Origin of the sequence: Vibrio kyushuensis (assembly GCF_050337325.1) — a bacterium.
GTDB classification, from domain to species: Bacteria; Pseudomonadota; Gammaproteobacteria; order Enterobacterales; family Vibrionaceae; genus Vibrio; species Vibrio kyushuensis.
This window is the reverse complement of sequence record NZ_JAKJSV010000006.1, coordinates 230,686-346,028: the sequence shown is the minus strand read 5'-3', so window position 1 is coordinate 346,028 and position 115,343 is coordinate 230,686. Positions and strand designations below refer to the sequence as shown.

The 115,343-nt window shown below is 42.7% G+C and carries 93 protein-coding genes and 1 pseudogene (2 of these 94 only partly in view); 52 read left to right on the top strand and 42 right to left on the bottom strand.

What is annotated here, in order from left to right; genetic code table 11:
• The 4 genes in view from L4D20_RS15115 to L4D20_RS15100 are tightly spaced (at most 11 nt apart) and all read right to left on the bottom strand, a layout consistent with a single transcriptional unit that may run on beyond the window.
• Window positions 1-909 carry the 5' portion of an ABC transporter permease gene (locus L4D20_RS15115; protein ID WP_428802435.1) on the bottom strand. 225 nt of this gene lie to the left of the window's left edge, so only the first 909 of its 1,134 coding nucleotides appear in the window; it begins with the start codon at window positions 907-909; the stop codon falls past the left edge of the window.
• Entirely contained in the window at window positions 906-2,048 is a 1,143-nt protein-coding gene (locus tag L4D20_RS15110; protein ID WP_428802434.1) for an ABC transporter permease, read from the bottom strand. The genes L4D20_RS15115 and L4D20_RS15110 overlap by 4 nt, the downstream gene beginning before the upstream one ends.
• A gap of 11 nt (window positions 2,049-2,059) precedes the next feature.
• A complete protein-coding gene (locus tag L4D20_RS15105; RefSeq protein ID WP_428802433.1) occupies window positions 2,060-3,055 on the bottom strand; it encodes an HlyD family secretion protein in 996 nt (331 codons plus the stop codon).
• Complete coding sequence (locus L4D20_RS15100; protein WP_428802432.1) at window positions 3,052-4,482, bottom strand: TolC family protein; 1,431 nt, start codon at window positions 4,480-4,482, stop codon at window positions 3,052-3,054. The genes L4D20_RS15105 and L4D20_RS15100 overlap by 4 nt, the downstream gene beginning before the upstream one ends.
• Before the next feature lie 227 nt (window positions 4,483-4,709).
• Between L4D20_RS15100 and L4D20_RS15095 the strand changes: the two genes are divergently transcribed.
• Complete coding sequence (locus L4D20_RS15095) at window positions 4,710-5,036, top strand: hypothetical protein (protein ID WP_428802431.1); 327 nt, start codon at window positions 4,710-4,712, stop codon at window positions 5,034-5,036.
• 236 nt (window positions 5,037-5,272) lie between these two features.
• Here L4D20_RS15095 and L4D20_RS15090 read toward each other — a convergent pair whose 3' ends face one another.
• On the bottom strand, window positions 5,273-5,698 hold the full coding sequence (locus L4D20_RS15090) for a septal ring lytic transglycosylase RlpA family protein (protein ID WP_428802430.1): 426 nt from the start codon (window positions 5,696-5,698) through the stop codon (window positions 5,273-5,275).
• Between the two features lie 360 nt (window positions 5,699-6,058).
• On the opposite strand from L4D20_RS15090, the gene L4D20_RS15085 reads away from it, so the two are divergent.
• A complete protein-coding gene (locus tag L4D20_RS15085) occupies window positions 6,059-6,403 on the top strand; it encodes a hypothetical protein (protein ID WP_428802429.1) in 345 nt (114 codons plus the stop codon).
• Window positions 6,404-6,774: 371 nt separating this feature from the next.
• On the opposite strand, the gene L4D20_RS15080 is transcribed toward L4D20_RS15085, so the two are convergent.
• Together L4D20_RS15080 and L4D20_RS15075 are read right to left on the bottom strand one after the other, a co-directional pair.
• On the bottom strand, window positions 6,775-8,586 hold the full coding sequence (locus tag L4D20_RS15080) for a GGDEF domain-containing protein (protein WP_428802428.1): 1,812 nt from the start codon (window positions 8,584-8,586) through the stop codon (window positions 6,775-6,777).
• Window positions 8,587-8,957: 371 nt separating this feature from the next.
• Entirely contained in the window at window positions 8,958-10,523 is a 1,566-nt protein-coding gene (locus L4D20_RS15075) for an arylsulfatase (protein ID WP_428802427.1), read from the bottom strand.
• Window positions 10,524-10,845: 322 nt separating this feature from the next.
• Between L4D20_RS15075 and L4D20_RS15070 the strand changes: the two genes are divergently transcribed.
• The 7 genes from L4D20_RS15070 to L4D20_RS15040 all read left to right on the top strand — a co-directional run bounded on the left by L4D20_RS15070 (window position 10,846) and on the right by L4D20_RS15040 (window position 18,589).
• On the top strand, window positions 10,846-11,850 hold the full coding sequence (locus tag L4D20_RS15070) for an AAA family ATPase (protein ID WP_428802426.1): 1,005 nt from the start codon (window positions 10,846-10,848) through the stop codon (window positions 11,848-11,850).
• 30 nt (window positions 11,851-11,880) lie between these two features.
• On the top strand, window positions 11,881-12,846 hold the full coding sequence (locus tag L4D20_RS15065) for a DUF58 domain-containing protein (RefSeq protein WP_428802425.1): 966 nt from the start codon (window positions 11,881-11,883) through the stop codon (window positions 12,844-12,846).
• Complete coding sequence (locus tag L4D20_RS15060; RefSeq protein ID WP_428802424.1) at window positions 12,846-13,364, top strand: DUF4381 domain-containing protein; 519 nt, start codon at window positions 12,846-12,848, stop codon at window positions 13,362-13,364. The genes L4D20_RS15065 and L4D20_RS15060 overlap by 1 nt, the downstream gene beginning before the upstream one ends.
• Window positions 13,361-14,404 carry a vWA domain-containing protein gene (locus L4D20_RS15055; protein WP_428802423.1) on the top strand — a complete coding sequence of 348 codons (1,044 nt, stop codon included), beginning with the start codon at window positions 13,361-13,363 and terminating at the stop codon, window positions 14,402-14,404. The genes L4D20_RS15060 and L4D20_RS15055 overlap by 4 nt, the downstream gene beginning before the upstream one ends.
• Entirely contained in the window at window positions 14,397-16,112 is a 1,716-nt protein-coding gene (locus L4D20_RS15050) for a vWA domain-containing protein (RefSeq protein ID WP_428802422.1), read from the top strand. Before L4D20_RS15055 ends, L4D20_RS15050 begins: the two co-directional genes overlap by 8 nt.
• Window positions 16,102-17,529 (top strand): BatD family protein, encoded by a 1,428-nt coding sequence (locus tag L4D20_RS15045; RefSeq protein WP_428802421.1) that lies wholly within the window; start codon window positions 16,102-16,104, stop codon window positions 17,527-17,529. The genes L4D20_RS15050 and L4D20_RS15045 overlap by 11 nt, the downstream gene beginning before the upstream one ends.
• 151 nt (window positions 17,530-17,680) lie before the next feature.
• Window positions 17,681-18,589: a LysR family transcriptional regulator gene (locus L4D20_RS15040; protein WP_428802420.1), complete on the top strand. Its 909-nt coding sequence runs from the start codon at window positions 17,681-17,683 to the stop codon at window positions 18,587-18,589.
• An 85-nt stretch (window positions 18,590-18,674) separates the two neighbouring features.
• Here L4D20_RS15040 and L4D20_RS15035 read toward each other — a convergent pair whose 3' ends face one another.
• Window positions 18,675-19,457 carry a formylglycine-generating enzyme family protein gene (locus tag L4D20_RS15035; protein ID WP_428802419.1) on the bottom strand — a complete coding sequence of 261 codons (783 nt, stop codon included), beginning with the start codon at window positions 19,455-19,457 and terminating at the stop codon, window positions 18,675-18,677.
• 142 nt (window positions 19,458-19,599) lie between these two features.
• Between L4D20_RS15035 and L4D20_RS15030 the strand changes: the two genes are divergently transcribed.
• The 7 genes from L4D20_RS15030 (at window position 19,600) to oppF (ending at window position 28,208) form a co-directional block, all read left to right on the top strand.
• Window positions 19,600-20,937 (top strand): anaerobic sulfatase maturase, encoded by a 1,338-nt coding sequence (locus L4D20_RS15030; RefSeq protein WP_428802418.1) that lies wholly within the window; start codon window positions 19,600-19,602, stop codon window positions 20,935-20,937.
• Window positions 20,938-20,960: 23 nt separating this feature from the next.
• Window positions 20,961-22,001, top strand: coding sequence for a tetratricopeptide repeat protein (locus L4D20_RS15025; protein ID WP_428802417.1), 1,041 nt, complete (start codon window positions 20,961-20,963; stop codon window positions 21,999-22,001).
• 592 nt (window positions 22,002-22,593) lie between these two features.
• A complete protein-coding gene (locus L4D20_RS15020) occupies window positions 22,594-24,255 on the top strand; it encodes an ABC transporter substrate-binding protein (protein ID WP_428802416.1) in 1,662 nt (553 codons plus the stop codon).
• Window positions 24,256-24,386: 131 nt separating this feature from the next.
• A complete protein-coding gene (gene oppB / locus L4D20_RS15015) occupies window positions 24,387-25,307 on the top strand; it encodes an oligopeptide ABC transporter permease OppB (RefSeq protein ID WP_428802415.1) in 921 nt (306 codons plus the stop codon).
• A 15-nt stretch (window positions 25,308-25,322) separates the two neighbouring features.
• On the top strand, window positions 25,323-26,225 hold the full coding sequence (gene oppC / locus L4D20_RS15010) for an oligopeptide ABC transporter permease OppC (RefSeq protein WP_428802414.1): 903 nt from the start codon (window positions 25,323-25,325) through the stop codon (window positions 26,223-26,225).
• A 22-nt stretch (window positions 26,226-26,247) separates the two neighbouring features.
• Window positions 26,248-27,219, top strand: a complete 972-nt coding sequence (locus L4D20_RS15005; RefSeq protein ID WP_428802413.1) for an ABC transporter ATP-binding protein — start codon at window positions 26,248-26,250, stop codon at window positions 27,217-27,219.
• Window positions 27,216-28,208 (top strand): murein tripeptide/oligopeptide ABC transporter ATP binding protein OppF, encoded by a 993-nt coding sequence (gene oppF / locus L4D20_RS15000; RefSeq protein ID WP_428802412.1) that lies wholly within the window; start codon window positions 27,216-27,218, stop codon window positions 28,206-28,208. The genes L4D20_RS15005 and oppF overlap by 4 nt, the downstream gene beginning before the upstream one ends.
• A 94-nt stretch (window positions 28,209-28,302) precedes the next feature.
• On the opposite strand, the gene fkpA is transcribed toward oppF, so the two are convergent.
• The 3 genes from fkpA to L4D20_RS14985 form a co-directional block, all read right to left on the bottom strand.
• Window positions 28,303-29,079, bottom strand: a complete 777-nt coding sequence (gene fkpA / locus L4D20_RS14995) for an FKBP-type peptidyl-prolyl cis-trans isomerase (protein WP_428802411.1) — start codon at window positions 29,077-29,079, stop codon at window positions 28,303-28,305.
• A 15-nt stretch (window positions 29,080-29,094) separates the two neighbouring features.
• Entirely contained in the window at window positions 29,095-30,300 is a 1,206-nt protein-coding gene (locus L4D20_RS14990; protein ID WP_428802410.1) for an anaerobic sulfatase maturase, read from the bottom strand.
• 130 nt (window positions 30,301-30,430) lie between these two features.
• Window positions 30,431-31,360, bottom strand: coding sequence for a LysR family transcriptional regulator (locus L4D20_RS14985; RefSeq protein WP_428802409.1), 930 nt, complete (start codon window positions 31,358-31,360; stop codon window positions 30,431-30,433).
• A 189-nt stretch (window positions 31,361-31,549) separates the two neighbouring features.
• Between L4D20_RS14985 and L4D20_RS14980 the strand changes: the two genes are divergently transcribed.
• The 8 genes from L4D20_RS14980 to L4D20_RS14945 all read left to right on the top strand — a co-directional run bounded on the left by L4D20_RS14980 (window position 31,550) and on the right by L4D20_RS14945 (window position 39,990).
• Window positions 31,550-33,070: an arylsulfatase gene (locus L4D20_RS14980; RefSeq protein WP_428802408.1), complete on the top strand. Its 1,521-nt coding sequence runs from the start codon at window positions 31,550-31,552 to the stop codon at window positions 33,068-33,070.
• A gap of 129 nt (window positions 33,071-33,199) precedes the next feature.
• Window positions 33,200-34,165 (top strand): AAA family ATPase, encoded by a 966-nt coding sequence (locus L4D20_RS14975; protein ID WP_428802407.1) that lies wholly within the window; start codon window positions 33,200-33,202, stop codon window positions 34,163-34,165.
• A gap of 9 nt (window positions 34,166-34,174) precedes the next feature.
• Window positions 34,175-35,155: a DUF58 domain-containing protein gene (locus L4D20_RS14970; RefSeq protein ID WP_428802406.1), complete on the top strand. Its 981-nt coding sequence runs from the start codon at window positions 34,175-34,177 to the stop codon at window positions 35,153-35,155.
• Window positions 35,152-35,652 carry a DUF4381 domain-containing protein gene (locus tag L4D20_RS14965; RefSeq protein ID WP_428802405.1) on the top strand — a complete coding sequence of 167 codons (501 nt, stop codon included), beginning with the start codon at window positions 35,152-35,154 and terminating at the stop codon, window positions 35,650-35,652. Before L4D20_RS14970 ends, L4D20_RS14965 begins: the two co-directional genes overlap by 4 nt.
• Window positions 35,645-36,634: a VWA domain-containing protein gene (locus L4D20_RS14960; protein ID WP_428802404.1), complete on the top strand. Its 990-nt coding sequence runs from the start codon at window positions 35,645-35,647 to the stop codon at window positions 36,632-36,634. Before L4D20_RS14965 ends, L4D20_RS14960 begins: the two co-directional genes overlap by 8 nt.
• 2 nt (window positions 36,635-36,636) lie before the next feature.
• Window positions 36,637-38,247 carry a VWA domain-containing protein gene (locus L4D20_RS14955; protein ID WP_428802403.1) on the top strand — a complete coding sequence of 537 codons (1,611 nt, stop codon included), beginning with the start codon at window positions 36,637-36,639 and terminating at the stop codon, window positions 38,245-38,247.
• Entirely contained in the window at window positions 38,240-39,520 is a 1,281-nt protein-coding gene (locus L4D20_RS14950; protein ID WP_428802402.1) for a hypothetical protein, read from the top strand. The genes L4D20_RS14955 and L4D20_RS14950 overlap by 8 nt, the downstream gene beginning before the upstream one ends.
• Before the next feature lie 17 nt (window positions 39,521-39,537).
• Window positions 39,538-39,990, top strand: coding sequence for a hypothetical protein (locus tag L4D20_RS14945; protein WP_428802401.1), 453 nt, complete (start codon window positions 39,538-39,540; stop codon window positions 39,988-39,990).
• A 145-nt stretch (window positions 39,991-40,135) separates the two neighbouring features.
• Here L4D20_RS14945 and pta read toward each other — a convergent pair whose 3' ends face one another.
• Both pta and L4D20_RS14935 read right to left on the bottom strand, forming a co-directional pair.
• Entirely contained in the window at window positions 40,136-42,274 is a 2,139-nt protein-coding gene (pta, locus tag L4D20_RS14940) for a phosphate acetyltransferase (protein WP_428802400.1), read from the bottom strand.
• A gap of 209 nt (window positions 42,275-42,483) precedes the next feature.
• A complete protein-coding gene (locus tag L4D20_RS14935) occupies window positions 42,484-43,680 on the bottom strand; it encodes an acetate kinase (RefSeq protein WP_428802399.1) in 1,197 nt (398 codons plus the stop codon).
• 357 nt (window positions 43,681-44,037) lie between these two features.
• Here L4D20_RS14935 and yfbV point away from each other — a divergent pair, with 357 nt between their 5' ends.
• On the top strand, window positions 44,038-44,490 hold the full coding sequence (yfbV, locus tag L4D20_RS14930; RefSeq protein WP_428802398.1) for a terminus macrodomain insulation protein YfbV: 453 nt from the start codon (window positions 44,038-44,040) through the stop codon (window positions 44,488-44,490).
• A gap of 544 nt (window positions 44,491-45,034) precedes the next feature.
• The gene (locus tag L4D20_RS14925; protein WP_428802397.1) at window positions 45,035-46,630 is read left to right on the top strand and encodes a BCCT family transporter; all 1,596 of its coding nucleotides are present in this window, start codon (window positions 45,035-45,037) and stop codon (window positions 46,628-46,630) included.
• A 75-nt stretch (window positions 46,631-46,705) separates the two neighbouring features.
• Here the strand turns inward: L4D20_RS14925 and ald are convergent, their stop codons facing one another.
• On the bottom strand, window positions 46,706-47,830 hold the full coding sequence (gene ald, locus L4D20_RS14920; RefSeq protein ID WP_428802396.1) for an alanine dehydrogenase: 1,125 nt from the start codon (window positions 47,828-47,830) through the stop codon (window positions 46,706-46,708).
• Window positions 47,831-47,986: 156 nt separating this feature from the next.
• On the opposite strand from ald, the gene lrp reads away from it, so the two are divergent.
• Window positions 47,987-48,481: a leucine-responsive transcriptional regulator Lrp gene (gene lrp / locus L4D20_RS14915; protein WP_017033863.1), complete on the top strand. Its 495-nt coding sequence runs from the start codon at window positions 47,987-47,989 to the stop codon at window positions 48,479-48,481.
• A 263-nt stretch (window positions 48,482-48,744) separates the two neighbouring features.
• Window positions 48,745-51,699 (top strand): DNA translocase FtsK, encoded by a 2,955-nt coding sequence (locus L4D20_RS14910; protein ID WP_428802395.1) that lies wholly within the window; start codon window positions 48,745-48,747, stop codon window positions 51,697-51,699.
• Between the two features lie 138 nt (window positions 51,700-51,837).
• On the opposite strand, the gene dsbB is transcribed toward L4D20_RS14910, so the two are convergent.
• Both dsbB and nhaB read right to left on the bottom strand, forming a co-directional pair.
• Window positions 51,838-52,377: a disulfide bond formation protein DsbB gene (gene dsbB / locus L4D20_RS14905; protein ID WP_428802394.1), complete on the bottom strand. Its 540-nt coding sequence runs from the start codon at window positions 52,375-52,377 to the stop codon at window positions 51,838-51,840.
• Between the two features lie 83 nt (window positions 52,378-52,460).
• Entirely contained in the window at window positions 52,461-54,053 is a 1,593-nt protein-coding gene (nhaB, locus tag L4D20_RS14900; RefSeq protein ID WP_428802393.1) for a Na(+)/H(+) antiporter NhaB, read from the bottom strand.
• A gap of 624 nt (window positions 54,054-54,677) precedes the next feature.
• Between nhaB and fadR the strand changes: the two genes are divergently transcribed.
• The gene (gene fadR / locus L4D20_RS14895) at window positions 54,678-55,517 is read left to right on the top strand and encodes a fatty acid metabolism transcriptional regulator FadR (protein WP_428802392.1); all 840 of its coding nucleotides are present in this window, start codon (window positions 54,678-54,680) and stop codon (window positions 55,515-55,517) included.
• Window positions 55,518-55,636: 119 nt separating this feature from the next.
• On the opposite strand, the gene L4D20_RS14890 is transcribed toward fadR, so the two are convergent.
• Both L4D20_RS14890 and L4D20_RS14885 read right to left on the bottom strand, forming a co-directional pair.
• The gene (locus tag L4D20_RS14890) at window positions 55,637-56,797 is read right to left on the bottom strand and encodes a DUF1887 family protein (protein ID WP_428802391.1); all 1,161 of its coding nucleotides are present in this window, start codon (window positions 56,795-56,797) and stop codon (window positions 55,637-55,639) included.
• Window positions 56,798-56,978: 181 nt separating this feature from the next.
• Window positions 56,979-58,970, bottom strand: a complete 1,992-nt coding sequence (locus L4D20_RS14885) for a methyl-accepting chemotaxis protein (RefSeq protein WP_428802390.1) — start codon at window positions 58,968-58,970, stop codon at window positions 56,979-56,981.
• Window positions 58,971-59,250: 280 nt separating this feature from the next.
• Between L4D20_RS14885 and L4D20_RS14880 the strand changes: the two genes are divergently transcribed.
• From L4D20_RS14880 to L4D20_RS14850, 7 genes are all read left to right on the top strand, one after another.
• Window positions 59,251-59,601 (top strand): HIT domain-containing protein, encoded by a 351-nt coding sequence (locus L4D20_RS14880; protein WP_428802389.1) that lies wholly within the window; start codon window positions 59,251-59,253, stop codon window positions 59,599-59,601.
• Between the two features lie 43 nt (window positions 59,602-59,644).
• Window positions 59,645-61,036, top strand: a complete 1,392-nt coding sequence (locus tag L4D20_RS14875) for a COG3014 family protein (protein ID WP_428802388.1) — start codon at window positions 59,645-59,647, stop codon at window positions 61,034-61,036.
• Complete coding sequence (locus L4D20_RS14870) at window positions 61,036-61,425, top strand: YcfL family putative periplasmic lipoprotein (protein ID WP_428802387.1); 390 nt, start codon at window positions 61,036-61,038, stop codon at window positions 61,423-61,425. The genes L4D20_RS14875 and L4D20_RS14870 overlap by 1 nt, the downstream gene beginning before the upstream one ends.
• Window positions 61,426-61,537: 112 nt before the next feature.
• On the top strand, window positions 61,538-62,128 hold the full coding sequence (gene lpoB / locus L4D20_RS14865; RefSeq protein ID WP_248007912.1) for a penicillin-binding protein activator LpoB: 591 nt from the start codon (window positions 61,538-61,540) through the stop codon (window positions 62,126-62,128).
• Between the two features lie 69 nt (window positions 62,129-62,197).
• Window positions 62,198-63,064 carry a phosphotransferase gene (locus L4D20_RS14860; RefSeq protein ID WP_428802386.1) on the top strand — a complete coding sequence of 289 codons (867 nt, stop codon included), beginning with the start codon at window positions 62,198-62,200 and terminating at the stop codon, window positions 63,062-63,064.
• Between the two features lie 153 nt (window positions 63,065-63,217).
• Window positions 63,218-63,757 carry an alpha/beta hydrolase YcfP gene (gene ycfP, locus L4D20_RS14855; RefSeq protein ID WP_428802385.1) on the top strand — a complete coding sequence of 180 codons (540 nt, stop codon included), beginning with the start codon at window positions 63,218-63,220 and terminating at the stop codon, window positions 63,755-63,757.
• Between the two features lie 293 nt (window positions 63,758-64,050).
• Window positions 64,051-65,340, top strand: coding sequence for an NAD(P)/FAD-dependent oxidoreductase (locus L4D20_RS14850; RefSeq protein WP_428802384.1), 1,290 nt, complete (start codon window positions 64,051-64,053; stop codon window positions 65,338-65,340).
• A 105-nt stretch (window positions 65,341-65,445) separates the two neighbouring features.
• Here the strand turns inward: L4D20_RS14850 and L4D20_RS14845 are convergent, their stop codons facing one another.
• The 4 genes from L4D20_RS14845 to L4D20_RS14830 all read right to left on the bottom strand — a co-directional run bounded on the left by L4D20_RS14845 (window position 65,446) and on the right by L4D20_RS14830 (window position 70,978).
• Complete coding sequence (locus L4D20_RS14845; RefSeq protein WP_428802383.1) at window positions 65,446-65,994, bottom strand: GNAT family N-acetyltransferase; 549 nt, start codon at window positions 65,992-65,994, stop codon at window positions 65,446-65,448.
• Window positions 65,995-66,042: 48 nt separating this feature from the next.
• Entirely contained in the window at window positions 66,043-66,852 is an 810-nt protein-coding gene (locus L4D20_RS14840) for a peptidoglycan binding protein CsiV (protein WP_428802382.1), read from the bottom strand.
• 87 nt (window positions 66,853-66,939) lie between these two features.
• A complete protein-coding gene (gene mfd, locus L4D20_RS14835) occupies window positions 66,940-70,401 on the bottom strand; it encodes a transcription-repair coupling factor (RefSeq protein ID WP_428802381.1) in 3,462 nt (1,153 codons plus the stop codon).
• 10 nt (window positions 70,402-70,411) lie between these two features.
• On the bottom strand, window positions 70,412-70,978 hold the full coding sequence (locus L4D20_RS14830) for a PilZ domain-containing protein (protein ID WP_428802380.1): 567 nt from the start codon (window positions 70,976-70,978) through the stop codon (window positions 70,412-70,414).
• Window positions 70,979-71,206: 228 nt separating this feature from the next.
• On the opposite strand from L4D20_RS14830, the gene lolC reads away from it, so the two are divergent.
• From lolC to lolE, 3 genes are read left to right on the top strand one after another with little or no spacing between them, the layout of a single operon-like run.
• Window positions 71,207-72,415 (top strand): lipoprotein-releasing ABC transporter permease subunit LolC, encoded by a 1,209-nt coding sequence (lolC, locus tag L4D20_RS14825; protein ID WP_428802379.1) that lies wholly within the window; start codon window positions 71,207-71,209, stop codon window positions 72,413-72,415.
• Window positions 72,408-73,109, top strand: coding sequence for a lipoprotein-releasing ABC transporter ATP-binding protein LolD (gene lolD / locus L4D20_RS14820; RefSeq protein WP_428802378.1), 702 nt, complete (start codon window positions 72,408-72,410; stop codon window positions 73,107-73,109). Before lolC ends, lolD begins: the two co-directional genes overlap by 8 nt.
• The gene (lolE, locus tag L4D20_RS14815; protein WP_428802377.1) at window positions 73,109-74,353 is read left to right on the top strand and encodes a lipoprotein-releasing ABC transporter permease subunit LolE; all 1,245 of its coding nucleotides are present in this window, start codon (window positions 73,109-73,111) and stop codon (window positions 74,351-74,353) included. The genes lolD and lolE overlap by 1 nt, the downstream gene beginning before the upstream one ends.
• Before the next feature lie 105 nt (window positions 74,354-74,458).
• On the opposite strand, the gene L4D20_RS14810 is transcribed toward lolE, so the two are convergent.
• From L4D20_RS14810 to L4D20_RS14790, 5 genes are all read right to left on the bottom strand, one after another.
• Window positions 74,459-75,370: a siderophore ABC transporter substrate-binding protein gene (locus L4D20_RS14810; protein ID WP_428802376.1), complete on the bottom strand. Its 912-nt coding sequence runs from the start codon at window positions 75,368-75,370 to the stop codon at window positions 74,459-74,461.
• 11 nt (window positions 75,371-75,381) lie between these two features.
• Window positions 75,382-77,352 (bottom strand): TonB-dependent receptor plug domain-containing protein, encoded by a 1,971-nt coding sequence (locus tag L4D20_RS14805; RefSeq protein ID WP_428802375.1) that lies wholly within the window; start codon window positions 77,350-77,352, stop codon window positions 75,382-75,384.
• Between the two features lie 197 nt (window positions 77,353-77,549).
• Window positions 77,550-78,884, bottom strand: coding sequence for a sensor histidine kinase (locus L4D20_RS14800; protein WP_428802374.1), 1,335 nt, complete (start codon window positions 78,882-78,884; stop codon window positions 77,550-77,552).
• A complete protein-coding gene (locus tag L4D20_RS14795) occupies window positions 78,881-79,639 on the bottom strand; it encodes a response regulator transcription factor (protein WP_428802373.1) in 759 nt (252 codons plus the stop codon). The genes L4D20_RS14800 and L4D20_RS14795 overlap by 4 nt, the downstream gene beginning before the upstream one ends.
• Before the next feature lie 242 nt (window positions 79,640-79,881).
• Window positions 79,882-80,391 (bottom strand): DUF2062 domain-containing protein, encoded by a 510-nt coding sequence (locus tag L4D20_RS14790; protein ID WP_428802372.1) that lies wholly within the window; start codon window positions 80,389-80,391, stop codon window positions 79,882-79,884.
• A 227-nt stretch (window positions 80,392-80,618) separates the two neighbouring features.
• Between L4D20_RS14790 and L4D20_RS14785 the strand changes: the two genes are divergently transcribed.
• The 5 genes from L4D20_RS14785 to kdsB are packed head-to-tail and all read left to right on the top strand — an operon-like array spanning window position 80,619 to window position 86,356.
• Window positions 80,619-82,655 carry a DNA internalization-related competence protein ComEC/Rec2 gene (locus L4D20_RS14785; RefSeq protein ID WP_428802371.1) on the top strand — a complete coding sequence of 679 codons (2,037 nt, stop codon included), beginning with the start codon at window positions 80,619-80,621 and terminating at the stop codon, window positions 82,653-82,655.
• Window positions 82,656-82,687: 32 nt separating this feature from the next.
• Entirely contained in the window at window positions 82,688-84,436 is a 1,749-nt protein-coding gene (gene msbA / locus L4D20_RS14780) for a lipid A ABC transporter ATP-binding protein/permease MsbA (protein ID WP_428802370.1), read from the top strand.
• Between the two features lie 3 nt (window positions 84,437-84,439).
• The gene (gene lpxK / locus L4D20_RS14775; protein ID WP_428802369.1) at window positions 84,440-85,447 is read left to right on the top strand and encodes a tetraacyldisaccharide 4'-kinase; all 1,008 of its coding nucleotides are present in this window, start codon (window positions 84,440-84,442) and stop codon (window positions 85,445-85,447) included.
• The gene (locus L4D20_RS14770; RefSeq protein WP_428802368.1) at window positions 85,428-85,607 is read left to right on the top strand and encodes a Trm112 family protein; all 180 of its coding nucleotides are present in this window, start codon (window positions 85,428-85,430) and stop codon (window positions 85,605-85,607) included. The genes lpxK and L4D20_RS14770 overlap by 20 nt, the downstream gene beginning before the upstream one ends.
• A complete protein-coding gene (gene kdsB / locus L4D20_RS14765) occupies window positions 85,607-86,356 on the top strand; it encodes a 3-deoxy-manno-octulosonate cytidylyltransferase (protein ID WP_428802367.1) in 750 nt (249 codons plus the stop codon). Before L4D20_RS14770 ends, kdsB begins: the two co-directional genes overlap by 1 nt.
• A 180-nt stretch (window positions 86,357-86,536) precedes the next feature.
• On the opposite strand, the gene L4D20_RS14760 is transcribed toward kdsB, so the two are convergent.
• From L4D20_RS14760 to pflA, 5 genes are all read right to left on the bottom strand, one after another.
• Window positions 86,537-88,093: a SpoVR family protein gene (locus L4D20_RS14760; protein WP_428802366.1), complete on the bottom strand. Its 1,557-nt coding sequence runs from the start codon at window positions 88,091-88,093 to the stop codon at window positions 86,537-86,539.
• A 12-nt stretch (window positions 88,094-88,105) separates the two neighbouring features.
• Window positions 88,106-89,377, bottom strand: coding sequence for a YeaH/YhbH family protein (locus L4D20_RS14755; RefSeq protein WP_428802365.1), 1,272 nt, complete (start codon window positions 89,375-89,377; stop codon window positions 88,106-88,108).
• Between the two features lie 96 nt (window positions 89,378-89,473).
• Entirely contained in the window at window positions 89,474-91,408 is a 1,935-nt protein-coding gene (locus L4D20_RS14750; RefSeq protein ID WP_428802364.1) for a PrkA family serine protein kinase, read from the bottom strand.
• Window positions 91,409-91,646: 238 nt separating this feature from the next.
• Window positions 91,647-92,147: a YfbU family protein gene (locus L4D20_RS14745; RefSeq protein ID WP_428802363.1), complete on the bottom strand. Its 501-nt coding sequence runs from the start codon at window positions 92,145-92,147 to the stop codon at window positions 91,647-91,649.
• Between the two features lie 65 nt (window positions 92,148-92,212).
• Window positions 92,213-92,953, bottom strand: a complete 741-nt coding sequence (pflA, locus tag L4D20_RS14740; protein WP_428802362.1) for a pyruvate formate lyase 1-activating protein — start codon at window positions 92,951-92,953, stop codon at window positions 92,213-92,215.
• Window positions 92,954-93,180: 227 nt separating this feature from the next.
• On the opposite strand from pflA, the gene L4D20_RS14735 reads away from it, so the two are divergent.
• The gene (locus tag L4D20_RS14735; protein WP_428802361.1) at window positions 93,181-95,061 is read left to right on the top strand and encodes a methyl-accepting chemotaxis protein; all 1,881 of its coding nucleotides are present in this window, start codon (window positions 93,181-93,183) and stop codon (window positions 95,059-95,061) included.
• A gap of 46 nt (window positions 95,062-95,107) precedes the next feature.
• On the opposite strand, the pseudogene L4D20_RS14730 reads toward L4D20_RS14735, so the two are convergent.
• The 3 genes and pseudogenes from L4D20_RS14730 to L4D20_RS14720 all read right to left on the bottom strand — a co-directional run bounded on the left by L4D20_RS14730 (window position 95,108) and on the right by L4D20_RS14720 (window position 100,411).
• Window positions 95,108-96,084: pseudogene (locus L4D20_RS14730) on the bottom strand (lipid A deacylase LpxR family protein).
• A 190-nt stretch (window positions 96,085-96,274) separates the two neighbouring features.
• Entirely contained in the window at window positions 96,275-98,551 is a 2,277-nt protein-coding gene (gene pflB / locus L4D20_RS14725) for a formate C-acetyltransferase (protein WP_428802360.1), read from the bottom strand.
• A 312-nt stretch (window positions 98,552-98,863) separates the two neighbouring features.
• Window positions 98,864-100,411 carry a DUF3360 family protein gene (locus tag L4D20_RS14720; protein ID WP_428802359.1) on the bottom strand — a complete coding sequence of 516 codons (1,548 nt, stop codon included), beginning with the start codon at window positions 100,409-100,411 and terminating at the stop codon, window positions 98,864-98,866.
• Between the two features lie 596 nt (window positions 100,412-101,007).
• Here L4D20_RS14720 and L4D20_RS14715 point away from each other — a divergent pair.
• From L4D20_RS14715 to L4D20_RS14700, 4 genes are all read left to right on the top strand, one after another.
• Window positions 101,008-101,778 carry an ABC transporter ATP-binding protein gene (locus L4D20_RS14715; protein ID WP_428802358.1) on the top strand — a complete coding sequence of 257 codons (771 nt, stop codon included), beginning with the start codon at window positions 101,008-101,010 and terminating at the stop codon, window positions 101,776-101,778.
• 153 nt (window positions 101,779-101,931) lie between these two features.
• A complete protein-coding gene (locus L4D20_RS14710) occupies window positions 101,932-102,702 on the top strand; it encodes an ABC transporter substrate-binding protein (protein ID WP_428802357.1) in 771 nt (256 codons plus the stop codon).
• Between the two features lie 108 nt (window positions 102,703-102,810).
• Window positions 102,811-103,551: an ABC transporter permease gene (locus L4D20_RS14705; RefSeq protein ID WP_428802356.1), complete on the top strand. Its 741-nt coding sequence runs from the start codon at window positions 102,811-102,813 to the stop codon at window positions 103,549-103,551.
• Window positions 103,552-103,554: 3 nt separating this feature from the next.
• Window positions 103,555-104,232, top strand: coding sequence for an ABC transporter permease (locus tag L4D20_RS14700; protein ID WP_428802536.1), 678 nt, complete (start codon window positions 103,555-103,557; stop codon window positions 104,230-104,232).
• A gap of 114 nt (window positions 104,233-104,346) precedes the next feature.
• Here L4D20_RS14700 and xthA read toward each other — a convergent pair whose 3' ends face one another.
• Entirely contained in the window at window positions 104,347-105,153 is an 807-nt protein-coding gene (gene xthA / locus L4D20_RS14695; protein WP_428802355.1) for an exodeoxyribonuclease III, read from the bottom strand.
• Window positions 105,154-105,376: 223 nt separating this feature from the next.
• Between xthA and L4D20_RS14690 the strand changes: the two genes are divergently transcribed.
• Window positions 105,377-107,494: a methyl-accepting chemotaxis protein gene (locus L4D20_RS14690; RefSeq protein ID WP_428802354.1), complete on the top strand. Its 2,118-nt coding sequence runs from the start codon at window positions 105,377-105,379 to the stop codon at window positions 107,492-107,494.
• Window positions 107,495-107,570: 76 nt separating this feature from the next.
• Here L4D20_RS14690 and L4D20_RS14685 read toward each other — a convergent pair whose 3' ends face one another.
• The 5 genes from L4D20_RS14685 to dinG form a co-directional block, all read right to left on the bottom strand.
• Complete coding sequence (locus tag L4D20_RS14685; RefSeq protein WP_428802353.1) at window positions 107,571-108,719, bottom strand: ribosomal protein uL16 3-hydroxylase; 1,149 nt, start codon at window positions 108,717-108,719, stop codon at window positions 107,571-107,573.
• 36 nt (window positions 108,720-108,755) lie between these two features.
• Window positions 108,756-108,920, bottom strand: coding sequence for a pleiotropic regulatory protein RsmS (rsmS, locus tag L4D20_RS14680; RefSeq protein ID WP_428802352.1), 165 nt, complete (start codon window positions 108,918-108,920; stop codon window positions 108,756-108,758).
• Window positions 108,921-108,937: 17 nt separating this feature from the next.
• Complete coding sequence (locus L4D20_RS14675; RefSeq protein ID WP_428802351.1) at window positions 108,938-109,486, bottom strand: primosomal replication protein; 549 nt, start codon at window positions 109,484-109,486, stop codon at window positions 108,938-108,940.
• A 73-nt stretch (window positions 109,487-109,559) separates the two neighbouring features.
• Window positions 109,560-110,339, bottom strand: a complete 780-nt coding sequence (locus L4D20_RS14670; protein WP_428802350.1) for a sulfite exporter TauE/SafE family protein — start codon at window positions 110,337-110,339, stop codon at window positions 109,560-109,562.
• Window positions 110,340-110,409: 70 nt separating this feature from the next.
• Complete coding sequence (dinG, locus tag L4D20_RS14665) at window positions 110,410-112,482, bottom strand: ATP-dependent DNA helicase DinG (protein WP_428802349.1); 2,073 nt, start codon at window positions 112,480-112,482, stop codon at window positions 110,410-110,412.
• A 508-nt stretch (window positions 112,483-112,990) separates the two neighbouring features.
• Between dinG and L4D20_RS14660 the strand changes: the two genes are divergently transcribed.
• Window positions 112,991-113,947, top strand: coding sequence for a porin (locus L4D20_RS14660; RefSeq protein WP_428802348.1), 957 nt, complete (start codon window positions 112,991-112,993; stop codon window positions 113,945-113,947).
• An 83-nt stretch (window positions 113,948-114,030) separates the two neighbouring features.
• A complete protein-coding gene (locus L4D20_RS14655; protein WP_428802347.1) occupies window positions 114,031-114,630 on the top strand; it encodes a DUF2057 family protein in 600 nt (199 codons plus the stop codon).
• A 41-nt stretch (window positions 114,631-114,671) separates the two neighbouring features.
• Here the strand turns inward: L4D20_RS14655 and bioA are convergent, their stop codons facing one another.
• Window positions 114,672-115,343 carry the 3' portion of an adenosylmethionine--8-amino-7-oxononanoate transaminase gene (bioA, locus tag L4D20_RS14650; RefSeq protein ID WP_428802346.1) on the bottom strand. It continues 609 nt past the right edge of the window, so the window shows 672 of its 1,281 coding nt (coding positions 610-1,281); its start codon lies beyond the right edge, outside the window — the gene reads right to left on this strand; the stop codon is at window positions 114,672-114,674.

Sequence of the window (115,343 nt, the reverse complement as noted above, 5' to 3'; positions counted from 1 at the left end):
AATCAGAGGCATGGAGCTGATAAGAACAATCACCGGTACGAGTTCTCGACGCGGTACCCATAACCCCAATACATAGCCAATTAGGCAGGATGAAAGCAAGAACGGAATGAGAAGCGCAAATAACTCTTGTGGCTGGGCTAGGGTATTAATTCCATGCCAACTAAAACTTGCCCCAAAGTAATAAGCGCTCATCACAATGTAGATACCAACCAGTAATAGAGTTCTTACAGCAAGAACAGATATCTGCGCGTAAAGTCTCCAACCTCTAGACTCTGACTTATGCGTGGCGACGAGTAATCCCGCAGCCATGATCAATGTTTGCTGAAGAATAAGTACAAAAACCGCCGGAACAACATAATCGACATAACCCATGCGAGGATTAAACGTAGGTTTTAGGTTTGCCTTGATACTTGCGTATTGGTTCGTTGCCGATACTAGTGGCTCACCTTGTGCCATTAATTGAGCGACTTTAACTTCTGCGCCAAGAGTCGCACCTGCCTGTGCTAATCCTTCAACAACGGTTCCATAAACTAAGAAATAGGAAGCATCGCCTGCATAAGCCAGTGTGGGGCTTTTTCCTACCATTAGGTCTTTATAAAAATCTTTCGGAATCACCAATATGCCACTTACTTTGCCATCAATAAGAGCGTTCTTAGCCGCTTCTATACTATGATCCCGCTGGATGATTTTTACTTGGGATGTTGCATCAACCATTCGTTCTAGTTTCAGGCTGACCGCACTGTTGTCAAGGTTAACGATGGAGATATGTTGCTCTAAAGGGGACTGCTGAGCATACGGCAATGGGTATAGAAATGAGTAGAATATAATCCCGCCAAATACCGTCAGTACGACGGCCTTATTCGAGAAGAAGTCTCGAATTTCCTGCTTCATCAGAGAAATAAAACTCATACTTTTCCCTCTATTTGATAGCGTTTTTTGATCAGAGCGAAACAAGCCAATAGCGCAATGAGGTAACCAAACATTGGCAGTAAATGCCCAAGTGAATCCAGCGTAGATGCTGCGTAACTAACTTGCGAAACTTGAACTTCAATATAGTGGCTAACGGGCAGTAAAGCGCGCCACCATTGGGCTAATAGGTTCATATCCGTTACAGGGAATGTTATGCCCATAAACGCGAAACTCGGTGCAGTAAATGCGCCTGCAAAACTCATCGCTCGAGTGGCATCAAGGGTTATAAAAAAGAATAAGCAGCCCATGATGATACAAGCCACAATCATTGCCCATTGAGCAAAAATGACAGGTAGTAATGACCCTTGTAATGGCCAGTTTAACCAATGATAGAACCAAGTTAGAAACATGACGCCTTGCACTGCGAAAATGAGCATATAACCTTTCAGCGTGTGAATAAGCGTAAGTAAGGGCTTCGAGCCTAGCCACTCCTGTAGTGTATTGTAACGGCGGAAATTGGCAGCCAAAATCAAAATAGTACAGACGACGATCACCACTTGCCAAAGTGCAGGAATAACAGCTGAAACTAAAAACTGAGCGTAGTTGGTATTTTGATTAAATAATGCGGTAATTTGAGTCGAGATAGGGACGGCTTTCCCAAGCGCTGAACCTGTGGTTGTATTCCCCGATGCAAGGTGCTGGGCTGTTTCAATGGTTGCATTAAAATAGCCGATAGATTGCATCACAGCGGAGTTGATTAGTCGCCCAACCAGAATGTACTGACTGTTGTAGAACGTAGAAACCTGAGGAAGCGTTTGTCGGTAAATACTCTTGTCAAAATCGTTAGGGATAATCACATACGCATAGATATTGCTCTCAACCAAAGCCTGTTTAGCTTGATAGACATCTGAGAACTGTTCGTCAACACGGATTGTTGGTGAGGCATTGAGCTGATGAATTAATTTCTGTGATATTTGACTGTGAGAGAGGTCGACAACCCCGATAGGCAGATCTCGAGCAATACCTGCAGAAAAAATCCCCCAGATACACAACGCTAAAGCGATTGGCACCCAAGTTAGACAAGAGAGTAACCACTTGTCTTGCTTGAGGGTTTGAAGTTGCTGTTGTACGTGACTCATAGCTGGCTCACCTAATTGCCGACAGGTAGCTCAACCACAAGGCTCATACCCATACGAAGTTGATCTTTTGAATAGGTAGGACGAGCTTCCACTTCAAATGTACGAAGATCAAAGCCTTGTGATGCATCTGTCGAGCGCCATGTCGCAAAGTCACCCATCACAGCGACATGAGTTACTGTGAACGTGACGGTTTTATCTAAAGCGGGTAGGTAAGCGTCAAATCGTGTCCCTTTAGTGAAATTCTTTAAGTAATCTTCGCGAACATTAAGCACTGCCCATGCGTCTTGGGTGTCAATGACCGTGACGACAGGAAAGCCTTGTGGAGCGAGTTCACCACTTTGTAGCAGTACTTGTGAAACTTCTCCATCAAACCAGCTCTCAATTTGAGTATCTGCGGCAAATGCTTCTACTTCAGCGACTGCACCTGCGGCCATTACCGCTTTTTCTGCCGCCGCAAGTTTGGTTTCGTCACGTACGCCTTCTTTGGTCATTTGATACATTTGGTACGCGGCACTTTGCGTGTATTTGGCCGCTTGCCATTGAGTTTTCACTTCATCACGCTGCTGCTCTGCAACAACACCATCACCGAAAAGGTTATTGATACGTTGGTAGGTTTTCTCAAGTAGGTCTGCAGCGGCTTTCGCTTTTAACCACTGATCTTTAGCCGCTTGAATTTGCTGAGTTCTTGCACCTTTATTGGCTTCAGATGCCAGAGCTCCGGCTGCTTTTTCTCCTGCTTTGGCTTGTGCTAGCTTCGCTTCAATTTCAGGGCTATGCAGAGTGAAAATAAGATCGCCTTGTTTAATTTGATCACCCTTGCGAACCAGTACCTCATCGACTCGCCCCGGAACTTTAGATGAAATGCTGTATTGCTGTGCTTCAATCATCCCTTGTAGGCGAATCGGTTGTGGTTGGTAGGCTTTATAGAAGCTCATCCCCACCCATGCGATAAATCCGACAGCGATGAGTGATGCAATTATAGGTTTGATGGCTTTATTAGGTTTCATAGTGATTCCTGCGTCTGAGCCGTATGAGCGATGACATACGAATTAGATTGATATTGGTGATAGCTGTTCATCTCGCTTGTCAGTGCGAGTAACTTTGTTAAAGAGACAAGGTAATGGAAACGAGCGGCTGATTGCTGAGTTTGAATGCTGGCTAAGTAGAGCTGTGCATCCACCACTTCAAGCGAAGTGGATAGCCCTTGTTTAAAGGCTTTCTCACGCAGATTTAGATTTTCGGTTGCAAGCTTGATGCTTGATTCAAGCCCAAGTACTTCATCAATGGATTGATGTGCTTCTAGGTAGGTTTTTTGTACCAATACCGATAGATCTTCACGAGCTTGCGCTTTGAGTGAACGAACTTGCTGAACCTTGCTATTAGCGGCTTTAACCGTGTCACTACGACCAGACGACTCAATCAGCGGAATACTGACTCCCACACCAACCATCCAGTCTGGCTTCATTTGGCTTGCTAGTGAGTCATCTTCATGCAGGCTGTAGTCACCGTATAGGTACACCTCAGGGTAGTATTTTCCTTTTTCAGCCTTTATTAAGCTGCTGGCCTGTTTCTCTTTGGCATCAAGAAGTGAAAGACCGGGGTAGGTAGCAAGAGTTTGATCGATGAACACCTGCATTGGTGGCAGATTTTGATTGATAAATAACGTTTCTGATGGTGTCACTAAGCTATTTTGAGCCAGAATTTTGCTCAGTGCAGATTGCGCGATATCTAAGTTACTTTGCGCCTTACGAGTATCCACCTTGGCCTTATCAAATGAAGCTTCCGCTTGTAGGCGTTCAACTCTGGCTATTTGACCTTGTTCTTCGAGCTTTATCGCAAAATCTAAATGCTGAGCTAACCCTTGCTCAACGGCTGTTCGAGTATTAAGAACCTCGGTTGCAAGCACCACGGAGAAGTAATATTTACTTAGATCTTCATATCGTGCTTGAGTCTCCATTTCATACTGACTTCTCGCCTGTTCAGTTTGACCTTGAGCAGCTTGCTGCGCTGCACTGATTCGGCCGCCAGTAAAAATAGGCCAAATAGCGCGAATAGAAGAAGTGAAAATATCCTTTTCGGTCATCGTCGTTTCAACACCGCCTAAAATTGGCAGTAAACCCGACATCATCGCACCTGACGCACCGCCAATCGCAGGAAAGGTTGTGGCTTCGGCTAATTGTGAACCTGTCACGCTGACATCGCTGTCCAATCTTGTGTAGTTTGCCCCAAGTGTTACTGAGGGAAGGTTTAAATTTCCCTTTGCATTTTCCATGTGCTGATAACTTTCGACATTGGATCGCTGCGCTGCAAGAGAGTGGTTGTTCTCTTGCAGTAGTTGCCACGCCTGATCAAAGGTGATTGCCGCCCCATGTGAGGCAGAAGAAGCCAAACTAAGGCAGAGCACAAAGAGTGGTCGAAGAGGGTATCGTTTCATCCTGATTGCCAATATTTAGAGTAATAACTCTAATATACAGGTGTTAGACAAAAGTGCACACCATTAAATGTGAATTGATGTGAAACAAGCGATTCGATCTCTTTAAAAAAGAGCATCGAAATGGGATATTTCGGTAGTTTCTAAAGGGAATTTAAGCGATACATCAAGGCGGATAGATAGTATCGTTGATGGCTAGCGTGTCTTTGAGGTTAAGAGGGGATTAAAGGATGAATACAATGCTCGAGTTGGATGAAAAAGAGATACAAGGCACAATCGAATTTGGTGAGAAAATAAAGGGCCGAGGCAAAGTGGGGATTCAGAGTTGGTATCTGTCATCCACATCCAGCGCATTAGTTTTAGAAATAGCGGAAGACCCAGAGATTGAACCCAAAGATTTACCGCTGGTTGGTTATGGTTGTGGCGGTTGGATCGCAGAGCATGAATACAGCTCAATTGAGAATGAAGTTGTTGCCGTCATCAAACAGGGTATATCTCAGTTTAAACAGAACAAGTTGGCATATGTACCAGCGGTCACGTGTGCTTGTGCTGAGTAAGGCCTAACGGATTTCTGTCTCTACGGTCAGTCGATTATCAAGTTGGTGGCTATTTACGCTGATATCCTAATGGAACTCTAATCTATGCAGAACACTTGGTATTAGGTAAAAGTACGAAGCCGGGTTACGGGTCTTAAGGCTCAACAACACACCGCTCGACATGTTTTCGTTATTAGTTGAGTAGTGTTTATCGAGCCATTTGTTAAGTGGAGAGTTCAGCGTCGTTCGAATGGATATTAGTGTTTATACCTAAAGGTATTACTGTCATCAATAATCTCAATTTTAATCGGTGCTAAGCCTTTTTTAATGTTGCCTATTTGCCCAAATGATTTTTTAGAAAGGTCAATGACTCGGCCTTTCACAAAAGGTCCGCGATCATTGATTTTTACATCGACCGACTTGCCATTGGCTGTATTTGTAACCTTTACGATAGTCCCAAATGGTAAGGTTTTATGAGCCGCAGTATAGGCCCTCATGTTATACCGCTCACCACTTGCAGTCAGCTTTCCGTGGTATTTATTACCATACCAAGAAGCTTGGCCAACAAGTTCATGTGATTTGGCATAAGATCTTGTTTTTCCAGTATCGATTGCTGCAGTTGAGGAGCAGCCGGCTAGCATCGTAAAGACAAGAGCGGCAAAGATAAGATTTAATTTTTTCATGCTATTTAGATACTCGATTTATTCATGTCATGTTTATCTGTTTTGTTTTCATTATTTATCAGAATGAGAACAAAATAATCATCCGAGATGATTCGCTAATTTTTTCATAGACTCTGTTTTAATTGGTCATGGTTAAGAAAGATTTTAAGAGTGAAAAATCAATTTTCATAACGCTATCGGTCTGTGCCAGATAATTAGTGTCTCAAACAGCCAATGCAGATCCACACTATCATTACAGGACATTAAGTAACTTTGTCATACTTGTAATAACTGATGTTGACTGATATTTGAGCCGCGACAATTTTAACTGAATTAGATACAATTCTGGGCTCATTAGAATGTATATAATTGGCATAAAATATGAAAATCTCTGTTGATGGCGGTTCGTTTAAAATAGCGATTGAAACTGAGTTTGAAGGTTTAATTAAAGAAGCTACAGATATCTTCCACGCCACTCGCACACAAGCGGGTTCAAATGAGAAAGCGATTCTACGCTTCTTACAGATCATTATTGAACATCGAGAAGATGATGACGCAATTGGCTATGCGGTGCTTGGTTTAGTGGGTTGGTATAACGAGAAGATTAATCCAGTGACCAATAATAATATTGAGCTTAACCTGACTAAAATCTTACCACACCTAATTAACCCCGCAGGTGACTTAACGGCAAGCAGCCCAAGTGACATGGCTACTTTTAAGCACTAAGAATAGATATGGATAGGGCTGAGATAGCTGAGCAAACCTCGGCTTGATCGTTATTAGATATCAGTAACCTATTTCTGTCTGGAATTGTTTAGTAGTTACGCGTTACAGTAAAAAGTTTGCTTGGCTTTCAGGTAAAAGCTTACTCAAAGAGTATGTGGCACTAAATGGCACAAGTCGGACATTCTGCTATCACTGTGACTTAAGTTGAGAGTTCAGGGTAAAGGCGAGCCTTTAGAAAACATTAAGCTGGCTATATCCACATTTGATACCAATATCCCCGTGAAAGTCGATGCACAGATCTACGCAGGTTATAAGGTGAACTGGTGTGAACTACAGTCAGAATTACCCGCTTATTTGGAAGGGCGTAAAAGTTAGCGATGGTCTGACTGCTCCACTATCAGGCAATTACGCCCCGAGCTTTTGGCTTGGTACAGTGCCCGGTCGGCATACTTAAACATATCATCTGGATGATTGTATAAACTGGAATGAGTGAGCCCTAAACTGATTGTGACTTGAATATTTTCACCTTGAAACGGGTAATTATGCTTGGCAATGGTTTCTCGAATACGCTCGGCGCATGGCTTGGCAGCCTCTAAGTCCACATCAGGTAAAATGATCGAAAACTCCTCCCCACCAATTCGAGCAACAATATCTTGAGCCTTCACCGAAGCGACAATCTGTTTAGCCACTTGGATCAACACTTGATCGCCGAAAGCATGCCCGTAATTATCATTGAGCGATTTAAAATGGTCGATATCAACAGAAATAATGGAAAAAGGCTGCGTACTATTATTTAGCCAAAGCTTGTTAATACTGTCGTCATAAAAACGTCTGTTATTTACATTAGTGAGGGGGTCACGGTTAGCTTGTATCCGTAATAGTGCTCGATTTTTTAGTGTGCTGTTGAGAAAAAACAGCGTCATCACCAGTAGAAGGGCAGAGCCAGTAAAGGCTAAGTAATAGATTTGCGTATGCTCTTCTGCCGCTCTTAATTCTAATTCCTGCACTCGGTTCTTTTCAGAGAGTAACGCTGCTTCCAAATCTTTTCGTTCAACTTCATAGACAACTTCCATCTCAGCACGCATCTTGTTTTGTTGTTTATCATCGGCTTGTTGATGCAAGTGTGAATATTGATCCAAGCTCTCATACGCTTGTTTATACAAATCTAAAAGCTGATAGATATGGGCCGCCCGTCTGTGGTAGATCAGCATCAAATCATCGCCGTCTTCCTTCTGAACAAATTCTTTTCCTAGCTGTAAAGCAAGTAATGCTGGCTCCTGCTGGTTGAGCTCTGCGTAAGTTAGGGCTCTTAAAAATAAGTAACTGGAAACAGATTCAAAAGAATATTGATTTTTTACCAGTTTTTCGGCTTCCAAGACATTGCCTAATGCTTGCTCAAACTTTTGCTGTTTTATTGAAAAATCTATTTTTGCTAGGTATGAATAAATGAGCTGTATAGGCAGTTTGGTTAACTCGCTTTGCTTAAACATATCATTAATTGCCTGCTCTGCTTGTTCAGGCTTATCAACGTTTGAATATAAGAGGTACAAGTTATGGTATAGCTGATGCAGCTGGATCATATTTTGTGCTGATTTTGCCTGTTGAATGGCAGAGAGATAGTGTTGCTCAGCTAAGTCTACTTGCTTGGTGTAAAAGTAATAGAGGCCAAATGCGTTGTTTATGTCTGCAAGTAACGGCAGTTGCTGCGTTTGTATAATTGTATTGGTTTTCTGCAGGATCGCTAAGCTTTCAATATACTTGCCAAGATTAAGGTAACTGTGGGCTAAATCAATTGATGAAAGGGCGTGGTGGTAAGGCAGTTGTGCGCTTTCTGCGGCGGAAACGGCCTTTAGTTGCAACGGTAAACGCTCACTATGTGATGACGTAAACGCGGCTTGAAGAGCAAGGCTGTAAACGCGCTGTAGTGGCGTTTCAAACGTTATGTTTTGTATTGTTCGATATACAGACTTCGCATCATTATCTCTACCCACTCTTTGATAAAGGTATGCCAGAAAGAGTTGCTTACCCACAATGTCTTGAGCGTCTATTCTCTTTGTCTCTTGCTCAAGCTCGATTATTGTGGCGTTTGGTGTTTGCCACCAATAGCTATCAATATTCACTTTTTTGGCAAAGCTTTGGGCGCTAAATAACATGAGTAAAAGTAGCGTAATAAGTAAATTCAAATGATGTCTCTTCGTAATTCTTCTTCGATTGCTATCAACATTTTTTAGCTCGTTTAATTTTTTAAAAGAGCATAGGAAGTATAGGTGTTTAAAAATTATTTAACGTCTTGATAGCAGACCTTTCTGGGGTTGTTTGGTTTAGGGTTATTTAGGCCGAGTCATCATTTGTGCCTAGTATTCGTGAAAGGCCGCTGCCTTATATGGTATGGCATTCTAAGTGTGCAATTATTCCACACTTTAAAGGCTCGTTCAATAATTAGGCACATAATCAAACTTACGGTTTCAGATGCATTTCTAACCAATTGCAAAAAGCCGAGAGCATCACTGCTCTCGGCTTTTCTAAGTCACTTATTGAATTAAATCAATAGTGCTTACTGCATCACTTTATTGTGAACTTGCTCAAGTTGTTGCATCTTACCTTGAAGCATTAGTACGTCTTGGTTGAAGTTACCAGGGTTCAATACTTGGCTACGTTGAATTGGGTAGTCAGGTAGCGTTGATAGGAACGATTGAACTTCACCAGCAACTGGTACGAATAGCCACATGTTGTCTGCCATCCAACGAATGTACATACCAGATTCGTGTGGTGCTTTTTCAAATGGGTCTGCACGTAGGTGTACGATTGACGGCCAGTTAGTTTGGAAACGAACACCATCAGAGATGTTACCTTCCATGTGTGCGAACTGAACTTTGAAGTCACCAGTACGTACAGCATCTAGCTCAGCATTTGCAGAGAAGTACAGTAGACCTTTACGAGGACCTTCTTCAACTTTACCTTCAAAGAATGGTAGGAAGTTGTAGCCATCTAGGTGAACACGCCAGTTCTTACCGTTGTAGCGAGCGCCTTTGTCTGACTTAAGTTTCTCGACCACTTTGTCATCGCCTGCTGCTGCAAGAAGCGTTGGGATCCAGTCTTTGTGGCTCATCATGTCGTTGATTTTAGTGCCTGGGTCGATAGTACCTGGCCAGCGAACAAGTTGAGGTACGCGGAAACCGCCTTCCCATGTTGTGCCTTTCTCACCGTGGAAGAACGTTGCACCGCCATCAGGCCATGTTGCTGTTTCAGCGCCGTTATCCGTTGAGTAGATAACGATGGTATTGTCAGCGATACCAAGGTCGTCAAGTTTATCAAGTAGGATACCTACGTGATCATCATGTTCCATCATGCCGTCAGCGTAGATAGAAACGCCAGATACGCCTTGGTATTTCTCTTGTAGACGAGTCCAAACGTGCATACGAGTAGTGTTGTGCCAGATGAAGAATGGTTTGTCAGCTTTCACTGCACGTTCCATAAAGTCTAAAGAGCTTTCTAAGAACTCTTCATCAGCCGTTTCCATACGCTTACGCGTCATTGGGCCAGTATCTTCAATCTTGCCATCAGCCGTTGACTTAATTACGCCACGAGGGCCGAAGTTCTTACGGAACTCTGGGTCTTTAGGGTAGTAGTATGTTTCTGGCTCTTCTTCTGCGTTCAAGTGGTAAAGGTTACCAAAGAACTCATCAAAACCGTGCGCCGTTGGAAGGTGCTTATCTTGGTCGCCCATGTGGTTTTTACCAAACTGAGCCGTCATGTAGCCTTGGTCTTTTAGTAAATCAGCGATCGTTGGAGCCCAGTCTGGGATACCGTGGTCAGAACCCGGCATACCGATGGTTAAAAGACCGGTACGGAAAGGTTCTTGACCTGTTAAGAATGCAGCGCGACCCGCAGTACAAGATTGTTGACCATAGTGGTCAGTAAAGATTGCACCTTCGTTTGCAATACGATCGATGTTAGGCGTTTCGTAGCCCATCATGCCGTGGTTGTATGCGCCAATATTGAAAATACCAATATCGTCACCCCAGATAGCAAGGATATTCGGTTTGTCAGCTGCAACAGCTGCGCCAGCGGTAGCGATTGCGCCAACACCAACAGCTACTTTACTTAAAAGGTTAGCCATAAAGACTCCAATAGTAATCGGTTAAAAGAGTGGTTCAGCAAATGTAAGAGTGGATCGTGCTTACTTGCTGATGGCGCTTAACTTAATTGTGAACGGAGGGGTTGTCGCTTTATAGTGACTATAACTAATGGTTATAAAATCCGTTGGGCGTGCTTTGTAGCCGAGTCTACGTTTTAATCGCTGAGTTTCTTGATCTAAGTCATATAAGGTAAAGGTCGAATATAAATGAAGTTGAAATCCTGTTCCGGATAGACGCTATAACTAATAGTTATGTTGCTTATGGTTAGAATGCAGAGAAATACCTCAGAGGAAGATCAACAGTATGAGTCATGCATTCGAATCCATTACAAAACTAATTGATAACGTTGAGTCTAATGTTATTGGTCAGAGCCACGTTGTACGATCGCTGGTGGTTGGGTTATTGACCAATGGCCACGTATTACTTGAAGGCTTACCGGGAACCGCTAAAACTCGCTCCGTGAAATCACTCGCTGACACATTGGCGACCAGTTTTGGCCGAATTCAATTTACTCCCGATCTTCTTCCCTCAGACGTGACAGGCACAGAAGTGTACCAAGAGCTAAATGGCAAGCCTCAACTCAATTTTCAGCCGGGTCCAATTTTTAATAGCATCGTGTTAGCGGATGAGATAAATCGAGCGCCAGCTAAAGTGCAGGCTGCACTACTTGAAGCCATGGCGGAAGGTACGATTACTGTCGGCGATAAAACCCATCAACTGCCTGAACTGTTTATGGTACTGGCGACCCAAAACCCAGTAGAGCAAGAGGGGACATACCCACTACCAGAAGCTCAGATGGATCGTTTTATCATGAAGGTAAGCGTCGATTACCCAGAAGATGAAGCCGAAAGGGACATTATTCGCTTAGTTCGTAACGAAGAGCAGGGATGTACTCATACGAAATCAGAGAACGATCGCGGTATGGAAAGTAAAGCTCCCGTCACGATTGAACCTGATGCTGTGTTAGCGGCAAGGCGTGAACTCACCAACATTAATGTTTCAGAGTTAAGTGAAAACTACATAGTGGCGCTTGTTATGGCAACGCGAAAACCAGTCCGTTATCAAGAATCAAGCCTAGCTAAGTGGATTGAAGTGGGCGCAAGTCCCCGTGCTTCTATCGCGCTAGATAAATGTGCTAGAGCGCAGGCTTGGTTAGAAGGGCGAGACCATGTACTGCCGGATGATATTAGAGCCGTCGCACCTATGGTATTAGGCCATCGTTTTAGCCTCTCGTATGACGCATTGGCTGATGGCGTGACACATTTAGATGTTGTGAATGAGCTATTAGACCACGTTGCTATTGGGTAGTTATTCGCTAGGTACTAGCTAGGAGAGTATATGGTGAAGCCAACTTCAATTCCGCGTGTCTCTGATCATGATCCCAGAGTTTATTGTGATTATGCGCAGCTCGTTCGTCTGCAAAAGCATGTCGATTCTTTTCTATTTTTACCAAGGCTGAAAGCAAATAGTGCGCTTTCTGGCCGTCACCACTCTCATTTTCGAGGGCGTGGCTTGAACTTTGAAGAGCTTAAGCATTATCAGCATGGTGATGACATACGTAACCTTGATTGGAAGGTGACGATGAGAACCGGTAAACCTCATGTAAGAAGCTATACCGAAGAAAAAGATCGCAACGTTGTTATTTGTGTTGATCAGCGCAGTAGGATGTTCTTCTCTTCAGTCGAGATAATGAAATCGGTTGTTGCCGCTGAAGTTGCAGCATTAACAGCGTGGCGAGCACTGAAAGAGGGTGACAGAGTCGGTTTTTTATTGGTGGATTCTCAGTCTATATCGGTGACAAAGGCAAAGCGTTCTCAAAATGACCTGTTGGCTTTTCTAAAGCGTATCTCTAGTAAAAATCAATCACTGTCGGTTGATTCTACGAACGCTGAGAACGTCTCTTTCACTCATGTGATCGACCAACTAACACGTCAGAAGATGACCAACTCAACCATTGTTATGATCAGTGATTTTTCAGATGCGACCAGTGCTGACATCGACCGTTTAAAATACCTTCAGCGGCATAATGATGTATTGGCGATTATGGTGACAGACCCGTTGGAAGAAAACGTGCCAGAGTGGATAGCCAAAAGTCATTGGGTTGTGGGTGATGGGGCTTTGCAGTTTAATCTTAATGACAAACACAAATTAGCCGCTGTAAATCAATCGCTTGCTGAACACTCAATAGCTAAACAGCAGCAGCTAAAAAAAATGATGTCAGTAAACCACTTACCGTTTATCGAGCTAACAACCTGTGGTGAGCATCTACGTATGTATAAGGCTGCTGTTGGGGGGATTAAATAATGCAACATAGCCCTCCGAGTACTTACATCTTACGTAATCTATTTGATGTGGAAGTTCCTAGTCGCATCAGTTGGTATCCGCAAACCATTGGCTGGAAAGTTCTCGCATTAATGATGTTCATCTGCCTGTGCTTCTGGTTGTATCGAAAAGGCCGTTTTTGGTGGGACAATCGATATAGAGCTGAAGCCATAACGGCGATGTCTAAGCTCGACTTTTTATCCCCTCAATATCCAAGTCAGCTATTTAAGATTATGAAAACGGTGGCAATTCATATCTATCCCAAGTCTTCAAGTCAGTTTGGCGAGGACTTTCTCGCTACGTTAGATGCGCATGCTGAAAACAAAGTATTTGTTCACTCTTATGTTGCTCAGCAGTGGCTTGAAAGTGCTGTGAACCCTAATTCTGAATTGAGTCAGGAAGACCGATTGGAGCTGAAAAAGTTATGCGAAGACTGGCTTAATCACCATAAAGCGAAATTATCTGTAGAGATGGTCCACGCTAAAAAGGGGACACTATGAGTCATTTTGCTTTTGAGTTAAGTCATCCGTGGTGGTTAATCATATTACCACTTCCTTTCATTATCTACCGATTGGTTCCAGCTTATCGTACTCGACAACAGGCAACGAAAGTGCCGTTTTTTGATGTTCTGATTAAAGCGTTAGATGAAGCGCCGACGCAAGGTGCAAGTCAACTACAGCCTGCGTGGTGGCAAAAGGCCATTCTTGTTTTCGGCTGGCTTTTAATGGTTTTAGCGTTAACAAAGCCGATGGTTTTAGGTGAACCTCAAGTGCGTGAAAACCTAGGGCGTGATGTCATGGTCGTGGTTGATCTTTCTGGTTCCATGTCCGAACGAGACTTTATTTCTCAATCGGGTGAAAACATATCTCGCCTTGATGCAGCGAAACAAGTTCTCGGTGATTTTATTACCACACGTAAGGGGGACCGTGTTGGGCTGATACTGTTTGGTGACGCTGCTTTTGTACAAACTCCTTTTACAACTGATCATCAAGTTTGGTTAACCTTACTTGATCAAACAGAAGTGGCCATGGCGGGGCAAAGTACGCACTTAGGTGATGCCATTGGGCTTGCGATTAAAGTGTTTGATGAGACGGTCACAAATACCAATGCAGAGTTACTACATGAACGTGAAAAAGTAGCGATTGTATTAACTGATGGTAACGACACAGGTAGCTTCGTTGAACCGATTGATGCTGCAAAAGTTGCGGCAGCCAAAGGCGTTCGAATTCATATGATAGCCATGGGTGACCCTCGAACCGTTGGCGAACAGGCACTTGATCTAGAGACCATCAACCGTGTTGCAAGTGAGTCAGGTGGTAAAGCATTTGAAGCGTTGAACCGGGATGCCTTAGAAGAAGCCTATCAAAGCATTAGCGAATTAGAACCCCAGTTGTATGAGAGTACAACCTATTGGCCAAAGCAGAGTGTTCATCACTACTTGGTGGCGATGTTGGTATCCATCTATTTATTGGCGTTCAGTGTCGCGACGGTTAGAGCAAGAGTTGGTGCTCAACGTGAAGGAGAGAAGAGAGATGTTTGATCTTTTATTTGGCTCTACGCTAGTTCAAAACTTATCACTGATGATTCAGCAATTTCACTTTATCCGCCCGCTTTGGTTATTGCTGTTTATTCCAATGTTGGTGCTTATCTATCTGCGTTGGCAACAAGACTCGCAACAAGTGTGGCAGTCAATTCTTCCTAAACACCTTAGAGCAGTATTAACGATTGGTGAAAGTGGCTGGAAAAAGCAGCTACCACTTAAGTTACTGACATTATGTATCGCTTTATCAATTGTTGTTTGCGCTGGACCTAGTTGGCAAAAAGAGCCATCACCTTTTGGAGAAGATAAAGCCTCATTAGTCATAGTCTTAGACAATAGCCAATCCATGCTAGAGACAGATCTCGCCCCAAGCCGTATTGAGCGATCAAAGCAGAAAATACAAGATTTGATGACGCTGCGTGCTGGTGGCGGAACGGGGTTGATTGCTTATGCTGGCAGTGCGCACTTGGCGATGCCCATTACCCAAGATAACCAAGTGTTTGCTCCATTTTTGGCGGCGATCGATCCAGACATTATGCCTATCTCCGGTAAACACGCAGAAAAAACATTACCACTTATTGAGCAGCAATTAAAAGGCGATGTTGGAAGCAGCGTGCTTTTGATCAGTGATGGTGTTACGCCTCAATCGATCGATGCCTATGCTCAGTTTTTTAGTGAAAATCCTTATCAGCTGATTATTTTGGCTGCAGGTAACCCTAACGTAGAGAGCCGTAGCCCCGCTGATTTCACTTCACTTCGTTCGTTAGCTAGAGCGACTCAAGGTCAACTTATTGAAGTGTCGGTTGATACCCGAGATATTCAAGCGATAGAGCGGGCTATTGAACGTAACATGCAGCTCAATGGCGACTCATCGATGCCATGGGAGGACATGGGATATTGGCTCTTGATCCCGATAGCGACACTGATGCTGCTTTGGTTTAGAAAGGGTTGGCTCGTTCAGTGGTGTTTGATCGCCATGATCAATTGGCCTGTAATGATGCCAAGTGTCGCTCATGCTAGTCCCGATACAACGGACCAGCCCGTCACCGTGGTTGAGAAAACATCGCTAGATAAACTGAATCAGTGGTGGATGGATTTATGGTTCACCCCGGATCAGCAAGGACAACGGTTATTTGACCAGCAGCGTTATTTAGACGCTGCAAAGGCATTTGACGACCTAGAGCGGAAAGGGGTGGCCTATTACTATGCACGAGAATATAGCCTCGCACACAGCGCCTTTATTCAGATGGACAGTGAACTCGGCACCTATTACGCCGCGACGTCTTTGGCGCGGCAACGGGAATATCTTGCAGCGAGAAACCTACTAAAGGAGATGTCTGAAAGCCAAGTGCTATCGACCTCGCTGACTAAAAAAGTCATCAATAATCTGGATGTACTAAATGGATTAATTGATGAAGTAAACCGATTGAGTGAAAGCCAAATGAACACGACGGAAGGTCCTGAAGAGTCATTTGAGCTTGGTGATAACCCACAAACGGGAGATGGCGCTGAAGAGCAAGTGACGGAAGAGTACTTAATGCGAGAGTCACTTAACGCCAACGAAATTCTTGGTAGTGAAGAGCTGGCGAATATGTGGCTTCAAAGAGTAGAAGCTGATCCCAAGTTCTTTTTGCAGGCTAAGTTCCACATTCAATTACAAGCACCTACTTCAAGCATGCAGCACAACGTGGGGCAAAATGATGATTAGAGTGACTGATAGAGTGAAGACGAGAACCCATATTGTACTTTTATTTTTAATGCTTACGTTTGGGGCTTTAGCGGCTACAAAAAGCTATGCGCAAAGTAATAGCCATCAGGGTCTGAATCAGCTGCTTGAGTCTGGCGATGTAACCCTTTTTGCGTGGATAGGAAAGCAGGGCGAATCAAAAACCTTCAGTGTTAGTGAACAGGTAATTTTAACCGTTGAGCTTGGCACGCCGCGCTGGTTCACCGCAGGTACTCAGATTGGAAGAATAGAGGTTCCCAATGTGATCGCCATGCAGCGTAATTCTTTTGCGATGAATTTTACGGAACGTAAAAATGGACAGACTTGGTCTAAGCAGCGTTGGGAAATTACTCTCTATCCCCTAGCGAGTGGGCATATTGTGGTCCCTCCAACTTCTGTAAAGGTTCAAGTTAGTGGGCCTAATGGTGATAATGTCTCTGGTGTTTTATATACACCAGTACTTGAATTCAATACACATCTACCAAGTGGGCAGTTAACTCATGAATCACAATGGGTGGCAGCCAGTGAACTGAGCATTGAGCAAAGTTGGGACCTCTCTTCAGACACTCTGAAAGTGGGCGATAGTATTACCCGTAGTGTGGCGGTTAAGGGCAAAGATACTCTATCAATTCTGTTGCCTGAAATACTCAATGGTTATGGAACAGCGCCTCATCAACGATATACCCACCCCAATAGTTTGGATGATACCCAAACAAGAGGACAGTACTGGTCTCATCGAGCAGAGCAAGAGACCTTGGTGCTGCAACAAGGTGGGGAGTTTTCCCTGCCAAGTTATCAAGTAGTGTGGTGGAATACACAAACAGAGCAACTTGAAGAGATCACGATTGAAGGGAAAACTTTCAAAGTGAGTCATACCTTCAGCTCGTTTATTCAACATTATTGGTGGAAAGCCATGCTGCTGATAGGAAGTAGCGCGATGGTGGTCGTAATGCTATTGACTGTTAAACGCTATTACCAATCGAAACCGTTGCCATTATGGTACCGCTTTATTCTGGCGCTTAAGAGCGAAGATCGAGGAGAGTTGAGAAGGTTGATTTATTTGAAACTTCGCTTGAAATCAACCCTCAAACTGCTGAGCCAATATCGTATCAGTACAGAATACGATAGTGGTAAAAATTGTTCTGAACAAAAGAAATGGAACGCAAACATCCACGACGTTCAGCGGGAAGAAGCTCCACTGTCTCTGTTTCGATGGGTATGGCAGCAACTCAGTATCACTAGTATTTGCAGATTGCCGTCCATTATTCATAATCGATTTAAAAAAGGCGTGGTGCCTGCGGCACTTCCCCAAGTGAGCCAAGGGGCAAATAAAGGGCTGAGTGAACCGTTTAGCGCTAATGAAAATGGTGAGGTTAGAAAGAGGACGACTGGAAAGTAGTGTAGTGAACCTGAACCTAGATTACTTATGCATGAGAGTCGAGCTAATCGATGCTAGGCTCTCATAGGTGACACAAAACGCTCGTATTGTTTTTGTGACTTGATTATTATGCAAACATCTTGAGTTACCCGTGATGACTAAGCCGCTGTCCATGAAAAATACTGAGCTCAACCTTATTCCTATCTTTGTTGCCATATATGAAGAAAAGAGCCTTTCTAAAGCTGCTGCTCGTCTAGAGATAAGCCAACCAGCGGTGAGTAAAGCCCTTGCTCGCCTTAGAGATGTTTACGATGACTCACTGTTTCATCGAGCTTCTAATGGTGTACAGCCAACTAGCTTTGCGACAGATATTTACCCCGCTCTGGCGGTTTCACTTAAAAACTTTCAGTCCACTTTAACTTCATCAAGAGACTTTGACCCTAAGGTGGCCAACCGCGTTTATTCCATAGCCTGTATCTCTATGGCTGCATATTCTTTGATTCCTAGAGCGTTCAAGAACATTCGAGATATTGCACCAAATATCACGCTAGAAGTGCACCCTCTGTTCACTGAAGATTATGAAGCTGACCTTCGATTAGAGCGTTATGATCTGATTGTTGATATGGCGCCATCAGGTAGAACTGTGTTAAAGCATGAAATCATTCTTGAAGATGAATTGGTGGTGTGTTGTCGAGAAGGCCATCCAAGAATAAAGGATAGCATCACTCTAGAGCAGTATTTAGAAGAAGAGCATGTGGTGATGTCACGCTGGCATAACCGACGTTACTTATTGAGCGGTCATGAGCATCCTATTCTGGAAAAACGTAAGGTCGTTTATAGCGCCCCAGGCGTTATGGAAGTATTTCCCGTCATTTTAAGTAGTGACTATCTAGCCTTAGCACCAGCATCGACCATTAAGCAGTTTGAAGATAAGTACCCAATTAAAGCACTGTCGATGCCCCTTGAGCTATTTAAGAGTTCACTCTGTTCCTATTGGCACCCGAGTAAAACCAATGATGCTAGCCACAAATGGTTAAGAGATCAGCTTAAGCGTGCTGGTAAGCAGATAGTGGAAGAGTAGTCATCTAAAGGTTGTCTCGCCTTAAAATACGTAATGGATAAAAGCCAGCATTTAATCGTGCTGGCTTTTTAGTGTTACTTGCTCATTATTTCGCGTCTTTAGCTAACCTCAAGCCCATATCTGACATGATGATTGATTGAGAGGCGAAATCACGGCGATAGTTTTCAGATTGATCCGCAGAATAAGAAAAACTTCCACCACGAACTGACTTATGCGCTAAATGAACAGGGGTGTCTTTAGCGTTGTTTGGATTATCGGTTGGCCCGTAGCGATAAAATGTATCGTCAAAGGCATCGATAACAAATTCACCTACATTACCTGTCATATCATAAAGCCCAAGTTCATTGGGAAGCTTCTGTCCTACAGGGTGCGCTTGGTTATTTGCATTACCCGCATACCAAGCGACATCATCGATATTGTCTGAACCTGCATAGATAAAGTCCTGACTGTAGTTACCACCTTTCGCTGCAAACTCCCATTCCGCTTCGGTTGGTAAGCGGTAATTTTCGCCTGTCATCTCATTAAGCTGATCAATAAAGTAGTTGGCCTGTTGCCAGCTTAAGTTGTTAACGGGAATTTGAGGGTTTTGAAAGAAGCTATAAGAAGATCCCATGACACTTTCAAATAACTCTTGAGTGACTTCAAATTTAGAAATCTGGAAGCTTCCAACAGTCACTTCGCGAGCAGGCTGTTCTGATTTATGTGCTTCTTCAGCGTCAGATCCGCGAACATATTGGCCGCCTTCGACTAGTACCATGTCTTGATCAATCAGTTGAGCGATAGGGTGAGGTGGTTGCACCGCACATCCACTCATAAGCAGCGTCAATGAAATAGCGCCAGCCAAATACGTACCTTTAAATATGCTCATTTTGAATCCCATAAGCCGATTGTATTGAACCGATAAGCTACCACTTTTTAACTTTCCAAATGGTTATAATGGGTATAACAAGCCATATCCATCATTGAGAATTATGATTGCCTCGTCAAATTGAAATAACGGGTATCGAACAATGCATATTACTCAAGGTCCACAGTACAACGGTAAAGCTTCCAAACGAATGCACATCATGGCTAAACCCATTGGTGCGGTATGTAACATTGATTGCACTTACTGCTATTACCTAAGTAAACAGGATTTATTGGAGTACAAAAAAGGTTGTTCGCCACAAATGGATGACGTGATGTTAGAGAACTACATCCGCCAATACATTGAAGCACAAAATACCCCAGAGATTATCTTCTCATGGCAAGGTGGTGAACCAACCATGCTTGGCCTTGAGTACTTTAAAAAAATTGTCGAGTTCCAAAAAAAGTATCAGCCAGAAGGCGTGGCCATTTCAAACGATCTACAGACCAACGGCACACTGCTCAATGATAAGTGGTGTGACTTTTTAGGTAAAAATAATTTCTTGATTGGTTTGAGTATTGATGGGCCAGAGATGCTACACAACGCTTATCGAACTAATCGAGCAGGCAAAGGCACGTTCAAGCAAGTAATGGCCGCTGTCGAATTGCTGCATAAGCATAAAGTGACGTTTGCAACGTTAACCTGTGTGAATAACTTAACCAGCCAAAACGCCCTTGAGGTGTATCGCTTCCTAAGAGACGAAGTGAAATCTCCTCAAATGCAGTTCATTCCCATTGTGGAACAAAAAACCTTTCGTGATACCGCTCCTCAAACTTGGCACGCCGATGATCAGCCTAAACAGGGCGATAAGCGTCTAATTCCGGGTGGCAAAAATTCGGTTGTTGAAGCTTGGTGTGTGTCCGATCAAGCGTGGGGTAACTTCTTAATTTCGATTTTTGATGAGTGGGCAAGCAAAGACATTGGAAAGGTGTTTGTTCAATACTTTGAAGCAAGCTTAGAGACATGGATGGGGCGTCGGAATCCGCTTTGCACGTTAAGTGATTTATGCGGAAAAGGTTTAGCCATGGAGCCAAATGGTGATGTCTATACCTGCGATCATTACGTTTACCCTGAATACAAAATTGGCAATATTCACCACCAAAAGCTCGATGATATGGCTTATGGTCCAAAACAACAGCAATTTGGTTACGCTAAGACCCGTTCATTAACGACTCAATGCCAAACATGTGACTACCAATTTGCCTGTCATGGTGAGTGCCCTAAGAATCGTTTTATACGTACCAAGTCTGGAGAGCCGGGGCTTAATTACCTATGTGCGGGTTGGCATAAGTTCTTCTCTCATGTCGATAAATCACTTGCCTATATCCTTCGTGCTACCAAACACCCTGTCGCGCACGGCAAGTTTAGTGATGCGATACTGCGAGAAAAAATGAAGCAAGGCATTCACTATCAATCTAATCAGCCTCAGAACTATCGCTAAAACCAATCTCTAAGGAAAATCAGATGAATAAAACGATGATATTGGCATTGTCGACACTGCTTGCCGTACCTACAGCAATCGCCAGTTCTGTTGATATGAATATTCAAGGCTCGAGTGATAATCAATCTGCACAAGCAGTAAGCTCTGATCCCATTGCTCAGTTAGCCTATCAGGCACAAGATGTGCGCTTAAGTGATGATCAGCGTGCAGCCGCATTACGAGCACTTGGCTCACAAGCAACTCAAAATGGGCTGGTGGCTGTTGCAAGAGGGTTGAAAGATGCAAGCCCAATAATTCGAGAGGCCGCTATTATTGGGGCTGATCCTTACCCATTGGAGTATCGCTGGCGTTTGGTTTCTCCATTACTTGTTGATGATGTGGCTCAGGTTAGAATTACTGCAGCAGCAGGTTTACTAAAAGAGTTGGATAATCTAGACAGCTTGGGTCAGGTAGAAAGTCAGGATAAACAACACCTGCTGGATGCAGCTAATGAGTTGATTACGCATTTGAAGAGCCAGCCAGATGACGCTTCAAACTTACTGCTCGCGGATGTCTATCGTTGGACTCAGCAATATGATTTAGCCAAAGAGAAATATCTACAGTCTAAAAAGACGATGCCGGATAACCCTCAAATTTGGTTAAGTTTAGCGGATAACTATCGCGCACAAGGATTCGATCAGCTAGCGGTCGAAACTTTGAGCCAAGCCATCAATGTGTTACCGACTAATGCGAATTTGCACTTTGCTAAATCACTTGCACTTGTGAGGCAGGAACAAAAATCACAAGCGGCGAAAGAGAGTCATTTAGCGGCGACGATAGCCGAAAGCAATAGCTACTATTGGTACATAAACGGTGTTTTACAAGAAGAGCTAGATTTAGCATATTCAACTAAATCTTTTGAGCAAGCATATATGCTATCAGGAGCACCTGAGCATCTTTATGCAGTGTGCGATATCTACGCACGCTATGGTCATGACAAAACAGATGAGTGTATCAGTGAACTAGCTCAGGTAGCGCCAGATGAAGTCATACAGCAGCTGAAAGATAAACGGATTACATATTAAATAATTATCAAACTTAGAATAATATATCGAACCAGAGCCCGTCAGCTCTGGTTTTTTTTGGCTTAAACTTAGTCATGTCGGATATAAATCTACTAAAAATTTATCTATTACGCATGCTTAGTCAAACTCGACTGATAGTTCGCCAATTTATGTAAAATTCTCGTTTATGAAGTAGGGTGACTATGTTCACAAATTGACATCATCATGGAGAAGAATGTGAGTTTAGGTTAGATTAATTGCGGCTGGAATGTTAAATTCTTGGGTGATTTCTAGCATAAGATGCTGAATAAATGTATCTGGTTAGAGTTTTTGGCACCATAGTCTATCAATGGAGATCTTTTTATTTGAATGCACCGTTGTTTCTTATTTGAATGGTGTTTTTAACTGGTCTTTATCGGAATGTGAAGAATTATACGTTTTTCTAATGCCAATTTATGGTAAATCACTTCGATGATTGATACTGTGTGCCTAATCTTTGTGTGGTTTTAGGTTTTTGTGCTTAATATTCGCGCTAAATAAATCTAAATCACTGGCTGTTCGGTGAGCCCACAAAGAAGTCATGGATGCTATATAAAAACTTGGAGTTTAATGCATGTACAAGAATAAAATCACTCGTGCGCTTTTCATAAGTGCGGGCCTTTCTCTAGCGCTGACTGGTTGTGGCGATAAGCCTGAAGAAAAACAAGCTGCACAACCTGCGACCCTACCTGAAGTAACTGAATCAACCCTTGCTGAAGTACAAGAGATCGTACGTGGTAACGGTGCAGAAGTTGCAACGATTGACCCACACAAATCACAGGGTGTTTCAGAATCTCACGTTATTCGTGATCTTCTTGAAGGTCTAGTAAACCAAGATGCGGAAGGCAACACTATTCCGGGTATTGCAGAGTCTTGGGAAACGACAGACAACAAAACTTATACATTCCACCTACGCAAAGATGCAGTATGGTCAAATGGTGATCCAGTAACAGCACAAGATTTCGTATTCAGCTGGCAACGTGCTGTTGATCCAAATACCGCGTCTCCATACGCTTGGTATATGGAATACACCAAAATGGCTAACGCGAAAGACATCATTGCAGGCAAAAAAGATAAAAGTGAGCTAGGTGTTAAAGCCGTTGATGCTAACACGCTTGTTGTAGAGCTTGACGCAGCCGTTCCTTATTTCATCATGATGGTTGGTCACACAACAACGAAACCAGTTCACCAAGCAACGGTTGAGAAATATGGTGATCAATGGACTAAACCAGAAAACTTTGTTGGTAACGGCGCATACGTTGTTGACCAATGGGTTGTTAACGAGCGTTTGGTTCTAAAGCGTAACGAAAAGTACTGGGATAACGACAATACGACGTTGAACAAGGTGACTTTCTTACCTATCGAAAACCAAGTAGCAGAAATGAACCGCTTCCTAGCGGGCGAAGTTGATGTTACTTACGAGATTCCAAACGAGCACTTCCGTCGTCTAGAAAAAGAGCACGCAGAATCGCTATCTATCACGGGTAATCTGTGTACTTACTACTACATCTTCAACACTAAGAAAGCACCGTTTGATGATGTACGTGTACGTAAAGCGATCTCATACGCGATTGACCGTAATATCGTGACAGACGCAATTCTTGGTCAAGGTCAAAAGCCGGCTTACTTCCTAACGCCTGAAATCACAGCCGGGTTTGATCCAGAGACGCCAGCATATGGTTCAATGTCTCAAGAAGAGCGCGATTCAGAAGCGGCAAAGCTTCTAACTGAAGCTGGTTTCGGTGAAGATAACCCACTGAAATTCTCTCTTCTGTACAACACATCAGAAAACCATAAGAAGATTGCTGTAGCTCTAGGTTCTATGTGGAAGAAGACCCTTGGTCTTGACGTAACACTAGAAAACCAAGAGTGGAAAACGTACCTATCAACGAAAGACTCGGGTAACTTTGAAGTTGCACGTGCTGGTTGGTGTGGTGACTACAATGAAGCATCTTCATTCCTAACACTGATGAACAGTAACAACACAACCGGTGGTATTCACTATGACAGCAAAGAGTACGATGCGGTTATGGAGAAAGCACTGAATTCAACATCTGAAGAAGAGCGTACGGCACTTTACCTAGAAGCTGAAAAACTTCTAACAAGGGATATGCCAATTGCACCTATCTATCAGTACGTTAAATCCCGTCTACTGAACCCACAAGTTGGTGGCTTCCCAGTAAACAACCCAGAAGAGAAGATCTACTCAAAAGATCTGTACATCAAAGCTAAGTAGTCAATTTAGCTGATATAACAATAATTACTACCGACTCTGCCTGTGCTAATCCTGTGGATTAGCGCATGCAGCGTATTTTTAATTTTTTATTTTATTAATTTTTTATTGTCACTGACTGAAAGAGTGAGCTTATGCTTAAATTCATCGCGAAAAGGATATTCGAAGCGATACCAACCATGTTGGTATTGATCACGGTATCTTTCTTTCTTATGCGTTATGCACCGGGAAATCCATTCTCGAGTGAACGACCACTTCCGCCTCAAGTTATGGCGAATATCGAAGCGAAATACGGCTTAGATAAGCCAGTATTTGAACAGTACACCACGTATTTGACCAACGTTATCCAAGGGGATTTTGGTCCTTCATTCAAATACCTAGATTATTCAGTAAATGAACTGATTGCTGTTGCACTACCCGTGTCGGCAAAGGTTGGACTTGTTGCCTTTATCTTTACTCTCATCATGGGGGTCGCCGTCGGTACGTTTGCAGCTTTACGACAAAATACTTGGGTGGATTATACGGTCATGTCGACCGCAATGTTGGGCGTAGTACTCCCATCGTTTGTTCTTGCCCCGACACTTATCTATATATTTTCAATCAACTTAGGTTGGTTCCCTGCCGGGGGCTGGCTAGATGGTTCATTTAAGTACATGGCGCTTCCTGTCATTGGTATGTCGCTGCTCTATGTGGCTACTTTTGCCCGTATTACGCGTGGCTCAATGATTGAAACGCTAAACAGTAACTTTATTCGAACTGCTAGAGCAAAGGGGTTGAGCTACCCTTACATCATTGTGAAACACGCTCTTAAACCGGCAATGCTACCCGTTGTTTCTTATATGGGACCTGCGTTCGTTGGTATCATCACAGGCTCTGTGGTTATCGAAACAATTTTCGGTTTACCGGGTATTGGTAAGCTGTTCGTTAACGCTGCATTTAACCGTGATTATTCGTTAGTAATGGGGGTCACCATTTTAATTGGTTTCCTATTTATCTTATTCAATGCCATCGTCGATATTTTATTGGCAATGATTGATCCGAAGATTCGCTACTAGCAGGGAAGGATAGTTATGTTAACGAAAAAGAAGAATCTAGAAGCGATCGAGAAGTTCTCCGAGAACCTTGAAATTGAAGGTCGCAGTTTATGGCAAGATGCACGTATCCGCTTTATGAGAAACAAAGCGGCAATGGTGAGCCTGTTCATCCTTGTCCTAATGACATTGGCTGTTATCTTTCTGCCAATGGTCGCTGGTTACGCTTACGATGATACCGACTGGTATGCCATGCACGCAGCGCCAGACGCCGCTCACTGGTTTGGTACCGACAGCTTAGGCCGAGACTTATATGTCCGTACATTAATTGGTGGACGTATCTCACTCATGGTGGGTGTATTGGGTGCTTTAGTTGCAGTAACCATTGGTACTCTTTACGGTGCGACATCAGGTTTCATAGGTGGCCGTACAGACCGAATCATGATGCGTGTATTAGAAATCCTCTACGCAGTACCTTTCATGTTCCTTGTTATCGTGTTGGTTACTTTCTTTGGTCGTAATATCGTATTGATATTTGTCGCGATTGGAGCGATTGCATGGCTTGATATGGCACGTATTGTACGTGGTCAAACATTGAGCTTACGTAATAAAGAGTTTATCGAAGCGGCGCATGTTTGTGGTGTAAGTAACTGGAAAATCATTACTCGTCATATTGTGCCAAACGTATTAGGTATTGTTGCGGTTTACTCAACGCTTCTCATTCCAAGCATGATCCTAACGGAATCATTCCTTTCATTCCTTGGTCTTGGTGTTCAAGAGCCAATGACTAGTTGGGGTGCACTACTTCAAGAAGGTTCGCAAACAATGGAAGTTGCTATTTGGCAACTGATATTCCCTGCAACATTCATGGTAGTGACACTATTCTGTTTCAACTATGTTGGTGATGGTCTGCGCGATGCGCTAGATCCAAAAGACAGATAACAATAAGATTAAGGAAGCGATTATGAGCTTATTAGATGTCAAAGATCTGCGCGTAGAATTCACCACACAAGATGGTATTGTTACCGCAGTTAACGATTTAAACTTCTCTCTAGAGCAGGGTGAAACCCTTGGTATTGTGGGAGAGTCCGGTTCAGGAAAATCTCAAACTGTATTTGCAATAATGGGCCTGTTGGCTAAAAACGGAATTATCTCAGGTAGTGCTAAATTTGAAGGAAATGAAATTCTTAATCTGCCAGAAAAAGCGCTAAATAAAGTGCGCGCAGAGCAGATTGCGATGATCTTCCAAGACCCAATGACCTCGCTAAATCCATACATGAAAGTATGTGATCAGCTGATGGAAGTATTGATGCTTCACAAAGGTATGGGTAAAGCAGAAGCCTTTGAAGAGTCAGTACGTATGCTTGAGGCGGTGAAAATCCCTGAAGCACGTAAACGTATCACTATGTACCCGCATGAGTTCTCAGGCGGTATGCGTCAGCGTGTTATGATCGCAATGGCACTATTGTGTCGTCCGAAACTGTTGATTGCAGATGAGCCGACAACGGCACTAGATGTAACAGTTCAAGCACAAATCATGGATCTGCTAAACGAGCTTAAAGATGAGTTCAATACTGCAATCATCATGATTACTCACGATTTAGGTGTCGTTGCGGGTTCTTGTGACAAAGTACTGGTTATGTACGCAGGACGTACCATGGAGTACGGTACGGTTGATGATATTTTCTACAAACCAAGTCACCCTTATGCGGAAGGGCTGCTTAAAGCAATTCCGCGCCTAGATACCGAAGGTGAAATACTGCCAACAATTCCGGGTAATCCACCAAACTTACTTCGACTGCCGCCGGGCTGCCCTTACCAAGAGCGTTGCCACCGGGTTTCAGATAGATGTATGAGTGAAGCGCCGATCCTTCAGCCATTTGGCGATGGACGTCAACGAGCGTGTTTTTCTGATTGGGAGACTTGGACACGATGAGTACAGATAAATCATTATTATTAGATGTAAAGAACCTGAAAGTTCACTTCAGCATCGCGTCTAAATCAGCGTGGCCTTGGTCTAAACCAGCTAACCTGAAAGCGGTTGATGGCATTGATGTTCGATTATATGAAGGTGAAACATTAGGCGTTGTAGGCGAGTCTGGTTGTGGTAAATCTACTTTTGCACGCGCAATTATCGGTCTTGTGGAAGCAACCGAGGGTGAAGTGGTTTGGCTAGGTCAAGACCTGACTAAAATGCAGGGCGTTCAACGACGTGAAACTCGTAAAGAGATTCAGATGATCTTCCAAGATCCATTGGCTTCTTTGAATCCACGTATGACGGTTGGCGATATTATTGCTGAGCCTCTAGAGACTTTCTATCCTGGGTTGGATAAGGAAGAAGTGAAATCTCGTGTTAAAGAGATGATGGCAAAGGTTGGCTTGTTGCCAAACGTAATAAACCGCTATCCTCACGAATTTTCTGGCGGTCAGTGTCAGCGTATTGGTATCGCGCGAGCGCTTATTCTTAATCCTAAGATGATCATTTGTGATGAGCCTGTGTCTGCACTGGATGTTTCTATCCAAGCTCAGGTTGTTAACCTGCTTAAAGAGCTACAAAAAGAGCTTGGCTTGAGCTTAGTGTTTATTGCCCACGATCTGTCGGTCATTAAACACATCTCTGATCGCGTCTTGGTGATGTACTTGGGTAATACCGTGGAATTAGGGGAAGCACACTCTGTTTTTGCTAACCCAACGCACCCGTATACTCGAGCATTGATGTCAGCGGTTCCTATCCCTGATCCTAAATTAGAGCGAGCGAAGAAAATCGAGATGTTGGAAGGGGATCTTCCTTCTCCAATTAATCCGCCATCAGGTTGTGTGTTCCGTACACGCTGCCCGAAGGCAACCGATATTTGTGCTCAAACTAAACCAATGATTCAAGGTAACGACGTACATGCTGTCTCTTGTTTGAATGTAGCGGTTTAAACGTCATTATCTAGAGACTACTATTCAGCCTGTGACAGGCTTAAGCGCGATTGCTTTTCGGATCGCGCTTTTTTTGTGCCTAAAGCCGCAGACTTTATTGCACGATTTCTAAAAGCTCAATATCGAAAACAAGTGTTGAACCGCCTGGGATCGTTGGTGTTGACTGTTCACCATAAGCCAGCTCCGGTGGAATAACTAATGTGACTTTTGAACCGGCGTTTACTTGTTGCAAACCTTCAGTCCACCCTTCGATGACTTGCGCCAATGGGAAGGTTGCAGGCTCGCCCCTGTCGTAAGAGCTGTCGAAGCTTGTGCCGTCAGTCAGCATTCCGCGGTAATGCACGGTTATCGTGTCTGTTCCTATAGGTTTCTTTCCTCGGCCATCTTCATGGATTTGGATCATTAGGCCTGAATCAAGCTCGGTTACGTTCTTTTGCTGTTTGAAGTTTTCACGGTACTCGTTACCTTGTTCAATCACTTTTACTTGCTTGGTCTCAGAGTATTCAGTCAATTTATCAGCAACCAACTTATCGAGATCTATTAGCACTTCTTCAATCTCTTCTTTAGTCAGCTGCACATTACCGCTAAAGCTGTCATGGATGCCTTGGAAAACATCGCTGTTTTCTAGATTGATACCGAGTTCTTTTGGTTGGTTTAAGCTCGTGACCAAATATTTAGAGAATGAAGCCCCGATTGCGTAAGCGGCTTTTTGTTCTAATGTCGTTAACTCAGCTGCAGGTTCATCGGCAGTTGTTGGCGCAACTTCAGTGTGTGTTTTGGGTTCTGCTTGACTTGGTTGCTCATTTTGGTTGCAACCAAATGTTAGGAATAGAGCTGCGCCTAGGGTAGAAAGTTTAAACAATTTGTTCATGACATCGTTTCCGAGTTATTTAAGGAAAATAGGGTACATAGCTGCAGAGTGACCTTGCTGAATCGCTTCTAGCATGGCGCCAAAGTATGGCATTGAGTAAAGAAAGAATTGCTTATATCCGACGCATAAGTGGTTCAGCCCAGACTCTAAATCAGCAGTAATCGCGGTTCGGTCTTTTGGGCAGCCGCCATTACAGAACGGTCTGAAATGACATTTTCGACACTGTTGTGGCAGGCTAGTCCACTTGTTGGTGCCAAACTCTTTTTGTCGGTCACAGCAAGCAATAGCGCCTAAATCGATAGAATCGATAAGGTTCGATTCGATATTTGCCGGATTCATGTGACCCACTTGATATTCGTCGTAGCTGTAGTGATCACAAGAGTAGAGGCTGCCATCGTGTTCGAGCATCATCTGTTGCCCACATAGCTCGCTGTGGAAGCACATTTGGCTAGGTTGACCGGCTAAGACGCCGAGTGTGTTTTCAAAGAACTGAATGTGAATTTTACCCACATCTTCTTTTTTCCATTCATCGAAGACATCACACAGGAAGTGGCCCCACTGTTGTGGCGTTAAAGACCAATCTTTTGCGCTACGTTGATCGGACGGGTGCTCAACACAAGGCTGAAACTGGATAACCGTTGAACCAAGTGCTTTTAGCTCTTGGTAGGTCTCTTTGGCTAAGTGAGCATTCTCATTATGAACCACGGAAAGCGTATTGAACGCCACACCATATTTTTTCAGCGCTTCAAGGCCGCGTATCGTGAGATGGAGGCTATCGTTCCCTTTAATATCTGGGCGAGTGCTATTGTGATTCTTCTCAGAGCCATCAATGCTAATACCAATAAGAAAATTGTTCTCTTTGAAAAAGGCAGCCCAACGGTCGTTGATCAAGGTACCATTGGTTTGAAAATTGTTTGAAATGGTCATGCCCGGGCGAGCATATTTTTTCTGTAACTCGATCGCTTTTTTGAAAAAGTCGAGGCCTCGCAGTGTTGGCTCTCCACCTTGCCAGCTAAACTCAATGTGCTTCGCTTGCTGTGGCTGAGACTCAATATATTGCTTGGTATACGTTTCTAGCAATGCCTCAGACATCTGCATTGTCGCATTGGGCTCGTATCGTTCCTCTTTGCGGAGGTAGTAACAGTAGTTACAATCAAGGTTACATTTGGCGCCGACAGGTTTTACGATCAGGTGATAAGGATGAGTAGACTGAGTGGTCATGGGTGACTCCAGAGCTTAATTAAACGGTCATCATCCCTATTAACTAATATCGAACGCTGTAGCTCCTTGTTCGTAGGCTGCAAATATATCACTGCTACTCGAAGCGATAAATAGAACCCATCAATACTCTTTATTTATGTTGTAAATGTTTAAGGTCTTTATCGAAGATATCTTTCAATAGATCTCTTAACCATTTGTGCGCTGCGTTATGAGTGAACTTACGATTCCATACCAGATAAATATCGATATCTTTGGTGTCAATCGGGACTTCAAACGTTTGCAAATTAAACAGAGGAGAAAACTGCTTGGCGTAAGTTTTCAGGGTCACACCCAATGACTCGGTGTTACTGATCGTCGCGAGCATACTCATCATTGAGGACTGTTCGGTGAGTACTCGGCGCTTTGGCAAAACCTCATCGGTAAAGAGATCAAAGGCGGTTAGGTTCAGTCGTTTTAGGTTAAATAGAACGTGCTTTTCTTCAAAAAACTGCTCACGAGAGAGACTGCCAATAATGCGTGGGTGGTTAGATTTTGCTAAGCAGACTAAATCATCGGTAGCAATCTTCATAAAGTCTAATGACGCTGATTCAGGCAGTTTGACGTCAACAATGATATCTGCGGTGTCATTGTGTAATGCATTGATTATAAACTCTTCTTCTCCTGGCATTTCACGCATTATGACATCAATACTGGTTCCTGCTGTTCTTTTCTCAAGGTGTGGGACAAGCAATTGAATTAAGGCATCAAATGCGTAGATGTTAAAAGAACGGTGATCGTTAACCTCATCAAACGAGTCAATACCTTCGATAGATTGATCGAGTAATCGAAGGGGCTCTTCCATTTGTTCAAACAAGCTTTTTCCAATGGCTGTTGGTTGCACGCCACGACCTGAACGGATGAACAGATTGGCGTCAATAGAGGTCTTTAATCGATTAATGGCATTACTGACCGACGATTGAGTCAGGTCTAACTCCTCGGCTGCCTTAGTGAATGATCCAGTTCGGCATACTGCGACAAACACACGAAGTAGATTGAGATCAAAATGCTTATTTTGTGGCATTCCAAATTACCTAATATTCATAATATAAATGTTATCTATTATCTTAGGCTCATACTAGATGGGCTGTAAACCTTTTAATCTATACGTAATCCAATTTCGGATGTTTCTCCTCAATTTATTACATGGAAGAGTTGGCACGTAGGAAGCTGTTGCGTTGTGGAGTCGTTGAAACTAATAAAGGTTATGCAAATGAAAACATTTTCTAAAAACCTGATCAGCACAGCGGTTGTTGCAACTGCTGCAGTAGGCGCCGTTGCTCCTGCAATGGCTAACGCTGCTGAGAAGCCAAACATCGTTGTCATCATGGCGGATGATATCGGTTGGTTTAACACGTCTGCTTATAACAATGGCATGATGGGTTACAAAACACCGAACATCGACCGTGTTGCCAACGAAGGTATGATGTTTACTGACCACTACGGTCAGCCAAGCTCAACCGCGGGCCGTGCTGCGTTCCTAACAGGTCAGTTACCTGTTCGTACCGGTCTACTAAATGTAGGTCTACCAGGCTCACCTGTTGGTCTTTCTCCATCTGACCCTACGCTTGCTGAAGTTTTAAAAGAACACGGCTACATGACTAACCAGCTAGGTAAAAACCACCTTGGTGACCAAGAGCACATGCTTCCTCACCGTCGCGGCTTTGACAACTTCTACGGTAACCTTTACCACCTAAACGCTGAAGAAGAGCCAGAGAACGAAGATTACCCACAAGACCCTGCATTTGCAGAGCGTTTTGGCCCTCGTGGAATGGTAACTGGCACAGCTGATGGTCCAACAGGTAACGATGGCCCTCTAACTCGTAAGCGCATGGAAACGATTGACCGTGAACTTACAGACATGGCTGTAGATTACATTGAAGCTCAAGCGAAAACGGATGACCCGTTCTTCTTATGGTACAACCCATCACGTATGCACGTTTGGACTCACTTAAGTGAAGAGTGGGCGGGTAAGACTGGCTTTGGTCTATACGCTGATGGAATGAACGAGCTTGACCACTACGTTGGTGAACTTCTTGATACGCTAGAAAAAACAGGTCAGAAAGACAACACTATCGTTATCTTCACAACCGATAACGGTGCAGAGAAGATGTCTTGGCCAGATGGCGGTAACACACCGTTTAAAGGCGAAAAAGGTCTAACAACTGAAGGTGGTACACGTGTTCCATTTATGGTTATGTGGCCAAACAAAATCCCAGCGGGTTCTGTAAACAACGGTATTCAATCTCACGAAGATATCTTCACAACTCTAGGTACTATTGCTGGAGAGAAAGACATTCAAGAGAACTTCAAGAAGAAGCACGATGTTTACATCGATGGTTATGACCACAGAGATGCTTGGTTCAACAATGAAGACACTACTCGTAACGAGATCTTCTACTTTGCTGAGACTGGTAACCTAGAAGCGGTACGTGTTGGTAAGATTAAAGCGACTTTCATTCAGCCAACAGAAGACAACTGGTTCGCTCCTCGTCTTGCAACAACATGGCCTCAATTAGTTGACCTACGTGCTGACCCGTTTGAAGAAGCACCTGAGCACTCAATGATGTACCTGAAATGGTTTGGTGACCGTATGTTCTTCTTCGTACCAGTACAGGTTGAAGTAGCTAAGTTACTTCAGACGTTCCAAGAGTTCCCTCTACGTCAAGCGCCAACCTCATTTAACCTTGAGCGCGTAATGCAGCAAATGCCTTACCGTCCAGACGCTAAATAATTTAATGTTCTAATATTTCTGGGTGTACTTAGGTGCACCCACTTTTCCCGTTAGTTTGCTTATTAAAATCTTTACTCTTTCTAAAAGGATTTCAATAAGTAACTTACCGTATCAACGTGGGGCTATGTTATGCCAACTTCTTCATTACTTCCTAAATTTAAACGTCTTCAAGAGTGCGTTAATCAGACCGTAATTGGTCAAGAACGTGTTGTCGAACAGCTGGTCATTGCATTGCTTGCAAAAGGGCATGTTTTGATTCAAGGCCTTCCGGGGCTGGCAAAAACACGCGCAGTTAATGGCCTAGCTAATAATATGAATGCTGACTTGCACCGTATTCAATTCACGCCAGACATGCTTCCGGGTGATGTGACCGGTGGTGAAGTTTATGATGCTCATAGCCAGTCGCTATCGTTTAAACGTGGCCCAGTATTTTCTAACTTACTGCTCGCGGATGAGATTAACCGTGCGCCAGCGAAAGTGCAGTCTGCGCTGCTTGAAGCGATGGCTGAGAACCAAGTTTCGGTTGGTGGTGTCACTTACCCACTGCCTGAACTATTTATGGTATTAGCCACTCAAAACCCTGTTGAGCAAGAGGGCACGTACCCACTGCCAGAAGCCCAAATGGATCGCTTCTTAATGCAGGTGCTGGTGGAGTACCCAGAGAAGAACGCTGAAAAAGAGATGCTTAAAATGCTACGTAGTGAGCGTTTGGGCACAAACTTAGAAGTGGCAGGTTTGAGTGTTGAAGAAGTACAGGCGGCGCAAAACTTAGTTGAGAAAGTGAGCGTCTCTGATGCTATTGATCAGTACATTGTCGATATTATTGATGCAACGCGTTACCCAGAAAAGTATAGCCCTGAGCTTGCGAGCTTCATTCAGCTAGGAGCCAGCCCACGAGCGGCGATAGCGCTCGATAAATGTGCTCGTTCATACGCTTGGTTGAATGGGCGAGATTACGTTACACCTGACGATATCCGAGCGATAGTTCATACCGTTCTTCGTCACCGTATTGCCCTTAGCTTTACCGCTCTAAGCGATAAAATGACGACCGATAGGGTGATTGATCTACTGCTTGAACAGGTTGCATGGGTATAAGAGGCGCGTATGGCAAAGCAATCGTCGGCTTCAACTGATCTGCGTATCCATACCAGCTTGGCACGTCTTACTGGTTTGGCCGCGCAAGGGCGTCAACTCACTTGGCGTCCACCTCTGGGGCGCTGTTCATTATTAAGTGGTCTAAACGTCGCATCACAACGTGGGCGAGGTTTAGATTTCATTGAGCTGCGTCACTATCACCCCGGTGATGATGTTCGATGCATCGATTGGAAAGTGACACAACGTACTGGTCAACCCTACCTGCGTGTCTATTCGGAAGAAAAAGACAAAACCATTCAATTGATTGTCGATCAAACAAGTTCCCTGTTTTTTGCATCAAATGGCTCGATGAAGTCAGTGATTGTCGCTGAGCTTGCTGCGATTGTCGCAGGTCGTGTTAATTATGATGGCGATCGTTTCTGCGGCAATGTCATTCACGATAGTGGCTTAACAGCTCTGTGTTCAGGTCGAGGCGAATCTGCAATGCTAACTGTGCTTCAACAAGTTGCCACTCATAATCACCAGTTACCTCAACCCTCAACCCAAGCGAATGGGTTAAAGCAAGTGCTCAACGATCTTTGTCAGCGTGGTATTAAGGATCAGCAGCTGTTTATTTTAAGTGACTTCTCTGATTTTGATGCTCAATGCGTTCCACTGATTACTCAATTAGCGGCGCATAATGATCTGTTTGCCTTTCGCGTATCAGACCCATTGGAGATGACGCTACCAAAGCGAAATTTCTTAATGGGTAATGAAGAGTATCAACTCAATATTAGTCAAAATGATGAGCAGCTAAGAGCGAAGTATCATGACTATATTGAGCAGCATCGTTCGGTGTTAGATAACTGCTTTAAAGCAACAGGACAACCTGTTTTTGATTTTACCACTCACCTTGATACCTGGACTCAAATCAACAATTTGGCTCATTTCTCATTTAACTCCGGATTATGTACAGAGCAAGGTTCAGAGCGAAAGGGTAGTGCATCATGAGCAGTGTAAATAACTTAAATAGTACAAATGGCCATGAAGGTAGTGTGACTGAGTTTGGTGCACACCTAATTAAAAATCTCGAATGGGCAGAATTACCAACGCCAGTCTCTTGGTTTCCCGCCACAACGGCTTGGTATACGTTATTTGTGCTCATCATATTAACTATTCTTGGGGCTTTGCTCTATCGCCTTCTTAAGTGGCTTCGAACAACTTACCTCAGAGAAGCAAAGGACCTACTTGAAAAGTACCTTCAGACAGATCCTCAACGAGTTGGCCACTTAGTTAAACGTGTTGCGAATCAGCATTGGCCAGAATACAGAGTAGGGGTAATGACCGCAGCGGCCTTTCATCAATTTTTACAGCAGCAACAGGGTGAGTTGTCACTCTCTAATTCTTGTTGTGAAGCACTTCTTCAAACGAATTATCAGCCAAATGCAGTGTTATCAGAGCAACATGTGGCGGAAGTGAGAGCTTGGTTAGGAGCGCTTTATGTTTGAATTTAGTTATCCGTGGCTTGCACTGGCGTTGCTTCTTCCAATACTGGTCGCACTTGCACCCGCCCACTTAACTCGTTTTAGAGCCGTAAAACACAGCCACTTTGAGCAGTTTCAAGCGTTGTCACAACAAAAGCTCTCTAAGGGCGCGGTTAAGTTAACCCCTCTTTTTTGGCAGCGTAGCTTGGTGGTAATGCTTTATCTCTCTTTGGTACTTGCAGCAATGCGACCTGTCTATTGGGGAGAGGTGAATACCATTGAAACCCAAGGTAGAGAAATGCTTGTCGCCGTTGACTTATCGGGTTCAATGGAAGCGCGTGATTTTTCTGATGAAGAGGGTATTGATCAAAGACGTATTGATGTTGTTAAGAACCTATTAGAAGAGTTTCTTTCTCAGCGAGAGTCAGACCGTGTTGGTCTAATCGCTTTTGGTGACGCTGCTTATTTGCAGTCTCCTTTTACTTCTGATTTTTCCACGCTAAGGCAGCTATTAGCCGAGATGGATGTTCGTATGGCGGGCCCCGGTACGGCGATTGGTGATGCGATAGGCGTAGCGGTGAACCACTTCGAGCATGCTCAAACTACTCACCGTACTTTGATCTTGATGACTGATGGTCGTGACACCAACAGTAATTTTCCGCCGATTGAAGCGGCGCACTTTGCTGCGGAGCACGGTATTACTATCCACTCAATTGCAATTGGCGACCCAGCATCAGTGGGTGAAGAGGCGATTGATATGGAGATGCTCAACCGTATTGCTGAGCTTACTGGCGGTGTCGTATTTGAAGCGCAAGATGCATCGGACTTACAGCAAGTCTACATTCAGATAGACCAACTAGAGCCTGCGGTTTTTGATAGTTATAGCGTCAGACCTAAACTAGAGCTCTATTACTACCCTATTGGCGTAGTGCTTACACTGATCTTGATGGCTTTGCTTGGTGTTTTAGTCACGCTATCTCGCAAGATAAATAAAGGGGATGAGTAGATATGTCTGAATTTCACTTCATTCGTCCGGCGTGGCTTTTTGCACTTATTATTGTAGCGTTAATTGCATGGCTGATTAGACAGCTAAACAGCAAAAATGATGTTCGCGATTTGATTGCACCACACTTACAAGCGTCGGTATTAACTAAGGACACCACACAGTCACGTTTGTCTCCTGAATCTTTGTTGCCTTGGGCGCTGTCGGCACTTGTGATTATCTGTGCTGGTCCTACATGGAAACCAGAACCGGGTACGCAAGCGCAGAATCAGTCACCTCTTATGTTAGTAATCGATCTCTCACGTTCTATGGCTGAGTCAGATGTCACGCCAACTCGCTTGGAAGCAGCAAAGCTTAAAATTGCCGAGCTAATTCACAGCCGTGAAGAGGGTGAAATTGGCGTATGGGTTTATGCAGGTAGTGCGCACTTACTTCTGCCACCGACCCAAGACAGAAATGTCATCGATTATTACCTAGACAGTCTCTCTACAAACCTTGTTCCGCGAGCGGGTAAAAACGTATCAGCGGTATTAAATGGTATCAATGGCGCGAACCAACAGGCCGAAGGTTTTGTGTTTCCGGGTAGCGTTATTTTAATTACTGATCAAATTGATCGAACCGCCCAACAAGCGATGACTCAGTACTTACAAGATAGTGATGATCAGCTACTGGTTTGGAAATTTGGTTACTCAGCATCATTGGATGCCCCGTCTGGCGTGCAAACGATCTCAATGAGCCCTGATGATATCGATATAAAACGTATTAACCGCTGGGTTGATGATTACCAATACTTTGATCCGCAAGATAGCGATATTGAGTGGCAAGAGGTTGGGTATTATCTGGTGTTTGTTTTACTACTGATTACCTTGACGTGGTTTCGTCGTGGCTGGACGATTCGTTGGTTTGCTCTACCTTGGTTGTTTGTCATGGCATCAACGTCGCCAAACCTTGCGTATGCCGATGAAGTTGACTCCCAACTTAGCTGTCAAAGCTTCTGGATGGATATTGTCTATACCTCTGAGCAGCAAGCCCGTCGATACTTTGAGCGCGAGAACTACTCCTGCGCGGCTCAACTGTTTACTCAGCCAGAGTGGAAGATTGAAGCGTTGATGAGAGATAACCAGTGGGAGTGGTCATTAATGTTACTGAACAATCTTGAGGTGACAGAGCTAAACGATCAGGTAAGGCGCGGTTTAAACATTGGCATCGCCTATACTCATCTGCAGCGTTTTCGTAGCGCAGAGCGTTGGTTTAACAGCGTTTTAGAGATGGACGAGACGAACAAAACGGCACTGCATAACCTCGAAATCTTAGAGCAGATCTTTAATTTGATGGAAGAGCGAGCACTTGGGCAGGGGACGGCCGGAGAAGACATGACTGCTGACTTTGTCGATTCACTGGCAGAAGACGTGGGTATTGAAGAGCCAGAAGATAAGATTGAGGTGATTAATAGCGCCGACCTTATTGCAGAAGAGCATCTAAACAAAATCTGGTTAGAGCAGGTTCAAACTAGCCCTGAAGTCTTTCTACGTAACAAGTTTTCGAATCAATTGAATAGTGCTTTGTCTTTTAATGAAGAGAAATCAATGACTGATGCGGAGCGTAAGCATGACTAAGAGACTTTCTATCTTACGCACTGCCACTACCCTAATACTCTGCCTTCTGAGCAGTGTTTGTGTTGCCGCAAGTAACGAACGCAGTTATCAACCTCAGTCTCGGGTGACTTGGGATGCGTCTTGGGATCTTAGAACAGAAAATGTGAGCGAGCGAGAACGTGCAACACTCTGGCTAACAATTGCAAGCAATCACCCCATTTCTGGTCAATTCTCTATTGAGCCTTTGAAAGTACTGGGGCTATTTATTGAACCGAGTGATAGACCAAGCTATTCACACCAAAATCGCGACGGTCAACGCTTCTACTTGGCTAACTATCGCTATGATATTTATCCCTCTAGAGCGGGAGCTTATAGCTTGCCTGAGCTAAAGGTTCAGGTGACTAAAAAAGAGAACGAGTACCAATTTACCAGTGATTCTTATCGAATAGAGGTATCTGCTCAGCCTCGCGAGGCGATGGGAGCAATCTCAACATCAGAGTACTCGTTAAGCCAGAAAGTGACGCAAACAAACATTATGTCAGGTGGGGTAGTCACTCGTACTATTACTCAATCAGCCGCTGCGTTGCCGGGTTACCTCATTGGGCAGTTACCTCCGCTAGTCTCATGGGATCCACGCATTGAGTTAACACATGGTAGGGAGTCCCACTCAAGCAGCGATTACCGTGGCGAGATGACAGGTACAAAGAGCAGTAATCTTCATTACCGATTTGTTGAAGCAGGGGAGTATCAACTTCCTGCAATAGAGGTAACTTGGTGGAATAATGCCAAAGGTAGCTTGGAGATAGTGACCTTACCGACAATCGACATTGTTGCCACTGCGCCACCACCGCCGCCTTTAAAAGAGCGTGTTGAAATCGCACTGTTTGAGCTAAAAGAGTATGCACCGATCTGGTGGTATCAAAATCAACTGTGGGTGTATGTGATTGGCTTAATAGTAGTGGGTGTTTTTGGGTTTAGGCATCATATTGCGCGCCAAATAGAGCGAAGTTCTCGGCTATTGATGGGAATGAAAAAATCACCAATTTATTGGTTTGTAGAATTAACGGTTGCTGCAATAAATCCTAAAGAAGATTGGCAAAAAGCGTTCTACTCTTGGATGAGGAAAAATAATCTAGACTCAATCAATAGGCTGCCTAGTGTCTTTAGGGTAGAGGTTGATGGTTACTATCAAACAGGGAAGTTAAGTAAAGCTAAAGTATTACACTGCGTGGTTAAGTGGGAGTTTGACCAATACACAAGTAGATGGAATTTATCTGACATTAATCCGAAATAGATAGGGTAATAATGACCATGATTAAGACACTTAAAGCGCTGTCACTAAGTAAGCCTGTAGCATTAATAGTGAGTACAGCAATCGCATTTTCAATCTCAACAGCGAATGCGGATGAAGTAACGAATATCGCTCCTACTACCTACAGTGGTGCGGCGGTGGTTAAAATGGATGACAATCACTATCGTGTGCGCATTACTTCACTGTTAGCTGCGAAAATGCGTTGCGTGGCTTATAACAACGAAGAGCCAATCGCGATAAACTCGGTTGCTATTTATCCGCCAGAGGGTGTGGCTGATTTCTATATCTCACCAGAAGAAGGCTCGGTAACTCATTCGACTTGTTGGGTGATGAGTACTCGTGATGGCGATAGAGAAAAAATAGAACAACTAGAAAAAGAATCACAGCAAAGACAGATGAAGATTGAAGAGAGTAATGTGCCTTTCTATCAAATTATGCCAAACACTCAATAGACAAAATTAGAGCTGAATTTTCTAACAGCCAATAAAAAACCCTCGATTCTTATGCACTTTCAATTAGAAAGAGAGTATCGAGGGTTTTCTTTCATTCAAACAGCTGTAAATCAAAATGAATTGAGTTACAGCTGAATAGACTGAATTACTGCTGTGTTGATTGAATCGCAGTTAGAGCAATTGTGTACACGATATCGTCTACAAGTGCGCCACGAGACAAGTCATTTACAGGTTTGCGCATGCCCTGAAGCATTGGACCAATAGAAACTAGGTCTGCTGAACGCTGTACAGCTTTGTACGTTGTGTTACCAGTATTTAGGTCTGGGAATACAAATACCGTTGCTTTACCTGCAACAGGAGAGTTAGGCGCTTTAGACGCTGCTACGTTCTCCATGATTGCTGCATCGTACTGTAGAGGACCGTCGATGATTAGATCAGGACGTTTCTCTTGAGCAATCTTAGTTGCTTCACGTACTTTATCTACGTCAGCACCTTTACCAGATTCTCCAGTAGAGTATGAGATCATCGCAACGCGTGGGTCGATACCAAATGCCGTTGCAGAATCTGCTGATTGAATAGCGATTTCAGCCAGTTGCTCAGCGTTTGGATCTGGGTTGATAGCACAGTCTCCGTAAACCAATACTTGATCAGGCAGAAGCATGAAGAAGATTGAAGATACGATAGAGGCATCAGGTGCAGTCTTAATGATTTGGAACGGAGGAACGATAGTGTTTGCCGTGGTGTGAACCGCGCCAGATACAAGACCATCAACTTCGTTGTTCTCAAGCATCATTGTGCCTAGGAATACAGAGTCTTCTAGTTTTTCACGAGCAACAACTTCCGTCATGCCTTTTTTGCCACGTAGCTCAACAAGACGAGCAACATAGTTTTCGCGAACAACTTCAGGGTCGATGATTTCGACACCTGCGCCTAGTTCTACCCCTTGAGCAGCAGCAACACGGCGGATTTCATCAGGGTTACCGATAAGTACACAGCTTGCGATTCCGCGCTCAGCACAGATAGCCGCAGCTTTAACTGTACGTGGCTCATCACCTTCAGGAAGAACGATACGCTTGCCAGCTTTACGAGCATACTCAGTTAACTGGTAACGGAATGCTGGTGGGCTAAGACGACGAATACCTTGAACACCTTCTGATAGAGAGTCGATCCAAGGGCCATCAATGTGGCTAGCAACGTGATCGTTAACGAATTCGATACGCTCTTTATCGTCTGCAGGAACTTCTAAGTTGAAGCTTTGTAGGTTCAACGAAGTCTGCCAAGTGTTACCTTGTGCTTTGATAATTGGAAGACCAGTTTCAAATGCAGGCTTACAAAGTTCAACGATCTGCTCTGGAAGGTCATAACCACCAGTTAGCAAGATAGCACCAATTTCAACGCCGTTTTTCGCAGCAAGTGCTGCAGCAACGATAACGTCTGGGCGGTCTGCTGAAGTTACAAGCAGAGAGCCTGGTTTGAAGTGCTCAACCATGTGAGGAAGAGAGCGTGCACAGAACGTGATGCTCTTAATACGACGACTTTCGATCTCACCTTCATTGATGATTTCAGCTTTCAAGTGCTTCGCCATATCAATCGCACGAGTCGCGATCAGGTCGATGCTCCAAGGCACACAGCCAAGTACACGGATAGGGCTAGAGTTGAAGATTTGCATCACTTCTAGGTTCGCTTTCTGAGCGCTGTCTGCATCGTCAAAGATATCAGATAGGTCAGGGCGAGTACGGCCAGCTTCATCAACAGGAGCGTTCAGCTTGTTGATGATAACGCCTTTAATGTTTTTGTTCTTAGCACCACCAAAGTTAGAACATGCAACCTCAATACGCTCTTTTAGCTGAGATGGGTTGTCTGTACCTGGCGTTGCAACAAGAACGATCTCTGCACCTAACGTTTTAGCAATCTCGGCATTCACTTGGTTAGCAAATGGGTGCTTACGTGTCGGTACTAGACCTTCAATAAGTGTAACTTCAGACTCGCCGTTTACCTTGTTGTATTCAGCAACAATCGACTCTAGAAGTACGTCCATTTTCTCACTACCGATTAGGTTTTCGGCGGTTGAGATTGGCGTTGGTTGACCAACCGTGATTGAGCTGTTTGCTTCGATAATCGTTGAGGTTAGATCTGGCTGATCTTTGCCTGAGCGAGGTTGTGCAATTGGCTTATAGAAAGAAACATTAACGCCTTTACGCTCCATCGCGCGAAGAACACCCATGCTAACACTAGTAAGACCAACACCAGCACTAGTTGGAATAAGCATAATAGTACGAGACATATGCAAAACACCTTTATTTATTTGAAATAAAAGCCCAACGATTATTCCCTAAATCTCGACTCATTGTAATGAACAATGATTGACAAAATTCCAGTGGAATAGCGGTTGAGCCCCTATGTATGTACTTAGTAAATGTTTGTATATAGAAAAACGTTTGAACAGAGTACGTTATTGAAAAAGCGGCTAGCGATTGCGCTAGCCGAAATTTATTATAGTGCTGCTAGGCGAGCTGTATCTTCTGCAATTACTAACTCTTCGTTAGTAGAGATAACCATTGCAGGGATGCGGCTATCAGCAGTAGTGATAGTACCTTCGCCGCCAAAGCGTGCTTTAAGGTTAGCTTCACCATCTACTTCGATGCCAAAGATGCCAAGACGGTTAAGTACCGCTTCACGGATTGGAGCACCGTTCTCACCGATACCACCTGTGAATACGATAGCGTCTACACGGCCGTCTAGAGTCGCTGTGTAACCTGCAACGTATTTAGCTAAACGACGAGTCATCACGTCCATTGCGCGAGTTGCAGCTTCGTCTTTACCGAAGTTGTCTTCGATGAAACGACAGTCAGGAGATACTTGAGTTAGACCCATTAGGCCAGACTCTTTAGTTAGCATCGTGTTGATCTCTTCGATTGAGTAACCTAGAGAGTCGTGTAGGTGGAAGATGATCGCAGGATCAATATCACCACAACGTGTACCCATAACTAGACCTTCAAGAGGAGTAAGACCCATTGAAGTATCTACAGATTTACCGTTCTTAATTGCACAAATAGAAGCACCGTTACCTAGGTGACAGTTGATGATGTTTACTTCATCAGCTGGCTTGCCTAGTTGCTCAGCAACTTCGCGAGCGATGAACAGGTGAGAAGTACCGTGCATGCCGTAGCGACGGATACCGTGCTCTTTGTAAAGGTTGTACGGTAGAGCGTATAGGTACGCTTCTTCTGGCATAGTTTGGTGGAACGCAGTGTCGAATACTGCAGAGTTTGGTAGGCCAGGGAATGCTTTTTGAGCTGCTTTAATACCAACGATTGCAGCTGGGTTGTGAAGAGGCGCTAGTGCTGCACAGTCTTCGATACCTTTAAGAACTGAATCATCGATAAGAACTGACTGTGTGAATTCTTCGCCGCCGTGTACAACACGGTGACCGATAGCTTTAAGTTGCTCAGCTAATTCTGGCTTAGAAGCAAGAATAGTTTCAACGATGAAAGAAAGAGCTTCATTGTGAGCTGCGCCTTCACCTAATTGTGCTTCGTGCTTACCATCAAGTTTCCACTTGATACGAGCTTCTGGAAGCTCAAGACATTCAGCAAGACCTGTTAAGTGTTCGTCGCCATTTGTTGCATCAACAATTGCGAATTTAAGTGAAGAACTTCCGCAGTTTAAAACTAAAACCAGCTTAGACATGAGTGTGACTACCTGTTATTCGTCTGACATAATCAGAAAAGATGAAATTCAATCTCAAGAATAGCTGACCGAGTAAAGGTTACGCACTATTCTTGGTAAAAAGTTAACCTTATTTCCTTATAATAAGACATCACTTTACTATGAAAGTAATGCTCGCAATCCTTGCTGGTTTCATCGCATGGTTGCCTAAATCACAAATAACGGCAACAATGAGTATGAAAGGGTGCAAAGAATAGCGATATTCGACAAATATAACAAAAAAAATTGAAAGAATATTATTTTTAGTCAATTTTTTACGCTAAAAATTGAAAGATTAAAATTTTTTAGTAAGGCGCTGTTCAAAAGTGAGAGATTTCTATGAATGATAAAGTCGGGTTGGTACACAGCCTAAGAGACGGTCAGAAGTACATGGATACGTGGCCAATGAGAAAAGAGTTGGCTGTTATATTTCCTGAGCAGCGAATCATTAAAGCCACGCGTTTTGCGATTCGTGTTATGCCAGCAATTGCTGCAATCAGCGTGATCACTCAAGTTGCATTTCAAAATCAGCAAGCGTTACCTCAAGCGGTTGTTGTTGCACTGTTTGCGATGAGCCTACCACTGCAAGGAATGTGGTGGCTTGGAAACCGAGCTAATAAACAGCTACCTCCATCTCTAGCTAGTTGGTACCGAGAGTTATATCAAAAAATTATAGAATCGGGTGCAGCCTTAGAACCAATGAAATCTAAGCCGCGTTATAAAGAGTTGGCTAAGATTTTAAATCGAGCATTTACACAGTTGGATAAGACTGTTTTAGAAAGATGGTTTTAGTCAGCAGATTCGCTCAATAATTGAAAAAATAGGAAAGCCCTACGGCCTTTTTACATAACGTTACATATAGAAAGCTCCCATTTACGGGGGCTTTTTATTTTTTAGCCACTTAGTATGTAAAAATTAACCGCCCAGAATTTAAGATGTTAAATTGATTCAAAATTGTTAGAAAACAACGGTATTTGAGCATTGATAGGTGGGCATCACTTTAGACAGGGATTACCGCTTTAAATCTTTATATGATGATATTGTCATATAGGTCAGAGAAGCTTGATGAGTAAGGGGTAGCGTCATTTCAGATAGAGTTGAATGGCTCAGGATACGGTTTAAAAACGAAGTTGCTCACGGAAGGAGAAATAGCTACTTGTTCTGTTATGTTAAATACACTCACTTAATTGATGAATAACTATATTTTGGAAGGGGGAAGCATTAACAAACATATATGGTATCTGTATGTAAGGTGGTATATCAGATTTTATATGCATTAGACCTCGTTAAATGCAATCCGTTAGAGTGTTCCGGTATTTTTACCAAAAGGAACCCCATGAATCAATATCATACAGATGTTGAAGCGAAAATTGATAAATCAGTTTTTATCCCTTCGTTTTGTACAGTCCTCGTTATTATGACTTTTCTTATTAGCTTTGAAGAGCAGTCAGAAACCATCATTCAAACCGTGTTTAACTTTGTTGTCGAAAAATTTGGCGTCCTCTATATTTGGGCAGCGGTTAGCTTCTTTGGCGCAATTTTATGGCTATGCTTTGGCCGCTATGGGCAAGTTAAACTCGGTGGTGAAGAGGCAAAGCCCGAATTCTCTCGCATAAGCTGGATTGGAATGTTTTTCTGCTCTGGTATCGGTACCTCCCTCATCTACTGGTCCTCAATTGAATGGACTTACTATTACGCCGCCCCTCCGTTTGGCATTGAAGCTAATAGCCAAGCTGCTGCAGAATACGCAGCCATGTATGGTATGTACCATTGGGGACCCATTGCTTGGGCTTTCTACTGCCTATGCGCATTTCCAATTGGGTATGCTTACTACAACCGTAAGAAAAAGGCATTGCGACTCAGTGAGGCTTGTTCTGGTGTGATTGGCGACAAGAATGCGAAAGGGTGGATGGGTAAGGTAATTGATATTCTAGTTATTTTTGGTCTTGTTGGCGGCACGGGAACTTCACTCGCTTCTGGTACACCTATGCTGTCAGAAGCAATCAGCAACTTTCTTGGTATCGAGCGAAGCGGTAGTGTTGATATAGCAGTCGTTGTGATTTGGACGCTTATTTTTTCTACTTCCGTCTTTTTAGGCCTCAAAAAAGGCATTAAAGTCCTCAGTGACTTAAACCTCATCGCCTTAGCCATTATCTGTAGCATCATCTTTATCGGCGGCCCAACCATTTACATGATAAGCCTGTTTACCGACAGCGTTGGTTTAATGATGAGTAACTTTACGCGGATGTCTTTATACACAGATACAGTAGGTGGAAGCAACTTTCCTCAGTGGTGGACCATCTTCTATTGGGCATGGTGGGTGGCATATGGCCCTTATATGGGAATATTTATTGCGCGTATTTCTAAAGGCCGTACATTTAAAGACATTGGTCTGACAGTGATTACTGCCGGTAGCTTAGGTTGTATGTTGTTCTTTATGATCTTTGGAAATACCTCAATGTATGCCGAGTTCAACGGCGTGTTCCCTGTATTAGATACCATTAAGGAACAAGGTACACCCGCAGCAATTTTAGGGGTGCTTCAGTCATTACCATGGTCAGCGTTACTGTTACCACTGTTTATCTGCGTTGGATTTATTTATTCAGGAACTACGGTGGACTCTTCGTCCTATGTCTTGGCGTCTATTGCTTCTAAAGATATCGAATATGACCAAGAACCAAGTCGTGCAAACCGATTATTCTGGGCGTTACTGTTAGGTTTTACAGGTTTAGTGGTGATGAATATTGGTGGGTTAGAAGCGATTAAAACAGTGAGCTTGATTGTGGGTTTACCATTGGTGTTATTAATGTCGCTCTCTTTTGCTTCGTTGGTTAAGTGGTTAAGAGAGGACTTTGACGCAATGCCAATAAAAGAACAGATTCAGCTGCAAGATCCCTCACGTGAACAAATAGATGTCGCAGTTAAAATTTAATTAAGACTAAAGTTCTTCTTTTTAGACAAAAAAGGTCTAGTTTATAACTAGACCTTTTATCTATAAGCGTCGAGATTAGTTGAACATTTCGATCGCTTTAGTTGGTTCTACATATTCAAGATCGAAGCTTTCTGCCACTTCTTTACACGTTACTTTACCGTGAATAACGTTTAGTCCTTCAAGGAAGCCTTTATCTTCAAGCAATGCTTCACGGTAGCCTTTATTCGCTAATTTAACGATGTATGGCAGTGTTGCATTGTTTAGAGCGAAGGTCGATGTACGAGCAACAGCGCCCGGCATATTTGCTACACAGTAGTGAACCACATCATCAACGATGTAAGTTGGATCTGCGTGAGTCGTCGCGTGAGAGGTCTCAAAACAACCACCTTGGTCGATAGCTACGTCAACAACCGCCGCGCCTGGCTTCATTCTAGCGATATGTTCTTTAGTCACCAATTTTGGAGCCGCAGCGCCAGGGATAAGAACTGCACCAATCACCAAGTCAGCTTCTAGAACATGCTTCTCAATAGCGTCTTCTGTAGAATAAACGACTTTTGCACGGCCTTGGAATTCTTCATCTAAACGACGAAGAGTATCTAAACTTCTATCGATAATTGTTACGTCAGCACGAAGGCCAACAGCCATACGAGCAGCATTAGCACCAACCACGCCACCACCAACAACAACGACTTTAGCGGGCTCTACTCCTGGAACTCCGCCAAGCAGAAGTCCACGTCCACCGTGAGATTTTTCCAAAGTTTGTGCGCCAGCTTGGATTGACATGCGGCCCGCTACCTCAGACATAGGTGCAAGTAGTGGCAAGCGACCCATATAATCTGTTACAGTCTCATAGGCAATGCAGACAGCTTTGCTCTTAATTAGCTCATCAGTTTGTGGAAAATCTGGTGCGAGGTGTAAATAAGTAAATAATATTTGCCCCTCTTTTAGCATGGCTCGCTCGACAGTTTGAGGTTCTTTGACCTTTACAATCATCTCTGCTTTCGCGAAAACGTCAGCAGCAGTAGGAAGAATGGATGCGCCTACAGCGATGTAATCATCGTCTGAAAAACCGATGCCTGAACCGGCTTTGGTTTCTACAAAAACTTGGTGACCGTGAGAGATTAGTTCTCTCACACTAGCTGGGATCATGCCCACTCGGTACTCGTGGTTCTTGATTTCTTTAGGTACGCCAATGATCATCCTGACTCCTTATGTTATTTTGGTTGTATTATCTATGTGTAGGGTAATTCTGTCGAATTAATATCTAGTATAGTAAGTAATTTGAAGAATTTGATACTGAATATTAAGAAGTTGTAGTATATTTTTTTGCAAGGAAGTAATAAGGTGGAATAAAAAATGGCAGACAATTACAAAAAGCCGTCCAAGGATCTAGACCGTATCGATCGCAATATTCTTAATGAGTTGCAAAAAGATGGTCGTATTTCTAACGTAGAACTCTCAAAACGTGTAGGGCTTTCGCCTACTCCATGTCTTGAACGTGTTCGTCGATTAGAACGTCAAGGTTACATTACGGGATACACAGCGTTGTTAAATCCGCAGTATCTTGACGCATCACTGTTAGTATTTGTTGAAATTACGTTGAATCGCGGAGCGCCAGACGTTTTTGAACAATTTAATACTGCAGTACAAAAGCTAGATGATATCCAAGAGTGTCATTTAGTTTCTGGTGACTTCGATTATCTATTGAAAACTCGTGTATCTGATATGAGTGCTTACCGAAAACTGCTTGGTGATACGTTGCTACGTTTGCCGGGTGTTAACGACACACGCACCTATGTAGTCATGGAAGAAGTCAAACAGACCAATCAACTAGTGATAAAAACTCGATAAAAGCTCTCACTTTGTTTCTAGCGTTTAGCTTATTAATCGCCAGAAACATGTAAAGAGTTACTAATGTTAGAAATGTTGGAACTCTTTTCCATATTCTGACGTTAGGCAATTGGGTTTTATTCACCAGTATGGTTAAATCTTTAAGAGCGGCGTTTGCCGCTCTTATTGTTTTAACTTCACTAACTTTACTTATGCTAGCCAGTAACACGAGCTAGCCTATTCCCAGATTTTTAGTTAGTCATTATCAAGATTAAAGTAGGTCTATGTTCAACGAGAACAAAAAGAAAGTCGCAACGATTGTAAAAACGGGTGAGGCCTCTAGCTCATCACGCTTAAACGGAACACAACGATTGAAAGAGTGTGTCCTGATTATTGCTGTGCTTATTTCTATCTTCTTCACCGTCGCGCTATTCACTTTTAACCCTGCTGATCCATCGTGGTCTCAAACAGCATGGGGTATGGATATTCAGAATTCAGGCGGGATAGTCGGCGCTTGGATCGCCGATACGTTATTTTTCATCTTTGGTTCTCTTGCTTATCCTATTCCCTTGATTGTCACAGCCGTTGCCTGGATTTTCCTACGGAATCGTGATTCAGACGAACCCATCGACTTCATGATATGGGGTACGCGTTTACTTGGCCTTACCATTATCATTCTAACGAGTTGTGCTTTAGCTGATATTAACTTTGATGACATTTGGTACTTCTCTTCAGGCGGTGTCATTGGTGATGTATTGACGAGCCTTGCATTGCCAACATTAAACGTTCTAGGTACAACGCTCGTTTTACTTTTTTTATGGGGTGCCGGTTTTACGTTGTTAACGGGCATCTCTTGGTTAGCGATGGTCGAATGGATTGGGGATTACTCTATTCGCGCTGTGACGTCTGCCGTTAATCGTATCCGCGGTGAAAAAGAAGAAAACATCTCAGCTATTCTTAATCAACCAGATGTTGATCAAGAAAACCTTGGTCTACAAAGTGGTGTTCATCGAAATGTTCGTCAGTCTGATATAGAGGACGCTCTTGAGATTAATTCTAGTCAACCTGATGAGATTGAACTCGAATCATCAAAAGAGAGACGCTTTAATATCCATATGCCAGAAGCGCAGCAGCAAGCTGAAACACCTTCAAATATTGATATACCCGATATTCGAATTGATGACACCAATATCGAAGATGAGACGAATGATAGAACGTTGCCACTCAATGCGACGATCGAGCAATTAGAACAAGCTGCACTCAATGATGATGATTTACCGCTTCAAGAAGGAAGTTATGAACGTCAATTATCTTCACAATATGAAGAGGCCAATGTAGAAGCGGCTGCCATGCCTTGGGTTCAAGAACCAAATCTTGAACAAGACGAGCTATTTGAACAACAGCCTAAAGCTGAATTTCAAGAAGACGATATCCCAGATCTTGAGCCTGTATTGTCAGAAAGTAGCTTTGAGCATGTTGTTGAGGAGATTGAACCAAATATTGATCAACGTGAGCCGACAATATCGACCTTTGAAGTGGCAGATGAACCAGAATTAGCGAGTACTGACATTACAGAGGCTGAACTTGTTGAAGCGTCTGTTGATGAATTGCCCGTTACTGATGAAAGTGAAGACGAAGACGTTGATGCATTCCAATCTCTTGTTGCTGATGCGCAAGCTAACGCAGCCGGTAAGTTAAACCCATTTTTAGTTCAAAAGGATGCGCTTCTTCCAAAACCTACAGAGCCAATGCCAACTCTTGAACTGCTATATCACCCTGAAAAGCGCGAAAACTTTATTGATAGAGAAGGCCTAGAAAATATTGCTCGATTAGTTGAGGCCAAACTTGCTGACTATAAAATTAAAGCGCAAGTGGTTGATATTTTCCCTGGCCCAGTGATTACTCGTTTTGAGTTAGATCTCGCTCCAGGTGTGAAAGTGAGTCGTATATCTGGTCTTTCAATGGACTTAGCTCGCTCTCTATCCGCAATAGCTGTTCGTGTTGTCGAGGTTATTCCAGGCAAGCCTTATGTTGGTCTTGAATTACCAAATATAAGCCGACAAACAGTGTTCTTCTCTGATGTTGTTGGCACACCAACGTTTGTTGAGGCGAAGTCTCCAACGACAATGGTGTTAGGCCAAGATATAGCCGGTGACCCAGTAATCGCTGATCTCGCTAAGATGCCGCATGTTCTTGTTGCAGGTACGACAGGCTCGGGTAAGTCGGTTGGTGTCAACGTAATGATCCTTAGTATGCTTTATAAAGCGACACCGGAAGAAGTGCGCTTTATTATGATCGATCCTAAGATGCTTGAGCTATCAGTGTATGAGGGCATTCCTCACCTGTTATCTGAAGTTGTTACTGATATGAAAGATGCATCAAATGCACTTCGTTGGTGTGTTGGAGAGATGGAGCGTCGCTATAAGCTCATGTCTGCGCTCGGTGTTCGTAACGTTAAAGGCTTTAACGATAAGCTGAAAATGGCTGCAGAAGCTGGACACCCAATTCATGATCCATTGTGGCGTGATGGGGACAGTATGGACCCTGAGCCGCCATTACTTGAAAACCTGCCTTACATCGTCGTTGTTATTGATGAATTTGCCGATCTTATGATGGTTGTAGGTAAGAAAGTTGAAGAACTGATTGCTCGCCTTGCTCAAAAAGCACGTGCAGCAGGTATTCACTTAATACTAGCGACCCAACGACCTTCAGTAGATGTTATCACGGGTTTGATTAAAGCGAATATACCAACACGTGTCGCATTTACTGTTTCAACCAAAACGGACTCACGGACTATCTTGGATCAAGGCGGAGCTGAGTCGTTGCTAGGTATGGGTGATATGCTTTACTTGCCGTCCGGCTCAAGCCATACCATTCGTGTACATGGTGCATTTGCGTCAGATGACGATGTTCACTCTGTCGTGAATAACTGGAAAGCTCGTGGTAGACCAAACTATATTGATGAAATTACTAATGGCGATCAATCTCCGGAAACACTGTTACCAGGTGAGAAGATGGAGGGAGATGAAGAGAGAGACCCTCTCTTTGATCAGGTTGTAGAACATGTGGTTGAGTCACGACGTGGCTCTGTATCTGGTGTTCAGCGTAAGTTCAAAATTGGTTATAACCGTGCAGCGCGAATTATCGAGCAGCTCGAAGCGCAAGGTATTGTGAGTGCACCGGGTCATAACGGAAATAGAGAAGTATTAGCACCAGCCCCAACAAGAGACATGAACTAGACAGATCGGCTCTAAGGAAAGGTTATTAGACCTACTCAGACAACAAAAAGCCCCTTTTAGTCTTATATAGTTTTAACTATAAAGAGGCCAAAAGGGGCTTTTTATTTTGTTTGGATCTTGTCTATGTAAGCTGCTGGATTAGCTAAACATTCTTCTGCTATCACGATCTTTAGCAAACTGTGCAATCACAATCACGGATAAAGCAATTAGATTTGCTGCGAAAATAACGACCAACCATTGTGGCATTGATAAATCCAAGAACTGCCAAACGACCTTGCTACAATCGCCATACGCTTCAAACATCCATGGAACCCACTGGTTTAGCGGTGCCCAGCTAGGGAAAGTGACAAATAAATCGCAAGTGGCAAAAGGTGATGGGTTGAATTGATAATCCACGTGTTGAAGTGATAGAGCTAGCCCTTTATAACTGCTAGCGCCCCAGGCTGCGAGACCTAACCACCGTAAGACAGGGCTTTTAGGATTGATCAGTCCAATTAATGCAGCTCCACCCACACCAAGCATCGCAACACGTTCATAAATACACATTACGCATGGTGACAACATCATAACGTGCTGAAAGAATAGCGCGCATGCTTCAAAAAATATGACAAAGAGAAGCAACAGTAGCCATGAAAGACGGGTTTGGGAAAACGTTTTAATTGTATTTAGAAGCTTCACAACTGGTTCCTTGTAGAAATAAAAAAAGCTCTGATATATCAGAGCTTTTTATCGTGTATTAGTTTCATTATCAACTGATTTTTTTAATGCCCGCTGGATAAAACCGCTTCGGTCACACTTGCGGTTTTATGTACTATCCAACCCATATCATAAAAATAGGCGGTCATCGGTTCGACAAAAAAGATGATTCCGATTAATCCCACTATTGCTAAGACGATCGTGTATGGCAGAGCCATAATAACCATTTGGCCATAAGATAGTCTTATTAATGGAGCTATCGCTGATGTTAAAAGAAATAGGAACGCGGCTTGACCATTTGGCGTTGCCACTGACGGTAGGTTTGTACCCGTGTTGATTGCAACAGCAAGTAAATCAAACTGGTCACGAGTAATCATTCCATCAATTAGCGCATCTTTAACTTCATTAATATAAACGGTACCAACAAAGACGTTATCAGAGACCATTGATAGTAGACCATTTGCTACGTAGAACAGAGCAAGCTGAGTGTTCTTGTCTTCAACATGTAATACTGCGTCGATAACAGGTTTGAACAACTCTTGGTCGATGATAACAGCAACAATAGAGAAAAAGACGGTTAGTAGTGCAGTGAAGGGTAAAGCTTCTTCAAACGCTTTACCGAGTGAGTGCTCTTCTATTACACCATTAAAGGCTGTAGCAAGGATGATGACGGAAAGGCCAATAAGACCAACCGCAGCAAGGTGAAGCGCAAGGCCTACGATTAGCCATACTGCGATCGCACCTTGAACCCAAAGTTTTGCTACGTCTTGTTTTGTCCGGGTTTTACGCTCTGCTGTATCGAAATCTACTAGGATCTTACGTACATTGTCAGGAAGCTCTGTGCCATAACCAAAAACCTTAAGTTTCTCGACGATTACACAAGTAATCAAACCGCACACAAAAACGGGGAAGGTAACAGGGGCCATGCGGATAATAAATTCACCAAATAACCAACCTGCTTGATCGGCAATAATAAGGTTTTGCGGCTCACCAACCATCGTCATAACGCCACCTAGTGCCGTACCTACACCAGCATGCATTAGTAGAGAGCGTAGGAATGAACGATAGTTTTCTAGATCGTCTCTGGTCAATTCAGACAACTGATCATCTTTTGTATGATCGTGCGATGTTGTCGATCCTTTACCTGACGCAACCTTGTGATAAATTGAGTAAAACCCAACGGCAACACTAATGATTACGGCAATAACAGTTAAAGCATCTAGGAAAGCAGAAAGAAAAGCCGCTGCGAAACAAAATGCTACTGAAAGCATCGCTTTAGAGCGAATACCTAATAGAATCTTGGTAAACATAAATAGCAGAAGGTTTTTCATGAAGTAAATGCCTGCAACCATAAAGATCAAAAGCAGTAATACTTCTATATTGGCGACCAATTCATGTTTAACTTGTTCTGGACTAGTCATTCCGATAGCAATCGCTTGAATCGCCAGCAGTCCTCCAGGTTGCAGAGGGTAGCACTTTAGTGCCATTGCTAGTGTGAATATAAACTCAACAACTAACAGCCAACCCGCCACAAATGGGTTAATAAAGAAAAATACAAATGGGTTAATAACTAGAAATGAAATAATGGCAACTTTGTACCAGTCTGGCGCTTTACCAAGAAAGTTCTTGATAATGGCTTTTCCGAGCGACATCGACATGGAAAATACTCTTTAATGTTGTTTATGAATAAATACGGTAGTGGGCTTGTATTCATATTAACCAAATTTATATAAAAACATTTGGTGCAACAGTGACTTAGTAAAACAACAATCTCGTAACAAATTTGTGGCCTTGCCAAGTCACTCCCTGAGAACGACAAGCACTATTAACTACGACCGCAACTTTACTCTCACGAACTTTATAGTCAATAAGAAAAACTCACTGAAAGTAACATTTGGATACATTTGGCTAAAAACGCGATCTAAGTAGGGTCATTTAGTGCTTTTTGTTAATATTGTGTTAATTGGGGCTCTAGTGCCTTACTTGTACTTATAAAGTGGTATTTATTCATGCTGATATTGAATTGATAAATTAATGATTGAGCGTGCTTATTTCTTTTTATCGCTATATCGGTCAACGAGCGTGTTAACTAAATATGCAAAAATGGAGCGATTTAATACAAATTTAATCCAAAGTCAGAAAGTTATAAATCTACCCAGAGTGGAGCTTTTGCTCTAAATGTAACCCTGTTCCAGTTTTCTATCTCTTTGTTTCCGAACCCATTAAACTAGTGGTATGATGAGTAATATTAGACACAATAAAATAATACGAGAAAGTACTTAATGGTCATTAAGGCTAAGAGCCCAGCAGGGTTTGCAGAGAAATATATTATCGAGAGTATTTGGAATGGTCGCTTTCCGCCGGGGTCAATTTTACCGGCTGAACGTGAGCTTTCGGAACTTATTGGCGTTACACGAACGACTTTGAGAGAAGTTTTACAGCGCCTAGCTCGAGACGGTTGGTTAACTATCCAACATGGCAAGCCAACTAAAGTAAATCAATTTATGGAAACCTCTGGGCTGCATATTCTTGATACTTTGATGACGCTTGATGCCGATAATGCCACGTCAATTGTTGAAGACCTTTTATCTGCTCGTACTAATATTAGCCCTATTTTTATGCGTCATGCATTTAAGGGGAACAAAGAAAATTCCGAGAAGACAATCGCGTCTGTTATCGAGTCTTGTGAAGCATTGATTCAAGCAAGCGATTGGGATGACTTTATGGCTTCATCACCTTACGCCGATAAGATTCGCCAACATGTAAAAGATGATGGTGAGAAAGATGAAGAGAAACGCCAAGAAATATTGCTAGCGCGTACGTTTAACTTTTACGACTATATGTTGTTCCAACGTTTGGCTTTCCACTCTGGAAACAAAATTTATGGTCTGATATTTAATGGTGTGAAAAAGCTGTACGACCGCGTTGGTAGCTACTACTTTTCAAATCCACAAGCACGTAATTTGGCGATGGAGTTTTACCGAGAGCTTTTAGATGTTTGTGAAAATGGTGATCGTGAAAAATTACCATTAGTGATCCGTCACTATGGTATTGAAAGCTCACTTATTTGGAATCAAATGAAAACGACGCTGCCGACAAATTTTACTGAAGATGACAGCTAACTAAAGCACGGTTGTATTGAGTTAACGTAAAGCGGTATATAAAGAAGCCCTACATATCTAAATAAGTATGTAGGGCTTTTTGTTTTGCAATTGAAGATAACGCTTGAATTAGTTTCTAACTAAAGCTCTTCACTACCACCTGCGCCTTGGAACCAAATACGTAGGTGATGTTTGAGGTTTTTTAGTTCATCAGGGCCAATGAGCGCAAGCCCAAGATCTTCTGCACGAGTAATGTCGTTATGACGAAGCGGGCGGAAACTGACGAGCATAGCTCGTGCTTGTAAGCCTCCTAGTAAGTCTCTAAGCGATTCAAGCTTGTATAAGGTGTCGTCGCCATCGTCACGCATACCTTTAGTCTTACACTCGATTATATGGAGCTTGTTATTAACTACCGAGGCAACATCAAGCTCATTTCTGACCTCTCGCTCACCAAGTTGACGATAAACTTGCACATTTAGCGACCGATCTTGAATAGTCGGCATATCATCTTGGATCTGCTTAACCGTGCTGTGAACAAGAGTCTCAAGCCACTCACCATTTGAGAAACGTCTTGCATCTTCACTGATGAATGTGAGTGTACCGTCTTTATAGCTCGCGATTTCAGCGTCGACAAGATCGGTAAGAAGCATGTTGAGTTCTTTATAACCTTGCTGCTTTTCGGATAGCTCTACATCGAGTCTCTGTTCTTTGCGGCAAGTTGTCGCTAAGTAGTTTAGTGTCGCCAGACCGGGGCCAAGTACTAAAGCGTTGCTCGCCCAGCGTTCACCCAGTTTGTATAAGGTTTTATCTAACGTAGGTGGAAGCTCATGGTCATTAAACTCGCCTCTTGCACCGAATATAGTCAGGTAATCAGCAATGGTGATGTGGTCTTGAACTTGAGTGTCTTCTTTTGTTTCGGGGTACAGCCAGCATAATTTGTCGCTATTGGGCTCGACGACAAAGATTGGCCATTGATAAGTACGAAACACTTCGTATACAGAAAGTAAGCGGTGTCTTAACCCACAGCTAGCATTGAGTTTAACCTCTTCACCTCTAGCTTTTAAATCTTCAGCAAGAACTTGTATTGACTCTTTAATTATTGAGGTATTTACAATTGTTGGGATTTCAAAAAACTCTGAGGTAATTGAGCGCTTGTCGAGCACATTATGCAAGCGAAGATAAGCAGCTTCTTGTGTTTTGTCGCCGATAAATATGATGTGCGAACTAATACTACGGTGATCGAGCAGTGGGGTTACAAGACGAATAGGGTCTTGATCGATGATCCCAACATGAACTGCCATAACTTTTCCTCATGTTCGGCTTGCAGTAAAGAGTGGGAAATAAGGCACTGCAAACCATATCAGTAAGATATGATGATGGGCACATAAAAAAACAAGGGCGACTTTAAATTAAAGTCGCCCAATAAGGTAATGAATGTTAAGTTTCAGAGGCTATTGGTCGTAATGGCCTCTGTGTAATTGATTACAGCTTAAATCGATGTACAAGGTCACCTTGTTGACCTGCCAAACGTGTTAAATTTGCACTAGTTGCAGCAATTTCAGACATTGCTTGATAACTACTGTCAGCAATCAGGTTTATCTCTTCAATATTTCGAGCAATCTCGGATGTTGTTTCATTTTGTTCTCCAGCCGCTTGTGAAATATGAGTACTCATGTGACTAATTTCTAGAATAAGAGCTTGAATCTCTTCCATCGCGCTATTGGCATTTGAAGCTTGTTCAACCGAAAGCTCCATATCATTTTTACAACTCTCGATAACTTTACTTGCAGATGAAGAGCTACTTTGTAAGTTACCAATCATATTCTCAATTTCACTAGTTGATTCGGTTGTTCGTTGCGCCAGTACCCGTACTTCATCAGCAACAACCGCAAAACCTCGACCTTGTTCACCCGCTCGAGCCGCTTCTATTGCTGCGTTTAACGCCAGCAAGTTGGTTTGCTCTGCAATGTTACGGATTACATCCAAAATTGAGCCAATTTGGCTGCTCATTTTTTGCAAATCGCCAACGGCTTCAACAGATTGATTGAGTCTGGTTTCTAATTGATTAATGGTGGATATATTAGTGCTCATGATCTGTCGACCGGATTCAGACGCCGATTCGACTTGCTGAACCATTTTTTGTGAGCTTTGAGCACTTTGAGCTACTTCTTGAACAGAATGTGCCATCTCTGTCATGGCAGTAGCGACGTTGGATGTTTGCTCGCGCTGAGAGCTAAGCTGGCCTTGTGCTTGAGTTGATGTGGATTGGTTTGTGTTCGCTGTACTGGTCAGATTATCAGATGCGTCGTTTAATTCTACCAATACGTTATGAAGGTTATCGGCAAGTGAATTGATGTGACCACTGACACGACTGAACTCATTGTTGTAACGAATATCGATGCGTTGTGTCATATCGCCTTCAGTGAGGCTTTCTAATGTTTTTAAGATACGAGTAAGAGGTTCTCGAACGCTTTGGGCAATATGATAACCGATGGCAGCAGCGAAGATGACAACAATCGCGCAAATAACCACTGCTCGAATAAATCCTTGGTCATAAACGTCGCCAGCTTCAGTCAGTGAAGCGCTCAGCTTTTGAGAGGCAGTTGCGTTAAACGAATCAAGAATGGCCATCGCATTATCGACTTCAACAGCAAGGTTAGCGATGTTTTCATAAAGTGCTGCTCTAGCCATCAAGTAGCTATTATGTTGATCTAATACGCCACCTTTTTGGCCAACGTCACGGCTGAAATTATCAACAGATTCCTGAAAGGCTTTCTTAAGTTCAGGCATCTGTGTCACTAGGCCACGATAGGCGTAGTTTAAGTGAGAAACTGCTTTTCTGTTTTTCGCAACGGCTTTGTTTACAAAATCGACGTCAGAACTTGCAAGGGCGTCAGAGGTGATAACTTCAGCATCTCTTAACTTAATGAAGTAGCTTTTTGCCATCACCTTTACAGAGATGCTGCTTTGGTCATCTACGTACTCTTTCATTCCTGCACTGAGTTCAGAGTGCAAGCGTTGGAACTGACGTGTTGATTGTTGCACTTGTGCTTGTGCTGCAAACATCGCCTCGTAATTATCCATGGCTTCATTGGCTTCGGCGAAGTAACGCTCTTCCATAGCTTGAAGCTGAGTTATGTTCTCATTAAGGGACTCTTCACCAGCACTTGCAGTTTGTAGCTGGTTAAATGTGTCTGAAAACCTCGCTTTAGCTTGAGCGAATTCTTCGCGCATCGCACTCATACGGTCTGTGTTTTGAGTGGTTAAGAAGTCTTTAAACGATTTGTCGGCTGACAGCAATTGAACCGCAGTTTGATTTGATGTAGAGACCAAAGGTAGTGATACCTTCGATACTGATTCAAAGTTGGTGTGTATTTGGCTCATGCCGTTCAACATTAAAACAGTTATGACGGCAAACATTATGATGATGAGGGTAAACCCCGTATACATCCTTCTGATGACGGATCCTTTCATGCTTCTCTCCCAAAAAATATCGTGCAAACGGCCAATGGCCAAAACTAACAAAATTGTCATTATTCTATGGAGGATGGGGCTCGCGTTTGTTGACGGACAATACATAAATCAATTTGGAGTCAATTTCTTTTTCATATTTGTTAACTCAATTTCATTTTTGGGAATTTTGGTTTTAATTGAGCTTTGAACGCTGTTAGCGCATACTGAGAACGATTTGATTCAGTACAGAATAACAATCAGTTCATATTTATCAGTTACATACCAATCGTCGGAGCGCCTCATGGCTGAAGAAACAATATTTAGAAAGATCATTGATAAAGAAATCCCAGCAGACGTTGTCTATCAAGATGAATTAGTGACCGCATTTCGTGATATCAACCCACGAGCGCCTATTCACGTACTAATTGTGCCTAATAAACTTATTCCTACGGTTAACGATATTGAAGCTGAAGATGAGCTGGTGATGGGACGACTATTTACCGTCGCTAAAAAACTTGCTAAAGAAGAGGGAATTGATCAGGACGGTTATCGCTTGATCATGAATTGCAACTCCTTTGGTGGACAAGAGGTTTACCATATTCACATGCACCTTGTTGGTGGCAGAGCGTTAGGCCCTATACTGATTAACTAATTGGCTGAGTGATAATGATCAATCGACGCTTTGGGAGTAAGCTTTGAAACGAGTGATTAAACTGACCCTCGTCTCAGTCACAGTAGCTTTGTTGTCCGCGTGCAGCAACATGTCAGCGGGCAATCTATTTAGCCACTATAGTGCACAAAATAATGGTGTGTATCAGGCCGTAAAAACTGGGCAATATGAAAAAGCAGAGCAGAGGCTTCCTGAGTTTGTTGCTGGTGATGTGCTTGATAACTTAGAAAAAGGGCGTGTTCAATTTTTATCTGAGAATTACCAAGCAAGTCATAGCAGCTTGAGTGATAGTGACCGAGCTGTACGTACTCAACAAGATAGAGCGACAATATCGGTTTCTGACTCTGCGACAAGTTTGGCTTCGTTGGCTGTTAATGACAACTTAAATAACTATTACCCTGCAGATTATGAGCTTGGTTTTTTACATCTCTATCTGGGGCTTAATTATTTACAAGATAATGATTTAGAAGGCGCGACAATTGAGATGCGTCGAGCTAATCAGGTTCAAGAGAGAGCTCGTCAAGAACGTCAATCTGAACTTGAATCAGCGCAAAACTCAATGAAGGCTCAAGGGCTTTCGCCGAATTTAGGTAGCGTATTGTCTAATTACCCGGATGCGGGTAAAACCTTGCAAGCAGTGCAAAATGGTTACTTACTTTATCTATCAGGGCTGATGTATGAGACGTCTCGTGAATTGAATAGTGCTTATGTTGATTACAGGCGTGCTTTGGCAGTGATGCCTGACAATCCACAGGTGATAGAGGCAACAATTCGTTTGGCCAAACGTTTAGGTATGAATCAAGATCTTAAACAATTGGAAGAAACTTATGGCCAGATCGCGACTCTAAATGACAGTCAAGCACGTGTTATTGTTTTACAAGAGCAAGGGGTAGTTCAAGCCCTTCAAAGCTGGAAACAAACTTTACCAATTTATGACAGCCGAGGCGACGGTGCTTTGTATTCTTTAGCGCTGCCATATTATGCCAATGGCGTGTCTGAGCGCTTTAGCTCGGTGAAGTTAAATGGTGAACGAATGACCGATCATCAGCTGGCCGACGTCAATTTAATGGCCGAGCGTGATTTATCAGAACGTATGCCATCAATGATCATTCGCCAAGCACTAAGAGTGTATGCGAAAGATCAGCTTCGAAAAGAAGCAGCTCAAGGTGATGACGTAGTTAATCTAGTCTTTAACTTATGGAATACGCTGACCGAGCAGCCAGATACACGCAGCTGGCAAACTCTACCCGGGGAAATATACAGCAGTGGTGAAGTTGTCAACGCTGGAAAACAACAGGTTGACGTTGATGGTCAGCAGTATGAATTTAATGTAGAAGCGGGTCGTACCGCTTTAGTCTGGGTTTCACGACAAGGTGGAACGGCGACGATATGGCACAAGCAATTAGGGAGATTGTAATGAAACAGTGGCTTTTTATTTTATGTGCAGCATTGGCACTAAGTGGTTGTGCCGATAACACAGCGGGTTTAAGGGTTGATGGGTCTACTCAAAATGTTATTTTTGGCGATAATGTCTTAGGCTCTCGCTTAGTTATTGATGATATTGCAACGACAGAAGTGGACGGTCATACACGCGGCGTGGTTCGTATTACCAGTCATTATACGGGTGACCAACACATTCAGTATCGATTCTACTGGTACGATAACGAAGGTTTAGAAGTCAATACTAAACTCTCGCCATGGCGCAAAGCCATCGTGAGAGGCTATGAGTCTATCGCTTTGTCGGAAGTGTCTGTAAACCCTAACGGGAAGCAATATAGAGTACAAATTCGAGAGCTTGCTCAATAGAGCGGTTATCTCGAGTTTGATGAGTTTTTGTAAGGTGAACGAGAACAGCGTTAATTGACGCTCGTTTGAAGTATAAGCTTTCTCTTAAGCAGAGAAAAAAGGGTATATGAAGATGAAAAAAAGTGTAATAGCACTACTAGGCTTAGCGGTTATTTTAGGTGGTTGTTCAAACAAAGTAAGCTACGGTGACTCGCAAGCCGTAGAAACAACAACGATCGATTTTGGCTCAACAGATCTTCAAACGATCGCTGGTGAAATGATAGACAGCATGATGATGTCTGGTTCGGTTTCTTACATCACTCAAAATGATCGTCCGATCGTTTTTGTTGAGCGTATTAAAAACAAAACGACTGAACATATCGATACAGAATCCATTACCGATTCTATCAGCACTAAAATGCTTAACTCTGGTAAGTTCCGTTTTGTCGACATGGACCGTGTAGAGTCTGTTCGTGAACAATTAAACTTCCAAAATAATGATGAACTTGTTAATCAAAGCACGGCGATTCAGTTTGGTAAAATGGTTGGAGCGCAGTACATGCTTTATGGCAACCTATCAAGTATCGTGAAAAATGCCGGTAGTGATAAAGACGTTTACTACAAGATGACCATGAGACTGATGGACCTTGAAACAGGTCTTATCGAGTGGGCAGATGAAACAGAGATTCGTAAACAAGAATCAAAGAGTTTCCTTGGACTGTAGATTCTAAGTATTGAGTTGGTCCACATATAGCTAATCTGTATGTGGTATCAACGACTAAAGAGGTGGTGTATGGCTAGAATGTCTTGGCAAGAAGCTTGCGTATTAGATCGTTCATTACAATCGCTTGATCACTTCTTTAGTCTTTCCCCCAGTTATGCGCAAACGTTAACTGGAGGATTGACCAATCGTTGCTGGAAGGTCGTGTTACCCAACAACGAGTGTTATGTTTGGCGACCAACCACACCTATCACCACTGCATTTGCTATCTCTCGTTTTCAAGAATATCAGCTTCTCTCGTCCATCGAATCTTCTCATATCGGCCCTAAAGCTATTTTCGTTAATGAACACGGATTGCTCGTAGAGTGGATTGAAGGAGACTCTCTTACATCCGGCTTAAGTTTTGACTCATTGTTAAAAACGCTGGTTTTGATTCATAAGCTCGATACCGCTAGAGTCCCTGTCGCCCCTTTTAGTTTTACCGCAAGAGTCGATCACTATTGGTTGCAACTTGATGAAGAGCACAAAAGTGAAGAGCTTAAATCTCTTTATCTGCGTCTTCGAAGTGCCCCAAATTTGGCCGATGTAGGAGCTGTATTGTGTCATTTCGATTTGGCAGGCTACAACATGGTGAAAACAGAGGTGACTAATCGAGTCATTGATTGGGAGTACGCATCAATAGCCGATCCTAGGTTAGATTTAACCTTGAGTATTCATGTCACGCAACAAAAACCCTTGGAGTCTGTCTACCGATATTGCCAGCTTCGAGAGATTGACGGTGTGGATGACTGGGTTGAAGGTGTGCTTGCTTGGCTTCCTCGGGTTAAGATGATGTCAATGTTGTGGTTTCAATTGGCTTATCAACTTTGGGGTGATGAGAAATTTTCAACTGAATCACAATCGTTGATAAATGAGTTATGTCGTGAGCTTTCAGAATAAAGACACTCTTTAATATAGTACGAGATGTTGGTGAATTATTATGCACAGTGATGGTAAGATCACTGTTTTAAGGATTCAAAGTGCCAATTCAAAGCGTAAGCCTTTAAATACCAACAGTTCGTGTTAGATTGAGAAAAAACGGGGAACGTTATTATGATTATATATTTACATGGATTTGACTCAACAAGCCCTGGAAATCACGAGAAAATATTGCAGTTGCAGTTTATTGATGACGATGTTCGTTTCATTAACTACAGTACACTACATCCAAAGCATGATATGCAGCACTTGCTCAAAGAAGTACATAAGGTTGTCGATCAAGCTTCTGACGATAAAATCTTGATTTGTGGTGTTGGGTTAGGCGCCTTCTGGGCGGAACGAATTGGATTCTTATGCGGGATTAAACAAGTTATGTTTAACCCTAATCTTCATCCGCAAGAGAATATGGCTGGTCGTATTGATCGCCCTGAAGAGTATGAAGATATCGCGACCAAGTGCGTCGAAAAATTTCGTGCAAAGAATGAAGGAAGCTGCTTAGTCATTCTCTCAACCAACGACGAGATACGAGATAGTGCTAAAACTGCGAAAGAGCTTGAAGCGTATTATCAAATCATTTGGGATGAAAACCAAAAGCACAAGTTTGAAAAGATTTCTCAACATTTGCAGGCAATGAAAGCTTTTAAAGATAGCTGATCACATTAGACTTATTCATATAAACGTTATGTATTCACATAGCGTTTTTTTTTGCTCTTCATAAGGTACAAATTCATAGTTGCCTTCCATTAAATCCTCTATATAATAGAAATTATAAAAATTATTTGATAAATATCAATAAAAGTTTAACTAGAACATGTGTCATTTAGCGCCTTGCGCTGTTAATCCAAAAAACGTTTCTTTCTAAATATTCGAACCCTACATGAATTGATTTTTCATCTTGATGCCATCGAGATGAGTACAGTATTTTTTATAATTAAGGATTTATTGTTATGACGAAAATTATTGTCGTAGGTGGTGGTGCTGGTGGCTTAGAGTTAGCGACTAAACTTGGCCGAAAATTAGGGAAAAAACAGACAGCAAAGATCACACTTGTTGATAGAAAAGCGAGTCATTTATGGAAACCACTATTACATGAAGTTGCTACCGGTTCTCTTGATGCCGGCGTTGACGCTTTAAGCTATCGTGCTCATGCTAAAAACCATGGTTTTGATTTTCAAATGGGTAGCCTAGAGAGTATCGACCGAGAATCAAAAAGCATCACGTTAAGTGAGCTAAAAGATGAGCATGGTGAACTACTTATGCCGACTCGTGATCTTAGCTATGATATTTTGGTGATGGCAATCGGTTCGACGTCTAACGACTTTAATACTCCAGGTGTACGTGAAAATTGTATCTTTTTGGATAGCCCAGAGCAGGCGCACCGTTTCCGCACTGAAATGAATAATGCGTTTCTAAAACTACACGCTAATAACGGCAATGGCAGCGTTGATATTGCTATCGTCGGTGCTGGGGCAACAGGCGTTGAGCTTTCTGCTGAGCTTCACAATGCAGTAAAAGAGCTACGTACTTACGGTTTCGGTGACTTAGACTCAAGTAAGCTGAATGTTAACCTTGTTGAAGCTGGAGAGAGAATTTTGCCGGCTTTACCTCCGCGCATATCAAGTGCTGCCCATTTAGAACTTACCAAACTTGGTGTTAATGTTCGTACCACAACGATGGTGACACAAGCAGACAAAGATGGTTTGTTGACGAAAGATGGTGACAAAATCAAAGCGAAAATCATGGTGTGGGCTGCGGGTATAAAAGCACCAGACTTCATCAAAGATATTGCGGGTCTTGAAACCAACCGAATCAATCAATTAGTCGTGACTGAGACTCTACAAACGACACGTGATGATTCTATATTTGCGATTGGTGATTTGGCACAGTGTACTCAGACAGATGGCGCATTCGTACCTCCAAGAGCTCAGGCTGCACATCAGATGTCGAGCCACGTTTATAAGAACATCGTTGCCAAGCTAGCAGATAAACCACTGACGCCGTATGTGTACAAAGATCATGGGTCACTGGTCTCGTTAAGCCGTTTCTCTACTGTTGGTAGCTTGATGGGGAACTTAACAAAAGGCTCAATGATGGTAGAAGGTAGAATCGCTCGCGTAGTCTATATTTCACTTTATAGAATGCATCAAATGGCGCTGCACGGTGCTGTTAAAACGGGCTTAATGATGCTTGTTGGGCGAATAAACCGAGTACTAAGGCCAAACTTAAAGCTGCATTAAAGTTTCAGCTTTCCTTAGCACTAAAGTGGGGGATAGAACCCTAAAACTAAAAAGAAGAGCATAGGCTCTTCTTTTTGATTATGGGCTAGACGATGTGCGATGAGTTCAAATATCTTTAGGTGGTATTAGTGAAAACACCAGTCCATCTCTCGGTTGACCATCGTAAATAAATCGATTGCGAGCAAGAGACTCTTGTTGGGCATCACAGCTGTTGGCAAGAGCATGACTGGCTAAGTTTAATGGGTCGCAAACTAACTCTAGTCGCGTGACTCTCAATAGATTAAAACAGAAGTCTATAACGGCCAATGTCGCTTCTTTAGCATAACCTTGATGTTGATATTCATCAGCAACCCAATAGCCAAGACTCGCCATATTAAAGGTATGATACAGCTCGTTAATTGCTACCATTCCAATCAATTGGTTATCACTGTGCCTGAACAGGCCAAAGCCGTAAGCTTCGCCTCTCACCCAATTTAGACGAGTAGCAAGAATAAAGCGTTCTGCATCTTTCTTTGAAAATGAAGAGTGACACCAGTCTACCCACTGATGCAGTGAGGGGGATGAAGTGATACTCGTACAAAACAGTTCCGCTTCGTCAGGTTCTATCAAGCGAAGTTGTAATCGAGGTGTGGAAAGCGTGAACTGTGGAGTCATAGCGGAAAGCAGCCCAAATTAATGCCCTCGAAAAGAGGGCATTTTAATTTAGCTCTGTTCAACACGGCGTACTTGAATGACGATCCCCAACAATGGGTGGTCTAAGTAGTGTGTCTCTGTACTACGCATACGTCGTTTTTGATCCATACGGTAGCTTTTTAAGTACTCTTCAATTTCAACAGTCGGAGTGACATTTTTCATATTTCCAACAAGAACGGTAGAATCTACTTCTAAAGGCTTGGTTTCCGGTTGTTCACTGTCTAACTGTGCGACATTAAAGTCGTTCTCAAGCGGTTTTTCTTCAAAAGTTACTTTTCGAACACCGGGGCTTTTTAGATCTAACTGAGTTTCAGCGTACAAATAGTGCTGGACATAGATTTGCAGTTTGCCATCAAGCTCGTATAGAGGTTGGTCAAAGCTCTGTTCAACAACGCCTTCAACCGGCGACTCTTCAGTGAAAGCTAATTTCTCAGAGCCGTCAGGATTAAAGACCTCTGAATAATCACTGCCTGCTTGAATATGAAAAACAGGTGAAGAGGCTTTACCTTCATCACCCTGACGCCACGCTTTATGTACTAGAACTTCAAATCCAGCATGCTTTTTAAGTGATGTCGCTTGATCGGTTAGGTGGTACTCGTCATAAGGAAGCATACTGACTCCCTTTAAATGACGATAATCTGAATCAGCGAAGCTGCCAGCTTTAGTCAAATCGATTTCAGTTTGAGTTGCAGGCCATGACTCACTGGTCTTTTCTGCATCAACTGCACGTTTAAAAATGATCACTTCTATATCAAATTGTCTCTGTGCCAACGTTGGCATTGAGACCAAAAAGAGCAGTAGTGGGATCAGTTTTTTCATTTCAACTCCATCAATTGGTACTTAAGACCAATTATCAATTATTCAGATGTTATTTAAGCTTTACTACGTATTAATAGCTCGCGCTATCTATGCTTTGGGAAGAACATTCTGTTGGAACTCGTTAAGCATATTAACCACAAAGCGAATGCGTTCACGTCTATCTACCAATGGTACCGTAAACTTGAGCTTGGTAGGCCCTTCCATAGCAAATTTTTGTGGCTGAGATTGCAATAGTTTAACCAGATACATTGGGTTAATGTCAGCATCGGGATAGAACTCAATATATCCACCTTTCTCATGCGCTTCAATTTTCTTCACTTTTATCGATGCAGCATCAAGTTTAAGTTCCGAAACAGACAACAGGTTTTTAGCCGCATCCGGTAATGTGCCGAAGCGGTCAATAAGTTCGACCTTTAATTCCGCTAGCTCACCTAAACTACCCACGCTCGCGATCTGTTTGTACATAGAGAGGCGAGTATTCACATCTGGGATGTAGTCGTCAGGTAATAGCGCAGGAAGGCGCATTTCAACTTCTGTTTGCTCACGAAGCAGCTCATCTAAAGAGGGTTCTTTGCCTTCTTTTAATGCTTCAACGGCTTGCTCTAGCATTTCCATATACAAATTGAAGCCGACGGATTGAATTTGGCCACTTTGCTCATCACCCAGTAGTTCACCTGCGCCACGGATTTCTAGATCGTGTGTTGCTAGTGTAAAGCCAGCGCCTAAGTCTTCTAAAGAGGCAATCGCGTCAAGTCGTTTGATTGCGTCTTTGGTTATCGCTTTCGGGTGAGGAGTGAGCAAGTATGCGTACGCTTGGTGGTGCGAACGACCTACACGGCCTCTTAATTGGTGCAGTTGTGCAAGACCAAGATTATCAGCGCGATCCATTATGATGGTGTTCGCAGTCGGAACATCGATACCCGTTTCAATAATGGTGGTACAAACAAGAAGGTTAAAGCGTTGATGATAAAAGTCATTCATCACCCTTTCTAGTTCACGCTCTCTCATTTGACCATGAGCGGTTGTTATGCGTGCCTCTGGAATGAGTTTGGCTAAGCTCTCGGCTACTTTATCAATGGTGTCGACTTGATTGTGTAGGAAGTAGACTTGCCCACCACGCATGATTTCACGCAGTACCGCTTCACGAATTACGCCGTCATCACTTTCTCTAACAAAGGTTTTAATAGCGAGTCGTCGTGCGGGAGGGGTAGCGATAATCGAAAGGTCACGCATACCACTCATCGCCATATTCAATGTTCTTGGAATGGGTGTTGCGGTGAGCGTGAGGATATCCACATCCGCTCGCATCGCTTTGACTTTCTCTTTTTGTCTTACTCCAAAGCGGTGTTCTTCGTCGACGATCAATAGACCTAAATCTTTAAACTGAAGATCGCTTGAGAGCAATTTATGAGTACCTACTAATATATCAACTTTGCCGTCTGCGACATCTTGCATGATGGCTTTCTGCTCTTTCGCTGACTTAAAGCGTGATAGTACTTCAACTCGAATCGGCAAATTAGCGAAACGGTCTCTGAAGTTCTCAAAGTGTTGCTGCGCCAGCAATGTTGTTGGGACAAGTACTGCAACCTGTTTGTCGTTGTCTGTACTCACAAATGCTGCGCGCATGGCAACTTCTGTTTTGCCAAAGCCAACATCGCCACAAACCAATCTATCCATCGCTTTTGCTTGGCACATGTCAGACATAACGGCGTTAATTGCAGTTGCCTGATCTTCTGTCTCTTCGAAAGGGAAGCCAGATTTGAATGTTGCGTATTGGCCTCTATCGAGAACAAATTTATAACCGGGCTTTAGTTCACGCTTAGCATAAACATCAAGAAGCTCTGCAGCCACGTCGCGAACTTTCTCCGCTGCACGTCGACGGGCTTTCACCCATGCTTCGCCGCCTAACTTGTGTAACGGTGCGCTCTCTTCAGCACCGCCAGAGTAACGACCAATTAAATTGAGTGAAGCAACAGGTACATAAAGCTTGGCATCATTTTGATATTCGAGAGTTACATACTCGGTAACCATGCCGCCAGCTTCTAACGTTTGAAGTCCAATGTAGCGTCCAATACCATGATCGATATGAACAACGGGTTGCCCTGTTTTAAGTTCAGCAAGGTTACGAATGACCGAATCACTGTTGGTTGTTTTACGGTCTTTCTTGCGTCTTTGAACAACGCGATCTCCGAGCAAGTCACTTTCACAAATGAAGGCAATATTTGATTTTGAATCAATAAAGCCGTACTCAGAGGAGCCCAGAACAAGGTTGAACTTCTCTTTGCTAGCCGTTGCATCGCTAAAGCTGTCGGCTTCAATAGGTCGTAGTTTGATTGCTTGAAGCAATTCGAGCAAGGCTTCGCGTCGTCCTTCAGACTCAACTGAGAAGATGATCTTCCCTTGATACGCTTCGGAAAATTGACGTAATAATGCTAGAGGTTCTTTATTTTTGTGCTCTACGGCAAGATTAGGTAACGCTTCGATAGAAAGGTTGCTTCGCCCTGCTTTTTTATCGATTTCTTCAATTGAAAGCAGTGTTTGTGGAAGTTGTTTAAAGTAACTAAACAGCTCATCTTTTTTTAACCATAGCTCTGTTGGAGGAAGTAAAGGTCTCAACGGGTCAACATTACGTTGGTCATATCGATGCTCGACATCGGTTAGGAACGTATCGATAGCGGGTTCGATATCTCCAACCACAATCAACTGACTGTCGGCTGTCATGTAATCGAAAAGACTTTCACTGCGTTCAAAGAAAAGAGGTTGCCAATATTCTATGCCAGCAGGCCAGATACCTTTGGATACCTGCATATAAACGGATTCTGGTTCTCTGCGAGCATCAAAGCGTTGACGCCAACGAATTCGAAAATCTTCAATCGCGGATTCTGATGTTGGGAATTCATGAGCGGGTAGAAGACGTATCTCTTTGATATCTTCGATTGAGCGTTGATTTTCTGGGTCAAATGTTCTGATGGTATCTATTTCATCATCGAAGAAATCGATACGGTATGGGTCTTGGCTCCCCATAGGGAACAGATCAAGAATCGAACCTCGGCTGGCATATTCACCCGGGCCAAACACTTGGTCAACATGGCGATAGCCTGATTGTTCAAGCTGTATACGCAGTTTTTCCAGAGAAAAAAGGTCACCAGTTTTGACCATTAGCGTGTGTTGTAGCAAAAAGTCGCGTGGTGATTGCTTCTGCAGTAATGTGCTAATCGGGACGATAGTTATCCCTGAGTGTTGCGAAGGCAGCTGATAAAGACGTGCTATACGATCTGAAATAATCTCTTGGTGAGGCGAGAAGTTATCGTAAGGCAACGTTTCCCAATCTGGAAACAGTGCGACTTCTTGATCTGTGAACTGCTCGATTTCTTGATGTAACTTCAAGGCGGTTTGCGGATCGGCGACGGCTAATAAGGTATGGCTCGGATGCAAGTCCGCAAGCTCGGCAATCGCTAATGAAAGGCTTGAGCCCTTGAGGTTACCGATGAATTTTTTGTCTCCAGCACCACGTGGTGTCGATAGAGAAAGAATGTTTGATGTCGTCATGGTGTGTTACTTATTTATCTCTATTAAGGGAACGTTGGCGTAGGAGTTTCTGTTGCTGGTGGAGTGCTGCACGAATGAGTAGATCTTCATCTATATCTCTTAACAAACTGTATCTAACGGTGGTTTCCCAGCCTTGTTCATTTTCTTCAATACTGTCGACAGTGCCATAGCAATAAATAGCCGCAGGAGGGTGATCCAAGAATAATTTTACTCTTACTTTGGTTTCAGCGGGCAGTGGCGTTGCACTGCAGTAAGAGAACTGACTAGCACCGAAAGAGAGAGTCTTGTTTCGATATTGTTCATCATCTTGCTGAGAGAGCATGAAAGTCAGTAGTAAATTGAGTTTAGAGTTCTGAGTATCCAACAGCTGAACAACGTGTTTAAAGTCACTGTTTTTTAATTCAACCCGAGCGGATTCACTGAGTTGATCAAGCTGACTAAATTCACTGGCTACGATAAAGGGTGTCGGGATTTCTGACTCAAAAACTTGAGTTGAAGGAAAGACAAAATCAGCCGCTAATGGTTCGATATTTACCGTCATTTGATGGTGGACGGAAAAAAACTCTTGTTTTGACATGATTGAGTTCCTTTTATTGTTGTTGATTCACCCTTTTATTATTGCCAATAGAAGGAAGTTTGTATCGTGACTTTTTGTCGCAAGTAATGAGATTATCGTCATAGCTACAAACATATCAAGGTATGTCTCTGTTATTAAGTGTATTTGACCGATATTTAGCAAAATAGGGCTATAACCTTAGTTCGTAAATCGTTACAGTAGACAGATCATTTTAGTTTGGTTTTCACTATGCATCTTCCCATTTCGTTCTATATCGGCTTACGTTACCTTCGGGGACGATCCGGTGATAGATTTAGTCGATTTGTCTCTTATATGTCGACAGCGGGTATTACCATTGGAGTGATGTCTCTTATTACAGTTCTTTCTGTTATGAATGGCTTTGAAGCTCAGCTTAAGAGTCGAATTCTAGGGGTTTTGCCACAGGCTGTTATTTCTCAAGAAAATAACAAGACTCAATTCACAGAAGAGATCCCACAATTTATTACTCAGATGTCGAGTCAAAAAACGCCTGAGCCGATTGTTCGTAGCGAAGCTGTCATTCAAAGCCCATCACAACTCACGGCAGGCATGATGCTCGGTATTTTGCCTGAAGAGCATGATCCAATCGAACATCACTTAATCGCTGGCCAGTTGTCGGATTTAACCGCAGGCGAGTACAAAGTATTCCTAGGTCATAGCTTGGCGCGTTCGCTCAACGTGTCTACGGGCGACAAAGTAAGGTTGATGGTAACAAGTGCCAGCCAGTATACGCCATTTGGCCGTATGCCAAGCCAACGTAACTTTACAGTTGCTGGATTATTTAATACAGGTTCAGATGTTGATGCTCAGTTGATGGTTACGCACATGACTGACGCAACAAGGTTACTTCGTTACTCTTCTGAGACGATTTCGGGTTGGCGTTTGTTTTTTGATGACCCATTTGAGGTTGCGGAACTATCTAATCAAGAGCTTCCTGAAGGCTGGTTCTGGAGCGATTGGCGTGAACAGCGCGGAGAGTTGTTTCAAGCGGTTCGAATGGAAAAGAACATGATGGGCTTAATGCTTGGCTTGATAGTAGGTGTGGCCGCTTTTAATATTATCTCAGCGCTTATAATGGTGGTGATGGAGAAGCAGTCAGAAGTGGCGATTTTAAAAACTCAAGGCATGACAGATCATCAAGTCCTTGCCATTTTTATGGTTCAGGGTGCAAGTAGCGGTGTTATTGGCGCAATAACAGGTGGCACGTTAGGCGTGTTGCTTGCTACCAATCTTAATTCAATTTTAGAGAGTATGGGCGTTGCTCTGTTCTCTGTTGGTGGGACCTTACCAGTGCTTATCAACCCATCTCAAATTGTTATCGTTGTAATTCTAGCGGTAGTGCTTAGCTTATTGGCAACGCTCTTTCCTTCTTACCGCGCATCTTCAGTAAAACCAGCCGAGGCTTTAAGGTATGAATAATCTTCTTCAGTGTCACAATGTGTGCAAAACTTATCATGATGGCTCTTTAGATACTCAAGTTCTTAAAGGCGTTAGCTTCGATCTGGAAAAGGGAGAGTTGGTATCGATCATCGGTACGTCGGGTTCAGGCAAAAGTACGTTATTGCATGTCCTTGGCGCTTTGGATGATTGTACGGAAGGGCATGTTACTTTCCTTGGTCAAAACCTTGCCGAGCTTAGTTCAAATAAACAGGCAAAGATACGCAATCGACACTTGGGCTTTGTCTATCAATTTCATCATCTTTTAGCGGACTTTTCTGCTTTAGAGAACGTAGCCATGCCGCTTCTAATTGGTGGCACTAAACGCAGTGAAGCGAACGAAGCTGCTAGGGCGCTACTTGAGAAAGTAGGTCTTTCACATCGTATTGACCACAGGCCTTCAGAACTTTCTGGTGGCGAACGTCAACGAGTAGCGATTGCACGTGCGTTGGTTAATAAACCGGACCTTGTTTTAGCCGATGAACCAACTGGAAACCTCGATCATGCCACTGCGCTCGCCATTTATGATTTGATGCGACAGCTAAATCAAGAGTCTGGAACGGCATTTTTAGTGGTGACGCACGATGGAGAGTTAGCTGGAAAAATGGATCGTCAGTTGAAAATGCAAGATGGCTTACTTATACAAGATGACGCTTCTGTTAGTGAGGAGTCGTAATGTTCTCATCACTTTCACTGTTTATCGGTGGCCGATTTAGCAGAGCTAAACAACGAAATAAAATGGTTTCATTTATATCTCTTTCATCCACCATCGGCATTGCTGTTGGTGTGGCGGTGATCATCATTGGTTTGTCAGCGATGAACGGCTTTGAACGAGAGTTACGAGACCGCGTCCTTTCAGTTGTTTCCCATGGGGAGTTTGAAGGGGTGAGAAAACCTATTCAAGATTGGCCTAAGATGGTCAAACAAGCGAACGCTGATGAACAGGTACTTGCAGCTGCCCCATTTATTAAATTAACAGCACTGGCGGAAAAAGGCTCACAGCTAAAAGCGATAGAAGTTCGAGGAATTGAGCCTGAGCTAGAAAGTGGTGTCTCAAGCTTAATGGAGTTTGTTGATAAGAGCGTCTGGAATGACTTTCATGCAGGCTCCGGACAAATCATTCTTGGTAAAGGGGTAGCAGAAGCGATTGGGGTTGATGTCGGTGAATCATTGACCTTGATGCTACCTGTTATTAATGGCTCAACTAAAGTGCAGGCACCTAAACGAGTTAGAGTAAAGGTCGCAGGCCTACTGACGCTTAACGGTCAGATCGATCACAACCTAGCCATTATTCCACTGCAGGATGCGCAAAAGTACGCGCAGTTAGGGGACAAAGTCACAGGCGTTTCAATCAAAGTTGATGACGTACTCAATGCGACTTACATTGTTCGAAATGTAGGTAATCAGTTTGAAGAGTATGTGTACCTGCGCAGTTGGCAACAGAAGTTTGGTTTCTTATACCGAGATATCCAACTGGTTAGAACGATTATGTATTTAGTCATGGTGCTTGTTATTGGGGTCGCTAGCTTTAATATTATTTCGACACTTATGATGGCCGTTAAAGATCGTGCAGGTGAGATAGCTATTTTACGCACCATGGGCGCGACAGATGGACTGATTAAACGCATCTTTGTATGGCAAGGTGTATTTTCTGGAGTGCTTGGGAGTATTGTCGGCAGTATTGTTGGTGTGCTGGTGGCTTTTAATTTAACGACCCTCATTAAGGGGCTCGAAACGGTACTTGATCATCAATTTTTATCGGGGGATATCTATTTCGTTGATTTCCTGCCTTCTCAAGTTATGCTAGATGATGTTTTATTGGTCTCGATGACAGCCATTACTTTAAGTTTACTCGCGACTTGGTATCCAGCTTCTAGGGCTAGCAAATTAAATCCAGCTGAAGTGTTGAGCGCTAAATAAATTATTCCCGGTTCAATAATTAGAAAGCCACCCTAGCCATACACAACGTTTGGCTAGGGTGGCAGTTGTTAGTCTCAACATGTGTTTTGCATATTCTACTAAGAACTAATTGAGGACCGATTGAATATCGTCAATCATTTTTTGATTAGCTTGTATTCCACTTGCTGAGATATACCAAGCGTGAGAATCAAGGTAACTGATCTTATCGTTCCTATATACGGGTAACTTATTGATTAATGGGTTATCAAACTGCTCTTTTGCCGTTGCTTTCGATTGACCAATAGCCGCATCTCTATCTAATACCAACATATATTGAGGATTAACCTTAGTTATATATTCGTAACTAATAGCATCACCGTGTTGGTACGTTTCACTGTTTCCGTATGATTCAGAAAACCCAAACAGAGAGTAGATAGCACCGTATCGAGACTTCGCTCCAAATGTTGTTAGATTACCGCCACTTACCATGACAACTAACGCATCGGCTTTGTCTGCTGTAACTTTAGCGTGTATCGCATCGATTTGATCTTGCTGATCTCGGATTATAGACTCGACTTGTTCTTGCTTTTCGAATATGTCTCCAATCATTCTCCAAGCTTGCTGAGTTGTTTCCCAATAATGCTTAGAGTCAGCCATGAAAAGAACAGTGGGCGCTATTTTTTCTAGCTCGGATATAGACCCAGAGCTTCTATTGCTGACGATGATCAAATCTGGTTTTAATGTAAAGATCGTTTCAAAGTCGGGCTCAAATAAAGAACCGACAGTTTTAAAGCGTTCGTCCTGAAATTTAGTTAGGTAAGGAGGCATTGGTGACTTTACGACTCCGATAGGTTCAATCCCTAATTTATCAAGTACATCAAGGCTATCCATGCCAAGCACAACAACGCGTTCAGGTTTAGTTTCAACTTGAGTTTCGCCCATAAGGTGTTTTACTGTGATGGTTTCAGCAGCAGTAAATTGGCTCAGTAGTAGTGTTGCACTAGCGACAATTGAAACAATATATCTATTATTAAACATTAGCTGCCTCCCTAGAAATCATAAGAAACGTTGAAACGCACATCTCGCCCTGCTGAATAAACGCCAGCAACAGACTCCCATCCAGTACCAAACTTAGAGTAATCACCAATACTTGAATGATCACGGTAGTATTCGTTGAATAAGTTAGTCACAGTAAGGTTAACATTCAGATCTTGGTTGTTTAATGGGTACCATTGCACATAAATGTCATGGACTTGATATCCAGGTTTGTCTATGTATGAACTGTCAGGCACCCAGTCGTTAGCGACTTCAACACCATTTAGGTCAGCCACATAGATGTAGTTCCAGCCTAATTCAATATCCGGATTTACATTGTAGGTAAGGTTAAGACCAAAGGTATCGCCTCGAGAATTGCCTATACCAACATGGTCATAGCCATTGAGGTCTTGGCCATTTAGTTCAGCATCGACACTACTAAAGCTTGCTATTGCTGTTAGGTCATCAAGCCAGTAGGTTGCTTTAAGCTCATAACCTTTAGTTTTTAGCTTGCCCACATTTTCATATTGACGGCTCTGTACGTCGATAACGTCATCGATGGTGCTTTGGAAAACAGTAGCAGATGCTAACCAGCTCGCTTGTCGGTATTCAAGGCCCACTTCAGTATTTTCAGCCGTCTCTTCTTTTAAATCAGGATTGATTGAATAAGAATCTAGAGTGAATGTGTCACCAACTTGTTTACCACGCAGTGCTTGCGCATAGCCTGCGTTAAGCTTTAGGCCATCAATAATTTGGTAGTTAAAGCCAATGTTAGAGCTCACGCCATCGCTGTCTATTTTTGTACCCGTAGACAATTGTTCCATTTGGTAATTGTCATAACGAGCCCCAAAACTTATTAGGAGAGCTTGTGTTGCTTGCCAGTGGTCTTGAACGTATAAACCAAAGATATCTCCTTCTTCTTTTATTGCGGGCTCTGCGCCTGGTTCAAGTGATTTAGCGGCAGCCTCATCTGTACGGTATTCAAGGCCGTATGTAATAGCATGTTGTTGTAGGTGGCTAGTGTTACGGATATCAAACCCAAGTGTGTTCACTTCGCCGTTGTATAGTCCCCAGCGGCCATCTTGAGTGATATCAGCTTGGGTGTAATACAGTGAATTTTCCATATTGACAAAATCACTAAAATTCAGAGTATGATTTGCCGCGAAGGTGTGTCTCTGAGTTTCCACTGGATATAAAGGAGCATCGGCTATTACATGCCAGTTTGGGCGTTGACCGAATTCGCCGTCTTCATTACGATTCTCGTAACTTAACGTTAATGTTTGATTATCAGTTAAATTGCCATCAATTTTAATAAATCCGAGCGCTTTATCAGATGAAGTACCGGTGATCTCATCACCGTTACCATCTTCCATGTTGTCATTGCTAGTGGTAACAAATGAGCCAAGTAGTCCCCAGTTTTCATTGATTTCGCCGTATAAACTGGCGCTCGTTTTATGTCCATCATTGCTAAAGTAGCTAGCACTGACGGTACCACCGAAGCTTTCTCCTGGTGCTAGTAGATCATGAGCACTTTTTGTCTTGAACCGAATAGCACCGCCTAGTGCGCCGAAATCACTTGTAGCTTCACCTGCACCCGCTTGAACTTCAACAGTCTTTAAAAGATATGGGTCAATTGATAAGCGGCCCGTATGGTGAAATAGAGTACTTGTTTGTGGTGCTCCATCGACAGTCACGTTTAAGTAGGTATCTTCCAACCCTCTCACGTAGACTTTTTGCGCCATTCCTACAGAACCACCTACTGATACCGATGGGTCAGTACGGAATATGTCTTCAAGATCTTGAGCTTGATAGCTTTCAAGCTCGGTATCTGTCACCGAAAAGTTAGTCAGTTCACCAACAACAACGATCACTTCGGGTTTTTGGCTGTCCACTTCTGGCGTTTTTTCAGGGCTTTCTGCAAGGGCGATGGGGGAAGCAAGAGTACCTGCAATAGCCATTGCAAGTAACGAGACTTTGAATTCCATATATACTATTCCGTTATTTATTTTTATTTGGTTTTCTTAAGCTGGACGATATATTCGTCAGCTCACCACTGAATGATAATGAGATTCCTTATCATTTGCGCGTGATAATCGCTCTTTACGCCTTACAGGTAAATAAGTTTTACAATTGTTACAAATCAAAGAGATTGCATAGTTGATATTTTTGTTGATAGCTTCATTTATACGGGCAGAAGAATAGTGAATCTTAATCCCTTATCGAGATGATTTTTTGCCGATATAGCGCCTTTTACTGCCTCAATGTGGCGCTTAGCCAAAGCGAGCCCGACCCCAAAGCCTTTACGAGAACCTACTTGTTCTTCTGCCTTGAAAAATGGTTTAAATATCTCACTATAAAGTTTGGGGTCGATACCCGGACCGCTATCAGTAATGGTTAGGCAGACTTGATTGTTTTCGATCGTGGCGTGTACATTCAGGGATTGGGCTGGTGGTGTATAGCGGAGACCGTTTCGGATAATATTTTCAAGAGCATGACCAACGGCCCTTTGATTTGATTGAGGCAGTGGAAGAGAGTTAGGGATGTTTAGTTCAAGCTGACGGTCGGGGTACTCGAATCTTGCATCTTCAATAATGGCCTCCAAGAGTTCACTTAAGTCAAAAGACTCTATACGTAAATCGGGTCTTTCGTTTTCAATCCATGCGAGTGTTAATGTATCTTCGGCCAATTGCCGCATTTGCAAAACCTCAGCCCTTATTCGTTCCACCATCACATCAGGGCTAATATCTTGTTCTACGCAATCTACGGCCATTTCTATTCTAGCTATCGGTGTGCGTATCTCATGAGACATGTCCGCGATCAGGTTTCGATTATGCTCGATCACCGTAGATGTTCTTTCTACCATTATGTCAAACGTTCGCGCAACTTGACCAAACTCATCTTCACCTAAAGAGACACTATCTGCTATTCGAGCTTGATAATTACCACGGCTGAACTCAACCGCCGCTGAGTGAAAATGTTTTAATGGCGTCATCACCTGACGATAGATATATAGGGTTAATGCGAATAGAGCGACAAAAGGAATCACCACTCGATATAGCCAGAATGCGTGAGATTGATAAGCGCCAGGGCGCATTCGGTCGGGAAGAATGATTAGAAAATGATAATTAGAGGGGGTAAGAGCGACCTCCATGATTGGATTATCGGGAAAATAGAGGTGTATTTTCCATGTTTCAGAACGCCCTATACCATAGCCTTGCCAAAAACGTTCGTTGAGGGGGTTGCCTGCGACATTATCAATTTGAGAGCGAATAACGGTTACCCAAGTATTTTCTTGAATAGCGAGTTCTTTTAACCATTTATCCAATTTAGAAGAGTCTCCTTCATCGAGAAGGGCTTGGGCTTTTGATCCCCAAGTGCGAATTTGTGCCTGATGTAACTCGTCGATATAACTCATTTTTTCGTCCGATAATATGGCGGCGCTATGTAGTAGAGAAAAGAAAATAACCACACCGAGAGACAATATGACGAACAGCCGCCAAAAGAGATATTTTTTCATTGGAATAAGTATCCTCTTCCGTGAACGGTCTGGATTCGATTTGCTAGCATGCCTGCTTCTACCAACCTTTTTCTAACTCTACTTAAGTGCATATCGAGACTTCGATCGTAGGGGCTGAACTCTCTTTCCAGAACGGTTTGGTACAAGTAGGGCTTGGTTTGTAAGGAGCCTCGGTTATGAACAAGCGTCCACAGCAATTTGAATTGGATAGGCGTTAAGTCTATACGTCTGGATTGGTTTGATACGGTCACTAAAACAGAATGTTCAGTTCGATTGAGTACTAACTCCTGAGCAATGAGCTCAACGGATTGTGGGGGAGGGGATGACTGTTTTTGGGTTCGCCTTAATACGGCTTCAATTCGAAGGCTTAACTCGGTGAAGTTGCAAGGCTTAGATATATAGTCGTCGGCTCCTGATTGGAATCCACGAATTCTATGTTCTTCTGCGGCATATGCAGTAAGAAGGATTACTGGGGTCTCACTGTGTTCTCGGATGAAATGTAAGAGGCTTAAACCGTCAACGCTAGGGAGCTCAATGTCGAGAATCGCCAAGTCGAACTGGTGATTTTTTAATACAACCAATGCCTTTTCGCCGCACTGTATACCTGTTACCGAGTATCCTTTTGTCTTCAGCAGAGATGTGAGCTGCTGATTGAGAACTGCGTCATCTTCAACTAATAAAATGGAGGTGGTTACGGGATCACTATAAGTGATTGTGGCTTCTACGAAGCTTGCATTGGTGTGTTCTCTGAACATAATAAATCTCATTTCACGTAATGAGATTTATTATCATTTACTTGAGGTGGGAAATCAAAGCATAAGTCGTCAAATTATAGCGGGATTAAAGCTTGTAAGAATCGCAGATACAAAGTTTGTCTAACGAAGGGCAACAGGCATAGGTAGCTTTTAATCATATCGACATAACTTTGGGTTACATCGGTAATTTTAAGTGTGTGCTAATTCTATATCTGTTGTCTTTATCTTTAAGGTGTATTTGGCTAGCGTAGTCGGCGTTGTTGCCAGCTTCGAACAACAGAATAGCGCCATAGCCCTTTTATCCCAAAGTAGCCGATCATCGCCGCGATGATACCGCAGATTAAGCAACCGAGTAGGAATGGGGGTCCAATGGTGTGCATTTGACTAAACAAGAATTCCCAGGTGAGTTCAAAGTGAAAACTCTGAGCAGGAACATTCATAACAAGTGCACCAACTTTATAAGCGCAGTAGAACAAAACAGGCATAGTAACCGGATTGCTTATCCAGACTAAAGCGACCGAAAGAGGAAGGTTTACACCACAAGAAATTGCTAAACCAGCAGCCATGATCATTTGGCTTGGAAGAGGAACAAAAGCCATGAATAGACCAACCGCAAATGCTCCCGCAGCGGATCGACGATTCAAACACCAAAGGTTAGGGTTATATAAAACATTGCCAAAAATTTTTAATGCCTTCTGACGCTTAATCACGCTGTGGTCAGGCATAAAACGTTTGATGAATTTTCTTGGCATAGGGAAATATGACTCTCTTATTTAATTACTGGACGTTGTTATCGTTCTCTATAACTGTATTAAGCGCTCCATTCTGGCCATTCTTGCCGGACTGGAAGTGGTCTATTCTCTCCATTACGTGCACATTACTTTCAATCAAGTATAGAAGGCTACGTAGATTATTTGGCATTTCCCTTGCGATATTCATCGTGTTAATAAATGGTAATCAATTACAACATCAGCAGAATATGATTTTTAGAACCGCTGCGGATATTACCATAAATGCTCGAATTGACAGCTTTTTTAAGCAAATCAGTCATGGTTATGAGGGCACTGTTTTACTTAGATCAATCAATGGTCAAAGTTTGCCCTATTTACTCCAGCCTAAGGTTCGACTTGTCAGTGACAGACCTTTTAGACTTGGTGATATTATCAATGCGACAGTCTCGGTTAAACCTATTTATGGTCGGTTAAATGAAGTTGGGTTTGATATCGAATCCTATTATATATCGCAAAGGTGGGTTGCACGAGCCTCAGTGAATAGAGCAAAGTCTTATGTAGTTAAAAGTAGTACTTCATATCGACAGGTACTTTATCAGCGAATACTAGGATATCTAGAACAAAGTACAGTGAAAGGCCCGATTATTGCGCTAGTCTTTGGCGAGCGTAGTTTTATTACAAAACAGCAGTGGAAAAACTATCGAAATAGCGGATTAATTCATCTTATTGCTATCTCGGGCTTACATATCGGGGCAATGTTTTTTGTTGGTTTCTGGTTGGGTAAGTTAATCAGCCGATGTTCAATGTGGCTGCTTTGGGCTCCTTGGTTTTGGGGAGTAACATTCGCTTTAGGTTACGCTTGGCTTGCTGGTTTTAGTTTGCCGACGCAACGAGCTTTGGCTATGTGTGTTTTAGGCTCAATATTTATTCTCTCTAGCACCCAACAGCCTCTTCCTAAAAAGCAGCTAGCGACACTCGCATTAGTATTATTGATCTCTCCGTTTTCATCTTTCTCTAGTAGCTTTTGGCTCTCTTTTTATGCTGTATCTATGGTGTTTTATATTTTAGGCCAAACTGAGACGAATAAGGGAAAGTTATTGGTTGCATTAAAAGTGCAGGTATTAATTGTCTTTTGGATGGTACCAATAACGGCTTTAATATTCAGTGGTACGAGTATTAGCAGCCTGATATATAACGCAATATTTGTCCCTTGGTTTAGCTTTGTCATTATTCCCACTATATTAATTTCATTACTGATGACAGCTATTAACGTTGAATTTGCCTCCCAGTGTTGGGGAGTCGTCGAGTATTTAATGCAGCCAATACAGTGGAGTACAAATTATGCCTCGAATAGCTGGGTGACATTATCGCAAAACCAAATCACATTTATCGCTTCCACGTCAGTTCTGCTTTTCATCGGTTATTACTTAAATAAACGAGCACGGATAATGTTGATGGTTCTATTTACTACGTTCTGGTGTCATAAATGGGTCATGCCAACAGATTCAAGTAAATGGCGAGTAGACGTATTGGATGTAGGGCATGGCCTTGCAATATTAATTGAGAAAAATGGCAAGGCGATAGTGTATGACACCGGAAACAAGTGGAATACAGGGTCTATTGCTGAGTCAACAATCATCCCAATATTGGCTAAGCGAAGTATTAACACTGTCGACGGTCTTATATTGAGCCACTTAGATTCAGACCATGCTGCAGGTAGAACTACATTGGAGGAACGTTTTGCCCCACGTATAAAACTGACTCCGCAGAGACTTCCGAATTATATGCCTTGCACGGTCGGTGAGACTTTAGATTGGGAAGGGCTAAAATTTGAAGTGCTATGGCCCCCTAAGCCTGTTAATAGAGCGTATAATCCTCACTCTTGTGTCATTAGAGTCGTTGATAATCAATCAAACTTTAGCCTTTTATTGACAGGGGATATTGAGGCATTAGTTGAGTGGATGCTCGTGCGTAATCCAACACAATTAGTAAGTGATGTATTAATCGCGCCTCATCATGGTAGCGCTACGTCTTCAACACCTAGATTTATTGAAACAGTGAACCCCGAAGTTGTTATCGCATCTCTAGCAAAAGGTGGAAGGTGGCAATTGCCCGACCCGCGAGTTGTTGACCGATATACTCGGGAAGGGGCTGACTGGTTAGATACTGGTCAGCATGGGCAAATTACCATACATGTTAGCCAAGATATGTGGCAGGTTTCTAGTATTCGTCAAAGAGAAGGTGCTCGATGGTATAGGCAGATGCTACGGAACGGAGTAGAATAACCGCAATATTGCATTCAAAATAAAGCACTTCTATGTCTACCACTACAGATGAAACTACGCTGCATACTTTTAAGCGCCTTTGGACTTATATTCGACTTTATAAGGCAGGTCTCGCTGTTTCTGTTGTTGCACTTGTCATAAACGCTGTTGCTGACACATATATGCTTTCTCTGTTAAAGCCTCTTTTAGATGAGGGCTTTGGAGATGCGGAGTCCAGTTTCCTACGCACTTTACCGTTGATCATCTTTGGTATGATGTTCATCCGCGGATTGAGCGGGTTTGTCTCGACTTACTGTTTGAGTTGGGTTTCAGGAAATGTCGTGATGCTGATGCGTCGTAAGATATTCCATCAGTTTATGCATATGCCAGTTGCTTTTTTCGATAAAGAATCCACAGGTGGATTGCTGTCTCGTATCACTTATGACTCTGAACAAGTAGCCGGTGCAACGAGCCGAGCATTGGTGAGTATAGTACGCGAGGGAGCCAGTATTATTGGATTACTGACGCTGATGTTTTGGAACAGTTGGAAGCTTTCATTAGTGCTATTTCTTGTTGCTCCGTTGGTCGCATGGGGTATCAGTATTATTTCGAAGCGCTTTCGCAAGATATCTAAAAACATGCAAACCAGCATGGGTAGTGTAAGTTCATCTGCTGAGCAAATGTTAAAAGGGCATAAAGTTGTTCTAAGCTACGGTGGGCAAGACGTTGAACGCGCGCGTTTTGATAATGTAAGTAATCAAATGCGTCAGCAAACCATGAAGCTTGTAGCGGCTCAAGCGGTGGCAAACCCCGTTATCCAGTTGATTGCCTCAATTGCGATTGTGACGGTTCTATTTCTCGCGAGTGTTGATTCTATTCGAGCAGAATTAACGCCAGGTACTTTTACAGTTATCTTCTCTGCGATGTTTGCTTTGATGCGCCCGCTAAAATCTTTAACTAATGTTACGTCCGAATTCCAGCGTGGTATGGCTGCGTGTCAAACGCTCTTCTCATTAATGGATCTAGAAACTGAACGTGATCAAGGCAAGTTAAAAGTAGAAAAGGCAGTAGGTTCAGTAGCGGTTGAGAATGTAACGTTTACTTATGAAGGAAAAGATAGCTCAGCATTAACTGATGTAAGCTTTACAATTCCAAAAGGGAAAACAGTGGCTTTAGTGGGGCGGTCTGGTTCTGGTAAAAGTACTATCGCTAATCTATTTACCCGGTTTTATGATGTTGATTCAGGCACGATTAAGCTCGATGGCCATGATGTACGTGATTATGAGCTAACAAATCTACGAACTCATTTTGCATTAGTTTCTCAGAACGTTCACTTATTTAACGATACGATTGCCAATAACATATCTTACGCAGCAAGCGAGCAATATAGCCGTGAAGAGATAGAACATGCAGCCAAACTTGCGCATGCGATGGACTTTATTGATAACCTTGACGACGGGTTAGACACGATTATCGGTGAAAATGGTTCAAGCCTATCTGGTGGACAACGTCAACGTATCGCAATAGCTCGAGCACTGCTACGAGATGCACCTGTTCTTATTCTTGATGAGGCGACATCAGCACTTGATACTGAATCAGAAAGAGCAATACAAGCTGCCCTTGAAGAGCTGCAAAAAGATAAAACAGTACTGGTGATTGCACACCGCCTATCTACGATTGAAGATGCCGATGAAATCTTGGTTGTCGACGCAGGTAAAGTAATTGAACGCGGGCCGCATGCAGAGCTGTTAGGTCAAAATGGCGCTTATGCTCAGTTACATCGTATTCAATTTGGTGATTAACCTGTGATCGAAAAAATTTGGTTTCAGAATCATCCCTTAAAATATCTGCTTTGGCCATTTTTGTGGCCATTGAGCCAGTTATTCTTATATATAAGTACAAAACGCCGAAGTGCTTATGAGTTAGGTAATAAAACGAGTTACCGAGCGCCTATTCCCATTGTTGTGGTCGGAAACATAACCGCTGGTGGTAATGGTAAAACGCCAGTAGTAATTTGGCTTGTTGAGCAGTTAAAAAAGCAAGGTTATAAGCCAGGTGTGGTCTCTAGAGGATATGGTGCTAAAGCGCCAAGTTATCCACTAGTTGTTGAACTCTCGACTTCTGCACACCATTGCGGAGATGAACCCAAGCTCATCAAGCAGAGAACAGGTGTTCCAGTTGCCGTCTCACCAATCCGTTCAGAAGCGGTTCAAGCGTTATTGGTAGAAGATGTAGATATCATCATCACTGACGATGGACTTCAACACTATGCGCTACAGCGTGATATTGAGTTTGCTATAGTCGATGGTGCAAGACGCTTTGGTAATGAGTGTTTACTACCCCTAGGGCCACTGAGAGAGGGACTCTCGCGCCTTGAAGAAGTGGATTTCGTTATTACTAACGGCGGAAAACCTGAAAGCGGTGAGATAGCAATGACGTTATCGCCAGATGAAGCGGTTAATCTAGTCACTGGCGAGCGAGTATCGGTCAAAACATTACAACGAATAGTTGCATTTGCCGGAATAGGACATCCTCCTAGATTTTTTAACACATTGAGTCAGCTTGATGCACAGCTAGTTGAAACCAAAGGTTTTGCAGATCATCAAGCGTATCAAGAGCAAGAGTTAGATGCGTTAAGCCAGCTGGGTTCAAACATCATCATGACAGAAAAAGACGCGGTGAAATGCCGAGAATTTGCGAAGGAGACATGGTGGTATTTACCTGTTTCTGCTGAATTTGAGCCGGTCAATGAACAGCGCATTTTAGATAAAATAAAAGAGGTTATGGAACAATATGGATCATCGTCTATTTGAAATCGTCGCTTGCCCTGTATGTAAGGGTAAACTGACATTTGATAAAGAAAACCAAGAACTTATTTGTAAAATTGACAGACTTGCATACCCAGTTAAAGAGGGTATCCCTGTTCTGATTGAACCTGAAGCTCGTACGATTACGGCAGAAGAGGGACGTTAATGTCATTTACTGTTGTTATTCCTGCACGCTTTCAGTCGACGCGTCTTCCGGGTAAGCCTTTAGCTGATATTGCAGGGAAACCTATGATTCAGTGGGTTTACGAGCAAGCCATTCAAGCTGGAGCCGAACAGGTTGTCATAGCGACAGATGATAAACGGGTAGCACAAGCTGTAACATCATTTGGTGGGCAAGTATGCATGACCTCGGCAGACCATGAGTCTGGTACTGAGCGTTTAGCTGAAGTTGTTAAAGTGATGAACATACCTGATGATCATATTATCGTTAATGTTCAGGGAGATGAGCCACTCGTGCCACCTTCTATCATTAAACAGGTTGCAGAAAATTTGGCTGGCAGCGTTGCTCCTATGGCAACATTGGGTGTTGAAATTTCTGATGAGAGTGAAGTCTTTAACCCTAACGCGGTTAAGGTTGTGACCGATAAAGAAGGTTACGCTCTGTACTTTAGTCGTGCCACTATACCGTGGGATAGAGATGCTTTTAATAAAGAGAACCCTAGCGTTTCTCAACCTCTACTGCGTCACATTGGTATATATGCTTATCGTGCCGGTTTTATTAATACCTACATTAATTGGCAACCGACAGCGTTAGAAAAGATTGAGTGCTTAGAGCAATTGCGTGTCCTTTGGCATGGTGAAAAAATCCATGTTGATATCGCAAAAGAAGCGCCCGCTGCTGGCGTTGATACTCCAGAAGACTTAGAGATAGTGAGAGCTATTTTATCTCATTGATTACTGATTACTGATTACTGATTGCTAACAACTAATAGATGATGCTTCTCTACTGCTAACGGTAAGCTAAGTTACAAGTTTAGCTTGAGTATCTAAGTTGTATTTCAGAGCCATAAAAAAGGAGCGAATATCGCTCCTTTTTATATTTAAAATTTTTAACTTCAATTTCAGCTGCTAGCTTCAAGTCTTAGAATCATATTCCTTTCGCGGTGGGCATGTGGCAAGGATCTCGCGCCGCCCTGTCTCTTTACGCTCTTCTAAAATGACGTCAAAGCCCCAGATTCGATGAAGGTGCTTGAGCACTTCTTCATAGTTGTCGTCCAAGGGGACTCTATCTTGTGGGACATATTGCAAGGTCAGAGAACGATCGCCACGAACGTCAACATTAAAAACTTGGATATTTGGCTCTAAGTTACTTAAGTTATATTGAGCCGCAAGCTTCTCACGTATTTCACGGTACCCTGAATCATTATGAATGGCACTTACTTCAATGTAGTTCTTTCTGTCATCATCATTGATAGCAAATAGCTTAAAATCGCGCATTAGTTTTGGTGACAAGTACTGGCTAATAAAGCTCTCGTCTTTAAAGTTATGCATGGCAAAGTGAAGAGAATCAAGCCAATCAGAACCTGCTAAATCGGGAAACCACTCCTTGTCTTCATCTGTGGGATTTTCACAGATCCGTTTTATGTCTTGGAACATCGCAAATCCAAGTGCGTATGGGTTTATCCCACTAAACTGAGGGCTGTTGTACGCAGGCTGAGCGACGACACTTGTGTGACTGTGTAGGAACTCTAAGATGAACTTATCTGACACTAGCTCTTCGTCATAAAGATGATTCAATATGGTGTAGTGCCAGAACGTTGCCCAACCTTCGTTCATGACTTGAGTCTGTTTTTGTGGATAGAAATATTGGCTGATTTTACGAACAATCCGAACAATTTCGCGTTGCCAAGGCTCTAGCAGCGGAGCATGCTTTTCTATGAAATATAAGATGTTCTCTTGAGGTTCGGTCGGGAACCTAACCTTCATATCTTCTTCTTCCGTTTTTGCCTTTGGTACGGTTCGCCAAAGTTCATTCACTTGTGATTGAAGATAGGATTCTCTTTCTTGCTGACGAGCAGTCTCTTCCGCAATGGATATTTTTTCCGGACGTTTATAACGGTCCACACCGTAATTCATTAGGGCATGGCAGGAGTCGACTAACTCCTCAACTTCAGCTACGCCATATTTCTCCTCACATTCCGTTATATAATTTTTAGCAAACAACAGGTAGTCGATGATTGAACTGGCATCTGTCCAAGTCTGAAATAGATAATTGCCTTTGAAGAAAGAGTTGTGTCCATAGCAGGCATGCGCCATTACAAGTGCTTGCATCGTGACTGTATTTTCTTCCATTAAATAGGCGATACAAGGGTCAGAGTTAATCACTATTTCGTAAGCCAACCCCATTTGGCCATGCTTATAGCCTTGCTCTGTTTGAATGAATTTTTTGCCAAAAGACCAATGATTATAATTGATCGGCATCCCAATACTGGAATACGCATCCATCATCTGTTCAGACGTAATAACTTCAATTTGATTAGGGTAGGTATCGAGTCGATAATGTTGAGCTACCCGCTTTATTTCAACGTGATACTGTTCAAGTAAACTGAATGTCCAGTCAGGTCCATCTGGAAGCATCTTATGCTTTGCTTTATCTGCCTTAGATTTCGTTACTTTCGATTTTGTAGTCATGGGCACATTTCCCTAAGCTGTTTCTTTTTGAAAAAGTTCCCTAAAGACTGGGAATATGTCATCAACAGTACGGATGTTTTTCATGGCGAAATTATCAAACTGTTGCTCCAATTTTTCATACTCATGCCACAGTGTTTGATGGGAGCGACGGGTAATTTCTATGTATGAATAATACTGACAGGTCGGCAGCAGTTTATTGACCAGTAACTCTTTACATCGTGGTGAATCATCTGCCCAGTTGTCTCCGTCAGACGCTTGTGCGGCGTAGATATTCCATTCTGCTGCGGGGTAACGATCCGCTACGATTTCATTCATTAGCTTTAATGCGCTAGATACTATGGTTCCACCTGTTTCTTGTGAGTAGAAAAATTCGTGTTCATCCACCTCTTTTGCTTGAGTATGGTGGCGAATAAATACCACGTCGACGTTTTCATAAGTGCGGTTTAAGAACAGGTACAATAAAACATAGAAACGTTTAGCGATGTCCTTTGTGGCTTGATCCATAGAGCCCGATACATCCATTAAACAAAACATGACGGCTTGGCTAGAGGGCACAGGGCGCCTTTCATAGTTTTTAAAACGCAGATCAAAGGTATCGATAAATGGTACGGCTTTGAGTTTATTTCTTAATTCTTCGATTTCCTCCTTGATGCGTTTCTCTTCAAGCATTTGGGCTGGCTCAGTGTTTCTGATCTGTTCAAGTTCTTGTTCTAATTCAGCTAGCAAACGTTTTTTCCCAGCGGTCATTGCCGTCCGACGTGCCAGTGATTGTTGCAATGAACGAACAATAGCGATGTTAGAAGGAATACCTGCTGTTTGAAATCCGGCGCGATGAATTTTCCATTCGGTTACTTTGTTAACTTGATTTTTTTCGAGGTTCGGGAGTTCGAGATCTTCGAATAGAAGGTCTAAGTATTCATCTTTTGAGATCTGGAATACAAACTCATCTTCGCCTTCTCCATCAGGACTCGCATCACCTTCTCCAGCCCCTTTCCCTTGACCACCTCCTTTAGGGCGCTCAATTTTGTCGCCTTTGATGAACTGGTCATTGCCAGGATGTACACGTTCGCGCTTGCCACCTTTGCCTTGGTGGAAGCTAGGCTCTTTGATATCACGATGGGGAATAGAAACATCTTCACCGGAATCTGTGTTTGTGATTGAGCGGCGGTTTACAGCATCTGCAACCGATTCTTTAATCTGTTCTTTATGGCGACGCAAAAATCGTTGGCGATTGACCGCACTCTTGTTTTTTCCGTTTAGCCTTCTGTCGATAAATTGTGCCATAAGCAATTCCTCTATAAACATCACACCACTGAGCCTTTAGCCATCAATACAGTTTGTAGTGATGGCTAAGACCTACGGGTTTAGCGTTGCCTGCAGTTAAGAAGATTTACGTACGCGTAAATACCACTCAGATAGCAATCTTACTTGTTTCTCGGTATAGCCTTTTTCCATCATACGCGCGACAAAATCATCGTGTTTTTTCTGATCTTCCGACGATGTTTTTGCGTTGAAAGAGATAACGGGTAATAGCTCTTCCGTGTTAGAGAACATTTTCTTCTCGATAACAGTGCGCAGTTTTTCATAGCTCGTCCAAACTGGGTTTTTACCATTGTTATGAGCTTTTGCACGAAGAACGAAGTTAACAATCTCGTTTCGGAAGTCTTTAGGGTTACTGATCCCAGCAGTTTTTTCAATTTTCTCAAGTTCGCTGTTTAGTGAGCCTCGGTCGAACAGCTGCCCTGTTTCTGGATCGCGATATTCTTGATCTTGAATCCAAAAATCAGCGTAGGTTACGTATCGATCAAAAATATTCTGACCATATTCTGAGTAAGATTCCAGATAGGCGGTTTGGATCTCTTTTCCGATAAATTCGACGTATCTTGGTACTAGGTAACCTTTAAGATATTCGAGATATTTCTCAGCTTGCTCTTGTGGGAACTGCTCTCTTTCAACTTGTTGTTCGATGACATAGAACAGATGAACCGGGTTAGCCGCTACCTCTGTTTGGTCAAAGTTAAACACTCTAGATAAAATCTTGAACGCAAAACGGGTTGATAGACCTGACATGCCCTCATCAACGCCTGCATAGTCTCGATACTCTTGATAACTCTTCGCTTTAGGATCTGTATCTTTTAGGGTTTCTCCGTCATAGACTCGCATTTTAGAGAATAGAGATGAATTCTCTGGCTCTTTTAGGCGAGATAGAATACTAAATTGAGCTAACAATCCTAACGTACTAGGGGAGCATGGCGCTTTTGAAAGCTCAGAATGTTCAAGTAACTTCTGATAAATCTTAACTTCTTCAGAAACACGTAGGCAGTAAGGTACTTTCACAATGTACACACGGTCTAAGAAAGCCTCGTTGTTTTTATTGTTTCTAAACGTCTGCCACTCTGATTCATTCGAGTGAGCGAGGATCATGCCGTCAAATGGCAGGGCAGATAGCCCTTCTGTACCATTGAAATTCCCTTCTTGTGTTGCGGTTAATAGTGGATGTAGCACCTTAATTGGCGCTTTAAACATTTCGACAAACTCCATCAACCCTTGGTTTGCCTTACAAAGAGAACCTGAATAGCTGTATGCGTCAGGATCATCTTGAGAGAAGTGCTCTAATTGGCGAATATCAACTTTACCAACCAAAGAGGATATATCTTGGTTGTTTTCATCTCCGGGCTCTGTTTTAGCAATGGCGACCTGTTCAAGAATAGAGGGACGTATTTTGACGACTTTGAATTTAGATAGATCACCACCAAACTCGTTTAAACGTTTGGCTGCCCAAGGAGACATGATGGAGCGTACGTATCGCTTCTCTATGCCATAATCTTGTTTCAGTACTTCCCCGTCTTCATTAACATCGAATAGACAGAATGGGTGATCGTTAACTGGGCTTCGCTCACCATTAGCTGAAAGCACATAAATCGGCATTTGTTGCATCAAGGCCTTTAGTTTTTCAGCTAAAGACGATTTACCACCACCAACCGGACCTAACAAATAGAGTATCTGTTTACGTTCTTCTAGCCCTTGAGCTGCATGTTTTAAATAAGAAACGATCTGCTCTATGGCATCTTCCATCCCATAGAAATCTTTAAATGTCTTATACCTTGAGATCACACGATTGGAGAAAATACGGCTCAATGTGGGGTCTAGTGCCGTGTCAATGACTTCTGGCTCACCAATAGCGAGCAGAAGTCGCTCGGCTGCGTTAGCGTAGGCACTTTTGTCATCCTTACAAAGAGTAAGAAACTCTTGAAGTGACAACTCTTCATCCTTGGCTGCCTCGTAGCGTGCTTGGAAGTGGTCGAAAATACTCATACTGAAATCCCCTCTGAACCGATCAAACTGTCAAACAACCCGCATAGAAAATACAAATCCTTTCATATTTAAGATTAGTTTAGTTTCAGAATTATGCTTAACAATTATGCGTTTAATTACTAAAGAGTGATGTAGAGAAAGTTTTAACCAATGAATAGCTTAGGTGGGAATTTTGAATAAAAAAAGGGCTAGTAATGACTACTAACCCTTTTGATATTATTGTTACTAGACAGTGAGCCTAAGCATTGAAAATTTGATTCAATTCAGTTGCACATAAATGGTACTGACGTGGGCAAGCGCGCCATGTCACTAGCATGCGGCGGTACTTGTCTAGCATTGGCATCTGACTGTTGAAGTGATGGTCGGCTTTATCAAATTGCGGATATAGACCTTCAGAATCAACAAGGAAACGAACGTAGTTAACCAATTGAGATTCGCGAGCAATATCGAAACCTAAAAACTGAAGGCGTCTTTGATCAACATCTTTCCGCTCATCTTCTTTAAGCATCTTATTTGACTCTTGCATCGCATGATACATCTCCAAAATATCGATAATTTGACGACATTCCGCTTCGACAATACAGCCAAAATCTTTGTTGAGCTCTTGCATTTGTAGTTCATAGCCACGCTCTACAATAGTTTGAAAACGCTTATATTTTTCAGCATTCTCAGGAGCCATTTGTGACATTAGGTAATACTGGTTTGATAGGATCAAACGTTGAGCATTTGTCATTTCCATCGTGATTCTCTGTTAGTTTTAATTTGTTAGAATTAGTTTTTACGGCAATAGCCGTCGAGTTTAAATCAGTATTTTACGTTTGAATTATACTGACTCAAGATAGACTGAATTTTGTCCATTGTTTCTGTTGATGGCGGATCGATATCTTCAAGTGCGTAATCAAACCCTAGTGCTTCCCATTTGTGCGCACCAAGTCTGTGATAAGGCAAAAGCTCTACTTTTTCGATGTTATCCATATCTTTGATAAACTCGCCAAGCATATGCGCAGCTTCTTCATCATCAGTATAACCAGGAACAACAACGTAACGAATCCAAGTCTTCTGGCCGATTTTTTGTAAATATCGGGCAAAGTCCAATGTACGGTTGTTAGATACACCAATGAAATCTTGATGGATCTCATCTTTCATGTGCTTGAGATCGAGCATAACAAGATCAGTAGACTCTAATACATCATCGACAACTTCAGTATGTTTACGAACATGTCCATTGGTGTCTAGGCAGGTATGAATGCCTTCGGCTTTAGCAGCACGAAAGAAGTCTCGAACGAATTCAGGTTGAAGCATCGCTTCTCCACCGGAACAGGTGATGCCACCGCCGGAAGCTTTCATAAAGTGGCGATATGATTTCGCTTCATTAATAATTTCTTCAACAGTGATTTCTTTGCCACCATGGGTATCCCAAGTATCGCGATTATGGCAATACTTACAACGCATTAGGCAGCCTTGCATAAAGACGATAAAACGAATGCCGGGGCCATCGACAGTACCACAAGACTCAAAGGAATGAATGCGACCAGTTGTTGACATGAACTCATCTCATAAAAGGAATAATTGCAGACTATTTTATTATAAATAGCCCCGTATAAACAGGACTTGTGACAGTAACTATATCTTTATAAAACAGTGAGGAAAAAACATCGCATATCACGGGCGATATGTTATAGAGTTGTTATAATTAATAAAACTATAAATAAGAACTCAGTTGCTCATTTTTTGCTTAATCTATTTATCTGAATGATAAATAAGGGTATGTCATGGAAGTATTTGCTCTATCTCAACGACAAAAGATTACTCTTTTTTTAGTCGTTTTATCCATAGGTTTCATTTGCCTTGGAATTTTCACATCTAACCGCCTGTCTATCATGGGGACACAATATCAAAGCAGTGGCGATGTTGCTGCTGGTTCAATTTCAATCCATAAAACACAAAGTGAGCTATTAGCTTTAGCCGCTGATCTTGATTCATTAACGGCGACTCAAGTTGGAGAAGTAAAAAGCAAAATTGAAGAGATCAAGCAAATGGTGGCCCAAGATAGCGTCTTTCTTAAAGAGCTAGAATTATCACTGGAAGCCGATAATTTATCTGGCAGTGTTGAGCAGTTCTCTCAAACGCTTCTACCATGGTTAGATGTAAAGTCTGAGCTTGGTTTTAATGTAGACGAAGGTAAGTTAGGTCAGTTAAAACAGCTGGCAGTCACGATAGAAATGAAGATTGAAGAAACCGGAATGGTCACCCTGAATTCTGATTTTCAAGCAATGATAAAAGCGCAACAAAATTATCTTCTACAGCCGAATGAACAGAATCTAAAATTATTTAATCGGGCGATGGCTGGATTCGTCAATATGTCGAACACCTATGCGATGCTCGATTTGTACGAAGAAGAGATTGAGGTAATGAAGACGACCTTTATGAGGGTCGCAGAGCTGTCTCAACAGATGGGTACAATTGAACAAAGTCTGTTCCAAAGTGAATCTCGCTTGACGACCGTCATTAAAGATGTCACCAGCATACTCGCTGGAATCACCACACAATATGAAGATAATGCAGAGCATAGTGCGATGCAAACTCAGTGGTCAGTGTTGATCGCTTGCGCGGTATTAGCCGTGTTTACCATTGCCATATTTATTAAGGTAAGCATGACGTTAACGCGTTCGATTAATCAGACCAGTGCTGTGTTATCTGGTGTCGCGAAAGGGGATTTGTCACAAAGAATGGAAATTGGAGATAACTCTAATGACGAGTTCAATCAGCTTGCGATGACGATAAATGAGAGTTGTGAAAATTTAGGAGAGCTTGTTCATGGCGTACAGCAGAGTAGTAATGCTCTGTCGGAAAATGCAGCAGAGCTTAATAATGGAATCGATACCTTGGTTCATAACCAATCTAAAGTACTCGGTCAGACAGAGCTATTAGCTTCTGCGACAGAAGAGGTGAGTGTCACCACACAAGAGGTTTCAAATTCATTAGAGTTTGTTGCTGATATAAGTAAGTCATCGACGAAGGCTGCAGAAGAGGGCGCGACAGTCATTAAAGCAGCGATTGATTCGTTGGAAGATGTGAACGGAATTTTACAATCTGCGGCAGGACATATTCAGCAGCTAGAAACTGCGTCATCAAAAGTTGACTCTGTCATGGAGATCATCAATGGCATAGCCGAGCAAACGAATTTACTTGCACTAAATGCGGCGATTGAAGCGGCAAGGGCAGGTGAACAAGGCCGTGGATTTGCCGTAGTGGCTGATGAAGTTCGAAATCTGGCAGTGAGAACAGTTGACGCTGTAGGAGAAATTTCTGGAACGATTGAAACCATGAAAAAAGAGAGTGCCGAGGTTATTCAGTACATTGGCCAATCTGAATCTTCTATTCATGCAGGGCAGGATAAAGGTCATGAAGCAATGACTGCACTAAGCCAAATCACTGAAAAAGCAGACGATGCTGCGCACCAAACCGAAGTCATCTTCGCGTCGATTCGAGAGCTTGCGACGACCAGTCAGTCAATGGCCAATAATATGATAGAAATCTCTTCTGCTATGAAAGAGCTAGAAGATAACAATGAGCAACTGCGTCAAACCAGCCAGCTCGTAGATCAACGATCAAGCAGCCTGAATTCAGACTGCGATCGCTTTAATATATAATTGTAAAATTGTTAGTTTGAGTTAGCAGAAAAAAAGAGAAAACTGGTTAGAAGAATGCGAATAGAGATAGGGCACCCGTTCCATATATGGAACGGGTGCCTCTTTATAATCGGGAGTTTTCGCTGTTAGCGTAAAGCTCGCCCCTACATATTGGTTATACCAAACAGCCCCCCAAACAGCACTAGATTGCCAGTTTTCTAAGGTGGCGGGGTACTCTTCAGGGTTTGAAAGGTTTGGTCGCTCGCCTTCGATAGTAATGTCATTAAATCGATAACGCCCTTCAATACCAGTGAACAAAAACCACGCCGTTTTTGAAGCGCCAATCATTCCGGGCCTAAATGGGTTTTCTGTTGAAATGTTGGCTGCCCCCATATTTCCACTAAGATCTGTGCCCCAGCGAAGCATCATCCCTGTAGATAGGTCACTTCGAAATCCACCTATATTGCCTTCGCTAATATTTGAGAATTCCAGCTCTGTAGAACCAAATGAGTTGTGTCGACCTAGATTGAAGTGAGACAAGTAACCTGCATTGGCAACAAATCCCTCATCCACTTGATATTCCCAACCATTAGGGTCATCGGATCCTGTGATGCTATGAACCAGTTTTTGAGCTTGACTAGCAAATGAATTCTCGCCAACAGTACCTAGAGTGAGGTTAAAACGTTGCGCCTGTTGAGGATGAAGACTTATAAAGTTGAACTCACCGTGAAAGTAGCCAGCATAGGGGCGGTCATAGGCAACGGGTTCAAAAGATTCGATATCATTTGGCGTCCACATTTTATGTCCAAGGTTAAACTCAAACTTGTCGAGTGATGTAGCACCCCATACGGACAAACTAAGGGGGGTGAGTATCCATGGTGTATTAATTGCACTGGAAGTATAAGAGAGAAAAAGACCATTGGTGTAGTCTTGGTCAACACCAAAAATACCATCATTATCTAATGCAAAAGTGACGGTTGAGCGCTCAGAAGCGGCAACACTTGAAGAGGCGATGATTAAAGCTAGGAGAAAACGTGACTTCATTCTAGTACTACGAGTAATGATTGACTCTTGATACTACAGCAAAAAATAGGCCAAAGTGAGCGGCAATAATACTGAAAACAAAAACTGTGCGCACTCTCAAATTACGATGGTTCGAATCTGATTTATGAGTTGATAAATAACAAAAAGCCCCGCAGACGCGAGGCTTTATCAATCATTGACGGTCTATCAACTATAGAGAGTCAGTGAAAGTACGTGCGATTACGTCAGCTTGTTGCTCTGAAGTTAGAGAGTTAAAGCGTACAGCGTAACCAGAAACACGGATTGTTAACTGAGGGTATTTCTCAGGGTGCTTAACTGCGTCTTCTAGCGTTCCGCGGTTAAGAACGTTCACGTTAAGGTGTTGACCACCTTCAATGCCAGTTTCGTGGTGGAAGTAACCATCCATTAGACCAGCAAGGTTAGAACGTTGGCTATCTTCTTCTTTACCTAGTGCGTTTGGCACGATAGAGAAAGTGTAAGAGATACCATCTTGAGCGTCAGCAAACGGTAGTTTACCTACAGATGTTAGAGATGCTACAGCACCTTTCTCATCACGACCGTGCATTGGGTTCGCACCAGGAGCAAAAGGAGCACCTGCACGACGACCATCTGGTGTGTTACCCGTCTTCTTACCGTAAACAACGTTAGACGTGATAGTAAGGATAGATTGAGTAGGGATAGCGTTACGGTACATTGTAAGCTTACGGATTTTACCCATAAATGTAGAAACAAGTTCACAAGCGATGTCATCAACGCGTGCGTCATTGTTACCAAATTTAGGATAATCACCTTCGATTGCAAAATCAGTTGCGATGCCGTCTTCGTCACGGATAGGTTTAACTGTCGCGTGCTTGATTGCAGACAGTGAGTCAGCAGCAACAGACAGGCCAGCAATACCACAAGCCATTGTACGACGAACGTCACGGTCATGAAGAGCCATTAGAGACGCTTCGTAGCTGTACTTGTCGTGCATGAAGTGGATGCTGTTTAGAGCAGTCACGTATTGCTTAGCTAACCAATCCATGAATGTGTCTAGGCGACCCATTACGTCATCGTAGTTAAGTACTTCGTCAGTGATCTTGTCGCCTACTGGGCCAACTTGCATTTTCAGCTTCTCATCAACGCCGCCGTTGATTGCGTAAAGCATCGTTTTAGCAAGGTTTGCACGAGCGCCGAAGAACTGCATTTGCTTACCAACAATCATTGGAGATACACAACAAGCGATTGCGTAATCATCAGATTCTAGGTCAGGACGCATTAGGTCATCATTTTCGTACTGGATAGAAGAAGTATCGATAGATACCTTCGCACAGAAACGTTTGAAGCCGTCAGGCAGTTGCTCAGACCAAAGAACAGTGATGTTTGGCTCTGGAGAAGGCCCCATAGTGTATAGGCTGTTTAGGAAACGGAAGTTCGTACGTGAAACTAGAGTACGACCATCAACACCCATACCACCCATAGATTCTGTTGCCCAGATTGGGTCACCAGAGAATAGCTCATCGTATTCAGGTGTACGTAGGAAACGAACCATACGTAGCTTCATTACGAAGTGGTCAATCATTTCTTGAGCTTGAACTTCAGTGATGTTGCCAGCAGCGATATCACGTTCGATGTACACGTCTAGGAAAGTCGAAGTACGACCTAGAGACATTGCAGCACCGTTTTGAGATTTAACAGCAGCTAGGTAAGCGAAGTAAGTCCACTGAATAGCTTCTTGAGCAGTTTGAGCTGGCTCAGAGATGTCGTAACCGTATTTCTCAGCCATAACTTTCATTTGGCCTAGAGCGCGGTGTTGCTCAGAGATTTCTTCACGAAGTTGCATTGTTGCCGCAAGATCTTCACCGTTTTCGAAACGCTCTTGAAGAGAAGCAAACTGTGCTTGCTTGTCTTTCATTAGGTAGTTTACACCGTACAGTGCTACACGACGGTAATCACCAATGATACGACCACGGCCGTAAGCATCAGGAAGACCAGTTAGAACACCAGACTTACGACATTTTAGGATGTCAGGAGTGTAGATATCGAAAACACCAGCATTGTGTGTTTTACGGTATTCTGAATAGATTTTTGAAACCATTGGGTCAAGAGTTTCACCGTATGCTTTACAAGAACCTTCAACCATACGTACACCACCGTTAGGGATGATTGCACGTTTTAGTGGCTTCTCTGTTTGTAGACCAACGATAGTTTCTAAATCTTTGTTGATATAGCCAGCATCATGAGAAGTGATGGTAGAGATAACAGACGTATCAAAATCAACAGGTGCTTTAGTAGCATTTTCCTGTTTGATACCTTCCATTACTTTGTCCCAAAGCGAATTAGTTGCTTCAGTACCTTCAGAAACTAGGAAAGATTCGTCGCCTTCATACGGCGTGTAGTTCTTTTGAATAAAATCACGAACGTTTACTTCGCTTTGCCACTCACCTGCAGCAAAACCTTCCCAAGCTTTAGCAAATTGCTCTGCCATGACATACCTACCTTTTTAGTAGAAAAAATACATACTGTTTTCGCTGTTCAATCAGCTATCTTCACAAGAAGATCAGTACTCACATTAATAACAATATCTATAATAATAGAAACTTCTATCTCGAAAACTATACATATTGTCATTTACATTAAAACGACATAGAAACACTGTCTAAAACGTCAATAGCAATCTAACCATTTAGGGTTACTATACACTAAAATTTTTTTGTAAACCTTAAACTAAATCAATAAAAGTAAAAAAAAGTTGAAAAAAAGGGTGATGATAAAACCATCACCCAAACTATTTTTTAATCTATAGCCAAGCTTTCAGGCCGTATTGAGTCTCTAGCATGCCTACCGCTAACATCGCGATTAGACAGATAACCAATACACCGCCAGGAATTACGATCTTATCAACGAAAGATAGCTTAGAAGCACGCTCTTTATCACCAATAAGGCCGTTGTTATCTAGAAGCATTGTTAGAGCCCATGCAAGCACTGGGTTAACAACAGCAGAGCCGAAGATACAGATACCAGCCGCTTGTGAGTCTTTCGTATCCTTAACCATCTGCATACCAGCTTCAAGAAGTGGTAAGAATACACCAACAAGAAGAGCAACACGCATTACTGGTGGCCATACCGCGACATCCATCGGGAAACCAAGGATTGCAACGATGATACACATAGAACCAAGCAAGATTGCACCGGCCGGGATAGGACGCTTAGCAATCGCCGCTGGGATCATGTAAGTACCCCAAGATGAAGTGATGTTACCACCACCAACCGCAGTACCAACCATTTGACGGAATGAACACATAGTCATAGTGTCATCAACGTCCATAAGAACTTTATTTGTCTTACGTGGGTAGTTCAGCTCTTGGAAAATACGGTGACCAAGGAAATCGGGAGACCACATAGCAACCGCAAGAATAGCAAACGGTAGTGATGCAATGAAGTGCTCAAGATTCGGAAGACCTAACTGCCAACCTTGTTCAGTGCTTCCCCACCAGTAAACAGGGTTTAGGTTTGGAATGCCCATTTCAGTTTCAAATGTAAGGTCAAAACCTGCACCAAGGCCCAGTGCGATAATAAGGCCAGTAAAGGCACACACAGGAATCGCTAACCAACGTTTGTTGATTTTTGCCAAGATGGCGTAAACAACAATGTTTAAACCAAGAACAACAAGACCGATATAGCCAAGGCTACCTGCTTCAACCGTCGCAGACTGTAAACCTGTTGCCCAAGCTTGAATTGAACCTATTTGACTCATGACCCCAGTAAAACCGAGGAATATTAATAAACCCCCGGCCGTACCTTGAGAGGTGAGGTTAACGAGCTTTGAACCACCTTTAAAGTAGCTGAGTAGAAGTCCGAAGATACCGAGCAAGATTGCAAGTGCAAGAGGGTGCGCCCCAGCTAATGCAATACTACCGATCAATGGAATCATTGGTCCGTGGTTACCCGCTAAGTTTGCTCTAGGGTTAAAAATACCAGACGCTAGGATACAGAACAGTAAAGCAGGGATAAGCATCTCAACACGAGCAACCTCGATAGCGAAATCTTTACCTAACTCAACGTGATCCCATGCTGCGGTTAGACCGTCAGCCCAAGACATCATTACCGCTGAATACATCGCGATAATGCCAATTGTACCAGCAAGTGCAGGCACTAAGTCTTCTAATTCAAATCGGAAGTCACGACCTGGTAAGTTAAGGCCAAAGCGGCGTGGCTTCATAATTTGCAGTTCATGATCTAGATAATCTGAACGGTTAGCAAACTCAGATGCTGGACGGTGGAGCTCTTGGTAGCTCTTGTTCTCAATATCCGAATCAGAGTGAGGGTTATTCACTGCGTCTGACATAGATTCCCCATATTAAAAGTAGTTATTTATTCAATCCGAATCCAGCGCTATGAATAGACCGCTAGAGTGGCACGAGATATGTGCTAAATCTTAACAAAAGATAGAGCATGTATCGTTTTTTTAAATATTCAAATATTTTTGCAAGTTTAGCCTGCTTGCTATTCGGCGTGATTGATCTTGATCAGGTTACAAAACAATGTGAAATAAAGCTACGTAATCGAAGTTATTGTTACTTAAAGGAAAATTGATAGTATTGATTGTCACTATAAGTTTTATTGATACACAGGTTAATTACATATCGTCTTTATTTTAGATGTTTAATCAATAGGGGAAAGTCACGTCAATAAATATTGAACTATATCTAGTTTTTATAAATTCATTAACATCTGCAAAGTGGCTTTAATGATTTCATTTGTTTGTTTTATGCGACTCTACTAGTTTTATTGGCTAATGTTTGAATTAATACTCATATAAAGTGGCTATATATCCTAAAAACACAGGTTAATAATTTGTTGCATCTCTTTCTTAGGGGTGCTAATTTGAATCGCAATGTGGGGGGGAGCCCAGCAGTCATAGTTAACAGGGAGTACGAGCGCATGAAAGATGTACCAGCGCTAGATATAAAAGAACTGCACAAAACATTTGGTCAAAATGAAGTGCTGAAAGGCATTTCATTAGAAGCTCATAAAGGTGATGTAATTTCTATCATAGGCTCTTCTGGGTCAGGTAAAAGTACCTTTTTACGCTGTATCAACTTATTAGAAACACCAACAGCTGGTGATATTTGGGTCAATGGTGAATTGATCGAGATGAAAAACAACCGTCAAGGTGAAGCTGTACCCGTCAATGAGAAACAAGTTCAACGTATCCGTTCACGTCTTGCAATGGTATTTCAAGGTTTCAATCTATGGTCACACATGACCGTCTTAGAAAATGTAGTTGAAGCCCCAATCCATGTACTTGGTGTACCGAAAGCACAAGCCATTGAAAATGCAGAGCTACTGCTTAAAAAAGTAGGGCTTTACGAGCGCAAAGATTATTACCCAGGTCACCTATCCGGTGGACAACAACAACGTGCTGCTATTGCACGTGCATTAGCGGTTGATCCTGAGGTTATGTTATTTGACGAGCCGACATCAGCACTTGATCCCGAGTTAGTTGGTGAAGTTCTTGGGGTCATGCGTGATCTTGCCGAAGAAGGCCGCACAATGTTAGTTGTTACCCACGAGATGGCGTTTGCTCGTGATGTTTCAAACCATGTGATGTTTTTGCATCAAGGTAAGGTGGAAGAGCAGGGTGATCCAAAGCTACTGTTCAAAAACCCTGAGTCGGAGCGACTGCAACAATTTATATCTTCTATCTACTAGAGCAATTTAATCGGTCTAATAGATCTGTAAGCACAACACCGCTGTTCAATAACTAACGTTCAAGTAACGAACAGCTTAATAAAAATGTTTAATAAAAACCGTTAAATAAAAAATAGAAGTTTAATAATAAATTTCAATCACAGGAGTATGGAAATGAAAAAGTGGTTACTAGTAGCAGCACTTGCTGCAACAGCAGCATCAGGTATTGCCCAAGCGAAAGAATGGAAAACTGTCCGCTTTGGTATTGAAGGTGCTTATCCTCCATTTAGCTGGACTGAAGCAGACGGTTCACTGAAGGGTTTTGACGTTGATATGGCGAACGCACTTTGTGAAGAGATGAAAGTGAAGTGTCAAATCGTACCTCAAGATTGGGATGGTATTATTCCATCACTACTAGCGCGTAAATATGACGCAATCATTGCGGCTATGTCTATTACTGAAGAGCGTAAAAAACGTATCGATTTCACTGGTAAATACGCTCTGATTCCAAACAAATTCATCGCTAAAAAAGGCGCAGATTTAAACTTCGATAAACTTGAAGGCGTTAAAATTGGTGTTCAACGCGCAACAACGCACGACAAATACCTAACTGATAACTACGGTAGCTCAGTAGAAGTTGTACGTTACGGTTCATTTGATGAAGCTTACCTTGATCTAGCAAACGGTCGTATCGTTTCAGTGTTGGGTGATGCATCAGCACTTGAAGAAGGCGTTCTAAATAAAGCAGGTGGTGAAGCATACGAATTCGTTGGTCCTTCATTAACTGATCCAAAATGGTTTGGTGAAGGCTTTGGTATTGCGGTTCGTAAGCAAGATAAAGGTCTAACTAAAACTCTAGATGCTGCAATTCTTTCTCTAAGAGAGAAGGGTGTGTATCAAGAGATTGCAGCTAAATACTTCAACTACGATGTATACGGTCAGTAATATCTAAATAACAGTGTCTTAATCGATATCTGGTTGTTGGTTCCTAGTAATTGATGTACCCAATGACCAGATATTCTTTTTTATAACCTAGGGACTAGGAACTAACACATGTTAGATTTACAGGGATATGAAGCTTCAATATTAAAAGGGGCAGTTTTGACCATCGAGGTCGCGATACTGTCGCTTATACTGGCCATGATACTTGGCATGCTCGGTGCATTAGCTAAGCTCGCTCCATACCGCTGGGCTAGAGCGATTGCTACACTCTACACAACCGTTATCCGTGGCATTCCCGATTTAGTGCTGATGATGCTTATCTTTTTTGGCGGACAGATCTTACTAAATAATAGTCTTTACTCGATGAACGAGTGGCTTAATGAATGGTTTGCTTCCTCTGATCCTAGTCATGAATGGACAGCTTACCTACCTGACTATATCGATGTTAGCCCGTTTATTGCTGGCGTACTTACAATAGGTTTTATCTTTGGTGCTTACATGGCGGAAACATTCCGTGGTGCGATCATGGCCGTAGATAAAGGTGAATTGGAAGCAGCGAAAGCGTATGGCATGAGTGCGACGTTAGCATTCAGACGAATATTACTTCCTCAAATGATCCGACATGCATTACCTGGATTTGGCAACAATTGGTTAGTGCTATTGAAAACCACTGCGCTCGTGTCAATCATCGGTCTTGAAGACATGGTACGTGTTAGTTCGCTAGCCGCAGGCTCGACTAAAATGCCATTCACCTTTTATATGACAGTCGCAATTATTTTCTTATTTTTTACCAGCGTATCAACCGGGTTATTGAAATTGGTTGAACGTAAATTTAGTATTCATGCGAGGTAGATGATGGATTTCTCTTTGTTAATTGATAGTTTTCCTATCTACCTTGATGGCCTGTGGACGACCACTTGGCTAGTGAGCTGTGCCCTTGTACTTGGTTTAACTATCGCTATTCCCTTAGCCATCGCTAGAAACAGCCCTAATTACTTATGGAATGCGCCGTCATGGGCATTTATCTATTTTTTCCGTGGTACACCTCTTCTTGTTCAGTTGTATCTCATTTACTACGGCATGGACCAATTCTTCCCGGTTAAGGATACACTCTGGGAAAATGCATGGTTCTGCGCGTTGGTCGCTTTTGTGTTGAATACATCCGCGTATACGGCAGAAATCATTCGAGGTGCGATTAACGGGCTACCTAAGGGTGAAGTAGAAGCAGCCAAAGCTTATGGGATGAGTGTTTCTAAAACATATCGCCGAATCATATTACCAAGTGCGTTACGTAGAGCACTTCCAGCGTACAGTAACGAAGTGATATTTATGCTTCATGGTAGTGCTGTTGCCGGTATTGTGACGATTATGGACTTAACAGGCGCGGCACGTTTGGTGAATGCTCGTTACTACGCTCCGTTTGAATCCTTTTTAGCGGCTGGCCTGTTTTATATGGGATTGACGTTTATTATTCTTTGGTGCTTTAAACATGCAGAGAAGCGTTTCCTCGCCTATTTAAGACCGTTAAGTTAAATAAACTTATGGGATGATATTTACTAATGAAAAAGGCTTCGAAAAGAAGCCTTTTTTGATCGTCTGACCCGTACTGAAATAAGGTAGGAACTTTTAACTAAGAGGTTGTTTTCATTAAGAGAATATTGACCAAATAGGTGCGTGATCAGACGGTTTCTCTATTCCTCTGAGCTCATAGTCAATCCCAGCTTCTATACAAGTTGAAGCAAGTGATGGTGTCGCTAAGACAACGTCTATACGCAATCCACGATTATCCGGGAATCCTTTAGAGCGGTAATCAAACCATGAAAACTTATCATCAACGGTTGGATGTAAGTTTCTAAAGGTATCTTCTAGTCCCCAATCCTGAAGTGTTTTTAGCCATTCGCGCTCAATAGGTTGGAATGAACATTTTCCTGTTTTCAACCAGCGTTTTTTGTTTGGTTCACCGATACCAATATCCAAATCAATAGGGCTGATGTTGATGTCGCCCATAACGACCAATTTTTCGTCATTGCTGTGGTTTTGGTTTAGGTAACTCATCAAATCTTTGTAGAACTGCTCTTTGTAGGGGAATTTCGTTTCGTGCGTAATGTTGTCGCCTTGTGGAAAGTAGCCGTTAAGAACGGTGACAGGTTCGCCTTTTTCGTTTTCGACGGTCACCATGATCATACGTTTTTGATGCTCATCGTTATCTGTTGGAAATCCGTAGGTCACTGAAAGAGGCTTGTTCTTACATAGCATAGCAACACCATAATGAGCTTTCTGCCCATGGTAGAAGACGTGATAGCCCATTGCTTCAACCGCTTCGAGTGGAAATGCATCGTTATGTACTTTGATTTCTTGTAATCCAATTACATCAGGTTGATGCTTTTCAATCAAAGCTTCCAGTTGATGTAGGCGAGCTCGTAGGCCATTGATATTAAAACTGACGATTTTCATAAGTCATCCGTGTTTAAGTTGAAGGTTAAAAGGCTAGAGTTAAATTCTACCACCTCATTTTATGAGGGCAAAGGTGTGATTGGTAAAACATTTTACTGTAATTGACCACTTTATTAACAATTAACTAAACTTATGATTGACCGACTGAAACAATGTGCTTAAATTCAATAGGTCAGAAAATACCTACCCCAAAAATTAAACTGTTTGCTTATAAGGATGTAATATGCGAACTCTTTCCGTGCAGTGGAAAATCACACTTCTTGCAGGATGCTGCCTACTTATCACCTCACTCTCTTTAGTTGGGTTCTCTGTTTATAATGCGATTGAAAATCAAAAAACCATAACAGCCCAAAGCTCAAAATCCGTTATTGAAAAATCCCAACAGCTTCTTGAAACTCGCGCACGCCTAAATTCAATTGAAGTCGGGCAGTTTTTAAATGAAGCGATCTATCGCGCTGAAATGCTCGCATCGAATGCTCTGTTTTTTAAAACCAATACGGAAGAGAATTTCGGTTCGAGTGAAGAGCTGCGTACCGCGCTTGATGAAATGGTTCGTAAGTCAGTTGCAGAGTTTGATTCTATAGAGGGTGCATACCTAGTCTTTAAACCCAACTTACTTGACGGAGAAGACAGCAATTACATCGATGCTGATTATGTAGGCTCTAACGATATAGGGCGTTTCGCGTCGTATTGGAAGACAGCTGAGAATGGTGAGAATATCATTGCAAACGTCTTAACTGAGCAGGCACTCTCTGAATCAAGTGAAAGTGAACGTTTCTACTGTCCTATTGGCAGCGGTGAAATTTGTGTGTCGACACCGAGACTTGTTATCCAAGATGAAGGCCAATTCTTAGCGGCCTCTATTTCCGTCCCTATTCTAATTGATGAGGTACCTATTGGTTTTTACGGTATTGATCTCAAGCTTGATCAACTCAGCAATATTGTTATGGAGTCAGATCAGAGCTTATTCGATGGAAGTGGACGTATCTATATTTTGAGCTTGAGTGGATCTTTAATCGCTAGTGATGACCCAAGCTTAACCATTGGAAGTCAATTTCAGAGCAGCACTATTTCGAATGATAAAGTAACCGATCTTTTATTTGGAGAAGAACTCGATACCAGCTGGAGCAGCGATGAGCAGTGGCTTACGGTTTTTGCTCCAATGAAGCTTGCAAACCAAACTTGGGGTGTCATATTCGAAATGCCTCGCTCAGTAGTGGTAGCGGATGCAATTGAGCTAGATACAGTTCTTTCGAACAATCTTGCTTCGAGTGTTAAAAGTGAACTCTTTACCGGTGGTGTGTTTGTTCTAATCGGTCTGGGGCTGATTGCTTTGCTAGCCCAACGTATCGTCAAACCTATTCGAGAAGTCGTTGTCCGCTTAGACGACATTGCGTCAGGAGAGGGAGACTTAACTCAGCGATTGGATGTTAAATCACAAGATGAAATAGGTCAGCTAGCCCAAGGTTTTAACCTGTTCTTAGAGAAGCTTCAACTTACTATTAAAGAAGTCGTTCAAACCACAAATGAAGTCGCTGAAACAACCATTCAAGCTAAAGAAGCAGCAATGGCAACGCGTAGCAGTAGTGAATCTCAATTTAAAGAGGTGGACTTAGTGGCGACAGCTTCAGAAGAGATGACACAAACAGCCAGTCTAGTGGTTCAAAATGCCGAAACAGCGGTACAAGCAGCCACTGATGCAAATAAAGCAGCTGAGTCAGGTCAACAAGTGATCGAAAGCTCTCAACACGAAATGAGTGCGTTGGTGGATAAAATGACTCAAGCAGTCCCAATCGTTGAAGAACTTGCGAAAAATAACGCAAATATCACGGCGATTTTGACGGTGATTGAAGGTATCTCTGAACAAACAAACCTGTTGGCATTGAACGCTGCAATCGAAGCAGCAAGGGCTGGAGAGCAAGGCCGTGGTTTTGCTGTTGTTGCAGATGAAGTTCGCAACTTAGCAAGCCGAACGCAAGCTTCTGTTGGAGAAATAAGAGAAGTCATTGATAAGGTTCAACGTGGAACACAAGATGTGGTTGAAGCTATTCAAGAGGGTAACCAACTTGCGCATGATTCATCAAATCAAGTTAATACCGCCGTGTCTGAACTGAGCCATATTTTTGAAGCGATTGCCGCTATCAACGATATGAACAGTCAAATAGTACGAGCTGCAGAAGAGCAACAAACGGTCTCAGCAGAAGTGAATTTAAGCGTTTCAAATATTCGAGATCTGAGTGCGCAGATTGTGAGCCAAGCGGGTGAGTCTGAGTCTGTTGGAAGCCAGATTAATACGTTATCTGAGCGTCAACAGCAGCTAGTGAGTCAGTTTAAAGTGTAAATACGTTCAATATTAATCCAATAAAAACCAGCCTAGAGCTGGTTTTTTTCTGATAATCTATTTGGATACTAAGTCTTTACTCGCAATCCTCACAATACCAGTAGCCTTTATTGACTAGCTCGGTAATTAAAGACACGTCTGCACTTTCAAAGTCTCTGTCTAAATCGCTCATGCAGATTGTATCGTGGTTACAAAGGCGCTGTAATAGGTCTTGTTGCTCTGTAGCCACTTTATACATGTTGCCATCGATGTAAGCGACGCAAGGCTCTGACTCATTATACAGTGCTCTTAAACCAGCGACTTTAGTAAACGTAGTGTCACCATTTAGTTGAATTGAAATCTCTTCGCTTGTCCAATCTTCTTCTGGTGGGTAAAGCGCTAGCTGGTGGCGAGATTGGCTAAGCATAGTACCCATAAAATCTTTAATCATTTCAGGATTTTCAAATGCTTTAGTCATCATTTCCGTCAAGATAGTAAGATCTGATGATTGAAGTTCACCATGCTTGTCTTGACTCTGCATTGAAGGGTTATGTAAATGAATATCGCCCATATCATGCGATAGAACATAATCAGCAAAGTTACTAATAAGCTCTTGCTCTTTTGGAGAACGATAACCCATTGAGTAGCTCATCGAAGGTTCAAGTGATACGCCTTCGTGTGGAAAGCCTGGGGGAATATAAAGAATATCGCCTGGTTCCAAAACGTCATCAATGATGGCATCAAACCCTTCAATTTGTCTTAACGCTTCCGTTCGCTGTGTCTCTTTATATTGACCTACATCTTTCTCACCGACACGCCAGTGACGTTTACCGCTACCTTGAATGATAAATACATCGTACTGATCGATATGTGGACCTACGCCACCACCTACCGCTGAATAGCAGATCATTAGATCATCGAACAGCCACTGAGGTAATGATTCAAAAGGTTTCGTTAGTTGAGCAACGCCAGCATGCCAATGGTTTGCTGCTTGTACGATCAACTGATAATGAGACTCTGGAAGTTGGTTGAATTTGCTGTCGTCGAATGGGCCGTGCTCTGCCACCCAGTTATCGTTTAGGTTTGAAACAAAACGAGAATCGACCTCTTCTTCCATTGTTAATCCTGCTAATTCCTCAGGGCTAATCGGGTCGATAAAGTTTTTGAATCCACCTTTTATGATTGTTGGCTTTTTGTGCCAATAGTCAGTCAAAAATGAATCTAAGGAGAAAGAGAGCTGATACATGCGATTACCAATTAAAAGAGTTATAAAATATTAAATTTATGAAGTTAAACGTTTTGATTCAAGATCAGACTTTACGATCTCGATAGCCTTAAGAGCAGTTTCAAGATCGACTTCATTAGATTCAAGTAAATAGATAAGATCGACAGCGAGTTTAATCTCATCTGGTGCGTTATCTAATGGTGATGGGGTTTCTTTGGACATGATTTCTATAGACCTAATTACTGATTCTTTTCTTTGAATGTTATCTGTTTTTCAAGCTTAAGCTTTGCCTCTTGGCAACGTTGCAACCTTTGCTCTGTAGCAAGTAGTGCTTTTTGAGCTTGTTGCTGATGAAACGAGGGTGCTTGCTTCAAAGCGAGTTCTTTTTCTCTGACCATATCACGCAGGCGGATCTCCCACTCTTGGTGTTTGGCTAGTTCTTGATAGAGCGCATTAATTGGCTTTCGATAATAGCTAGAGTGCTTAGGCTCGTTTTTGCGAATGCCTTGAGTCGATAGTTCACGCTGAATTGCACTGATTTGAGCAAGCAACCTTTCGGTTAAAAACTCAGCTCTCTCTTTAGTCAGTTTATTTGCTTGTTCTTCTCGAGTGATGGTTTTAAACGTAGATTGTGTTTCGTTTACGCAAGGAACAAGCAATCGACCATGACAATGGAAAAGGCGCTCATCAAACAAAGGTTGATGATGCTCCCCTCGACTACGATCTAGTTGAGCCGCTTGATGTGCTAGCTGCTCTAAGATCGGTTTTAAATTAGCAAATTGGCTCATAAATCAACTCGTATAAAAATAGGTAAACTTGTTTAAACTGGTGACACGTTAGAAGCCACGAGTAAACCAGAAGCTAAGCGGTAACAAACCAAGCTTGATAAGCCAACTTAACCGCTAATACGCTTACAACAGTAACAAAAACGGGCCGAATAAACTTTGCGCCAAAACGAATCGCTGAATGTGCGCCAACATAGGCCCCAGCCATTAAGCAAACTCCCATGGTGAGTCCGAGTACCCAATCAATATGTCCTAGTACAGCGAAGGTCACAAGTGAGGTGAAGTTACTGGTAAAGTTCATGGCTTTTGCAAGCCCAGATGCCAATAGAATATTAAGTCGATACAGTGCCATTGAACTCACCGTCCAAAATGCACCGGTTCCGGGGCCAGCAACACCATCATAAAATCCAAGAGTTAAACCTTGAATAATTTGTTTTCTTTTAATCGAAGGGCAAGCTTTTGGGAGAATATTACTATTCGACGGCGGCGTTTTATGAAAAATCGTATAAATAGCGGCAGCAAGAATAACCAGCGGTAACCCTTTCTCAAGCCACTCTGTACTAATAGCGTCGACGATTAAGGTACCAAATACCGCTCCAATGAAAGTTGCGATAAATGCCTTAATCCAAAAGCGTGGTTTAAACAGCTTCTTCTTATAGTAGGTAAAAGCCGCTGTTGATGATGCAAAGGTTGCTGCAAGCTTATTTGTTCCTAGCGCAATATGCGGAGGCAAGCCTAATGATAGAAGGGCAGGAACGGTCAGCATTCCACCACCACCGGCTACAGCATCAATAAATCCAGCAGTAAAAGCGACAAGTGCCAGCACAACCAACATGGTTGGCTCAAGTAGTTCCATAAAATATTCTTCTATTTCTAATCGTCGTCTCTGTTATTGCTGTTCGTTATCACAAACTAGCTAGACACGACTATTTTATTGTTCTTTTAAAAGGGGGTAATGAGTCAAGCAGTGACTTCCCATAGCGTTTGGTCACGATGCGGCGATCAAGGATGTACACTTTACCAGAGTCTCGCTCTTTTCGCAGTAAGCGGCCAACCGATTGAATCAGTTTTTTACTCGCTTCGGGAACGCTAATTTGCATAAACGCGTTTCCACCACGCTGCTCAATATATTCGGCATGCGCTTGCTCAACAGGCGAGGTTGGAACACCAAAAGGTATCTTAGTGATAATAAGGTTCTCTAACAGTTCCCCGGGTAAATCTAACCCTTCAGAGAAACTTCCTGTACCAAATAACACACTCGTCTTGCCACACTGGATTAATGTTTTGTGTTTATTCAGTATTTCGATACGAGAGCTGTCCCCTTGAACCTGTATTGCCCAACCTTTTTTCGTGAAGCTGGTTGCAAGTGCTTCGGCTACTTGGTTCATCTGCCAGTAGGATGAGAATAAAACAAGGTTAGCTTGCTTGTCTTCAATTAACTTAGGCAAAATTTCAATAAGATATTCAGTATATTGAGGTGCTTGCGGCTCGTACTTCATGGCAGGTACAATTAGCTCAGCCTGATTTTGATAATCGAATGGTGAAGCTAGAGCCAAAAACTGTGTTCCTGAATCGGGTTTTTCGCTCACTCCTGTCTGATGACAGAAAAAGCTAAAAGAGTTTAATGCGCGCATTGTTGCTGACACGAGAATCGCACCAATACAACGGCTCCATAATTGCTGATCTAGTTGCCAACCAACCTCAAGCGGAGAGACATTAACGGTAAAGTCATTGTCGCTATCCTTAGATACCTCAATCCATCTAGCAAGAGGTGCGCCTTTTTCCCGTTTAGGTTCGGCCATTAAGTTCCAAACTTGGGCTAGATTTTCAAGTCGTTGTAAATAAAAACCCAACTCAGCCAGTGCTGGCTCGGCTAACTTACTGGATATTTCACCATCCTTTAAGCGCTCTGCTATTAAATCGGCTATTTTTGCAGCCGCCTGAGCGCCTTTACTTGATAGTTGCTTTAACTCAGCCGATTCTTTCTCAAGCCATGATGGAAGTTCACCGTTCTCGAAACGATATCGACCTTCTTCAAACTCTGAAGGTTCGAATCTTTGACTTAACTGTGTCAAAGAGGGGATCAGTTGCTGAATGGCATCTTGCAGCTGATTTTGAAAGCGACCGACTCGTTTCTCGTCAGCAAGGTTAGAAAACTTGGTTATAAGCTTATTCAATCGCTCTAACCAACTCACCGCCCCTTTTAAACTGGCAGAAGCAGAAGAGTGGTCACGTGCCACTCTCGGTAAATGGTGCGCTTCATCAAAAACGTAAATAGTGTTTTCTGGCTCAGGGAGGATAACGCCCCCACCCAGATCAGCGTCTGCCATGACTAAGCTGTGATTGGCAATAATAACGTCGGCTTTATCTAACTCTGAACGTGCTTTTTGAAAGGGGCATGCGCGATGCGCGGGTAGGCTGTTATTACAGCTATGCTTGTCACTGACAATAGAGTGCCAAAGTTCATCACGGATTGGCTTTGGCCAAGAATCTCTGTCGCCATCCCATTTCCCCCCAACCAGTGATTTATACATGGTCTGCAATAATTCCACTTCATTCTTTTGTGGCTTGGATTCAAACATTGCTAACTGACCACCATCAACACCACTTGCCGAGGCCAGCTTTTCTGCGCAGCAATAACGTTGACGACCTTTTGCCAATATAAAAGAGAACTCTCTATCGGTAATGCGGCGAAACAATGGTAGATCTTTGTTAATCAATTGCTCTTGAAGTGCGACTGTGGCGGTTGAGATAACCACCTTACGGTTATTGAAGACAGCAATAGGGATTGTCGCCATTAAATAGGCGAGTGATTTCCCAATTCCTGTTCCAGCTTCACCCACCAAAATGCGATTTTTTTTGTGATAGTCACCACAAAGCGTCTTGGTGATTTCTGCAACAAGATAGTTCTGCGCTCGACGAGGTACAAAGTTATCAAGCTGATACTGCAGGTTTTGATAACTTTTACGAATAGATTGTTGGATTTTACTGGCTGACATACGGGGACCTAAATAGTGACGAAGCGATGTTAGCACAATTAGCTAGTGTGTACTTAGTTCACGAAATTGAATGCTATTAGATAAAAAATGGATCTTGTTCACAAAAAAAAGTTGAACCTTCATAGGCTTAGATTAATTTTATAAGTAAAAATATATAAATCTCTAATCGACCCTGTTGTTAAGTGTTTAATTCTGTTTGGTTGTTCTTTTCTTTGTTTTTTTAGTGTTTTGTATTTGTTTGGCCCTTTGTTAATTTTTTGATGTTTCATGAGTTAAACCTAAGAAGCGGCTCGAAAAAAACACACAAATTAATGTAACGTGTTGTTTGTTATGGGTTATATGTTTTTTTAGGTTGTTTTTTAGAAGATTTGACACGCAGGATTATCTTTTGCAATCTAGACCACGAAATTTAGTGAAGGGGACATCAAGCCATAAGAGCTTGAGTCGCCATCAAATTAAAGGGAACCGGACAAGGATTTCCCATCTAATGAAAAGGCAGTGGATTATCATGAAAAAGACTCTATTAGCTCTTGCTATCGTAGCAACAGCAACTTCAGTAAACGCAGCAGAAATTTACAACGCAGACGGTTCTTCTCTAGAGCTAACTGGTCGTGCATTTGCAATTATTGAAACAACTAAAACGAAAGCAACTGGTACTGATACAGATGCACACGCTTACGACTCTCGTCTAGGCTTCAAAGTTCGTCACCAAGTAACAGAAGGTGCTGCAGCAGTTGGTAAATTTGAATTTCAACTTTCTGAAGGTGAAGATTACGGCCTTAAAAACCGTGACGCATACGCTGGTCTAGACTTTACAGATGTAGGTACATTCACATTCGGTCGTCAAACTACATCATTCGATGACCTAGGCTTCCGCGGTGGCTTCGATGAATACTACGGTTTCTCTCAAGATCTAGAAGACCGTGGTCGTGAAAACGGTATCGTTAAGTTCCAAACAGCAAACTTCTCTGGTTTTGTTGGTTCTGCTTCATACCAGTTCGCTGAAGAAAATGACGCTGGAAACGATGTAACAGGTACAACACTTGTTGGTTCTTACGACTCTGATTTCGGTCTAGGCCTTTCTCTTGCTTACTTTGACTATAAAGAAGCGAGTGTAAAAGACCACGCAACTGGTTTTAACCTAGCTGCTGATTATGCATTTGGTGATGCTAAAGTTGGTTTTGATTACGGTTCACAAGAAGACAACTCTAAGACTGAAAAAGACGCTTACCGTTTAGGTGGTGAGTACAACCTAGACGCTTACCGTCTATATGCTGGTTACGGCAACGTAGATACTAAAGCACACTTGTCTAGCACTACAGTTTCTAACGATGGTTTCTACGCTGGTGTAGCTTACGCATTTGGCGCTAAGACTACTATCTTCGCTGAAGTTGCAAGCTACGATGCTGAAGGTGATTCATCTGATTCAGATATGCTAGCTCTAGGTATGAACGTAGCATTCTAATTTAGATAGTTACTGTATACTTTTGTTAAAGCCGCCTTTTGGCGGCTTTTTTCGTAAATTCCAATTAGTTTCTAGGTAATATTATGAAGATGATTCTGCCAATACTTACTTTGTTAGTGAGCTTCAACCTTCTGGCCAATGAGATTACACCTGCATCCGATGTAGAGATCATGGCTGTTAATGGTGTAAAAATTAGTGTTCAACCTACTTACCAGATTAATAGTGGATTTAATCAAGTAGTCATTAGAATGACTAAGCGCTTAAAAAATGGCAGCAAGCGTGAAACATTCATCTCTAAGCCATATGTTGTAAGCTTTACTACTAATGATGATGTAACTATCAAAGCGCCAAAAGTGAACAGTTACAGTGATGCAGAAAAGAAATTTAGATCGGGTCCAGGGTGGGTAGTAGGCGGTAATGATGAAGATCTTGAGTATACCTCTTCACTTTTGCCAGGAAAGGCAGGTTTTATGCCGTATTCTGATCTTGAAGGTCTAATTGAAAGTTATAATAATGAACAGCAAATTGTACTATCTACCGACGAAAATACGCCAGCTGGTCAATTAAAGAAGGCTGAAATGGCGAAAGAGCAAGAGTCAATTAAACAGCTTAAGCTATGGTATACAAAAGCAGATGAGACACAACGCGCCGAATTTATGAAGTGGGCCGCCGATCAAGGTTAGGAATTGTTTAAGGGCTGAGTATTTTAGCCCTTTTTAGTTACCTATATGTGGAAACAATATTCGTTTTGTAATGCACTGGCGATCGCATCCACTAAAGCTTGCACTTCCTCGTGAGTACTTATAAATGGTGGCATCATATAAATCAACTTTCCAAATGGTCGAATCCACACGCCTTGCTCGACAAAGTGCGCTTGAATCTCTTCCATATTGACACTGATATGCGTTTCAACTACACCTATTGCGCCTAGCCAACGCACATCTTTTACGTGGTTATATTTTAGTAGTTTTGGTAATTCTTTAGAAAACTGAGCTTCAATCTCTTTGGTTTGTGCTTGCCAATCGCCTTGCTCAATCAGTTCAAGGCTAGCTGCACCAACAGCGCACGCTAGAGGATTCCCCATAAAGGTTGGGCCATGCATAAAGCAACCAGCTTCACCACCACAGACTGTATCTGCAACGTGTTTGGTTGTAATGGCAGCCGATAGCGTCATATAACCGCCTGTAAGTGCTTTACCAACACAGAGGATATCCGGTTGGATGTCTGCATGTTCACAGGCAAATAGCTTTCCTGTTCGACCAAACCCAGTAGCTATTTCATCTAAGATCAAAAGCACTCCGTACTCGTCACATAATCGGCGTACGCCTTTTAAAAACTCAGGATGATAAATTCTCATTCCCCCAGCGCCTTGAACTATCGGCTCCATAATAACGGC

Bases quoted from the DNA above. Each gene is read 5' to 3' on its own strand.
- yfbV (WP_428802398.1), top strand. From the start codon at position 44,038: ATGAATGATAAAGTCGGGTTGGTACACAGCCTAAGAGACGGTCAGAAG.
- L4D20_RS14840 (WP_428802382.1), bottom strand. From the start codon at position 66,852: ATGAAAAAACTGATCCCACTACTGCTCTTTTTGGTCTCAATGCCAACG.
- L4D20_RS14890 (WP_428802391.1), bottom strand. From the start codon at position 56,797: ATGGCAGTTCATGTTGGGATCATCGATCAAGACCCTATTCGTCTTGTA.
- L4D20_RS14760 (WP_428802366.1), bottom strand. From the start codon at position 88,093: ATGACTACAAAATCGAAAGTAACGAAATCTAAGGCAGATAAAGCAAAG.
- L4D20_RS14655 (WP_428802347.1), top strand. From the start codon at position 114,031: ATGAAGATGATTCTGCCAATACTTACTTTGTTAGTGAGCTTCAACCTT.
- L4D20_RS14710 (WP_428802357.1), top strand. From the start codon at position 101,932: ATGAAAAAGTGGTTACTAGTAGCAGCACTTGCTGCAACAGCAGCATCA.
- L4D20_RS14955 (WP_428802403.1), top strand. From the start codon at position 36,637: ATGTCTGAATTTCACTTCATTCGTCCGGCGTGGCTTTTTGCACTTATT.
- lolD (WP_428802378.1), top strand. From the start codon at position 72,408: ATGAATAATCTTCTTCAGTGTCACAATGTGTGCAAAACTTATCATGAT.
- L4D20_RS14880 (WP_428802389.1), top strand. From the start codon at position 59,251: ATGGCTGAAGAAACAATATTTAGAAAGATCATTGATAAAGAAATCCCA.
- L4D20_RS14685 (WP_428802353.1), bottom strand. From the start codon at position 108,719: ATGTATCAGCTCTCTTTCTCCTTAGATTCATTTTTGACTGACTATTGG.
- L4D20_RS14970 (WP_428802406.1), top strand. From the start codon at position 34,175: ATGGCAAAGCAATCGTCGGCTTCAACTGATCTGCGTATCCATACCAGC.
- L4D20_RS14850 (WP_428802384.1), top strand. From the start codon at position 64,051: ATGACGAAAATTATTGTCGTAGGTGGTGGTGCTGGTGGCTTAGAGTTA.
- L4D20_RS15045 (WP_428802421.1), top strand. From the start codon at position 16,102: ATGATGATTAGAGTGACTGATAGAGTGAAGACGAGAACCCATATTGTA.
- lpoB (WP_248007912.1), top strand. From the start codon at position 61,538: ATGAAAAAAAGTGTAATAGCACTACTAGGCTTAGCGGTTATTTTAGGT.
- L4D20_RS14860 (WP_428802386.1), top strand. From the start codon at position 62,198: ATGGCTAGAATGTCTTGGCAAGAAGCTTGCGTATTAGATCGTTCATTA.
- L4D20_RS14790 (WP_428802372.1), bottom strand. From the start codon at position 80,391: ATGCCAAGAAAATTCATCAAACGTTTTATGCCTGACCACAGCGTGATT.
- L4D20_RS15070 (WP_428802426.1), top strand. From the start codon at position 10,846: ATGAGTCATGCATTCGAATCCATTACAAAACTAATTGATAACGTTGAG.
- oppF (WP_428802412.1), top strand. From the start codon at position 27,216: ATGAGTACAGATAAATCATTATTATTAGATGTAAAGAACCTGAAAGTT.
- oppC (WP_428802414.1), top strand. From the start codon at position 25,323: ATGTTAACGAAAAAGAAGAATCTAGAAGCGATCGAGAAGTTCTCCGAG.
- L4D20_RS15055 (WP_428802423.1), top strand. From the start codon at position 13,361: ATGAGTCATTTTGCTTTTGAGTTAAGTCATCCGTGGTGGTTAATCATA.
- L4D20_RS14770 (WP_428802368.1), top strand. From the start codon at position 85,428: ATGGATCATCGTCTATTTGAAATCGTCGCTTGCCCTGTATGTAAGGGT.
- lrp (WP_017033863.1), top strand. From the start codon at position 47,987: ATGGCAGACAATTACAAAAAGCCGTCCAAGGATCTAGACCGTATCGAT.
- L4D20_RS15020 (WP_428802416.1), top strand. From the start codon at position 22,594: ATGTACAAGAATAAAATCACTCGTGCGCTTTTCATAAGTGCGGGCCTT.
- fadR (WP_428802392.1), top strand. From the start codon at position 54,678: ATGGTCATTAAGGCTAAGAGCCCAGCAGGGTTTGCAGAGAAATATATT.
- L4D20_RS14755 (WP_428802365.1), bottom strand. From the start codon at position 89,377: ATGGCACAATTTATCGACAGAAGGCTAAACGGAAAAAACAAGAGTGCG.
- L4D20_RS14750 (WP_428802364.1), bottom strand. From the start codon at position 91,408: ATGAGTATTTTCGACCACTTCCAAGCACGCTACGAGGCAGCCAAGGAT.
- L4D20_RS15035 (WP_428802419.1), bottom strand. From the start codon at position 19,457: ATGAGCATATTTAAAGGTACGTATTTGGCTGGCGCTATTTCATTGACG.
- L4D20_RS15085 (WP_428802429.1), top strand. From the start codon at position 6,059: ATGAAAATCTCTGTTGATGGCGGTTCGTTTAAAATAGCGATTGAAACT.
- L4D20_RS14960 (WP_428802404.1), top strand. From the start codon at position 35,645: ATGTTTGAATTTAGTTATCCGTGGCTTGCACTGGCGTTGCTTCTTCCA.
- L4D20_RS14700 (WP_428802536.1), top strand. From the start codon at position 103,555: ATGGATTTCTCTTTGTTAATTGATAGTTTTCCTATCTACCTTGATGGC.
- L4D20_RS14950 (WP_428802402.1), top strand. From the start codon at position 38,240: ATGACTAAGAGACTTTCTATCTTACGCACTGCCACTACCCTAATACTC.
- ald (WP_428802396.1), bottom strand. From the start codon at position 47,830: ATGATCATTGGCGTACCTAAAGAAATCAAGAACCACGAGTACCGAGTG.
- L4D20_RS14810 (WP_428802376.1), bottom strand. From the start codon at position 75,370: ATGTTTAATAATAGATATATTGTTTCAATTGTCGCTAGTGCAACACTA.
- L4D20_RS14870 (WP_428802387.1), top strand. From the start codon at position 61,036: ATGAAACAGTGGCTTTTTATTTTATGTGCAGCATTGGCACTAAGTGGT.
- L4D20_RS14975 (WP_428802407.1), top strand. From the start codon at position 33,200: ATGCCAACTTCTTCATTACTTCCTAAATTTAAACGTCTTCAAGAGTGC.
- xthA (WP_428802355.1), bottom strand. From the start codon at position 105,153: ATGAAAATCGTCAGTTTTAATATCAATGGCCTACGAGCTCGCCTACAT.
- L4D20_RS14735 (WP_428802361.1), top strand. From the start codon at position 93,181: ATGGAAGTATTTGCTCTATCTCAACGACAAAAGATTACTCTTTTTTTA.
- fkpA (WP_428802411.1), bottom strand. From the start codon at position 29,079: ATGAACAAATTGTTTAAACTTTCTACCCTAGGCGCAGCTCTATTCCTA.
- L4D20_RS14675 (WP_428802351.1), bottom strand. From the start codon at position 109,486: ATGAGCCAATTTGCTAATTTAAAACCGATCTTAGAGCAGCTAGCACAT.
- L4D20_RS14745 (WP_428802363.1), bottom strand. From the start codon at position 92,147: ATGGAAATGACAAATGCTCAACGTTTGATCCTATCAAACCAGTATTAC.
- L4D20_RS15065 (WP_428802425.1), top strand. From the start codon at position 11,881: ATGGTGAAGCCAACTTCAATTCCGCGTGTCTCTGATCATGATCCCAGA.
- L4D20_RS15040 (WP_428802420.1), top strand. From the start codon at position 17,681: ATGAAAAATACTGAGCTCAACCTTATTCCTATCTTTGTTGCCATATAT.
- lolE (WP_428802377.1), top strand. From the start codon at position 73,109: ATGTTCTCATCACTTTCACTGTTTATCGGTGGCCGATTTAGCAGAGCT.
- pflA (WP_428802362.1), bottom strand. From the start codon at position 92,953: ATGTCAACAACTGGTCGCATTCATTCCTTTGAGTCTTGTGGTACTGTC.
- L4D20_RS15105 (WP_428802433.1), bottom strand. From the start codon at position 3,055: ATGAAACCTAATAAAGCCATCAAACCTATAATTGCATCACTCATCGCT.
- L4D20_RS15005 (WP_428802413.1), top strand. From the start codon at position 26,248: ATGAGCTTATTAGATGTCAAAGATCTGCGCGTAGAATTCACCACACAA.
- L4D20_RS15030 (WP_428802418.1), top strand. From the start codon at position 19,600: ATGCATATTACTCAAGGTCCACAGTACAACGGTAAAGCTTCCAAACGA.
- L4D20_RS14805 (WP_428802375.1), bottom strand. From the start codon at position 77,352: ATGGAATTCAAAGTCTCGTTACTTGCAATGGCTATTGCAGGTACTCTT.
- L4D20_RS14670 (WP_428802350.1), bottom strand. From the start codon at position 110,339: ATGGAACTACTTGAGCCAACCATGTTGGTTGTGCTGGCACTTGTCGCT.
- lolC (WP_428802379.1), top strand. From the start codon at position 71,207: ATGCATCTTCCCATTTCGTTCTATATCGGCTTACGTTACCTTCGGGGA.
- L4D20_RS14945 (WP_428802401.1), top strand. From the start codon at position 39,538: ATGATTAAGACACTTAAAGCGCTGTCACTAAGTAAGCCTGTAGCATTA.
- L4D20_RS14830 (WP_428802380.1), bottom strand. From the start codon at position 70,978: ATGTCAAAACAAGAGTTTTTTTCCGTCCACCATCAAATGACGGTAAAT.
- L4D20_RS14715 (WP_428802358.1), top strand. From the start codon at position 101,008: ATGAAAGATGTACCAGCGCTAGATATAAAAGAACTGCACAAAACATTT.
- L4D20_RS15050 (WP_428802422.1), top strand. From the start codon at position 14,397: ATGTTTGATCTTTTATTTGGCTCTACGCTAGTTCAAAACTTATCACTG.
- L4D20_RS15110 (WP_428802434.1), bottom strand. From the start codon at position 2,048: ATGAGTCACGTACAACAGCAACTTCAAACCCTCAAGCAAGACAAGTGG.
- L4D20_RS15025 (WP_428802417.1), top strand. From the start codon at position 20,961: ATGAATAAAACGATGATATTGGCATTGTCGACACTGCTTGCCGTACCT.
- kdsB (WP_428802367.1), top strand. From the start codon at position 85,607: ATGTCATTTACTGTTGTTATTCCTGCACGCTTTCAGTCGACGCGTCTT.
- L4D20_RS15075 (WP_428802427.1), bottom strand. From the start codon at position 10,523: ATGGCTAACCTTTTAAGTAAAGTAGCTGTTGGTGTTGGCGCAATCGCT.
- L4D20_RS14720 (WP_428802359.1), bottom strand. From the start codon at position 100,411: ATGTCAGACGCAGTGAATAACCCTCACTCTGATTCGGATATTGAGAAC.
- L4D20_RS14935 (WP_428802399.1), bottom strand. From the start codon at position 43,680: ATGTCTAAGCTGGTTTTAGTTTTAAACTGCGGAAGTTCTTCACTTAAA.
- nhaB (WP_428802393.1), bottom strand. From the start codon at position 54,053: ATGTCGATGTCGCTCGGAAAAGCCATTATCAAGAACTTTCTTGGTAAA.
- L4D20_RS14785 (WP_428802371.1), top strand. From the start codon at position 80,619: ATGATTTTTAGAACCGCTGCGGATATTACCATAAATGCTCGAATTGAC.
- L4D20_RS14925 (WP_428802397.1), top strand. From the start codon at position 45,035: ATGAATCAATATCATACAGATGTTGAAGCGAAAATTGATAAATCAGTT.
- L4D20_RS14705 (WP_428802356.1), top strand. From the start codon at position 102,811: ATGTTAGATTTACAGGGATATGAAGCTTCAATATTAAAAGGGGCAGTT.
- dinG (WP_428802349.1), bottom strand. From the start codon at position 112,482: ATGTCAGCCAGTAAAATCCAACAATCTATTCGTAAAAGTTATCAAAAC.
- L4D20_RS14990 (WP_428802410.1), bottom strand. From the start codon at position 30,300: ATGACCACTCAGTCTACTCATCCTTATCACCTGATCGTAAAACCTGTC.
- L4D20_RS15095 (WP_428802431.1), top strand. From the start codon at position 4,710: ATGAATACAATGCTCGAGTTGGATGAAAAAGAGATACAAGGCACAATC.
- pta (WP_428802400.1), bottom strand. From the start codon at position 42,274: ATGTCTCGTACTATTATGCTTATTCCAACTAGTGCTGGTGTTGGTCTT.
- L4D20_RS15100 (WP_428802432.1), bottom strand. From the start codon at position 4,482: ATGAAACGATACCCTCTTCGACCACTCTTTGTGCTCTGCCTTAGTTTG.
- mfd (WP_428802381.1), bottom strand. From the start codon at position 70,401: ATGACGACATCAAACATTCTTTCTCTATCGACACCACGTGGTGCTGGA.
- L4D20_RS14885 (WP_428802390.1), bottom strand. From the start codon at position 58,970: ATGAAAGGATCCGTCATCAGAAGGATGTATACGGGGTTTACCCTCATC.
- L4D20_RS15090 (WP_428802430.1), bottom strand. From the start codon at position 5,698: ATGAAAAAATTAAATCTTATCTTTGCCGCTCTTGTCTTTACGATGCTA.
- oppB (WP_428802415.1), top strand. From the start codon at position 24,387: ATGCTTAAATTCATCGCGAAAAGGATATTCGAAGCGATACCAACCATG.
- ycfP (WP_428802385.1), top strand. From the start codon at position 63,218: ATGATTATATATTTACATGGATTTGACTCAACAAGCCCTGGAAATCAC.
- L4D20_RS14660 (WP_428802348.1), top strand. From the start codon at position 112,991: ATGAAAAAGACTCTATTAGCTCTTGCTATCGTAGCAACAGCAACTTCA.
- L4D20_RS14910 (WP_428802395.1), top strand. From the start codon at position 48,745: ATGTTCAACGAGAACAAAAAGAAAGTCGCAACGATTGTAAAAACGGGT.
- L4D20_RS14985 (WP_428802409.1), bottom strand. From the start codon at position 31,360: ATGCCACAAAATAAGCATTTTGATCTCAATCTACTTCGTGTGTTTGTC.
- pflB (WP_428802360.1), bottom strand. From the start codon at position 98,551: ATGGCAGAGCAATTTGCTAAAGCTTGGGAAGGTTTTGCTGCAGGTGAG.
- L4D20_RS14795 (WP_428802373.1), bottom strand. From the start codon at position 79,639: ATGTTCAGAGAACACACCAATGCAAGCTTCGTAGAAGCCACAATCACT.
- L4D20_RS14845 (WP_428802383.1), bottom strand. From the start codon at position 65,994: ATGACTCCACAGTTCACGCTTTCCACACCTCGATTACAACTTCGCTTG.
- rsmS (WP_428802352.1), bottom strand. From the start codon at position 108,920: ATGTCCAAAGAAACCCCATCACCATTAGATAACGCACCAGATGAGATT.
- L4D20_RS15060 (WP_428802424.1), top strand. From the start codon at position 12,846: ATGCAACATAGCCCTCCGAGTACTTACATCTTACGTAATCTATTTGAT.
- L4D20_RS14690 (WP_428802354.1), top strand. From the start codon at position 105,377: ATGCGAACTCTTTCCGTGCAGTGGAAAATCACACTTCTTGCAGGATGC.
- L4D20_RS14800 (WP_428802374.1), bottom strand. From the start codon at position 78,884: ATGAAAAAATATCTCTTTTGGCGGCTGTTCGTCATATTGTCTCTCGGT.
- L4D20_RS14980 (WP_428802408.1), top strand. From the start codon at position 31,550: ATGAAAACATTTTCTAAAAACCTGATCAGCACAGCGGTTGTTGCAACT.
- msbA (WP_428802370.1), top strand. From the start codon at position 82,688: ATGTCTACCACTACAGATGAAACTACGCTGCATACTTTTAAGCGCCTT.
- L4D20_RS14965 (WP_428802405.1), top strand. From the start codon at position 35,152: ATGAGCAGTGTAAATAACTTAAATAGTACAAATGGCCATGAAGGTAGT.